This window comes from Leuconostoc sp. S50 (assembly GCF_016624925.1).
GTDB classification, from domain to species: Bacteria; Bacillota; Bacilli; order Lactobacillales; family Lactobacillaceae; genus Leuconostoc; species Leuconostoc pseudomesenteroides.
In genome coordinates this window covers 1-115,343 of the sequence record NZ_JACVUE010000004.1, presented here as the reverse complement: position 1 = coordinate 115,343, position 115,343 = coordinate 1, and the positions used below count along the sequence as shown (strand labels likewise).

The 115,343-nt window shown below is 37.9% G+C and carries 115 protein-coding genes, 3 tRNA genes, 3 pseudogenes and 2 other annotated features (1 of these 123 running past the window's edge); of the genes and pseudogenes, 24 read left to right on the top strand and 97 right to left on the bottom strand.

The genetic code is table 11. The annotated features are described in order from the left end of the window. Positions 1-273: the 5' portion of a nitroreductase family protein gene (locus IAE53_RS05360; RefSeq protein ID WP_148423280.1), read on the bottom strand. Its footprint begins 468 nt before the window's first position; only the first 273 of its 741 coding nucleotides appear in the window; its start codon is at positions 271-273; its stop codon lies off the left edge, out of view. Between the two features lie 102 nt (positions 274-375). Here IAE53_RS05360 and IAE53_RS05355 point away from each other — a divergent pair, with 102 nt between their 5' ends. Then, positions 376-858, top strand: a complete 483-nt coding sequence (locus IAE53_RS05355; RefSeq protein ID WP_010291273.1) for an aromatic acid exporter family protein — start codon at positions 376-378, stop codon at positions 856-858. Here IAE53_RS05355 and IAE53_RS05350 read toward each other — a convergent pair. From IAE53_RS05350 to IAE53_RS05305, 10 genes are all read right to left on the bottom strand, one after another. Then, positions 855-1,673 (bottom strand): HAD-IIB family hydrolase, encoded by an 819-nt coding sequence (locus IAE53_RS05350; protein WP_010291270.1) that lies wholly within the window; start codon positions 1,671-1,673, stop codon positions 855-857. The genes IAE53_RS05355 and IAE53_RS05350 overlap by 4 nt on opposite strands. 742 nt (positions 1,674-2,415) lie before the next feature. Further along, positions 2,416-3,225 (bottom strand): hypothetical protein, encoded by an 810-nt coding sequence (locus IAE53_RS05345; protein ID WP_200136355.1) that lies wholly within the window; start codon positions 3,223-3,225, stop codon positions 2,416-2,418. Between the two features lie 156 nt (positions 3,226-3,381). After that, the gene (locus IAE53_RS05340) at positions 3,382-4,260 is read right to left on the bottom strand and encodes an N-acetylmuramoyl-L-alanine amidase (protein WP_200136354.1); all 879 of its coding nucleotides are present in this window, start codon (positions 4,258-4,260) and stop codon (positions 3,382-3,384) included. Between the two features lie 113 nt (positions 4,261-4,373). Further along, a complete protein-coding gene (locus tag IAE53_RS05335) occupies positions 4,374-5,360 on the bottom strand; it encodes a GTP-binding protein (RefSeq protein ID WP_200136353.1) in 987 nt (328 codons plus the stop codon). A gap of 31 nt (positions 5,361-5,391) precedes the next feature. Then, entirely contained in the window at positions 5,392-6,507 is a 1,116-nt protein-coding gene (locus IAE53_RS05330) for an NAD(P)/FAD-dependent oxidoreductase (protein WP_200136352.1), read from the bottom strand. A 16-nt stretch (positions 6,508-6,523) separates the two neighbouring features. Next, on the bottom strand, positions 6,524-7,042 hold the full coding sequence (gene dcd / locus IAE53_RS05325) for a dCTP deaminase (RefSeq protein ID WP_200136351.1): 519 nt from the start codon (positions 7,040-7,042) through the stop codon (positions 6,524-6,526). 1 nt (position 7,043) lies between these two features. Next, positions 7,044-8,180, bottom strand: coding sequence for an ammonium transporter (locus IAE53_RS05320; RefSeq protein ID WP_200136350.1), 1,137 nt, complete (start codon positions 8,178-8,180; stop codon positions 7,044-7,046). Between the two features lie 91 nt (positions 8,181-8,271). After that, on the bottom strand, positions 8,272-9,036 hold the full coding sequence (locus IAE53_RS05315; RefSeq protein WP_200554197.1) for a YibE/F family protein: 765 nt from the start codon (positions 9,034-9,036) through the stop codon (positions 8,272-8,274). A gap of 4 nt (positions 9,037-9,040) precedes the next feature. Continuing rightward, positions 9,041-10,156: a YibE/F family protein gene (locus IAE53_RS05310; RefSeq protein ID WP_200136348.1), complete on the bottom strand. Its 1,116-nt coding sequence runs from the start codon at positions 10,154-10,156 to the stop codon at positions 9,041-9,043. 48 nt (positions 10,157-10,204) lie between these two features. Beyond that, the gene (locus IAE53_RS05305; RefSeq protein WP_368668232.1) at positions 10,205-10,453 is read right to left on the bottom strand and encodes a kinase to dihydroxyacetone kinase; all 249 of its coding nucleotides are present in this window, start codon (positions 10,451-10,453) and stop codon (positions 10,205-10,207) included. Between the two features lie 515 nt (positions 10,454-10,968). Here IAE53_RS05305 and IAE53_RS05300 point away from each other — a divergent pair. Both IAE53_RS05300 and IAE53_RS05295 read left to right on the top strand, forming a co-directional pair. After that, complete coding sequence (locus IAE53_RS05300; RefSeq protein ID WP_200136347.1) at positions 10,969-11,097, top strand: putative metal homeostasis protein; 129 nt, start codon at positions 10,969-10,971, stop codon at positions 11,095-11,097. Between the two features lie 63 nt (positions 11,098-11,160). After that, positions 11,161-12,066: a metal ABC transporter solute-binding protein gene (locus IAE53_RS05295; protein ID WP_200136346.1), complete on the top strand. Its 906-nt coding sequence runs from the start codon at positions 11,161-11,163 to the stop codon at positions 12,064-12,066. Positions 12,067-12,240: 174 nt separating this feature from the next. Here IAE53_RS05295 and IAE53_RS11620 read toward each other — a convergent pair whose 3' ends face one another. Next, positions 12,241-12,285 (bottom strand): hypothetical protein, encoded by a 45-nt coding sequence (locus tag IAE53_RS11620; RefSeq protein ID WP_368668231.1) that lies wholly within the window; start codon positions 12,283-12,285, stop codon positions 12,241-12,243. Positions 12,286-12,488: 203 nt separating this feature from the next. Beyond that, positions 12,489-12,833 (bottom strand): annotated as a pseudogene (locus IAE53_RS11615) (IS3 family transposase); the annotation flags it as partial. Positions 12,834-13,587: 754 nt separating this feature from the next. Between IAE53_RS11615 and IAE53_RS05275 the strand changes: the two are divergent. The 3 genes from IAE53_RS05275 (at position 13,588) to IAE53_RS05265 (ending at position 15,101) form a co-directional block, all read left to right on the top strand. Beyond that, complete coding sequence (locus IAE53_RS05275; RefSeq protein ID WP_233610729.1) at positions 13,588-13,860, top strand: IS110 family transposase; 273 nt, start codon at positions 13,588-13,590, stop codon at positions 13,858-13,860. A 110-nt stretch (positions 13,861-13,970) separates the two neighbouring features. Further along, positions 13,971-14,213 (top strand): transposase, encoded by a 243-nt coding sequence (locus tag IAE53_RS05270; RefSeq protein WP_200554195.1) that lies wholly within the window; start codon positions 13,971-13,973, stop codon positions 14,211-14,213. 45 nt (positions 14,214-14,258) lie between these two features. Next, complete coding sequence (locus IAE53_RS05265; protein WP_200554193.1) at positions 14,259-15,101, top strand: IS3 family transposase; 843 nt, start codon at positions 14,259-14,261, stop codon at positions 15,099-15,101. Positions 15,102-15,547: 446 nt separating this feature from the next. Here the strand turns inward: IAE53_RS05265 and IAE53_RS05260 are convergent, their stop codons facing one another. Further along, complete coding sequence (locus IAE53_RS05260) at positions 15,548-16,213, bottom strand: TetR/AcrR family transcriptional regulator (protein ID WP_200136262.1); 666 nt, start codon at positions 16,211-16,213, stop codon at positions 15,548-15,550. Between the two features lie 139 nt (positions 16,214-16,352). Here IAE53_RS05260 and IAE53_RS05255 point away from each other — a divergent pair, with 139 nt between their 5' ends. The 6 genes and pseudogenes from IAE53_RS05255 (at position 16,353) to IAE53_RS05235 (ending at position 21,262) form a co-directional block, all read left to right on the top strand. Next, a complete protein-coding gene (locus IAE53_RS05255) occupies positions 16,353-17,198 on the top strand; it encodes an oxidoreductase (RefSeq protein ID WP_200136261.1) in 846 nt (281 codons plus the stop codon). A gap of 477 nt (positions 17,199-17,675) precedes the next feature. Continuing rightward, positions 17,676-18,254, top strand: coding sequence for a pentapeptide repeat-containing protein (locus IAE53_RS05250; RefSeq protein WP_200136260.1), 579 nt, complete (start codon positions 17,676-17,678; stop codon positions 18,252-18,254). Positions 18,255-18,390: 136 nt separating this feature from the next. Then, positions 18,391-18,785: pseudogene (locus IAE53_RS05245) on the top strand (hypothetical protein). 162 nt (positions 18,786-18,947) lie between these two features. After that, positions 18,948-19,091 (top strand): annotated as a pseudogene (locus IAE53_RS11610) (IS30 family transposase); the annotation flags it as partial. Between the two features lie 296 nt (positions 19,092-19,387). Beyond that, on the top strand, positions 19,388-20,587 hold the full coding sequence (locus IAE53_RS05240; RefSeq protein WP_200136259.1) for a hypothetical protein: 1,200 nt from the start codon (positions 19,388-19,390) through the stop codon (positions 20,585-20,587). Between the two features lie 117 nt (positions 20,588-20,704). Next, positions 20,705-21,262, top strand: coding sequence for a recombinase family protein (locus IAE53_RS05235; RefSeq protein WP_200136258.1), 558 nt, complete (start codon positions 20,705-20,707; stop codon positions 21,260-21,262). Between the two features lie 126 nt (positions 21,263-21,388). On the opposite strand, the gene IAE53_RS05230 is transcribed toward IAE53_RS05235, so the two are convergent. The 4 genes from IAE53_RS05230 to IAE53_RS05215 all read right to left on the bottom strand — a co-directional run bounded on the left by IAE53_RS05230 (position 21,389) and on the right by IAE53_RS05215 (position 25,624). Next, the gene (locus IAE53_RS05230) at positions 21,389-21,670 is read right to left on the bottom strand and encodes a hypothetical protein (RefSeq protein ID WP_200136257.1); all 282 of its coding nucleotides are present in this window, start codon (positions 21,668-21,670) and stop codon (positions 21,389-21,391) included. Between the two features lie 70 nt (positions 21,671-21,740). Next, the gene (locus IAE53_RS05225) at positions 21,741-23,114 is read right to left on the bottom strand and encodes an HlyD family secretion protein (protein ID WP_200136256.1); all 1,374 of its coding nucleotides are present in this window, start codon (positions 23,112-23,114) and stop codon (positions 21,741-21,743) included. A 9-nt stretch (positions 23,115-23,123) separates the two neighbouring features. Continuing rightward, positions 23,124-25,277 (bottom strand): peptide cleavage/export ABC transporter, encoded by a 2,154-nt coding sequence (locus IAE53_RS05220; protein WP_200136255.1) that lies wholly within the window; start codon positions 25,275-25,277, stop codon positions 23,124-23,126. Positions 25,278-25,366: 89 nt separating this feature from the next. Further along, positions 25,367-25,624 (bottom strand): helix-turn-helix domain-containing protein, encoded by a 258-nt coding sequence (locus IAE53_RS05215; RefSeq protein ID WP_255527363.1) that lies wholly within the window; start codon positions 25,622-25,624, stop codon positions 25,367-25,369. Positions 25,625-25,875: 251 nt separating this feature from the next. Here IAE53_RS05215 and IAE53_RS11605 point away from each other — a divergent pair, with 251 nt between their 5' ends. The 3 genes from IAE53_RS11605 (at position 25,876) to IAE53_RS05200 (ending at position 27,681) form a co-directional block, all read left to right on the top strand. Beyond that, positions 25,876-26,028: a bacteriocin gene (locus IAE53_RS11605; protein ID WP_200136253.1), complete on the top strand. Its 153-nt coding sequence runs from the start codon at positions 25,876-25,878 to the stop codon at positions 26,026-26,028. Between the two features lie 70 nt (positions 26,029-26,098). Continuing rightward, entirely contained in the window at positions 26,099-27,427 is a 1,329-nt protein-coding gene (locus IAE53_RS05205; protein ID WP_200136252.1) for a glycosyltransferase, read from the top strand. Continuing rightward, positions 27,427-27,681 (top strand): hypothetical protein, encoded by a 255-nt coding sequence (locus tag IAE53_RS05200; protein ID WP_200136251.1) that lies wholly within the window; start codon positions 27,427-27,429, stop codon positions 27,679-27,681. Before IAE53_RS05205 ends, IAE53_RS05200 begins: the two co-directional genes overlap by 1 nt. A gap of 239 nt (positions 27,682-27,920) precedes the next feature. On the opposite strand, the gene IAE53_RS05195 is transcribed toward IAE53_RS05200, so the two are convergent. From IAE53_RS05195 to IAE53_RS05065, 27 genes are all read right to left on the bottom strand, one after another. Further along, positions 27,921-28,577: a hypothetical protein gene (locus IAE53_RS05195; protein WP_200136250.1), complete on the bottom strand. Its 657-nt coding sequence runs from the start codon at positions 28,575-28,577 to the stop codon at positions 27,921-27,923. 17 nt (positions 28,578-28,594) lie between these two features. Beyond that, complete coding sequence (locus IAE53_RS05190; protein WP_200136249.1) at positions 28,595-29,854, bottom strand: phage tail tip lysozyme; 1,260 nt, start codon at positions 29,852-29,854, stop codon at positions 28,595-28,597. A 45-nt stretch (positions 29,855-29,899) separates the two neighbouring features. Then, positions 29,900-30,529: a hypothetical protein gene (locus IAE53_RS05185; RefSeq protein WP_200136248.1), complete on the bottom strand. Its 630-nt coding sequence runs from the start codon at positions 30,527-30,529 to the stop codon at positions 29,900-29,902. Continuing rightward, positions 30,529-31,059, bottom strand: coding sequence for a hypothetical protein (locus IAE53_RS05180; RefSeq protein ID WP_200136247.1), 531 nt, complete (start codon positions 31,057-31,059; stop codon positions 30,529-30,531). Before IAE53_RS05180 ends, IAE53_RS05185 begins: the two co-directional genes overlap by 1 nt. Positions 31,060-31,061: 2 nt before the next feature. Further along, positions 31,062-31,583, bottom strand: a complete 522-nt coding sequence (locus IAE53_RS05175) for a hypothetical protein (RefSeq protein WP_200136246.1) — start codon at positions 31,581-31,583, stop codon at positions 31,062-31,064. A 19-nt stretch (positions 31,584-31,602) separates the two neighbouring features. After that, positions 31,603-32,001: a thioredoxin family protein gene (locus IAE53_RS05170; RefSeq protein ID WP_200136245.1), complete on the bottom strand. Its 399-nt coding sequence runs from the start codon at positions 31,999-32,001 to the stop codon at positions 31,603-31,605. Beyond that, positions 31,998-34,055, bottom strand: coding sequence for a CD3337/EF1877 family mobilome membrane protein (locus tag IAE53_RS05165; RefSeq protein WP_200136244.1), 2,058 nt, complete (start codon positions 34,053-34,055; stop codon positions 31,998-32,000). The genes IAE53_RS05170 and IAE53_RS05165 overlap by 4 nt, the downstream gene beginning before the upstream one ends. A 152-nt stretch (positions 34,056-34,207) precedes the next feature. Then, positions 34,208-34,312: a putative holin-like toxin gene (locus IAE53_RS05160; protein ID WP_004903361.1), complete on the bottom strand. Its 105-nt coding sequence runs from the start codon at positions 34,310-34,312 to the stop codon at positions 34,208-34,210. A 118-nt stretch (positions 34,313-34,430) separates the two neighbouring features. Next, positions 34,431-36,953, bottom strand: a complete 2,523-nt coding sequence (locus IAE53_RS05155) for an ATP-binding protein (protein WP_200136243.1) — start codon at positions 36,951-36,953, stop codon at positions 34,431-34,433. A 61-nt stretch (positions 36,954-37,014) separates the two neighbouring features. After that, positions 37,015-37,206, bottom strand: coding sequence for a hypothetical protein (locus IAE53_RS05150; RefSeq protein WP_004903368.1), 192 nt, complete (start codon positions 37,204-37,206; stop codon positions 37,015-37,017). Beyond that, on the bottom strand, positions 37,206-37,727 hold the full coding sequence (locus IAE53_RS05145; RefSeq protein WP_099045095.1) for an antirestriction protein ArdA: 522 nt from the start codon (positions 37,725-37,727) through the stop codon (positions 37,206-37,208). Before IAE53_RS05145 ends, IAE53_RS05150 begins: the two co-directional genes overlap by 1 nt. A 31-nt stretch (positions 37,728-37,758) precedes the next feature. Next, on the bottom strand, positions 37,759-38,688 hold the full coding sequence (gene uasX, locus IAE53_RS05140; protein ID WP_200136242.1) for a serine-rich aggregation substance UasX: 930 nt from the start codon (positions 38,686-38,688) through the stop codon (positions 37,759-37,761). Positions 38,689-38,706: 18 nt separating this feature from the next. After that, the gene (locus tag IAE53_RS05135) at positions 38,707-38,925 is read right to left on the bottom strand and encodes a hypothetical protein (protein WP_200136241.1); all 219 of its coding nucleotides are present in this window, start codon (positions 38,923-38,925) and stop codon (positions 38,707-38,709) included. Between the two features lie 82 nt (positions 38,926-39,007). Then, positions 39,008-40,774, bottom strand: coding sequence for a KxYKxGKxW signal peptide domain-containing protein (locus IAE53_RS05130; RefSeq protein ID WP_200136240.1), 1,767 nt, complete (start codon positions 40,772-40,774; stop codon positions 39,008-39,010). A gap of 57 nt (positions 40,775-40,831) precedes the next feature. Beyond that, positions 40,832-41,266, bottom strand: coding sequence for a TcpE family conjugal transfer membrane protein (locus tag IAE53_RS05125; protein WP_200136239.1), 435 nt, complete (start codon positions 41,264-41,266; stop codon positions 40,832-40,834). A gap of 1 nt (position 41,267) precedes the next feature. Further along, positions 41,268-41,531 carry a TcpD family membrane protein gene (locus IAE53_RS05120; RefSeq protein WP_200136238.1) on the bottom strand — a complete coding sequence of 88 codons (264 nt, stop codon included), beginning with the start codon at positions 41,529-41,531 and terminating at the stop codon, positions 41,268-41,270. A 12-nt stretch (positions 41,532-41,543) separates the two neighbouring features. Further along, on the bottom strand, positions 41,544-42,515 hold the full coding sequence (locus IAE53_RS05115) for a conjugal transfer protein (protein ID WP_200136237.1): 972 nt from the start codon (positions 42,513-42,515) through the stop codon (positions 41,544-41,546). A 5-nt stretch (positions 42,516-42,520) separates the two neighbouring features. Continuing rightward, on the bottom strand, positions 42,521-42,820 hold the full coding sequence (locus IAE53_RS05110) for a hypothetical protein (RefSeq protein ID WP_200136236.1): 300 nt from the start codon (positions 42,818-42,820) through the stop codon (positions 42,521-42,523). 25 nt (positions 42,821-42,845) lie between these two features. Beyond that, the gene (locus IAE53_RS05105; RefSeq protein WP_200136235.1) at positions 42,846-44,033 is read right to left on the bottom strand and encodes a replication initiation factor domain-containing protein; all 1,188 of its coding nucleotides are present in this window, start codon (positions 44,031-44,033) and stop codon (positions 42,846-42,848) included. Continuing rightward, on the bottom strand, positions 44,014-44,325 hold the full coding sequence (locus tag IAE53_RS05100; protein ID WP_050884916.1) for a hypothetical protein: 312 nt from the start codon (positions 44,323-44,325) through the stop codon (positions 44,014-44,016). The genes IAE53_RS05105 and IAE53_RS05100 overlap by 20 nt, the downstream gene beginning before the upstream one ends. 60 nt (positions 44,326-44,385) lie before the next feature. After that, positions 44,386-44,652 carry a hypothetical protein gene (locus tag IAE53_RS05095; protein WP_200136234.1) on the bottom strand — a complete coding sequence of 89 codons (267 nt, stop codon included), beginning with the start codon at positions 44,650-44,652 and terminating at the stop codon, positions 44,386-44,388. A 126-nt stretch (positions 44,653-44,778) separates the two neighbouring features. Next, complete coding sequence (locus IAE53_RS05090) at positions 44,779-45,867, bottom strand: cell division protein FtsK (protein WP_188353497.1); 1,089 nt, start codon at positions 45,865-45,867, stop codon at positions 44,779-44,781. After that, the gene (locus IAE53_RS05085) at positions 45,861-46,307 is read right to left on the bottom strand and encodes a hypothetical protein (RefSeq protein WP_200136233.1); all 447 of its coding nucleotides are present in this window, start codon (positions 46,305-46,307) and stop codon (positions 45,861-45,863) included. Before IAE53_RS05085 ends, IAE53_RS05090 begins: the two co-directional genes overlap by 7 nt. Before the next feature lie 21 nt (positions 46,308-46,328). Continuing rightward, positions 46,329-47,036, bottom strand: coding sequence for a hypothetical protein (locus tag IAE53_RS05080; RefSeq protein WP_200136232.1), 708 nt, complete (start codon positions 47,034-47,036; stop codon positions 46,329-46,331). Between the two features lie 81 nt (positions 47,037-47,117). Continuing rightward, a complete protein-coding gene (locus tag IAE53_RS05075; protein ID WP_200554199.1) occupies positions 47,118-47,270 on the bottom strand; it encodes a hypothetical protein in 153 nt (50 codons plus the stop codon). A 517-nt stretch (positions 47,271-47,787) separates the two neighbouring features. After that, complete coding sequence (locus IAE53_RS05070; protein WP_200136230.1) at positions 47,788-48,072, bottom strand: hypothetical protein; 285 nt, start codon at positions 48,070-48,072, stop codon at positions 47,788-47,790. Positions 48,073-48,113: 41 nt separating this feature from the next. Next, positions 48,114-48,350, bottom strand: coding sequence for a helix-turn-helix domain-containing protein (locus IAE53_RS05065; protein ID WP_200136229.1), 237 nt, complete (start codon positions 48,348-48,350; stop codon positions 48,114-48,116). A 143-nt stretch (positions 48,351-48,493) separates the two neighbouring features. Between IAE53_RS05065 and IAE53_RS05060 the strand changes: the two genes are divergently transcribed. After that, on the top strand, positions 48,494-49,201 hold the full coding sequence (locus tag IAE53_RS05060; RefSeq protein WP_200136228.1) for a S24 family peptidase: 708 nt from the start codon (positions 48,494-48,496) through the stop codon (positions 49,199-49,201). 165 nt (positions 49,202-49,366) lie between these two features. Next, a complete protein-coding gene (locus tag IAE53_RS05055) occupies positions 49,367-50,500 on the top strand; it encodes a site-specific integrase (protein ID WP_200136227.1) in 1,134 nt (377 codons plus the stop codon). A gap of 161 nt (positions 50,501-50,661) precedes the next feature. Here the strand turns inward: IAE53_RS05055 and IAE53_RS05050 are convergent, their stop codons facing one another. The 9 genes from IAE53_RS05050 to IAE53_RS05010 all read right to left on the bottom strand — a co-directional run bounded on the left by IAE53_RS05050 (position 50,662) and on the right by IAE53_RS05010 (position 58,938). Further along, positions 50,662-51,699 (bottom strand): peptidoglycan bridge formation glycyltransferase FemA/FemB family protein, encoded by a 1,038-nt coding sequence (locus tag IAE53_RS05050; protein WP_200136226.1) that lies wholly within the window; start codon positions 51,697-51,699, stop codon positions 50,662-50,664. Positions 51,700-51,704: 5 nt separating this feature from the next. Next, the gene (locus tag IAE53_RS05045) at positions 51,705-52,355 is read right to left on the bottom strand and encodes a redox-sensing transcriptional repressor Rex (protein ID WP_004914549.1); all 651 of its coding nucleotides are present in this window, start codon (positions 52,353-52,355) and stop codon (positions 51,705-51,707) included. A gap of 98 nt (positions 52,356-52,453) precedes the next feature. Beyond that, the gene (gene tsaD, locus IAE53_RS05040) at positions 52,454-53,470 is read right to left on the bottom strand and encodes a tRNA (adenosine(37)-N6)-threonylcarbamoyltransferase complex transferase subunit TsaD (RefSeq protein ID WP_010278083.1); all 1,017 of its coding nucleotides are present in this window, start codon (positions 53,468-53,470) and stop codon (positions 52,454-52,456) included. Continuing rightward, complete coding sequence (gene rimI, locus IAE53_RS05035; protein WP_010278085.1) at positions 53,463-53,876, bottom strand: ribosomal protein S18-alanine N-acetyltransferase; 414 nt, start codon at positions 53,874-53,876, stop codon at positions 53,463-53,465. Before rimI (IAE53_RS05035) ends, tsaD begins: the two co-directional genes overlap by 8 nt. Beyond that, a complete protein-coding gene (rimI, locus tag IAE53_RS05030) occupies positions 53,851-54,408 on the bottom strand; it encodes a ribosomal protein S18-alanine N-acetyltransferase (RefSeq protein ID WP_148424387.1) in 558 nt (185 codons plus the stop codon). The genes rimI (IAE53_RS05035) and rimI (IAE53_RS05030) overlap by 26 nt, the downstream gene beginning before the upstream one ends. Further along, a complete protein-coding gene (gene tsaB / locus IAE53_RS05025) occupies positions 54,392-55,102 on the bottom strand; it encodes a tRNA (adenosine(37)-N6)-threonylcarbamoyltransferase complex dimerization subunit type 1 TsaB (protein ID WP_200136225.1) in 711 nt (236 codons plus the stop codon). The genes rimI (IAE53_RS05030) and tsaB overlap by 17 nt, the downstream gene beginning before the upstream one ends. A 50-nt stretch (positions 55,103-55,152) precedes the next feature. Beyond that, complete coding sequence (gene ptsP, locus IAE53_RS05020; RefSeq protein ID WP_200136224.1) at positions 55,153-56,868, bottom strand: phosphoenolpyruvate--protein phosphotransferase; 1,716 nt, start codon at positions 56,866-56,868, stop codon at positions 55,153-55,155. A 2-nt stretch (positions 56,869-56,870) separates the two neighbouring features. Further along, entirely contained in the window at positions 56,871-57,140 is a 270-nt protein-coding gene (locus tag IAE53_RS05015) for a phosphocarrier protein HPr (protein ID WP_004914567.1), read from the bottom strand. A 214-nt stretch (positions 57,141-57,354) separates the two neighbouring features. Continuing rightward, positions 57,355-58,938, bottom strand: coding sequence for an ABC transporter ATP-binding protein (locus IAE53_RS05010; RefSeq protein ID WP_200136223.1), 1,584 nt, complete (start codon positions 58,936-58,938; stop codon positions 57,355-57,357). A gap of 115 nt (positions 58,939-59,053) precedes the next feature. Here IAE53_RS05010 and IAE53_RS05005 point away from each other — a divergent pair, with 115 nt between their 5' ends. Continuing rightward, positions 59,054-60,022 carry a helix-turn-helix domain-containing protein gene (locus tag IAE53_RS05005; protein WP_200136222.1) on the top strand — a complete coding sequence of 323 codons (969 nt, stop codon included), beginning with the start codon at positions 59,054-59,056 and terminating at the stop codon, positions 60,020-60,022. 14 nt (positions 60,023-60,036) lie between these two features. On the opposite strand, the gene IAE53_RS05000 is transcribed toward IAE53_RS05005, so the two are convergent. From IAE53_RS05000 to IAE53_RS04965, 8 genes are all read right to left on the bottom strand, one after another. After that, a complete protein-coding gene (locus tag IAE53_RS05000) occupies positions 60,037-61,050 on the bottom strand; it encodes an L-threonylcarbamoyladenylate synthase (protein WP_200136221.1) in 1,014 nt (337 codons plus the stop codon). Further along, positions 61,047-62,039, bottom strand: coding sequence for a peptide chain release factor N(5)-glutamine methyltransferase (prmC, locus tag IAE53_RS04995; RefSeq protein ID WP_200136220.1), 993 nt, complete (start codon positions 62,037-62,039; stop codon positions 61,047-61,049). The genes IAE53_RS05000 and prmC overlap by 4 nt, the downstream gene beginning before the upstream one ends. Continuing rightward, positions 62,036-63,106 (bottom strand): peptide chain release factor 1, encoded by a 1,071-nt coding sequence (gene prfA, locus IAE53_RS04990; RefSeq protein ID WP_148424332.1) that lies wholly within the window; start codon positions 63,104-63,106, stop codon positions 62,036-62,038. Before prfA ends, prmC begins: the two co-directional genes overlap by 4 nt. A 45-nt stretch (positions 63,107-63,151) precedes the next feature. After that, positions 63,152-63,751: a thymidine kinase gene (locus tag IAE53_RS04985; RefSeq protein ID WP_010278100.1), complete on the bottom strand. Its 600-nt coding sequence runs from the start codon at positions 63,749-63,751 to the stop codon at positions 63,152-63,154. Between the two features lie 119 nt (positions 63,752-63,870). Beyond that, complete coding sequence (locus IAE53_RS04980) at positions 63,871-66,978, bottom strand: hypothetical protein (RefSeq protein ID WP_200136219.1); 3,108 nt, start codon at positions 66,976-66,978, stop codon at positions 63,871-63,873. 236 nt (positions 66,979-67,214) lie between these two features. Then, complete coding sequence (locus tag IAE53_RS04975; RefSeq protein WP_200136218.1) at positions 67,215-68,570, bottom strand: MFS transporter; 1,356 nt, start codon at positions 68,568-68,570, stop codon at positions 67,215-67,217. Between the two features lie 39 nt (positions 68,571-68,609). Then, a complete protein-coding gene (locus IAE53_RS04970; protein WP_148424328.1) occupies positions 68,610-69,533 on the bottom strand; it encodes a WxL domain-containing protein in 924 nt (307 codons plus the stop codon). Between the two features lie 224 nt (positions 69,534-69,757). Beyond that, positions 69,758-72,802, bottom strand: coding sequence for a pectate lyase-like adhesive domain-containing protein (locus tag IAE53_RS04965; RefSeq protein WP_200136217.1), 3,045 nt, complete (start codon positions 72,800-72,802; stop codon positions 69,758-69,760). A 190-nt stretch (positions 72,803-72,992) separates the two neighbouring features. Between IAE53_RS04965 and IAE53_RS04960 the strand changes: the two genes are divergently transcribed. Next, complete coding sequence (locus IAE53_RS04960) at positions 72,993-74,348, top strand: Mur ligase family protein (protein ID WP_148424326.1); 1,356 nt, start codon at positions 72,993-72,995, stop codon at positions 74,346-74,348. Then, positions 74,348-75,079 (top strand): type 1 glutamine amidotransferase, encoded by a 732-nt coding sequence (locus IAE53_RS04955; protein WP_200136216.1) that lies wholly within the window; start codon positions 74,348-74,350, stop codon positions 75,077-75,079. Before IAE53_RS04960 ends, IAE53_RS04955 begins: the two co-directional genes overlap by 1 nt. A gap of 54 nt (positions 75,080-75,133) precedes the next feature. Here the strand turns inward: IAE53_RS04955 and IAE53_RS04950 are convergent, their stop codons facing one another. From IAE53_RS04950 to IAE53_RS04875, 16 genes are all read right to left on the bottom strand, one after another. Continuing rightward, a complete protein-coding gene (locus IAE53_RS04950) occupies positions 75,134-76,114 on the bottom strand; it encodes a phosphatase PAP2 family protein (protein WP_200136215.1) in 981 nt (326 codons plus the stop codon). A gap of 89 nt (positions 76,115-76,203) precedes the next feature. Next, the gene (locus IAE53_RS04945) at positions 76,204-77,616 is read right to left on the bottom strand and encodes a cell wall metabolism sensor histidine kinase WalK (protein WP_200136214.1); all 1,413 of its coding nucleotides are present in this window, start codon (positions 77,614-77,616) and stop codon (positions 76,204-76,206) included. Continuing rightward, the gene (locus IAE53_RS04940; protein WP_200136213.1) at positions 77,613-78,329 is read right to left on the bottom strand and encodes a response regulator transcription factor; all 717 of its coding nucleotides are present in this window, start codon (positions 78,327-78,329) and stop codon (positions 77,613-77,615) included. The genes IAE53_RS04945 and IAE53_RS04940 overlap by 4 nt, the downstream gene beginning before the upstream one ends. Positions 78,330-78,427: 98 nt before the next feature. Then, positions 78,428-78,586 carry a hypothetical protein gene (locus IAE53_RS04935; RefSeq protein ID WP_200136212.1) on the bottom strand — a complete coding sequence of 53 codons (159 nt, stop codon included), beginning with the start codon at positions 78,584-78,586 and terminating at the stop codon, positions 78,428-78,430. An 89-nt stretch (positions 78,587-78,675) separates the two neighbouring features. Beyond that, complete coding sequence (locus IAE53_RS04930; protein ID WP_148424321.1) at positions 78,676-80,520, bottom strand: APC family permease; 1,845 nt, start codon at positions 80,518-80,520, stop codon at positions 78,676-78,678. A 107-nt stretch (positions 80,521-80,627) separates the two neighbouring features. Then, on the bottom strand, positions 80,628-81,767 hold the full coding sequence (locus IAE53_RS04925) for a PTS transporter subunit IIC (protein WP_200136211.1): 1,140 nt from the start codon (positions 81,765-81,767) through the stop codon (positions 80,628-80,630). 367 nt (positions 81,768-82,134) lie between these two features. Next, a complete protein-coding gene (locus IAE53_RS04920; protein WP_200136210.1) occupies positions 82,135-83,262 on the bottom strand; it encodes a 5-methyltetrahydropteroyltriglutamate--homocysteine S-methyltransferase in 1,128 nt (375 codons plus the stop codon). A gap of 227 nt (positions 83,263-83,489) precedes the next feature. Next, positions 83,490-83,756, bottom strand: a binding site (T-box leader). Between the two features lie 47 nt (positions 83,757-83,803). After that, positions 83,804-84,280, bottom strand: a complete 477-nt coding sequence (locus IAE53_RS04915; protein ID WP_200136209.1) for an S-ribosylhomocysteine lyase — start codon at positions 84,278-84,280, stop codon at positions 83,804-83,806. After that, positions 84,280-85,140: a MetQ/NlpA family ABC transporter substrate-binding protein gene (locus IAE53_RS04910; protein WP_139967801.1), complete on the bottom strand. Its 861-nt coding sequence runs from the start codon at positions 85,138-85,140 to the stop codon at positions 84,280-84,282. Before IAE53_RS04910 ends, IAE53_RS04915 begins: the two co-directional genes overlap by 1 nt. A 22-nt stretch (positions 85,141-85,162) precedes the next feature. Beyond that, a complete protein-coding gene (locus tag IAE53_RS04905; RefSeq protein WP_200136208.1) occupies positions 85,163-86,284 on the bottom strand; it encodes a vitamin B12 independent methionine synthase in 1,122 nt (373 codons plus the stop codon). 20 nt (positions 86,285-86,304) lie between these two features. Further along, on the bottom strand, positions 86,305-87,444 hold the full coding sequence (locus IAE53_RS04900) for a PLP-dependent aspartate aminotransferase family protein (RefSeq protein ID WP_148424316.1): 1,140 nt from the start codon (positions 87,442-87,444) through the stop codon (positions 86,305-86,307). After that, complete coding sequence (locus IAE53_RS04895; RefSeq protein ID WP_200136207.1) at positions 87,441-88,547, bottom strand: PLP-dependent aspartate aminotransferase family protein; 1,107 nt, start codon at positions 88,545-88,547, stop codon at positions 87,441-87,443. The genes IAE53_RS04900 and IAE53_RS04895 overlap by 4 nt, the downstream gene beginning before the upstream one ends. A 7-nt stretch (positions 88,548-88,554) precedes the next feature. Next, positions 88,555-89,427 (bottom strand): homoserine O-succinyltransferase, encoded by an 873-nt coding sequence (locus tag IAE53_RS04890; RefSeq protein WP_200136206.1) that lies wholly within the window; start codon positions 89,425-89,427, stop codon positions 88,555-88,557. Positions 89,428-89,494: 67 nt separating this feature from the next. Further along, positions 89,495-89,792 (bottom strand) — a binding site (T-box leader). Between the two features lie 92 nt (positions 89,793-89,884). Continuing rightward, a complete protein-coding gene (locus tag IAE53_RS04885; RefSeq protein ID WP_188353382.1) occupies positions 89,885-90,601 on the bottom strand; it encodes an ABC transporter permease in 717 nt (238 codons plus the stop codon). After that, positions 90,601-91,344 (bottom strand): multidrug ABC transporter permease, encoded by a 744-nt coding sequence (locus IAE53_RS04880; protein WP_200136205.1) that lies wholly within the window; start codon positions 91,342-91,344, stop codon positions 90,601-90,603. Before IAE53_RS04880 ends, IAE53_RS04885 begins: the two co-directional genes overlap by 1 nt. A 1-nt stretch (position 91,345) precedes the next feature. Further along, entirely contained in the window at positions 91,346-92,107 is a 762-nt protein-coding gene (locus IAE53_RS04875; RefSeq protein ID WP_148424311.1) for an ABC transporter ATP-binding protein, read from the bottom strand. Between the two features lie 377 nt (positions 92,108-92,484). On the opposite strand from IAE53_RS04875, the gene IAE53_RS04870 reads away from it, so the two are divergent. Beyond that, positions 92,485-92,811, top strand: a complete 327-nt coding sequence (locus tag IAE53_RS04870) for a thioredoxin family protein (protein WP_200136204.1) — start codon at positions 92,485-92,487, stop codon at positions 92,809-92,811. 91 nt (positions 92,812-92,902) lie between these two features. On the opposite strand, the gene IAE53_RS04865 is transcribed toward IAE53_RS04870, so the two are convergent. The 3 genes from IAE53_RS04865 to IAE53_RS04855 all read right to left on the bottom strand — a co-directional run bounded on the left by IAE53_RS04865 (position 92,903) and on the right by IAE53_RS04855 (position 95,834). Next, on the bottom strand, positions 92,903-93,763 hold the full coding sequence (locus IAE53_RS04865) for a S1C family serine protease (RefSeq protein ID WP_200136203.1): 861 nt from the start codon (positions 93,761-93,763) through the stop codon (positions 92,903-92,905). A 93-nt stretch (positions 93,764-93,856) separates the two neighbouring features. Further along, positions 93,857-95,152, bottom strand: a complete 1,296-nt coding sequence (locus IAE53_RS04860; protein ID WP_188353378.1) for a cell wall metabolism sensor histidine kinase WalK — start codon at positions 95,150-95,152, stop codon at positions 93,857-93,859. Beyond that, complete coding sequence (locus tag IAE53_RS04855; RefSeq protein ID WP_200136202.1) at positions 95,145-95,834, bottom strand: response regulator transcription factor; 690 nt, start codon at positions 95,832-95,834, stop codon at positions 95,145-95,147. Before IAE53_RS04855 ends, IAE53_RS04860 begins: the two co-directional genes overlap by 8 nt. A gap of 260 nt (positions 95,835-96,094) precedes the next feature. Between IAE53_RS04855 and IAE53_RS04850 the strand changes: the two genes are divergently transcribed. Continuing rightward, positions 96,095-96,682, top strand: a complete 588-nt coding sequence (locus IAE53_RS04850; RefSeq protein WP_148424306.1) for a TetR/AcrR family transcriptional regulator — start codon at positions 96,095-96,097, stop codon at positions 96,680-96,682. 13 nt (positions 96,683-96,695) lie between these two features. On the opposite strand, the gene IAE53_RS04845 is transcribed toward IAE53_RS04850, so the two are convergent. The 8 genes from IAE53_RS04845 to IAE53_RS04810 all read right to left on the bottom strand — a co-directional run bounded on the left by IAE53_RS04845 (position 96,696) and on the right by IAE53_RS04810 (position 103,161). Next, entirely contained in the window at positions 96,696-97,061 is a 366-nt protein-coding gene (locus IAE53_RS04845; RefSeq protein ID WP_010278174.1) for a type II toxin-antitoxin system PemK/MazF family toxin, read from the bottom strand. Between the two features lie 43 nt (positions 97,062-97,104). Beyond that, the gene (gene alr, locus IAE53_RS04840) at positions 97,105-98,226 is read right to left on the bottom strand and encodes an alanine racemase (protein ID WP_200136201.1); all 1,122 of its coding nucleotides are present in this window, start codon (positions 98,224-98,226) and stop codon (positions 97,105-97,107) included. Next, positions 98,223-98,633, bottom strand: a complete 411-nt coding sequence (gene acpS, locus IAE53_RS04835) for a holo-ACP synthase (protein ID WP_188353376.1) — start codon at positions 98,631-98,633, stop codon at positions 98,223-98,225. Before acpS ends, alr begins: the two co-directional genes overlap by 4 nt. Positions 98,634-98,704: 71 nt before the next feature. Then, entirely contained in the window at positions 98,705-99,991 is a 1,287-nt protein-coding gene (dltD, locus tag IAE53_RS04830; RefSeq protein ID WP_188353375.1) for a D-alanyl-lipoteichoic acid biosynthesis protein DltD, read from the bottom strand. 4 nt (positions 99,992-99,995) lie between these two features. Further along, positions 99,996-100,232 carry a D-alanine--poly(phosphoribitol) ligase subunit DltC gene (dltC, locus tag IAE53_RS04825; RefSeq protein ID WP_010278181.1) on the bottom strand — a complete coding sequence of 79 codons (237 nt, stop codon included), beginning with the start codon at positions 100,230-100,232 and terminating at the stop codon, positions 99,996-99,998. 37 nt (positions 100,233-100,269) lie between these two features. Further along, a complete protein-coding gene (dltB, locus tag IAE53_RS04820; RefSeq protein ID WP_200136200.1) occupies positions 100,270-101,484 on the bottom strand; it encodes a D-alanyl-lipoteichoic acid biosynthesis protein DltB in 1,215 nt (404 codons plus the stop codon). After that, positions 101,477-103,006: a D-alanine--poly(phosphoribitol) ligase subunit DltA gene (gene dltA / locus IAE53_RS04815; protein ID WP_200136199.1), complete on the bottom strand. Its 1,530-nt coding sequence runs from the start codon at positions 103,004-103,006 to the stop codon at positions 101,477-101,479. Before dltA ends, dltB begins: the two co-directional genes overlap by 8 nt. Positions 103,007-103,020: 14 nt before the next feature. Further along, on the bottom strand, positions 103,021-103,161 hold the full coding sequence (locus IAE53_RS04810; RefSeq protein ID WP_031940993.1) for a teichoic acid D-Ala incorporation-associated protein DltX: 141 nt from the start codon (positions 103,159-103,161) through the stop codon (positions 103,021-103,023). A gap of 133 nt (positions 103,162-103,294) precedes the next feature. Here IAE53_RS04810 and IAE53_RS04805 point away from each other — a divergent pair, with 133 nt between their 5' ends. Both IAE53_RS04805 and IAE53_RS04800 read left to right on the top strand, forming a co-directional pair. Beyond that, on the top strand, positions 103,295-104,503 hold the full coding sequence (locus IAE53_RS04805) for a PTS transporter subunit EIIC (protein WP_188353373.1): 1,209 nt from the start codon (positions 103,295-103,297) through the stop codon (positions 104,501-104,503). Further along, positions 104,493-105,326, top strand: a complete 834-nt coding sequence (locus IAE53_RS04800) for an alpha/beta hydrolase (RefSeq protein WP_148424300.1) — start codon at positions 104,493-104,495, stop codon at positions 105,324-105,326. The genes IAE53_RS04805 and IAE53_RS04800 overlap by 11 nt, the downstream gene beginning before the upstream one ends. 61 nt (positions 105,327-105,387) lie before the next feature. Here the strand turns inward: IAE53_RS04800 and IAE53_RS04795 are convergent, their stop codons facing one another. The 8 genes from IAE53_RS04795 to IAE53_RS04760 all read right to left on the bottom strand — a co-directional run bounded on the left by IAE53_RS04795 (position 105,388) and on the right by IAE53_RS04760 (position 115,189). Next, positions 105,388-105,936 carry a sigma-70 family RNA polymerase sigma factor gene (locus IAE53_RS04795; protein WP_200136198.1) on the bottom strand — a complete coding sequence of 183 codons (549 nt, stop codon included), beginning with the start codon at positions 105,934-105,936 and terminating at the stop codon, positions 105,388-105,390. An 81-nt stretch (positions 105,937-106,017) separates the two neighbouring features. Further along, complete coding sequence (gene rlmB, locus IAE53_RS04790; protein ID WP_200136197.1) at positions 106,018-106,767, bottom strand: 23S rRNA (guanosine(2251)-2'-O)-methyltransferase RlmB; 750 nt, start codon at positions 106,765-106,767, stop codon at positions 106,018-106,020. Further along, positions 106,764-107,171: a Mini-ribonuclease 3 gene (locus IAE53_RS04785; RefSeq protein WP_139967816.1), complete on the bottom strand. Its 408-nt coding sequence runs from the start codon at positions 107,169-107,171 to the stop codon at positions 106,764-106,766. The genes rlmB and IAE53_RS04785 overlap by 4 nt, the downstream gene beginning before the upstream one ends. Before the next feature lie 218 nt (positions 107,172-107,389). Further along, on the bottom strand, positions 107,390-111,052 hold the full coding sequence (rpoC, locus tag IAE53_RS04780) for a DNA-directed RNA polymerase subunit beta' (protein ID WP_147651173.1): 3,663 nt from the start codon (positions 111,050-111,052) through the stop codon (positions 107,390-107,392). A 19-nt stretch (positions 111,053-111,071) separates the two neighbouring features. Then, a complete protein-coding gene (locus IAE53_RS04775) occupies positions 111,072-114,686 on the bottom strand; it encodes a DNA-directed RNA polymerase subunit beta (protein ID WP_148424296.1) in 3,615 nt (1,204 codons plus the stop codon). A gap of 246 nt (positions 114,687-114,932) precedes the next feature. Then, positions 114,933-115,016, bottom strand: a tRNA-Leu gene (locus tag IAE53_RS04770). A gap of 24 nt (positions 115,017-115,040) precedes the next feature. Beyond that, positions 115,041-115,113: transfer RNA gene (locus IAE53_RS04765), tRNA-His, on the bottom strand. Positions 115,114-115,115: 2 nt separating this feature from the next. After that, positions 115,116-115,189 (bottom strand) — tRNA-Trp (locus IAE53_RS04760). Between the last annotated feature and the right edge of the window lie 154 nt (positions 115,190-115,343).

Here is a 115,343-nt window from a genome sequence, read left to right as displayed (position 1 = left end):
CGTCAATCCGATGAGGTCTTTATTGTAATCCACTGCGACAACAAAGTAACGCGCAGCGGTTTCAATATATTTCATCCCCACCTGAGCAGTAATTTCCGCCTTCAGCTTCTGTGAAGTAATTTCAATGAAGGTTACCGGTTGGTAATTATTCATGTTTGGTCCAGCGACTGCTGCATGAAAAATTTCTTGAACCTGTTCGTCTGTCACGGGGTCATCAGTGAAGGCACGTATCGACATATGTTGGTTCAGTAAATCAAGGGTTGGGTTTGACATTTTGTCATTCCTTTCTAGAGCGTGTTTTGATTGTCTAAACAACCTACCTAGATAGTATCACAAAGTTGTGATAAAATAACAAAATATTCATTGGAGAACTTTATGCAAATAGGAAAATTTCGGTTAGGTTTAAGAACACTAAAGACAGCCTTCGCTGTTATGATCATTATCACATCTTTTTACTTTTTTAATCGGCCACCGTTTGTAGCTGCTTTAGCAGCAGTTTTTGCTTTACGAGAAAGTTGGGACAAAACCCTCAACTTTGCTAAAGTACGGCTCATATCAAATACGGTAGGTGGTGGTTTCGCGCTCATTTACTTTATCGTACGTGAACAAACTAACCATGCCCCATGGACTTCGATGATTCTCCTACCACTATTGGTCATTGTCGCAATTGTTTTGCTCGACGGCTTCGATTACAATAGTGGCGTAATCGGTGCCATGGCTGCTTTGCTAATGATATCATTAAACATTCCAGCCGGCGCCACTATTGTTTATGTTTTTGAACGAATTGTGGATACTTTCATTGGTGTTGCTGTTGCCATCTTGATTAATCGCTTTGGATCACCAAAAAATGTTAATTAAATCCCTAAATAATTTTCGATTGTTTTCAATACACCGTCGTTGACGTTCACGTCAGCGGCTTTTTTGGTCACAGCATCTTGCATAAATGCCTCAGCGTTAGGCATCACAAAACCATTTTCATATTTAGTCAGCATCTCTAAATCGTTACCGTTGTCGCCAAAGACCATCACTTCGTCATCCAAAACATCATAGTAGTCTTGCAGCACTTGCAGTCCCGTTGCCTTATCAACACCGCGCCCTAAAACGTCCACTGAACCAAAACCAGAACCCGTAGCATGTAGCTCATCTCCAAAAACCTCACGTAGCGCAGCCACATGTTGTTGTACTTCATCATTTGGCCATACAAAAGTGATTTCTAAAATGTGGTCATCAACCGCCATTAATTTTTCAACTTGTTTAACGTTTGGATAGAATTGAAACACCATTTTAGCCACAGGTCCAGTGGCATGATTAGAAACATAGGTTGCATTATCGCCAGTCATAATAATAATATTTTCAGCAGATTCTGGATTTTTGGCGTTCCAGTCAATGACTTTGGCTAATTGTTCCGCCGACAAATGAACTGAGTAAAGCTGTTGTTCACTCGTCGCAACAACCGCTCCATTTGAGCCAACAAAGTCTAATGCATACCCTTTGGCAATGGTCGGGGCAAAAAGTTGTTGCAAATTTTTGACTTGACGGCCGGACGCCGCCACAAACTTCATATCTCGTTTGGTCATCTCGGACAATACACGCTCAAATCGTGCTTGATTATACATATCATTAGCGGTTAAGAATGTACCATCCATGTCAGAAGCAATTAATTTAATCGGCATTGTTCATCTCCTAGTCGTAAATATAACTTTATTATTATACCATCTCTTGATGTGACTGCACAAAAACCAACTCTCCCAACTTTTCCCCAACTATACCGTTAATTAAAACGCAATGATAGCAAGGTGTCACAATTCGGAAGGTAAATCATTAAAAAAAATGCTGTTTTGAAACAGTGAAGAAAAATTAGTGATGATTATTAATTTTCTTTATTGTCATTGTACAAAGGCCGAAAACATCTACTTAAAATTCAAAAGCGATCATCACTTAATTTATTGAAGGGATGATCGCTTTTGAATTCTCACGTTATATTTAATTCCAGAAATTAATGAAGTCGGGTTATCATTAAAAATAAATCGAAGTCTTGATAAAATCTATTATGTCAGATATCTAAAAAAGAAAATATACGTAGCCAGATTAGAAAGCCCTAGAAGATGTAGATCTGCGTAGATGCAATTTTAAGTAAAGAAATCAGTCGCCTAATACTCTTGTTCCTATTACGAACTGCAAAGAACAATAATTATCCAAATTCGTGCTTAGAAAAAAAGTCAAATATTCATTATTTGTAATTATTATGCGGATAGTAAATAATTTTTTAACATTAGGTTGACCAACAAACAAAATATGTTAGTGTTTATTTTGTGAAGCATCCTCTATAATTAATTCATCATAAAGTATTCCAGCAAATACTATTTCAGGAGAACCACTTTATGTTATAACTTTTTTGATACTATATGCTTATTTTCAGTTTAAAGCTTTACGAATTAATGTTTTTTCATATGAAAGTAAAAGAGAATTAATATTAACTGAACTGTCTTTAAGATATCTTACAATGTTTGAATCACCTTCGATTTCTCTAGGTACCACTTTACTTATTTTTTTAATTGCTGAACTTGGTACACCATAATAAATTAGAAACTGAAGACGCTCATCAACCGTCTCATTTTCTAGTATGGATGAGAAATAGGTATAATCGCCAAATATTTTTGCCCCTTTAGTTTTGAAAAGAGATTTTTGAATAGACTCCGTCGCAGCAAGAAGTTTAGGTATTTCAAAATTTGCTTCACTTCTCTGAAACTTCAAAATACTATCAATTGCAGAGTCAAGTGGCTTATTCTTACCTACTTTTTCAAAATATAACTTTTGTTTGTTTATTACTTGCAGCAAGGGTTCATTAATTAGCTTTAAAGCAGTTATTGCTTTGTTCTGGGCCAATCCTTTATTATCTATACCTTTTAAAAATTTATATCCTAAATACAAAGTTTTCCAAAGATGCTCATATTTTGGAATCTTACTCCACATTAAGTAATCTAACTGACGATAATTTGCCAACATAAATTTGTAAAGAGATTTTTGTCCGTTAACTGACACTAAATTATCTTTAATAATTTTTTGAAGTTCGTTATCAATATCGTGGACAAGTTGCTCCTTTCTTTCCTTGTTTAAAACATCTTTATCGGGAATATTAACTAAAATTTCATCAGAAACTTGATTTTGATCAACACTTGGAACATCAATTGTAAAATTTTCTACAGCGGGGGCTTCATTAAACAAAAAACATTTCCGGTAAAATAGTGTCCCATACGGCCCGCACGGCCTCGAATGCTCTTATACCAAAAAAATGGACTATTTTTATTCAGTCCGTAAAATGAAGTATAGGAGTATTTTATGTAAAAAAATAGTTTAAAATAATCAATCTTGCAAAACGGCTCATTGGGGAATGCTGTTGACGTACTGCCTAATACCTTTGACAACATCTTTTGATACTTGCTGACGATATTTTTTAGATCGAATATACTTAATGTCTTTATCATTGTTCATATAGCCATTTTCTAACAAAATAGCTGGTTGAGAATTATCGCGAAGCACTAAAATATTACCTTTATGGATACCTCTATTGGGTAAACCCACATGATTCAAATTTTTTGACACAAAACTTGCTAATTTTTTAGACCCATTATCTTGATGATAATAGTATTGTGTCACTCCGGACGCTTGATTTGGTGTTGGTGATGAATCAAAGTGAAACGAAATGAAAACATTCGCTTTAACTTTCTGAGAGTTGTTAGCACGTGGCTTTAAATCAACAAATGTATCCGTCGTTCTGGTCATAATAACACGAGCACCTGATGGAACTAATAACTCTTTTATTGTTTTGGCCACTTTTAATGTATACGTCTTTTCAAATGATTGACCATCATTTGAAATGGCACCGGTATCAGTACCACCATGACCTGAATCTAAATAAATGGTTGATTCACTTAAAGAGGTTAGTTTTTGCAGGTGCTTATCAGACACTAACCAAGAGGCCACCCAACCCACTTGCTTATGGTTAAACAAATCATTTCTTTTTACATAAACCCAGTCATTGTGCTTTTTCATAATAATTAGATGAGCGCCACGTGGTAATCGTGCAATTTTTTTAGCCATCACATCAGGTTTAGTGCGCATAGGTAGTTGATCGACTTGATTTACCAATGAATTCAGGTTCGAGACAATATGCAGGCCATAACAAATAATCATAATTATAATAAATAACACAGTTAAACTTTTGATATTTTTTTGCCACCATAGTACTGTGAAATTCATCTGAATCTTCTCCCTAGTGTTTCTATCATATATTAAAACATTACCATTTAGAATTGTCCAAATATGAAGATTATAATTCAATTACCTACTTAAATATTTTTGGAGTCTGGATTTTATTTTTGATTGAATAATAGTGATTTAATTTTGTCTTCAGGTAAATGATCGCCAATAAATACGATTTTGGTCTTGGGTGTTTGTTGCCATTCTTTTCCTTTATATAATTGAAACGCCATATTAACACCTTGTATAATCACAGCGTTTGTAAAACCCTTTATTTGTATGAGTCCTTTGTAGCGTAACAGTCGCATACCATACCGTCGAATGATCACAGAAATCCATCTAGTAATTTGTCTTTCAGAAAAAACAATATCTGTTTCAATAACGAATGTATTAACCGGCGTGTGATGATGGTGGTGTTCCTCATGGTCATCTTGATTGACTGATATTTCTGAGATAAAGGATTCTAATAAATGACTGTCAGACGCTTGATCAAAAAGATTTAAACCAATTAAATCACTAAACCGTTCTTTCCCGCTAATCACACACTGATCACTAATGGGGTTAATTTCTTTAATTGATTGGTTCAGTTCGTCCAAGTGCAGCGTAGTTATATTTTGATATTTAGTAATTAAAATACGATCAGCAAACAATATTTGATTTTTAGCCTCAGAAAACTGTGATAACTGCTGCTTCCAATGTATGCCATCCACTAACGTCAAAACACTATCAATCGACATAGTTTCATTTAAAACTGGTGTCCTTAGAATGGTTTGTGCAATTGGGCTTGGTTCAGCTAAACCACTAGTTTCTATAATAATACGATTAATGACAATGTTTTTTTCTTCAGCGACTGATAAAATACCAAAAAAGGTTTCTGCTAAATCTTGTCGCAAAATACAACACATACATCCATTGTTTAACTGAACAATCATTTCTTTATCATCCAGAACAACCAAATCGGAGTCAACCCCAACGTCGCCAAATTCATTCACAATAATCAAAACATTTTCATCACTTTTCGTTTGCAATAATTGATTCAAAAGCGTTGTTTTACCAGCACCTAAAAATCCAGTAATAATCGTTACGGGTATTACAGTCAAAAGTATTACCTCCTATTTTTAAGCTATAGTGCTAACAATCACACCTTACCTCGCACTTAGAACAGTCTTCAATATAAAAACTGTTGTGTTTATATTGCGTCAAAATATTTGTATCAATAGGTAATCTCTCGCGTTTCATGATTTCTTCCGCAATAATTGCAAATCGTTGTCTGAATTTATAAACATAGCAAAAAATAGTCTCACCATGCCGAACGTCCGGTCCTGTTAAAAAGACATTTTTGGCAATAATTGATTCATCAAAGTCATTTAACAGGGATACATTATTGACGACTTTAAATAAATCTGGTTGAATATGTGTTGCCCCATTGTAAAAACCAGTACAAATAATCGGTTCTTCACTCGTTTCTATAATCTTGTTTCCTTCATCAAAAATTAACCGGTATTTCCCGTTAGTTAATTTTTGAATCTGCTGTAGGTCCATTTGTTCATGTACTCGGATATTAAGACGTTGCTGATCTGTCAGATTATAATATTTTTCACTAGTATACGCCGATAGTCGAACGCTGGGATCCACACTATGTTCATAAAGCGCAGTACTTTTTGTACAAATGTCTACTACAACACCATTTCGAGCCAAATTAATTGCCGCATCAAAAGCACTTTCATTTCCTCCAATGATGATTCTATTCTGAGTGGTTAATTGATGCCACTGTCTTACTTCAGTATAATGTACACCATAATCAAAAGGATTATATGGATAATTAAATTGGCCTACAGCAAAAATAACATATTTAGCCCGGAATTTATGATTTTTTGTTACGACTTGATAAGTCTTATCTTTTTGTGCTACAACTTGATCGACCATTTCATTTGTCATTATACTTAAATTATACGTACCAGCCACCAGAGACAAATAATTAGCATAATCCTTACCAGAAAGACGTTCCTTACCTAAACTGTAAGCTGGCGAACTATTAAGACTAATCGCATTTAAATCTGGCATTCCAAAACCATTACTCGTAAAAGAGGGTGTAATGAAGTGCGTCTCTGGTGACCAATCTTTAAAACTTTGACCAATATTACCTTTCTCTAAAATCAAGACATCATCAACACCAAATTGCTTCAAAGTAACACCTAGCCCAATACCAGCTGCTCCGGCACCTATAATAATAATTTTGCTCTCCATATTTTCTCCTTATTGTTTACTGAAAATCTTCATACAGTTTGCTAGCTTGTACACCTAGGTTATTACTATATTTCCCTGCGTTATAAAGACTGTAATTATCAGTGATTGTATGATAATAAATTTGACAGATTGGTACGCCAGCATAAATTCGAATTGGTTGTAAACAAAACAATTCCAACGTCCAATATCCCGAAAATCCGATGTCACCAAATCCTGCAGTGACGTGTATGGATAGTCCTAAGCGTCCAATAGAAGACCTTCCTTCCAACATTGGTACATACTTGTCGGTTTGGGTGAATTCAGCTGTTTGTCCCAAATACAGTTTCCCTGGTTTCAAGATGTAGCCTTCTTCTGGGATCTTAATTGAATGTGTTGATGGCTTCTGTTTCATATCTAATAATTCGTCTTCATAAATCAATAGATCATTACCTAAAGTTAGATTATAACTATTTGGATTTAAATGACTTAGTGTAAAAGGTTCAATCACAATATCAGTGCCAATTGACTCTTTTATTTTTTGACCGGATAAAATCATATCATTGTACGCTTTCTTTATAATGTGTGTTACCTATTAAATACATAGTAATTGCATGTGCGATAATAGTTCCAAAAATTGTAATCACTGTTGTCGACAAGATACCAAAAAGCTCGATAAGTGCAAAATCTACATTACCCATTAACAGTCCTTTGGCACCCTGATCATTAATTTGTTGATTTGCAAATATTATCAGACCAATCGCACCCAAAAATCCTCCTATGGCGTTAATGCTAAAAGAATCAACCAAATCAAAAAAATATCGTGATTTGTGACTATATACAGTCACCATTTGAGAAATAATGCCACTAATAAAGGCAGTAGCTATCATACCGTATGGTGGAACATAGCCAACCAACGTTGTACTAGTTACCAATCCACTTAAAATACCATTTTGAATATTTTCCATGTTTAAAATATGTTCCATTCTATAAGCATTCAAACACCAGCCTACCGATCCAAAAATAATAGCTAATAGCGTGTTTAAAACGACCAAACCAGTTAAATGATTAATGGAACCTACTGGGGCCAAGTTAAATCCAAACCATCCAGTAATAATCAAAACAGTAGCCAAATAATTAGTGTTATGTGACTTTGTAATAGACTTTCTTACTGGCTTGACTGTGAAAGCAATAACTAGACTGGTTACTCCAGCAGAAAGATGGACAACTAATCCACCAGAGAAGTCCAACACATTTACAGAATGTAAATACCCACTTGTTGACCAGATCAGATTGGCCAGTGGCGCATACACCAGCAGCAACCAAAGCGGTATAAATACCATGAAAAATGGCCAAGTGTGTTTGGCTAACGCCGTTCCGCTAAACATCACCACAGCATACAGTGCAAAATCTAATTGAACCAACATATTCAAGATTTCTGATAGTGATGGCTTAGCAGCCCATTTGATTAACCAGTTAACAAAATGCTCGTGAAAATTTAAAGTGTCAAACTGATTAAAGGATAGATGATAACCCACCAATACCCAAATGGCAATAGTGACAACGATAGCCGTGATCATGCTGACAAACCCACTCTCTTTATTTTGTGTCAACAATGAATCACTGTAAAGAAGTGGCACAGCAAAAATCATTGGTAACATAACTAACGACACACCTAGTAAAAATAAATTCTCCATGAGTAAAACATCCTTATCATATAAATAAAATTATTAATAAACAATTAGCATTAATATTTTGTCATTAAATACTTAGTTTTCAAACAGACATTTAACGATTAGAACGGTGTACATTGATTGATTGCTGTTGCAAGATGACACACATGACGGTTACAGGGATAATGATGACGACGGCTAGAAACGAAAATAATATCAATAATAACTCAAAGACAAATACTTTGTCATTAATCAGCTGGTCCCATCCATAATTTAGTCGGGTAAACCAAATGAATAATGCTAACGAACTCCCAAAAAAGCCAAAATATAACGTATTGACAAGTGTGCCAAACATTTTTTCTCCTATCGAAATACCAAAAGAAAATAATTTGTTGAGGTCTTTGCTTGTCCTATAAAACTGTTCCATTCCAACCGCAACCGACATAGCCCCTTCAATAATCGCCCCCATTGTCGTTAAAAGACCCATTGCAAAGCTCACATCAAGGAACTTCACGTTAATTAGAATAGACATATTCTCTAGCTCTGCTGTGTTTTCTGACCCAAATCCTTGGATTTGAGCCCAACCAAAGACTAAATAAATCAAAGTCCCCATCAAACACATGACGCATAGACAAGAAACAAAGACACTTTGGCAGATATCAGGAGAGCCACCGCTTAAATAGACTGTCGTTCCTAAAATCGTAAAAGCTGTAAAAATAGTAACCGGAATAATAGAAAATCCCCAAGAAATAAATCTGATCATGACGCCAATTGATAAGTAGTTAATGACGATTGAACAACTTAATCTAACAAATCCTTTCCCAATTACCAGCACAGATATTATCATTAACATAATCGCCATCATATTTATAGCAGTCAAACTTTCACCTTCTTCTCTGACTAATTACTAACAGTGCACTAGTGATGGGTATAACTAAAACAATTGCAACGGCACTAGCTAGGGTTTGAAAAATACCCAATGACATAATCATTGAGATTGAGTAAATAATATCATTGCCATTTTTTAAAAATAAGATAGTCATCGGTATCGTACTCGCCATAAAAATCATGAACAGGACATTAATAGAAGGCCCCATGACATTACGGCCACACGTCATTGCTAACTTAAAAATCCTTGTCGAGCCGTAATGACCATCCTCATAAAACATTTTGGAAACGCTGATAGTCATGTCTCCAGATACATCAACGATAGCACCAATAGAGCTCATTAAAATCGAAATAATAAATATTGTAGTTCTGGACTGGGTAACGTAGCTCATTGTTTCAAACTGTAATCCAGAACTGTTGGTCATTAATAAATCAATTTCTATCAGTGTCACTGTTACTAAACAAGATACTGTTGAGGCCCCAAAAATCACCATAGCTTTCCTATTAATTCCGTACACAAGAAAAATCGTCGCGACCATAAAGAGTAGCATGACAGTAGAAAATATCAAAATAACTTCCCCAAAACTTGCTTTAACATCAAGTTTCGTTGCTACAAAGAAACAAATTGTATTAATTAAAACGCTAAATATAGGACCTAAAGCGGATTTTTTGAAACTAAAAAAGACAACAGTACCAACCAGAACAAGCAAAACTGCTACTACAGTATCACGTTTAACCCCCAGTATGACAAAGGTATTGATATCCTTTCTAACAAAGACTTGTTGATGAGGATAATAGCGGAGATCAAGAGAGTTGGATCCCGAGAATTTATTTTCAATCGTCTTCGTTTGCCCTGCCAATTCTCCGTTTAAAAATTTCACGATCAAAGTCTGACTACGATAATAATCTTCATTGCCAAATTCATCTGACTGATTTTGTATATCGCCATTTTTAACATTTATAATTTTTGCAATTGGTTCATGATACAGAAACGCATCATGCTCTGTTACCAAAAAAGTTGTCAACAGTACTGTTGACAAAATTAATAGTATACTAATCGTTTTTTGCCACTTAATTTCTTTAAGGTTCACCATTTTGAATTCTTCAATCACACTAGTACCAGCTTTAAATCAGTCTATATATTATATGCTACAGGACCGTCAGCCCCTTTGACCGTTACTTTGTCGAATCATATTTTCAACTACAACATCAAATATTTCTCCCACAGAAGCACAGTATTCCAATATTTTCCAGGGAGCATTGGTATGATAATGAACTTTCATTAACTCATTATCTCCCCCAACAATAAGAGAATCTCCTTCAAATTCTACCTTAATTTTGTTTGCCAGGGTTATTTCCGACAGCTGACAACCTGAAATTAGTAGTTGCGTGTCAAACTTATACTGTATATTAATTTTTTAATACCTCTTTTCTTAGTACAATACTTATCAGATATCATTTGATTTCATTTTTTAAATGCATCGAAAATGATCACTCTATAATAACTTTAATTCCAAAATGAATCTCGTAACCAAATAATCTTCCTTTTATTTACAACTCCTTTTCTGCCAATTAGTGCAATATTGCAAACAAGTATTATGACCTAAATCGCCAGTTTGTGAAACTTTTTGATTAAAATACTCCTATCAGCTTTGATTGCCATTCTATCACATAATAGTAATCATTACTATTTATTTTTAATTTGATTCAATTTCATCATGTCTATAGAGAGAATTACGAATTTGGCAAAGCTGTACAATTTTTTAAGCATTTATAACCTTAAAAGAGATTTATGATTTGTCCAAATCTGTTGTTAAACTATTTAGGAAAAAGGCCATTGAAATAATTTGATTGACATTAACTGGCCGATACCTTAAAATTTTAATAGTAATCATTACCATCTATAAGGAAGGAGGCAAAAATTATGCCAGAAAAAACAGATTTAAGTAGTGCTTATCGCAGACTCAAGAGTCCAAACGCTAAAACGAGAGATCGCGCTTTAAAGATTATTAAGGAATTCAAGCATAAAAAGAATGATAAACTACGCAAGTAAGAAGATATCATTGGACAATAAAAGTGTGATTACAGCTTTTATGCACGAAAGAATGGAGAGAACATGAAACGTAGAATGACACTTGGTGCTGTGATTATTGCCATTTTGGCAGTAATTCTGGTACTTGTATGGGGACAACAGTCAAAATCCAATCAGGGAGATAATCAAGATAGTAAAATCAAGGTTATTTCATCGGTCGATTTTTATGGTGAAGCAGCCAAAGCTGTACTAGGAAAATATGGATCCGTCCAGTCAGTCATTAACAATCCCAATGTGGATCCTCACGATTATGAACCTAGTACCAAAGTTGCCAAAGAGGTAGCTGGCGCAGATCTTGTTTTATATAATGGCATTGGCTATGATTCTTGGATGACAAAACTAGCCAAAAATAGCAACATTACATCTGTTCGTGTGGGAGAAGATGTATTAGGTAAAAAGGATGGTGACAACCCGCATTTGTGGTATCAAAGTCAAACCATGCCTAAGTTAGTTTCATACTTGGCAAATCAATTTTCAAAAATTGATCCCAAACATAAGTCACAATTTAAAGCCAACGCTGATAAGTATGTGGCTAGTTTGAAACCCATTGTAACAAAAATAAAAACTTTGAAGGCAAATTCAAACGGTAAAAAAGTTGATGTCAGTGAGCCAGTATTTGACTACGCCTTATCAGAATTGGGCTATACTGAAAATAATACACACTTCGCTAAATCAGTTGAAGATGGTACAGATCCATCGCCAAAAGATATTAAGGCCATGCAAGATGACATTAAGAATCGGAGCATTTCTTTTTTTGTTGAAAATACACAAGCTAGTGATAAAACGGTGACTGAACTCGTTAAGCTAGCCGGCGAATATTCTGTTCCGGTCCTTAAAGTAACCGAAACAATGCCTAAACATAAGACGTATCGGGAATGGATGCTCGCGCAATATCAACAACTAGAAAAAATTCAACAGTCAGAAAAGTAATTTTTTTACTGAGAAGGAACACTCCTATATGTATATGTTTTAAAATTTACTGATCTATTCTTTATTTGTGTAGTAATAATACCAATAAATATTTATTAGAATCACCTAGGATGTGAATTGAACCCCAATAGTTGGACAAAATAGAATTAATTAACTAACAAACTCAGTGGTGAGTTACCGATATTGAACCGGTGACAGACCATTGAGTTTTTGTTTGATCCGGTGATTGTTGTAATAATTGATAAAGTCGTCAAATAAGCTTTATTATGATTGTTCAACTGAATTTCAGTGACATCTGTGACAATCTTTTGGTAAGGTGCGTCAGCTTGAAAGTCACGCTTGATGACACGTTCGGAAATCCGCCCAACCGTACCGCGATATGAACTATAGGGACACTTACGCGTGTTATAAGTGGTGCTGAGGAGTGCGTTTTGGCGCATAATCCGGCGCACGTGCTTGTGGTTCACCAAATAACCTTGGTCGTGCAACAACGTTGTCACGCGACGATAACCATATTCGGTTTGAAATTGGGGTGACTTAATTTGACGGAGGACGTCTGCTATTTTGTTGTCTGATGACGTATTGAGCGGATGAGCTTCTAAATAATAATACGTACTCCGTTTCAAGCCAATTAGCGCTAATAAATCAGCCAATTTAAAATATTTAGTCCGCCTTAATGACGTTACTGCCGTTTGTTTTTCTCGGTTCGTTGATCCACTAAGGCTTTTAATTTTTTGTATGCGTTGCCTACCACAGTAGAACAGCATTCTCCATCTTAAGTTGATAATTCTCTTGCTTTAAGTCAGCGAGTTCTTGTTGTTCTGGTGTGAGTGGATGAATACGTTTTCGTCCCATACTCGGTGATCTGCCTTTCGGTTTGGGTTTTAACCCATTGCCGTGACTACTTGGTAATCGAATTTGCGGTAGGTGCTCAACCAATTAGCAATTATTGTGCTGGGGAAGACAGCAAAATGACGTGTCGCCTCTGATTGTGAGTGTGTTTCAAGATAGTTCAACACGGTTATTTTAAATTCTGGTATATAGAATTTAAAATAACTTCTCTTATACTAAAAATGTTCTTGTTAAAGTTGACCATCTCATCAACCGTCTCAAATGCTTGAAATAGCTTATATATCAACATTATTGATATTTTATCTAGACACGATTATTCACTATTTTTCACTAAAATTCACTTAAAATTTGCTACACAAAAAAAACCAATCACATTAATTTCTAGTCGGAGTTGCTATTATAATGCAATAAAACTTACTAACATTAAAGGTGAAGATTATGCTCGACGGGGATAGTCTTCACCTATTTTTGATTTATTCTAAAATAGGTTGTGAAGCATAGGTCGCGGAGTTTTTTGGCACTGGATGTCGTGAATAAAAGTGGCCGTTTCACTGGCGTAACCACACAATTTGTTCTTAGTAAGTTAGACGCTAGACGTCGAGTATAGAAAATTAGATGGTGATGGCTACCAGTGACTGTTTCAATCAATTATTCTTTGGAGGTGCACTCATGCACGCTGTTATTGGTATTGATGTTTCGAAGGCAACCAGTCAAGTTGCCGTCGCTGTTGATGGTAAGGTTGTACAGAATTTTAAGATCACCCATGATGTCTTTGGGTTCAATCAGTTAAATACGGTCATTATGCAGTTTAATACGTTCCCAGATATCGTGTTTGAGGCGACAGGCGTTTATTCGAGACGTTTAAAAACTTTCTTAGAGGCCCACAATTATCCTTATACTTACCTGAATCCTTTGACCGCTAAAAAGCAATTGGATCAATGACGTCCTAACAAAAATGATCTTAACGATGCCAAGCATTTGGCGGTGCTCTTATACTAAAAAAATGGACTATTTTTATTCAGTCCGTAAAATGAAAGTATAGGAGTATTTTTATGTCAATTCGTTATTCACAAGATTTTAAAGATTCACTGGTTAAACTTCACAAAGAAGGCCGTTCACTTAAGTCATTAGCAGACGAATTTGGACCTTCAAAAGATTCTATTGCTATTTGGGTCAAGCAAGCTACCCCAGTCATGATTCAGGGTCAGTTAAAGACGTTAAAAGACGTTAAGCAACTAGAGAAGCGTCTCGCTATTTTGGAGGAAGAAAACGAAATTTTATCACGCATAGCCTGACAGGCATTGAGCGGCCATCTTACTAGCCAAAAAATAGTTCGTAATGTGGGATTGCCGCTAGTTAACCAATTTTTAGCACAAGGCTACGCGCTTGTGCGTATTTTAAGTGCACTTAAAATCAAACCTAGTAACTATTACAACTGGCGCCATTGGCAGACCAGTCGACAAGAAAAGCGTAGAGAATCTCTAAAACATTATATCTTAGACGTTTGGAAAACCTTTAAATTTTATGGTTATCGTCGTATTGCTGCTTATAGTCAACAAACCGACGGTTCGAAAGTATCTGAGTATATGACACTCAAATTGATGCGTGAATTAGGGATTAAATCCCGCATGCAAAAACGTTATCGCAAGCCAAAAACTGTGGTGACTGTTAATCAAAAGCCCAATTTGATTAGACACTTGCATGATTTGAGCGGTGTTTGGCAAACAGATATCACTTATATTCAGTTGACTAACCACAAATGGGTCTATTTAGCGACCGTTTTGGATCCTGAGAAGAGAAAAGTATTGGGCTATAAAATTGGTGATACAATGACAGCCGAGCTAGCCACAAGTGCCTCACAGATGGCGTTAGATAAGCATCGAAAGCCATTAATTATTCATTCAGATATGGGGTCACAATACACGAGTGCTGAATTTAATATTAAATGTCAAAATTATGGCTTGAAACATTCATATTCACTCAAAGGACATCCATACGATAATGGCCGTATGGAAGCGTTTCATTCAATATTGAAACGTGAAGAGGTGTATTTGAAGGCATACGAAACATTAACGCAAGTCCAAGCAGCCATTGGTTGGTATATCAATTTATATAATCGCAACCACATCTTAAACGTAGCCAAAAATACCTGGATAAAAATAGGCCAATTTATTGAATTCTAAGCATCTTTGATGGGTGTCGAATAATCAATGCCATATAATTTATAAATGGCCAAAATATCGTTTTATGATAAACATGGTCTTATGCCCGTTTCAATGGAACTCCAGTGTTGATATTTAACATTTGTCATTCGTTCCAAATCTGCTTATGTCCATACGTGACGGTACCTTAGTTCATATAAATATTTTCTAATTACTGACGATATATTCTTCTCCTGTTTCAAATGATAAATTCGGGTTAAGAAAAAAATAAAACCTGCAATGATAGCAGGTTCATTTTTAACATAACGTCAAGTGTGTGGATTGAGGGTTATATTGATAAAAAAACAAAAAATAGACCCAAAACAACAGGTTAAAAGCACGGACGTGACATTATTTGTTAAACTATCGTTCAGATTCATCATTGATATATTCAAGTAAAAAATCAATCCAAATTCTGGATTGATTTTTCAGCTATAAATCATAGATTCTATTTTTTTCGTTAATTCTTCGAATATTGGGAGCATCAGTTTATTATCAAGTATCTCCAATTGATTTTCTTTAATTGTGGATACTCTTTTTAATTCATAAAAATCTTTTAATACGTCACTAACTGATAACTTGTTTTTAGCTAGATATTGAACATCTAAAAATGAAAATATCATTTGATCTTGTAAAACCAGTAAAATCGGATTTACTTCATTGAAGAATCCCTCATGTATGCCTGAAAGGTAAAAATTTTTCATTTTTTTATCATGGGTTTCAAGTGTATCTTGTAGCAAATTTCCTAAATTAGGATACATTAATTTTAAATCATTGAGAAATGGTTTAGTAATCATTAATTTTATCACAACGTTCTGGCGAAAAGCCTCCTGAAAATTTATACCAAATGTACTCGATTGCTTATCTTTTTCCTGAAAATTCATAGTAGAAATATAATCTGAAAGACCTTCAATTAAACGTTGAAAAATAACTTCACGATTAGAAAAATATTTATATAAGGTTGCTCGGCTCACATCCATCACATTAGAAATCTCATCCATTTTAAGTGTTTGGAAACTTCCTTTTCTTAAAACAGGCAGAAGCTTAATCATTAAATCATCTTTATACTGCTCATTTAAGTTCATTGTGCTCATCTATATCCTCTCCTCTACTAATTATAGTGTAGCAAAAAATACAAATAAAAACAAAGTATATAAAAAAAGTGTTTTTTGTACACTTTGTTTTCGGAGTGTGATAAACTGATTTTACAAATAAATTTTAAGGAGTTTTTCAATGAAAAACAACACATGGATTATTACAGGCACATCAACAGGATTTGGAAAGTCTCTTGCCTTATTTTTGGTAAAACAACTTGGGATCAATCTCGTAGCAACCGCTCGAAACATAGATCAGTTAGATTATTTAAATACGTTTGACCAAACCCATTTGTTAAAACTCAAACTAGATGTAACCAATCAAGAGGATATTAAAAATGTAGTGAAAAAAACTATGGAAAGATTTGGAAGTATTGATGTGTTAATCAACAATGCTGGTTTAGGATATTTCAGTACATTCGAGGAAAGTCAGCGAGAAAGTGTTAGATATATGTTTGATGTAAACGTGTGGGGATTGACGGACATGACAACCGCAGTTTTACCAATCATGCGTAAACAAAAAGATGGAGTCATTGCGAATTTTTCTTCTGTTGGAGGAATGGTTTCTTACCCTACTTTTTCTTATTATCACGGAACTAAATATGCAGTCGAAGGAATCAGTGAGGCATTAGCTCAGGAAGTAACTGGTAGCAACATTAAGGTTTTATTAGTAGAGCCTAGCGGATTTAGGACAGATTGGGCAGGCCGTTCTTCTGATAAAGTTGTTCCCCAAATCGAAGACTACAAACAGTTTACAGATTATGTTGTTAGTACAGGTGCAAATGCTCATAATGAGGCAGGTGATCCTGATAAAGCAGCCGAAATAATCTACGAACAAATTACAAATCACAAGTCAGAATTACCTTTACGTTTACCTCTTGGCCAAGGTTCTGTAGACGCTGCTATTGCTAAATATGAACAAATCTTAGTTGATTTCAAAAATATTTATAATCTATCAAGATCAGCTGATCAACCAAAAAAATAGAAAAACGTTATTTAAAAAATTGTTTTAACATCATTCAGCTTATTCAGATAAAAATTACTTTTGGTCGACATTCAAGAAATGAGTATATGACTGGTAATAGTCTTGCTGATGTGATGCGTAAGTTACAAAAAGAGTACACAACACCTAGACGGACTGGACTGCCCGGGGTTTGAGTACCCAATATATCTATGGCGAACCATTACGAATTATTGATGAGATTGGTAAAGATAAGCAATCTTTACCTTAAAAGAATTTAGTGTTTAACTATTGATTAAGGAAACAACCATTCGTATAACGATTATATTAAAAAAATATAATTGGTGATCTGTAGATATAAACCAAATTTACTCAAAAAAGATTAATATATTTTTATTGTCAAGGCTACCCACTCGCAGTAAATAGCTTTCAAGAAAATACGTCAAGAAACAGGCCTGACAGCTCGCACAAATATAACGTAATAAATGGAGACATTACAACATGCAAGAAATGAGTTTTGACGAAATAGAATCTGGCATGACATACGAAGATACCATCTTTTCCTCTTCTCAATTTAATAATCAAGTTGACGAGGTAACCTTTAAAAACTGTATCTTCACACAAGACAGTTTTAAAAAATATGAATTTTTAGACTGTCAATTTAATGGAATTGATTTTTCAAATAAAAATATGGAAAATTGTGTTATCTATCGTTCCTCCTTCAACAAATGCAAACTTGTGGGAACTTCGTTAATCAATAGTACACTAAAAGATGTTCTTTTTAAAAACTCAAAAATTGATTTTTCAAATTTTAGTGGTTCAAAATTAAGCAATTGTTCAGTAAATAATTCCGATTGTAATGATGTATATTTCATCGAAGTTATTTTTAAGGGTAAGTTTTTTTGCCAACAAAGTACATTAAATCGTTGCAATTTCAGTGAAACCAATTTACAGGGAGTAGACATATCTGAAAGTACGTTTGATACTATCGTTGTTCAACCAGAGAGAGTAAAAGGATTGAAAATCAATCACACGCAGGCAGCACAGCTGATTCCTTTATTAGGTGTGATTATAAAATAGTGCGTTTAGTCTTGATTGATGGATTCCGATTTTGTGTCTCAATCAACTCATAATTATGAACAAAAATTCCCGCCCTTATGACTATCACTAAATATCAGTGGTGGTCTTTTTTAATCGTTAATATTTAAAAATGAAAATAATAACAAAAATAGGGTTAAAACCAGAACACTTAAAACAGTATATCAAGCAGTTAGAACTGTTTAGAGACTTTATATAGTCAACTAGACAAAGCATTAGAAAACGGTAGACTGGGCTTTCAATTCAAAGCAGGTGTGCCCGACTTTCACACAACTTAAGTGTATCAATGCAATTACAAGCATAATCTCAAACCTACGGAGATGCGCTTTTTTTAACAACGAATTAGCATCAAAAGTGCAAGACTTAGTTTCCAAATCGATTGAGCTAACTTTTGTTTATCGTGATTTAGACTCGCTGATTAAGGTAACTGATCGCAATACTGAAAGTGGCTTGAATAAGATTGAGGAACAGTTGTATCAACCTAAAAAACAATTAAGGGAAAGGGCAATGTGATGATAAGCAAAGAAATTGACGATTCCAATGTTGTTGACTAGTTGTATGTCTACTATTTTGCTTTTGAATACGTGTAAAAACAGAATAATAAGCATAAATGAGAATGGATACACTTTATTATAGGCATTGAGTGCCTGACTATTATAATAAGGAGTGTTTTTTATGAGTGATGAAACGCCGAAAAAAAGAAAGTGCCAACCACATATAAATGAAAATCAACGTTACATGATTGAATACCTGTGAAATATTGAGAAAATGGCACAGTCTGATATAGCTAGACATTTAGGATATACGCCGGCTGTCATCACCACAACAACGTGGTTCAAATGAAAACAGAAACCGTAAGCTACGTGATTGGCTCCCCTAAAGGCACAGCTCTTATACTAAAAAAATGGACTATTTTTTAGTATAAGAGCATTTTAAAACGGCAATAAATTAATTGTATTGTTAATATGTTGCATGTTTAAAGTCCGTTGTGCAAAATACTTATAAATATGTTTCATTTTAGGGTTATATAATAAAAAAAGATTGACAATAAATAATCTCCTGTTATCATTAAATAGTAATGATTACTATTTAATGATAACAGGAGATTATTTATTGTGAAAATTAGAATACCAATAATTGCAACAGCAGTTATCTTGTCAGCTGGTACCATCAATCTTGCTAGCGTACACGCAGAACAAACGAGCCCTTCACAACTGGCTAAAAGCCAACAATCATTTGTAAATGGGAGTATATCATATAAAAACGGGCAATCTGCTAACAAGCTACTAGTTAAATTAATTAGCGAAAATACAGGTGCAACAATTTTCGCAGGCACAACCGATAGTAACGGAAAATATTCATTTGATTCGTCTCTGATAAACAAGAATGATAATTACGTACTTAAAGTATTAGATAATGATCAGGTCTTATACAATAACGAAATTACAATATCAAATCATGCCATTAGTACAGTTTTAACTTTGTCACCAGCCCAGCCAAGTTATACAACTTCCTTTACCCCTACAGTACTCGGTAAAAATGGTAATCCCGTTGCCAATGCCAAAATTGAATTATTTGACATTACTTACGGCACTTATGACAAAGTTGCTGAAAAAAGTACCGACAATAAAGGACAAACAATCTTCACAGAAAAAGACGGTATTAAGTCTGCTCATAGTTACTGCATTTCAATCAATGGTGTTTCGCAAGGGTACACGTTTAGATCAGATAGCCCCGCTAATTTCACGAAATCTTTCACTATTACCAATAAAGATGATCAACTTTATACAACTTCCTTTACCCCTACAGTACTCGGTAAAAATGGTAATCCCGTTGCCAATGCCAAAATTGAATTATTTGACATTACTTACGGCACTTATGACAAAGTTGCTGAAAAAAGTACCGACAATAAAGGACAAACAATCTTCACAGAAAAAGACGGTATTAAGTCTGCTCATAGTTACTGCATTTCAATCAATGGTGTTTCGCAAGGGTACACGTTTAGATCAGATAGCCCCACTAATTTCACGAAATCTTTCACTGTTGTCAATGAAAATAGTAAAAGTGATAAAACATCACTTTCAATTGATCCAGATACGGCATCATTACAGAATAAGAGTAAGTCAAATAATTCAACTCTAAATTCAAGAAATCCCGCAGTTACACCAAAAGATACTGCGAGCCAAAAAGTTACCGGCATTCTTCCTCAGACAGCCGCCATAAAAAATATGTCAAAAATATTGATCCCCACTATATTAACAGTACTTTTTCTATTCGGATTAGTAATGAATTCAAAAAGATATTTTCACAAATAAACCTAAAGATTAATTAAAAACGCAAATAACTTTTAAGTAATTTGCGCTTTCTTTATGCCATGATATACTTGTATTTATATACCGCAACTTAGTTATGCAATTTTATAGAGGTAAAAAATGACAGTTTATGGCTATGCACGTGTTTCTACAGCTGGACAATCTTTAAACGAACAAAAAGAAACCCTAAAAAATTCAGGAGCTGAAATAATTTTCAGTGAAAAGTATTCAGGTACAACTACAGTACGCCCGCAATTTGAAAAGCTCGTTAATCTGATTGAACCTAATGACACATTGATCGTCACCAAATTAGATCGTTTTGCTCGTAATACACGAGAAGCATTGAACTTGATTGATGATTTGTTAAAAGAAAAAATAATGATTAAAGTCTTAAATTTAGGTACGATTGATAACACCCCAATGGGCCGCATGATTGTCAGAACTTTGCTATCAGTCGCAGAAATGGAACGTGACATGATTATTGAGCGTACACAAGCTGGTAAAGCGTTTGCTAGACAACACAATCCCAACTATAGAGAAGGCCGACCTCAAAGAAAAAAAGATAGCCGTAACACAGCTATCTTTGAATATTCTCAAACTCACACAGTAAGAGCCACAGCAGAAGCTTTCAATATTTCTGCCAGAACAGTTCAATACATTAAAAAATTGTTTGTTTAAAGCTGTCACTGTTAATTCCTACGTCAACGATTGTTAAATTAAAATGTCCAACCTAGTCTTACACTCTGCACCGAAATAAACAATATTCACAATCATAAAAAGGCGAATCATTTTCCGAATATACTTTTATTGATAAATCCATACATTAGCATTTGGAAAATCTGTCTGTATTTTTTGACTTATCACGCTAGCAGCTCTTGATAAAATGATTTCGTTATCGCGCCCATTATTGCGTTTCATTTTTTTATATAACTGATTTTCTGTGAGCCATTCTGTATCAGAAGACAGTTCTGACTTTGCTTGTTCCCAATATGTCTCGTCTACCTGATATTTATCGAGTATTTGTGTTTCCCAGTTTAGCGTACCAATATTGTTCAAGGGTGATAAAAGTGTGACAAAATATCTCATAGTAAGTATTTCTCTCTCATTTATCTTAATGATTCGTATTTTCTCTATATGATATGATTCTTTGGGGTGGTTAATTATTTTCACCTAGCACAATATCTTTATAATAATTAAACCATGTTTTAGTGCCTTTAATAGTTGTGATTCGACCATTAAGACCATACTTAATCTGTTCGCGTTCTGTTTTTTTGGCCTGAATCGTTGCGACTAATTTATAAAAAGTTCCTTCTTTACTAGCTATTGGCGCAGAACTAATGCTTTTAATGGTGCCGTTTAAAGTTAGTGGCTTGGTGACATTTTGATTTGCGACAAACCGGATGGTTTGACCTTGCTTTAAACCAATAATATTACTGGCAGGCACATAGTACTCAACATTCAAAGCGGTTTTTTGCGTCAGTTTAGGATAAATTTGAGCAATGGTCGTGCCTTTAGGGAAATACTTGATTTTAGTTTTGTCAGTGGCTAAATGTAAAATTCCATCTTCTGGTGCTTTAATAACCGTATCTTGATAATCCTCATTAGCAGATGATTGCTTGGCTTTTAATTCATCTAGGGATTGTTGTTGATCATTGATTTCTTTTTGAGCGCTCGCTAATTGTTGTTGCTTCAAGTCGGCGATTTTATCTAAGGTACTGCTTTGAGATAAAGGGCCACTCTTTGTAATACCAGCAATTTGACTATCATACGAACTACTAGTTGTTTGTAATTGATCAATTTGTTGTTGCACATTACTTAAGGCAGTTTGCTTGACTTGTTCTTTCTCATCAGCCGTCTGTGCTGATTTTAGCTGGGCTGCATAATTATCATAAATGGCCTGATAGGGATTATTTGTTGGTTTAGTGTTGTGACTAATACTGGTTAGAATAGCTTGATAATTGGCTAATTGTTGATTGTTTTTAGATTGACCTTGTTTTAAAACGTCAATTTGATGATTAGCTTGTTGATCAGCGGTTTTTTTATCACTACTTTGTTGATTAAAGTCACTCGTCAACGTATCAACTTGCGCCATATAGCCGTTGAATAGACTATCATAACCAAATTGATCTGTGCCACCAAATTCGCTACGTCCGTTAACAATACTCTGCTTATAGGTATCAAGACTTTTTAGACGGTCGTTCAGGTTATTAATTTGTTGCGTCAGTAGTTGAGACGATATTTTTTCATTGCCACTGGTAAAGGTCACTAATGTATCGCCTTTTTTAACCGCTTTATTTTCAGCTAGTTGGTTACTATCGATAGCATTGTTACTTGTTGATTGGATATCGGATAGCACTTTGGCTGGAATAATTTCGCCACTGGCTTTGACAACAATTTCACGCTTAGCAAATAGGCTAAATAAAACGATAAACAGGACTAACAAAAAAATAGGCACAATAATTAGGGTTGGAAAATTGCGGTAACGACGTTGATAAAATTCGCCACTTTCTAAGTATTTTGGATCAAACATCAGGTCTCCTTAATGATTAAATAGTGATGCGTAGAAACCACCGGCATTAATCAGAGCATTATGCGTGCCATCTTCGATAATCTTGCCACTTTTCATGGTCAAAATCCGATCCACTCGCTGTGAAATAGTTAAGCGGTGCGCTACAAAGATAATGGTCTTTTCGGTTAACTGCATGAGATTATCAATAATCTTTTTTTCTGTTAAAACGTCAAGATTACTGGTTGACTCATCTAAAATCATCACAGGAGAATCGACTAAAATAGCCCTTGCTAAAGCAATGCGTTGTTTTTGACCACCCGAAATATTACCACTTTCGGCCAGCTCAGTACCAAATCCTTGCGACATTTTTTCAATATCATCTTTAATTTCAGCAATTTCTACTGCTCGAATAACATCTTCCTGGGTTGTCCCTGGTTTAGACCCTAATAGCAGGTTATCCATAATGGAACCGGAAAAGATAAAGGGTTCTTGTGGTAAATAATTAATGTGTGCTCTTAGCTCGTGTTTATCAAGATTAGCGAGTGGTGTTTGTCCCAGTGAGATTGTCCCTGACTCTGGTTGAAAGAAATTAACAAGCAATTTAACTAAAGTTGATTTTCCTGATCCACTAATCCCAACCAAAGCGATTTTTTCACCGGCTGTAATGGTTAGTGAAACATCATCAATCGCTGGGGCGCCAAAACCGTATTTATAGGTAATATGATCGGCTACTAGTGAGCTGTTAGTCGTAATCCTTTCTGTCATTTGATGACTATCTTTAAATTCTGAATCAACCAAATAAACTTCGTTCAAACGGTTATTAGCGACTGAGGCCTGTTGGAGCTTAGTTTGTAAATTAATAATATTTTGCAAGGGATCCGTAAAAAATCCTAATAAAGCATTGTAAGTGATCAGTTGACCAACACTAATTTTATTGGTCATGACCAGTTGTGCACCAACCCATAAGATCACGACATTTAAAGAGAGCTGTAAGAGACTTTTAATCGCATTTTGAACGGCTTCTGTTTTAGCGTAAACAAATGATTTTTCTAAATAAGTGACAAATTCATGATCAATTTTATGATAGGCAGTTGCTTCACTATTCAGCGCTTTAATCGTCTCAACGCCATTAATATCTTCAATAATGGAAGAGCTTAACATCGAACCTGCTTGCATTTGGTCATTATTCATCTTTGAAAAAGGACGCATAAAGAGCCAGACCACTAGGGCATAAGCCGGAATAGCAATCAGAGATATCAAAAATAAGGTTGAATTTTGAACGACTAGCACGGTGCCGACAATGACCAAAATACCTAAGTCTAAAAAGACTGATAACATCGTGCTTGCCAGGGCTTCAATAATGGCATTAGCGTCCGTAAAACGACTCACAATTTCACCGGTACGACGCGTTGCAAAAAAAGACATTGGCAGTTCAAAGATATGTTTGATATAGGACAAGATAATATCAATTGAGAGTCGTTGTCCCATGACAATTAATAAATAATCTCTGGCATAAGAGAGCAATTGTTGGATAACATAAGCAAAAATAAGCCCTATTGACACAATCCCTAAGGTGTTTTTCATGTTATCGGGGATATAAGTATCAATGATACCCTGTAAATAATACGATCCTAAAATGCTCACAAGGGTTACTAATAAGGCGGCAATGACAATATTGATGACTAATAGCTTTTGTCGCGTGATCACTGGAATAAACGAACTCAAGGAACGCTTTTTTTCTTTCGTGGGTTTGTAGGTCGGATTGGGCGCAATAAAAATGGACACGCCGGTCCATTCCTCGTTAAAACGCGCTTTCGTCATTTTAGTCTTTCCAACGGTATTATCTGGATCAGCAATTAGTAACTGATCACCTTTCATGCCATAGACAACATAATAATGCGGGTATTTACCTTCTTTAATCACATGAGCAATAAAAGGATAGGGTAAATCTTTTTTATCAAATAAACTCAAATCAGCCTGAATCGGCATGGTTTCGAAGTCTAGCGCATTAGCAGCTTTAACAATTCCCAATGCAGTAGTACCTTCCATATCAGTTTTGGCTAAATCACGTAATTTTGCTAAGGATAAGTGAGTTTTGTAATGATTTAAAGCCATAGAGAGTGCAGCTACCCCACAATCACGTTCATCTATCTGAGAAATATATTTTATTCTAATTTTAAACATCATGTCCTCGTAAAAATAAATTTTATTTACTAATATCGCCTACATGTTTCTGTCATTAATAGTTTTCCGATAATTTAAATACTCACACCTTATTTTCCATCAAACTCACTTTTATTTTTGTCTGTATTATGATTAATCAAAAAATCAACAGATACATCAAATATATCGGCTATTGCAATCATAGTTTCTATATCCGGAGTTCTTGTACCACTTTCATAATGCGATATAGTTGCCTCGCTGACATTAATCAAAACAGATAGTTCTTTCTGAGTCATACAGTGCAGTATTCGAATACTTTTTATATTGTATGGAATGACACTGTGTACGTCATTTTTTTCATAATTCATAATATTAATCAACCTTTCTCTTGAATAAACAGTGAAATAATGGAACAATTAATCAAATTATAATTATAATATTCGTTTTTACCGTATTTTTTCAAGGAAAAATATTAAAAAAATAAACCTAAACCTCAATTAATCAACGTAACCAAGCATAACAAATTGTCTTTACACTCTTAATTGTAAACGCTTACAATAGGTTTATCAAGAACATAGTGTTTTTGAGTAGTATTCGAAATGAAAGGAACGTAATCGTTATGGATAAAAGTATGTTAACGTTGTTCAATGAACTCAATGATACTGATCTTTCGTCGGTATCGGGAGGAAAGAAGAAGGGATCTTGGAGCGACTTTTTTTACAATCTAGATCACAATATTCTTCCGCCATATAGTGTTTATTGGCACGGTTAATAATTCATTCCCCTAACAAATTTCTAAAATTTTGAAAGGGGATTTATTTTTGTAAGGACATATTTAATTTATGAAATACTACAATTTTATTAACATAATTAAAGAAAATTTGGCCAATTTGTCTCAGACATCTAAAGTAGTTGCAAAAAAAATTATAGATATTGATACTTATTTCAACTTATCTAAAAATGAATTTGATATTTCCATAGACCTTATTAATCATTCTATAGAGGACTTTTTGAATAATTTAAAATTAGAAAATTTAACCACCATATCAACAATAATTTTGGTAAAAAATCAGGAAAATTATATTGGTAATGTTATAAAACATATATCTGAATTGGCCGACGAAATTGTTGTGGTAGATACCGGAAGTACCGATAATACGATATCGGTTGTTGAATCGTTGAATAAATCTAATGTAATACTATCAGAAGATAAGTGGGTTGAAGATTACTCTTTGATGAGAAATAAACAATTATCAAAAGCCTCTGGTGAATGGATATTTTTTCTAGATTCCGACGAAATATTACAACCCATCTCCGACAAAAATTACTTAAAACAATTGCTCACGCTCATAGATTATTTGAGTCCTGATAATCCAGTTGCTCTTTCAATCAAAAGTTACGCTCCCAAAACTGAAATGTTTTTTGAACCACTTAGATTATTAAGACAGAAAGATGAAACCAAATTTACTGGATTGGTACATGAGACAATAGTTTCTAACAATAAGTTATTATCAGAGATTGAGACCAATATTTCGGTAACAAATTACGGTCTCTCATCATCAGAGATCCAAAAATTTGATAAAGAAAAAAGATACACAAATCTATTGTTAAAAAATATTAAATTAGACGACAAACTTGATATTCGATCATTGTCTCAAATTGACCCCCATGCATTGGCTAATAGTAAGGAAAAATATTCTTATAAAGCCATGCTCGAAAAATCTTTATTAATTGACACTAGTCAGCCAGTGTCATTAATAAACATTAAACATAGTAAATATGATATATTTTTAATACATCGTTATGCACAAATGCAATTGGAAGATGATGATCTATCAGGTACTTTGCGTACTATACACACAGGTCTTAAACTAAAGCCTGATTACATTCCCTTTATTTTATTAAAATACCAAGCAATTCTACTAGAAAATCATAAAAAATTGCGTGAGAACTTACAATATTTATTTCTGGACTACCTGTCGTTACCTAGTGATGCAGCTGACACATCTCATGTTAGCCCACAAGTATTGGAGGCTCTTATAGGAGAGTATTATTTTTCTATAGGAGAATTTGATAACTTTGAAAACGTGTACGAAAAAATTACCGATGAAAGTGCAAGGCAAATAATTCATCCACTTTATAAAAAATTTGAAAATAACGAGGTAAAATAATGAAAGCAAAACATGGTGAAAGAATTGTCGAATTCTGGAAAATTAGTCACGAACAAATAAATGACGCTTGGGTCAACGAAGCCTTTAGAACGACTAACATACGTTGGCATAAAGTCAACAATGATACTTTACTTGTCAATGCTCCTTGGTCTGTCGTTCCCGCCACAATAGGAGATTACCTTGTTCTAGATGAAAAACAATTGAAAGTAATTAGTAGCAATGATTTTCATAAGGATTATAAAATATTAAATTAGTATTAATTACTAATTTAATTATCAAGAAAGTAACAATTACTAAGTCAGTAATTGTTACTTTTTTGTAAGTTGATGTTATATCAATAAATTAGACAAAAATTCAGCTATCGACCAACTACCAACTCGTGATGATATATGTAATTTGACCAACCAATGCATTTTTTAATTGAAACAACGACAAACAAAATGTCCTATATTACTTTACATATACTATGTTAGCTATGACAATACTCGTTACATTATTGTTTGCGATATACTGCATTATCTACAACCAATCGCAAAAATGTATTAAACTGATCAAATCCATAATCAATCCGTTTTTGAATAAACTCAATCTCAATATAGTGTCTAATATACTTGATTGTCTGATCATGAATATTTTCCAGTTGTGCAAAGAATAGCGCTTTATTTTGAACACGTAGTCTGCGATACTGACTATGAATGTCATCTATTGATTGATTAACCTGATCAATCACACTACCGTCTAAGCCAACTTTCTCTAATAACGCCTGATACTGTTTACGTATCGTTTTCATAGCGTCATTGATGACAGCTTCATCTTCATATTGATGTTCAATTAAACTAATGGTTTGATCTAAATTTTCTAATGCCTGGTCACACGTTGTCAATAATTCTACTAAGCGTTCTACTTGCTTAATTTGCTCATATAAATCCTGTGCCAAATAGGGTGTCATTCTATCATCATAACGTTGATAGAAATGTGCTAATTCAATATAAACTGCCTGCATAGCCTTGCTACTTAACTTGTTTGAACTTTGATAAGCCGTATATAAGTGCAAATAATCATTTTTTACGGTTATAAATATTTCTTTCACCAATTGATAGGCACTATCTGGCAAAATACTAATATCTGAACCAACTTGTACTGTTGTCATAGTTTATTTTCCTCTCTTTACCAATGTAATTTATACTTTGAATTGTCACCAGGATAAGCAAATGTCATATCCCCATAACCAACTGCTTGACTGTCTTTTGCATAAGACTTTTTAGGGACTAAAGTAATTTCATAATCCTTAGTAGTCCCTGCATTTTGTCCTGACTTTACCGCATTTTGATTAGCGATAATTAAGTCCCCATTTGCTAACACATGCAACACAACGCCTGTATGATTAGGACGATCAGAAGAAAAGGCTGCCCCAGCCTTTGGTGTTGTGGTGACTTTTACCCCTGTGACCTGTGCCACGGCTTGTGCTGTGACATTACCATTGCCTCTAAAGGTAAAATTTGGTGACCAAATGGCATTCATATAGACCTGTGAGAACCCAGCACACTGATTATAAGCGTCGGGTGTGGTTAAGCTCCAATCTAACTTTTTAGCTGTAATATTGTGTACATAAGGCTTAATATCATCTGGAATACTGTTTTTATCCCAAAATGATAGCCCACTTTCTTTAATTTTCCCTGTGCCGTCTGCCGAACCACTGTCATCAGTATTACAATAAGCACTCTGATTATTGCTATCACTATCAGAACTATTGTTAGCTGATTTGCCACTATCACTAACAGCATTATCACCACTGCTTAATGATCCCTCAAAGTTTAAATCATAAGTTTTCTGAATGGTTTGCGCCCATGCTTTAACTTCTGACACTTTACGTTGTGGATCACTTGCCCCAACACCCTCAAAGCCTGTGTCCCAAGCTAAAGCTGAACTATCAATATCTTTGGCATTAGCTAATCCTAATCGAGCGACCGTATGGCTACTAGCCAATTCTTTAAAAGCTAAATCGACCTGGGCTTCAACCGTATCTGCGGTATTTTGATAACGATTACCATTGATACCACCAGCACCCCATTGCCAAATACCTTTAACAGAACCAGCAGGATTAACTGCTTTAGGGTTTAAATTACTCTCACGCCAACCAATCGCAATAATGGCTGAAATGTTGTTCCCTGAATAACCAGCTTTTTTAAAACGATCAGCAATGTAACTAATTCGCTTACCAATATCTGAATTTTTATCCGTTAAAGAGCCATTGCTTGAACCGCTATCTGAACTAGTTGTTGTCGTCGTGGTATCAGTTTGACAAGTCACACTAGGATTATTCATAGTCAGGGCAATGATTAGTAAGACTGGTATTAAGATGACAAGCAGGGGCGCACAAAATACAGCAATCTTCATGACAACGGCTTGCTTCACTTTATTTTTCACATGATTTCCTTTCTAAACTTTAGACCACAAAAAAATCCTTGATGATTACTCATAAGGATTAAAGGTATTAAAGTCTGTGCTTTGATTAACGGCTAATCGACCAATATAATCAAGACTACTAATTTGATTGTCACTGGCTAAATAAGTGATATTAAAGTAATAATAACGTGTTTCACCATTACCAACATCACTGTCATGTTTGGCATTCACTGCAACACCAACCACGCCACTAGTTTCATCATCATTAGTTGTTTTTGGATAATAAGCAACCTGAACCACACTAGACTTCAAACCATTATTATCAATATAATCAGCCGTGCCACCAACTTGTGGGAATAAATAATCATTGGTTAAAACTTGACTGGTTGCTAATTGTGCTTGCTGAATTTTCTTTGTGCGTTTTTTATAATCGGATCCAGATGACCAATTATACGCAAGATTGAAAAACTGTTGACTGGTCTCACTAGCTTTCGTAATGGTACTTTTGGCAACTATCTGCTTCACTTTTTGATGACTAATTTTGACACTGCTTTGTTTTTGCTTTAATTGCTTAGCTTGTTTTTGCAAATGTGATAAAGTTTGTTGCTGTTGCCACATCAGTTGACCAAATCGTAAACTACCAAGTACCAACACAACTAATAGGGCATAATAACCAATTTCTGTTTTACGTGTCATTATTGATCCCCCTTTGTCAAATTGCCTAGCGTCAATGAAATCACCTCATTACCCTTTTCATTTAATTGTCCTAGTAACTGATAATTTATTGTCCGACTCCCATTAGTTGCCTTTAAAGCACCAAAAAATAATAGGCTGTCTCCTTGTTGGCTAAATAGCAATTGATTATCCGAGACATGCCATTTCTTGGCTTGTGCTGGATTACTCTCTAACTGCCCTAAAAACTGCTTAACAAATTTTCTGACTTTATCATTTGCCACCTTTGATAACACTTGTTTGTCTGATACATAGCCTGCATTAAACAAAGCATTAACGGTAGCTTTTGGTTGGATATCATCTGGTAATTTATTATCATTAGCGATTACTTTTGTAATCGTGCCACTACTAGTCGTGACCGTTTGTGTCGCAGATAATTTAGCAACCGTGGTAGTGGCTTGTTTAATTTGAGACTTTTGAAATTGTGTATAAAAAAAAGCGCCAATCAGGAAAAACCCAATAGCACTTAACACTTTAATTATAGTGTTTGTCATTTTTAAATTTTAATATCCTTTCCATACCACTCTTGTAAGATCATATAATCAGCGTTGAACTCAAAGGCAAACGGATATCTTTTACCCGTATCTTTCACAACAAAGTAGCCTTTAGCAACAAACGCATTGCCACCTTTTTCCCACTTGGCTGTTAAGTTTTCTATTTCATGCTCTTTGAAAATTGCACTATATCCCATACCAGAATTTGGAACATCAGTATGAAGTGCACTAGCATAAATCATAGCCGTAATAGACGCTTGCCTATCCCCAAATTTCTCACCATCTATAAATGTAGTATTATCCTCATTATCAACATTTTCTGTATAACGACCGTCATTATTCATTGAAAATATTTCATAATCAATACGCTTCATCACTTTAGCTTGATTAATTTTTGGTAACTTAGAACTAGATGACTGTGAACCTGTCTTGTGTTGTCCTGTCATCATAAAAGCAATGATGATAAGCAAAATAACTAACACGCCCCCAATAGATCCTAATGTCAACGCTGATTTTTTATTCATAACTCTCCAATCAATTGATTTATTCTCTCGCAATTTGTGCCATTTGTTCATGTGTTGGCTTCACAATTCGTTTGATGACTGCCCCTTTTTGTACCACTAAGACAGTTGGTGCTACTTGAACGTGATACTGTTCAAAATATTGTCGTGTTGCTAAATTCATGTAGTCAACGACAATGGTTGCCTGATTATTTTGATCACGCATTTTTTGCAATTTATTGACATCACCCGTCAACTTCTCACAGGTTGAACACCCCTTTTTATGAAAAATGATCACGGTTTTATGCTTACCCAGGGTTTGATGAAACGCACTTTTTAATTGATCATTTGGTGTATCATGATACTTATTATTATACCATAAAAACGCCGTAGTTACTACTGCCACAAGGATTGTAGCGATTATTATAAACATTTTTTTCACGAGTTATCCTTTCCAAATTTATTTTTTAACTGACTGCCTTTTTCATTACGCAACTGCTGTTTTTGTACCTTTTGTTTATCACGTTCGGCTAATAATTCACGAGCTATCTTATCACGATCAACCGTTTTTGATTGCTCCTTAGCAATTTCTTGACGTTTTGGTGTCTTTGATTGATCAAAGGTAGGTTTATCAGGTACTTTATCAAGTGTCTTGGGTTGTGGTTGTGTCGTTTGATCACCATATAATTGACGTTTAATTGCTTCACGATTTTTAGCCACTTCCTGTTGATTGTCTTTACTTTTTGGGTTATTGACGCGACTATTCGGCTGTTTAGCTTCAAAGTTTGATTTAGGTAGATGTACCCCGTCTTTTTCAAACTTTGAATGTTTTTGATCATCAAAACCTTTAGAATCCATTGGCTTTTTAAATTCATCAACCGTCAATGGCTTTTTATGCTTATCTGACAATTTTTGTGTTTTTGCCTGTTCTTTACCTAATAACTGATCACGAACACGTGAAAGATTTTGTTGGCGCTTTTCTTCCGCCTGTTTTGTCTTCATTTCATCACGAACATCCCGTCGTTGTGACATACGTTGCATAGGTCCCATTTGACTAATCTTTTGACCCACGCTGGATTGCTTAATACTCTGTCCTTTTTCACGTAGATTAGATAAACGCATGGATTGTGGCATATTACCCTCAACTCTTGAATAACTAACCCCAACAAATTCAAACAATTTACCACGGAATTTGTAAACAATATAGACTAAGAAGAAAAACAAAAGGGCATTAACGGCATAAGAACCAAAGTTTGTTGCGGGGACAAAACTATCAGTGAACTTCTGTAAAGCACCTACCAAGACAATTAAGAAACCAGACCCAATTTTAGCAATACCCCACATGATTGTTGCACCAACAATTTTATAACCATTGCGTGAAAATTGCGGAAACAATGCTGATACTAGAACAAAAGGTGATAACAAGTACAAAGCTAACTCAATGACCATAACAAAGATATTAAACAAAGCCACTGCGTCATAAGGAATAGCATTCACAACTGATACCACAATGGCAACTAAACTCATACCTGCCTTATTAAATGAATTATTTTTAGCTAAGGTAGGAAATTGTTTCTTTTGTTTATCTACCTGAGCTTGAACCTTTTCATCATCTCTACTGCTATTAGTGGAAATAAACTGATATGGATTACCACTTGCTTTAGTAACTGCGTCTGCCGTTGCTTTACCATAATTCATCAAGAAATAAGGTCGTTCAATGGATCGCTCAAAATATCCCACTCTTAACGTATCACCTGGTTTAACATTATCATTGCTATTGCCAATGACCTTTAAAACCTGCGCTTGTCCTGCGTCACTGGCTTGATTAATTTGATTAAATAGCTCATTACCGTTACCATACCAAAGCGTGGCGACCAACAAAATACCAACAAAATTAACGACCATTCTAACCGCTGATGACGTACGACCACTGGCAAAGTGCATAAATCCAGTAATAGCCAAAACAATCAAAGCTAACCCGCCAAATAAGACTTTACCCTCATCAAAAATACCTTTAACCTTACTAGAAACAGAGTTTTGTGCTTGTGTAAAGGCTTTTGATAAATTACCGTCATTTGATAAGGCGCTCAATAGCTCATCATTAATTTGATAAATCAAGGTATTCAAATACCAAAAGAACTTAGCTAAGCCCATACCCGTATTATTGGCTAAATCTGTCACACCAATTTTTTCTGAATAAGGTTGCCATGAAAATAGTGAGTCATTAAGCTTGTTGATGTTTTGTGCGTCACTGGCTTTAAATGAGTTATCAGCGGTATTAGTATCGCCCGATTTCTTTTCTGCGTCACTTGTAACCTCATCTACCGCTTTATCAGCTTGTTTTGAAGCGTCATCAATTGCATTAAGCGTATCTTGATTAACTAACGTACTACTTGAACTACTGCTATCATCTGCGGACACTTGCGTTTGTGCAAAGCCTAAAACAAACAAAAAAGAAGCCAAAATAATCAGCTTCCGACAAAATTTGATTTGCATGTGTTTTCCTTTCATCATTTCAATCATCATGTTATAATTGTGTATAGAAAAAGGAAGTAGCTCGAACTACTCCCTTTAACATCAATAGCCTGCTAAGCAGTGACTATTCACATATTAGTGTTTAATAACCACAACCGTGCAAAGTTGAGTGGTTATTTTTTTTGTTGACTTTTAATCAACTCAACAACCAATGCTAGTAAGGCAACTATAAAAGTGCCAAACATAAACATGAGCTGTAAAGCGTCTGAAACAGACACCAGGCTTTTCCTTTCCTAGAGTTCGTGTTTATAGGTTTTACACCATAAGCACCACCTCTTTTCTGTTGAAAGAATAGCCACCACTTAACTTAACTATCGACTGTTCTATTTTAACATATTAGCGATAAGCTTTTTCGGCTTGTGCCGTGTCACCAGCTTTAACCGTCTGATAGGCACGTTGCATAGCAACCAATGGTTCATCAACCGTTATTTTTTCAACCCGTCCATAAATATCTTTCATGAAACACTGTCCCATGACCATATTACCTAATTCCTTGATGTTATCATCATTAACTGGCAAACCAACATGTTGTAAAATATCTGGCCGTTCCTTATCCTCATCAAAGGCAAATAAAACACCAAAATTATCACTTTTAACATCATGAACTGATTGTGTCACTGGAATTAACAAGTTATTGGCAGAACGTCCAATACGTGCCATTTCATTAAAAATACGACTACCAATATCAGACGTTGTAAACGTCCAGGCTTCATCAAATATTTCAACCGTTTTTTCATCATAATCACGTGTCGCAAACGTCCGACTAAAGACCCCTAACACCGTCATCACAATCATACTTGCTACCTCAAATTCGGTGTAATCCTGTGTCGATTTGTCATGTTGTGGCAATGTCAATCCTGCTGTTTCAAGAATAGTAATCCGATTGTTTAACTTCAATCCCTCACTTTCACCATGTGAAAAAACTAGGGATAATGAACTACGAGTGACTTTACCTGATAAAAACTTGGCTAAATGTTTCACATCATCATCTTCATTCTGGGCTAATGCTTCAATGACATCTAACATACCAACCGTTTCACCAGCTTGTCGCTTTTGAATAATTTTATCAATGGCTAGATCTAATTCTGTTTCACGAATTAAGGAACCATAATCACGGTAAATTTGTTTAAAAATTTCTGTCACAGTTGCTTTCAAATTTTCCTGGTTAGATTGCGTTTGTCCTGCTGTACCACTTACATCAATCACAATAAAAGGATCTAAAACACCATAGTTTGTATTATCAGAAACATCAAGTGTCACAAAACGCACATTATTCAATAATGTATATTCATCTGGATAATCTTCTTTAAAATTCTGATCATTTAATACCGCTGAATACCATTTATGCATTTCCTGCTTAGGATCAAAATAGATTGCTTGGGCATTTGAAAGTTGAATAATTTTCAAAATAATTTTAGTGAGATAAGACTTTCCTCTACCTGTTTTACCCGTAATCATAATATTAGGGCTGGTTGTGCTGGTGGATCCGTCTAAAATTTCGTTGGTAATCAACGGATTAAAAAAGACCAAGCGCTTTGAACTGTCTAATGCGTCCTGGGTGCTATTGGCAACTGTTTTTGGTGCTCCTCGTCCAATATAAAAGCCAATATTACTACCAACTTGTTGATTGACGGCAAACAATAGCTCACCGATACCCTCACTGGTCAATAGTTGTACCCAATAGCGATTTTGGGACACATCAGAACCCATTAAATCGTAATAAAACAGACGCTTTTGTTCGCCTATTGGTTTCACAACAATCACGTCCATACTCTTAAAGGACTCAATTAAATTATCAACACGATCATGTAGGGTTTCAATGTCTTCCGCTGATACCGTAAACGTGACTAAGGTGGAAAAGAAGTTTTTCTTTTCTGAAATATGATCGTTTAGCACTTCGGCTATTTCAACCGTATTGTCATCTTTACTAGAAGAAAATCCCTCCGCTTGATAACGCTCTTTCACATTATTACTAGCAGTCTTTAACGATTGACCAGCACGAACCGATAAACCATAGATACCCTCTGACTTATAATAATGTGCTTTTAAATTGATGTCGATTGGATAACTCATATTTTGTACCAGTCGGAATAAATGAAAGCCTGTGATGTTTTCTGGCGTTGTCGATAACACTAATTTGGCAACATAACGCACATTGTCGTCATTCACTAATTTAACGTAGCCACTGACTGCCCCGTCATCAATCACCGTATCACTTAATTTGAAAATATCACGTTCTTGTCCGACTTTTCTAAAATCATGTAGCTGTCCCTGGATAAAATTATTACGCATTAAATGAACTAATTCATCAGTGGTCAAACGCCTAGTATGGTCCAAATAACCAACTTTTTCATAAGCCTGTTTTTCACTAGGTCTAAAATCATCAAACAGTTTTTCATCAAATGGCTTTTCATAATTAAACCAACCAGCCAACTCATCTACAAAATTATTCATAGCATTAGTGGCTTGTTTAATCACTTTACCAGAATTTTGATTATGTAATTTAATACCCAAAACAAAGCGCTCAATTGTTTGTGAGACACCAGTAGCGGTAATGGCACTAATTTCATCTACAATCATTTGAACGGGTGTATCACCCATATCTGTTGCCAAAGAGGGCTGTAACTCTTTATAACGATTAACCAAATCTAAATCACGATTATAAAGACGCAACTCAAAATCTTCAAAATCAGCGAGACGATCAAATAACAAACTCAATTGTGTCTGTCGTTTTGAAATACCCTCCTCATCATTATCTGAAATACTTAGTGCTTCAATGTTAAAATACGCCCAAGCTTGATTGTCCTGGGTTAATAAAATATTATTTTTCACGGCTTTAAATGGTACTGCAAGTTTCATTGATGTCTCCTTATTTTTTATTTGTTATGTACCTACAAAGTCTAGGCTTTGCAGATGATTGCTAATAGACAATCACTTTCTTTGTATCTTCCAACACAAAACCATTCTTAATGCGCCACCTGATTTGAATTAAACCATTCGCGTCAAAATAGCGTAATTCTAAAGTGGTTTTGAGATACGTCCACTTAATATCTGTGACATTTAGGTCATAGAGATAAGCATTATATATCGCTTTAAATTCGGCAACTAACACTACGATCCTACATATTCGCCATGAGGTAACTTAGTAAAATCACCACCCAAAATCAGATCATGTCCGTATTTCTTAAAATCAAAATAGGTCTCAATCTCATCATTTGATAGCTGACCAACACCACCACGCCTTGCGATCACTTCGTTGGCTAAGTCATCTTCATCTTCTGCTTTAATAATCGTTAAATTTTCAACTTGATTATCAATCGTGTTATCCAGCAAGATTAACCCATGACTATATAAATCAGCCAAAGTCTGCTCATCAACACCATTTTCAACGGCACGTTTGGCACTTTCCACCATATTATTAAGCTTAACAATTGACTCATAGGGATCTATTTTAAATGGCGCTTCATAATCACTAATTATGATTTCTTCATTACCAGTGCCTGCTCCAATAGCGCCTTTTTCGGTTAAAACTTGTGTTACCCGACTAGGTGACACAGGCAATGTAAACCATTGACCAAGAGACGGTACATTCACAGCACCAACAAATATTTTAATTTCACTAAACTTAATCATTAAAAAAACACCCCCTTTAGGTGCGAACTCATCAATTTTTAAAACGTTTGAATATCAATGCGCCTGTCATTGCCAAAACGCCTGAAACAGCGCTTAAAATGCCAATTGATGATTTTGCTTGTGTGGCATGTGTTTCTGGTAAGGCTTTGGCAACAGCGTCATCTAACTTTTGCTTTGCTTCAACAACCTTAGCGTTAGTAGCGTCCTTATCATTAGCAGTTAGCGCTTGGTTATAGGCTTCAACAGCACGGGCAACACTAGGCACACTAGCGACTTGTGTTGGCACTGAAACAACGTTACCAGAACTATCAGGTGTGACATCAACTGGTTTCACATGATTGACTTCACCCTGATCATTCTTATCAGGTGTAGTTGGTGTCAAAGGTACTGTGTTATTATCGTTTGATGAACTTGATCCACCAGCATTTGAATTATCTGTCCCACCATTATTTGATGATGAGCCACCTTGATCACTTGATGAATTTGATCCACCATTGTCTGATGATGAACTTGACCCACCGTTATCTGATGATGAGCCACCTTGATCACTTGATGAACTTGATCCACCATTATCTGATGATGAGCCACCATTGTCATCTGGCAATGTTGAACCATTATCATCATCATCACCTGGTGTTGGCGTTGGTGTATCAGTACCACTATTGTCATCTGATGAACTTGACCCACCATTATCTGATGATGAGCTTGAACCTGTGTCACCACCTGGCAAATTACTATCATCATTATCTGAAAAATCACCACTTGATGATGTCGCACTTGCCACTGGATCCACACTAGCCGTTAAAGCGACTGCTTTTACTTGTGGTAAACCAGTAGAGGTTGCTTGTACTGATTGAGCGGTACTCGTACCAGTTGTTGGCACAGTATCAGCGTTGACCGCTTGATGACCTAATGCCAAAGCACCAAGCACTGAACCTGCGATTAAAAGTTGTTTTTGCATTTCCTATACTTCCATTTCTTAAAATTTAATATCTTTAAACAAAGCCAAATCACCATACAAGGTTTTTAAATCATTAGTAAATTTACTAATGGCTTCATCACATTGTGCTACCGTTCGATTATTTTCTACATTAGCCACCAAAATAGGCAATGAATGAACAGCAACATCAACTAAATCTAATTGTGATTGTAGATAATTGATACGCTTCTTTAATTCCTGATTATCACTTAATGACATAACGCACACCTTTACATTATTTGGGCTTCACACCCCATTTGGTTATATTCTGTGATAACGTCACGACCAGCAGTTAATCTAATTAGTTTTGCTTCTTAAACTTCTTACTGATTGCACCAAGCAAACCTAGACTAGCAATACTTGCCATAATACCTAATACTGTCCCACTACCTTGTTCCTTAGCATTTGTATGTGGCAAAATACTTGCTGTTTCAACAGCCTTTGGTGTAGCTGGTGTTGCAGGCGTTGCCGTCTTTTCAACCTTAGGTGTCTTTTTGATGTTGTAATAATGCACAGCAACTTTTTGTACCTGTGGCTTATCAGCCGTTGGCATATCTGCTACGGTAATCTTATGAACGCTTGCCTTTGGGGCAACTGGTGCCGTTGGCTCTTGTTCATACGTTGGTGAAGTTGGTGTCACATTAGTGTTTTTAATTTGCCATTCAACTTGACCATGCGTGTTCCAAATCCAGTTATCATCAACTGTTAGGAATTGAATAGCTGAACTTGTCGCATTCGGTGCCAACGTAAACGTCTTGTTAATTGCAGTCGTTGAGTTGATGTTCTTAGTAAAGGTGGTATTACCGTCATGATAAACAGAGAACAATTCCTTACCATTCAAATCATAAACATGGAAGTTAATGTTTTGATTAACAGCCGAGTTTTGATAATAGTTCGTATAGGTGTATGAGTACAACTCAATTGATGAAACGGTGATTGTTTCTGAACCGTCACCATTGGCAACAACTTTCCAATTGACCTTACCTTTCAAAACACCATGACCAATCACATGCACACCGTCATTCATATCATGTTCAAGCGTAAATTCGCCTGTCTTTTGATTAACAGTAGAAGTCATAAAGGTTTTGTATTGACCACTTGAAGCGTCCGTTTGTGTCTTAGCACTCATACTAATTTCGGTATTAACCGCTTTTTCAAACTCTGCCACTGCCTTATCATAAGCTGCTTTTTTATCAGCGTTTGCCTTATCAACGGCTGCCTTTTTGGCTTGATAATCAGCGACTTGCTTTTGATATTCAGCCGTCAAGTTAGCCAATGTTTGTGCGTCTTGATTTTGTGTTGCCACACCGTCCGCAATCGCTTTATTGTACAAGTCAATGTTATAAGCCATTGCGTCTAACAAGTCCTGCCCTTCAAGTCCTTTCAATGACTTGTATTCTGGAGCAGTCTTTGACACTTCAACACTGACATCAATTCCTGCCTGCTTGGCATTGTCAACTTCTTTATCTAAATCAGCCGTTGACTTATCAATATCAGCCTGTCCCTTTGTCGTAGCGTCTTTTTGATCAGTTGTTGCCTTGTCATAAGCTTGATCATTGGCTTGTTGCTTTGCTGTAGCGTCTTTCACTGCTTGATCCTGCTTGTTCAAATCAGATAGCACTTCATTTGTTTTTGATGAAGCATTATCATCATTGATTGTGACATCAGTTGTCTTACCAGTTGTCACATCAACGCCAGCCTTTGAAGCTGTCTCTGCGTCATTCTTAACTGTATCTTGTGCCTTATCGACACTATCCTTTGCCTGGTCTTGTGTCACATTTGAGCCAGCAGTTGTTGGCACTGTACTTTTTTCAGCGGTTGAAGAAACAGTGTCAGCCTTTGCCGTATCATCAGTCTTAGCCTGATCAGTTGATGAAGCAGTCAATTGCACTTGCTTATCATTTTGCGTGGTATCAGTCGCTGTCACTGCTTGTGTGTCAGCGTTTGAGACTGTATCAGCATTCACTTGTGTGGTATTAGCACTCACAGCAACACCAGCTACTGCAACGGCTCCAATCACCCACAACTTACCTGATTTATACAACTTGTACGTCTTTGAATTTTCCATAATTTTTTGTAATTAAAAAGCGCTATTTTTAGCGCTTATCCTTTCTGATATTTAACGTCAATCACGACTTTTAGATTTTTGAATAATAATAGGCGTGTCTGCCATGTGACTAGTTTCAAAATAACCATTTGGCAGGACACGATCATGATAATAAACTGTCCGACTTAGAATTTTTTTAACACCAAACGTCGCTATTGAAATTGCATACTGCACTAATCCTAAGCCGTCAGGCTTCACTCTGTTTGATAAAGAGACGATCCCAACAGGCATAACAATATATGCGCCCACATAAACTAATTTACCTAAGTCTGAATTAGCATGATAAAAGGCTTGCAATGGTACGTGAAAAATAAGATAAATAACAACCACTGAAGCAAAAAATATAATGGCTGGTTTCAAGCTAATCCCAACAGGTAAGCTATATTCATCTGAAATTTTACGAATGACAATATCTTGCTTCAACGCCTTTTGATAGTTATAAACTTCTGCCATATTAACCAAATATATTTTTAAAGATACCACCAAGAGAATTAAGGGCAGTATCTGGATTTTTAACAACAAAGTACACTAAACCACCAACAGCAAGGCTGACTATTATTTGTCCAATTGAACCTTTAATAAAGTGTCTGACAACTAGATACATAATACCCATTGCAATAAACGCTGACACCCAACCAGCTACTTCTTGTTGAAGACCTGTAAAACTAATGGATCCTGTGGGAATTTGAAACATAAAATTTGTTACGATTGCTTTCATCATAACCTCCTCTTAATTTAGTAGACCGCCTTGTGTATGGATCATTTTAACCACATAATAGGTTGATCCCTTTGGCGAAACGGTCAAGGTAATCTGTTCTGAATGTTCAAGCTTTGTTTCTGTATCTGTCAGTGTCAAAAGATACTTAATATTCATGTTAGCTTTTGAACCTGAAACACTAACTTGATCAATACTCTTAACAGCGTATTGTCCCTCTAATCCCTCTGGCTCTTTCATGATTAACGACATATCACTAGCTTTTGAACTCACATACTTCTCACTAAAGGCTTGTACAAACTTTTGAACTTTATCACTGCTTGCCAACGTGGCATTATTGGTATCATCTTGATCAATCTTGCCAACATGACCGACAATATCTTGTTCTGTTGTCGCATAAGGTAACGCCAAAACAGTGTACTGCCCTGCTTTTTGAGCAAAAGGCAAATTAAAAACGCGAATAATTGTATTTTTATCATTGCCAACGGTATAGCCGACTTGATACTGTGCAATCTTCACGTCGTTTTTGGTAAACGTATTTAATAATCTGGATCCCACATACGTCTCTTTTTGGGAGTCTTGATTATCATAAATGGTGCTACTAATATTTGGTGCAAAATACTTTTTTAAGGCTTTTAACCGCTTTTGCTTATCATCATCATTATCTGATTGTGTGAAGTAGGTTTGAAAAAAGCCTTGTGCATAGCGATTAAGACTAGGTGAATAGACACTTTGTCCCATACTAGCTTTTTCTAGCTTATCATCATACGTTTTCATCTTAGCAATCAGTTTATGATTAGTTTGGCTCACGTTACTAGCTTTAATAAAGGCAACCGCACCACTCAATCCAACCAACACCAGGGCAATTTTAACAAAACGCCTAATCCATTTGCCCCGTTTTTGGACTTTAGCATAAGGCAATGACTGATCAGGTTTATCACGAGATTTAACATAACCTTTTTTGATTGACTTTAACTTATCAAACACAAATTTTACATACCCCCAAACCGATCTACTTTTTGCGTAATTTCTTCGGCTAAATTGATAACGTTATCCGCCACCTTTGGCAATGACTTGTATTGCTTGTTCAAAACAGACAAGTTACGACGTAGGCTAGCTAGGTCATCACCAATTAAGTCACTCCACTTTGGATCATTTTCCATGATTTCCTTAGCTTTATTCACGGCAGCATACAAATTAGTGTCTTCAATTTTTGATAATACCTTAAAATTAGCGACTTCTGTTGCAGTAGCGCTAAGTGCTTTTTTGAATTGTGTTCCTTGTTCTGACATCTGTGTGTCCTCCAATTTTTAACTTTTAAAAAGGTAAGTTGACCTTTTCAGCAACTGATAACAACTTCTTTTGACGTGGACTTAATTCTGCGTCATCAATAATTTCATCTATCGTTTCTTGACCAAAATATAAGATCAAGGCTTTTAGCGTTGGTGCAACTTGGGTGATAAACCAATCAAGTGAACGCGCCATAGATAAATCGACTGGTTGCGCAACATACTCAACAACACTAGCCTGTTGCAAAAAGGCACGCCACGGCGCCCATTGCTGTAACTTGTCAATTTCTTTTTTATCCATTTTATCGACCGGTACCTCATAAAATCTGACGTACTCTTGTAAATAAGCAAATAATTCGGGTCCAACTTTGCGGGTTTTGACAAGGTGCTGGGCTAGTGTTTGCGCACGATCCTGCTTTAATTCAATTTCATAACGATTTTTTATGCCAATTTCTTCATGTGGGATATGCCGTTTAGTTGCCTGTTCCTTGTCTTTTTCATAAAAACGAAAGAACACTTGACCACTACGAGAACCAAAGTACATGGTTGCACCACCCGATTGACCATTACCAATAAAGGTTGGCTCACTTCTAAATTTTTGCGTGTAGCGTTTGGCTTCAACAATCTTGTAGAGATCAAAAATATTAAAAATTCGTTCCATATCGTTAAAAGCATAATCAATTCGTGTCACATGACCACCGTTATCCAAAGCAAGGCTGAGAAAATCAAAGATATTTCTATCTTGTTGCATGAGCATATTTTCCAAAATACGTATGCCTTGCCCTGATACCGTGATCAAACTTTCTGGCGCGTCTTTTTTACCATACACGGTGATAAATGCTTGACCTGCAAAAGCATAGGTAATTGAATAGCCAAAACGTCCACCGTCACGTTGAATAAATAAGTCATATCCCGACTGTAAAAGCGTTTTGACTAACCATTCCGCAGTACGCATTTTAAACGAAATACTTAAATAATCCAGCCATAAGCTCATGCCGTCTGCATTCAACAACACTCTTAACGTATGCCGTTGATCTGCATTTAATAACGTGGCAATCACTTCATCACTAGCTTCAATTTTTTTGATGTAAGTTGACCGTGAAACATTAAGAAACAAAGCCATTTGAACTTGCGATAAGTCCAACTCTTTACGGAACGCCACTAAATCAATTCCTCTAGTGACTTCATAATCTAACTTAAAATATTTCTCTGACATGTTTTACTTGTTTGTAAATAACGTCCCAAATCTGCATACGATCCATTTTTTCATCAACGGACTGCGTAGCAAACGTCATGTACCAATCGCCCTCTCCTTTCTGGTAGACCTGTTCTGGATCCACGATAGTCCCCAATGCAAGCGCTGGGGGTAACTTATCACCTGCAACTTGATATACCCGTGTATCAATGACTTGACCGTCTAGAAAATGACCAAATAAAAACGCATAACCTGTATTATGCGTTGTGCCATATAATTCATTTGGTAGAATACCAAGATACTGATATAACAATTCTTTTTTTAATAACCTCTTTTCTATTTTTATTAAATATATTTAATAATAAACTGATTTTTAGACATTGAATTTTAATTTAAAAACGAATTTACACACTGCTTTTAAATCGCTGTAAATCAACGCCCCGTAAGAATGAGGGCTTGTTGCCTGTTGGCATTTCTGTAAATTTCCCCCCCCTATTAGTAATTTGGGGGGTTGGCGAATTTGATCAAATGATTGTACGTTATTCAGCGCACAATCGGCTACAAAGACACAACGGCACGTAATCCCCTTTTCAAACGCCACCAGTCGCGCACCAGCAGAGCTGGGCGCTTCCTTTTCCACAGCAGAGCTGTTCCATGGCTGAAAAGGGTCAACGTGCCGTAAGTGCTTTGCTTAACGCCTCATGCACCCCGACTGCCTACAATCACTAAATCAAATTAGACCTGCCAAACAACTAATAGGAACTAACTAAAAGTTTAATTCTACATATTTGGCGCTTTTGCTATCCAAAAATTCCTTAATCTCACCCATTGGCTCAACTGGACTAGCTGGATATTGCTGACCTAATTCATCAAAATATTTGAACGGGACAAAGTCTTTAGGAATAACAGGCGCAAAGAATGATCTTGCTTGCCCTGGTGTCATAGCTAAATAACCCCAACCCTTTAAATTCTTCGATAATTCCTTAAATTGCACTTCGTCAACGTCATCAGGGAACATCATAGACAGTCCACTAGATTTCATCTTACCAAGTGCCACACGGAACTGGAATTGATCACGAGACGCACTACCAATCGTATCAGCCGTTGGTTTCTGCATAGCAATCGCCACAAAGTAACCTAATTGACGACCTAACATGGTAATTTGTCCCAAAATTTGTTGGATCGCTTCACTTTCGTTATATTTCAAACCAGAAACAAACGCACCAAATTCATCAAAAACAAAAAAATGTGGTTTCAAACCATACTTACGATAGTTGCCAACATTTTCTTCTAAATTATCATTCAATAGATCATGATATTCACGACCACGCTTAATCATTTCAAGATAAAAACGATAAAATGATTTTAAGATACGATCACGACCATAAGTGACACGATATTTTAGTGACGCTGTTTTACCAAGCACTGATAAATCAGTCTCTTTTGGATCCGCAACATCAACAACCGCACCACTTTTAATCAACCCATTCAGTAAACTAAACAAAAAGAATGATTTACCAGAACCCGTATCACCAGAAATAAGTGCCTGGGGATATTTTTCATAATCCCAAACAACCCCTTTCATAATTTCAATCGTATGATCTGTTATGGTCATGTCAGATAAGCCTAAGCGTAATCCCAACGGATTAGAAATAAAGTCAAATGACTTAAACCCAAAAATATCATTTGTTCCCACACCGTCAGCAAACAACATAGCCGACAGAGGTTGTGAAATACGTCGATCACGAAAACGATCCTGATACTTTTGTCCGTCCATTGGTAAATAGATTGAAAAACCAACCTTACCATTATTTTTTAAACTGACTTTTGGCAGCTTAATTTTTTGTTTTACCAATGCCAACCACCTTTCTCACCACCCAAATTAAAACTCAAACGGTGTTCTTTTTCATCAACTTCCTTGACCAAATAGTATTGATTAGCAATTAGCCAATTAGATAGGCGTTCTAAACGAAAAACAGTCGCCCAAAGCCCTTGAAATTGATAAGTCTTCCAATACCAATAACTTGCACCAATCACTAAGACAACCATAGCAATCAAAGTTAAATAGAGACCTGGTAACAAACTATTAACAAAAGCCAACCAATCAACTTGTGTGATCAATGCTTTTGTAAAACTGACTAACCCTTTACTAGGTGGCATGATAGCAAGTAACCGAAAAACAATCGTGATCAAAAATACGACCACTGGCACAAGACCAATTGCAATAAAAACATCACGTCTTAAATGCCTATGCCAATAACGAACACGGAAACCACGGGGAAATAACTGACTCATTGATTAACCCCTTTCCTGCCATTACTTAGTTTTGGCTTCAGCAGGCTTAGCAGTTGTTTGTGGCTTATTATCAGCAGTTGCCTTTGAAATGCCACTAGCAGAGAAGAACAAAACATCTTGATCTGGATCATCATTGGTTGAACCGTCAAATAATGACACAACCAAATTTTCAAATTCAACCTTATCAAATGGCTTAAAGGCACCCTCTGGGAATACGCCAACAGGCACACGAACTGTTAATGCCTTACCATTTTCATCACTCACACGAACATCTTTAGCAATCAAATCACCAACACGGGAACCACGATCTTGTTGTTCCTGATAATTCAAAGTCTCAAAGACATCACGAGTGGCACCATACATAAATGAACCTGTAAAGAAATCTGTATCAACAACAGGGAAATACTCACCCTTAACCACAACCATAGTACGGGCTGACTCATTCGCCCAGGTAGTAGCTACTGTTTCATTCTCTTTCTTAATAACAGCAGTCAAACCAGAAACCTTAGTCCGTGAACCACCAATTGGTACCAAATCTAATGTCATATTTTCAAACTTAACAACATCTTTTGGCTTTAATCCCTCTGGAAATTTACCAACGGGTGTCACCGTCAAGGCATCAGCGTCAGAACCCTCAATTAAAAACTGTGGTCGTCCATTATCAGGTGTTCCTAAATACAAAAACTTCAAGTTACCCTTTTCAGGCAACAACTTCAACATCTTACTCATAAAAATTAAAACTCGCTTTCTTAATCAAAATAAAAAGAACACTCCAGATTAAATAATCAAAATGTTCTTAGCAACAACACATTAAATTTTAGTCTCAACCGACACATGGAACTCATACTTATCAGCCAATGACTTTAAATCAGCTAACAATTCTGCATGCTCTCTTGATGTCATGAGACGTTGATAATCACTACGTACGACGAGAACAATTTTTTGTTTGTTATCCTCCATCATTGTCGTCCTTTCTTTCACTAAATTCCATCATCAAAAAACTTGTTATCTTATAAAAATTAAAATCAAAAATGTAACTATACTTTGATCTTTAGCTACAAATTGCACGCTCCACATTCACACTGCTTCATGGCACACTAAATAAACCTAAAATCGAATAAAACCTTATTCTCAGACACCATTGATATTCTATTTATCTCATTGTCCTTGGATCCCCTGACATCAACCAGACGATTACGGTGTTTTAATAGTGCAACGTCAGAACTCAAATCAAAGTAACGTTGCGACCCGAAATCAATCGACCCTCCGTAACTATCGCTACAAATTCAACAATAACTTGCCATGCTTAACCTTACTTTTTAACAAATTATTGTTTTTTCCATCAAAAACCGTTATGCTAAAGGTGCAAACTTTTAAACGAATGATGGTTATCTTTGTAACTTGATATTCAATTATTTGGGGACACTTATGTGTCCTTGTTTATTTCACAATTAAACTTATATTCTGCTGGTTACGAGATTTATTGGTAGTACTCAATGTGATCTGCTAACCATTTTTTTACCGCTGCCTTCGGATAGACAGTTGATTTAACACCGGTGGCTGCATCTTCTATCTCAATGTGCGGTAACCGATATCTAATACGAGAAAAATACGTTCTACCAAGGCCAGTTTCTGCGGCAGCTTGGCTATCAGATTTCCAGACAATCACATCATTTTGACGATGAAGCTTGTCAAGTTCTGCTATTTGTTGAGAAAACAATTTTTCCATATTTTCTATTACATCATTCAATTCAACTTCAGCCATAAAACACCTTGCTATCTCGATGGTTACTATGTCCTAACTCGCTATAGGTTTATCCAAACCGGATCCTTATTACGGTTAAACCGTTTTTTAGAACAAAAAATAAGCTCATCATAACTAACATTAAATTGTTTCTCGATATTACTAAGTACAGCAGTGCTGGGAACAGTTCTCCCTTGCTCATAATTTTGCCAAGTTCGTTTTGAAACTCCGACAATTCTAGCCATTTCACGTTGACTTAGATTGAAGTTAGCTCGAAGAGCTTTCAACGTTACCTTCATGTCTCCTCCTTTCTGAATAACCTTATTCTATTACGGTTAAATCGTAATGTCAATAGATAATAATTAATAAACTGGACTTAATTTGATTTATTTACGGTTTTGTCGTATAATAATTGTATAAAAAACATTGAAGGATCAACGTTATGAGCTCATTAGGCAATAAAAAAATTATGTCACAAAATATTTCTAGACTAATGAAATCAAAGGGTGTGACACGCAATAAGATGTCCGACGATTTAGCTATTAGTTACACAACACTCACTGACTGGATAAAAGGCAATACTTATCCGCGAATTGATAAAATTGAACTGATGTCACAATATTTTGGTGTGCCAAAATCAACACTTATCGAACCTGAAAATTCATTACACATTAGTGATAAGGTGAATGCCATTTTAGCTAATCTCTCTATTAATCGCCAAAAAAAAGTACTAGCTTATAGTGAACATCAATACCAACTACAAAATAATCAACCAAGACCTTTTAAGCGGCCGAAACAAGATATTGAACTTTACGGCGCAGTATCTGCTGGCACAGGAGAATATTTAAGCGACGAGTATCGAGAAACCATCTCATATGAAGGAATAGTGCCAGATCATGATTACGCAGTTATCGTCAATGGTGATTCCATGTTGCCCTTATTTGAAGATAAGCAGATAATTTTTGTCAAAAAAGGAACCGATATTCGTTCAGGGCAAATTGTCATTGCAAACTATGATCAACAAGCTTACGTCAAAAAGTTTGTTAGTGATGATATTGGCGCACGGTTCGTTTCACTCAATAAAAAATATGATGATATGCCCATTGATGCAAATCATGAAACATCAATACTTGGAGTGGTTGTCCTTTAAATTCTGATAATTCAAAAAAGCATCGACAAAAGAACAAAGTCAAAAGTATGCTAATACTATTTTTAATGTATCTCTATGTCAGTCCACATGGTCATGACTATAAACTGCCCTACTTCCTAATTAAACACCTTGCTATCGTTTAAAATACAGGAAGGATAACAAAAAATGAGGTACACATATAAGAAAGAACGACGAGACCCACAAATACAAAGCTATACGACTACACAAGGTAAAAAGTGGCGTATAAAGTTTTCAATTACGATACACAACCAAAAAAAGTTTATTGAAAAACACGGTTTTAGATCTTTTGACGAAGCTAGGTCAGCTAAACAAGATCTCTTAAATCAGGTTTCAACAAACTTTAATAACAAAAATATCACTGTTTACGAATATTTCAACCAATATTGTCAAGAAAAAATTGACAATGGTTCTTGGCGTTATACAACCTATAAACAAAGTACTTATATGTTTGAAAGAAATATATTTCCTACGTGGGGAAAATTCAAGCTAAAGGACGTAACCCGTCTAGATTATCAATCTTGGATTACTAAATACGCAAAAAACAAAAAATATTCAAAAAATTACATGCGCTTACTTAACGGTCTTGTTGCAGGAGTATTTACTGATGCAGTTTTAAATGATGTAATAGTTAAAAATCCTATACAAAAAATAAAAGTCTCTGGCTCGTCCTCTAGGGACACTTCAATTACACGATCAGAGTTTAATACTGTCTTTAATTTCATTAAAGATTCAGAAAAATTAACACTCCAACAAAGAACAATGGCTTTGTTAACGCTCATAGGACTACGTCACGAAGAGATTATGGGGATAAGAGTTAAATATGTCAAACAAAACATGTTAGGTATTTTTGAAACTATCAATATACATGGACAAGTTTCCACACCAAAAACCTCCTCCTCAAATCGTTGGGTCCCAATGCCGCCAATTATAGAAGAACACATACAGCGATGCATTCAACAAACAAAGTTGACATATGCAGCTAACAACTTGATTATGTCAAAGAATGATTTAATATTTGTCAATCATTTAGCCAAACACGTACGATACTCTGAGCTATCAACAATATTCAGAATTATAAGTAGAGAAGCAAATATACATGTTTGGCCACACAAAATGAGACATGCATTTTCAACCATAGCTTTCGGTATTCCCGGCTTGAATCCTAAAGACATCGCAAACATTCTGGGCCATTCAAAAATTGATATGTCCTTATATTATAATAACGGAACTAAAGAAGGGCAAACAGATGCAATGGAAAAAATAATAAGTCTTTTCTAGTTCCCAACTTTTTCCCAACTCTGTATGAAATATATATGCAATTTAGTCAGTATATTAATTTAAAAAGGTGATAGAGTCGCAGTATTATGTAATTTATATGCTGTTTGCTTAAAACTTTATTATTATACCAAAAAAGCGCCTGCCGGCGCTAATTTTTATAATCAATCAAATTGTTTGAGGTAATCTTTATAACCTTCTTCGTCAACGACCCAATCAAGTTCACCGATATATTCAGCATTAGGATCATGATAAGCAAATTCATGTTTGAACTTATAAAGCCCATCAGAAACATCAAATTCACCAATGCCACCAAAATCATATTCGACTTTGCCAAGCGACAGTCCCCATTTAAGCATCTCATATTGAATGGCAGCGGGTGCGTTATGTTTGCCAAATTCGCGATAAGAACCGGCATACATGTACCAAATTTCATCACCATAAGCAAAGCCTAAACCACCAGCAATCACTTGTCCTTCAAAATGAGCCAAATAGACTCGGAATAATCCTGTCCCTGCCCATAATTTTTGCATACGAAGGAAGTAATCTAGTGGTCTGTGGGTAATACCATGGTTTTTCGCCATTGCCACATAGGTATCAAATAGTGCTCGAATATCATCTTCACTATCGCCAAATGTAATTGTCACACCATCGCGAAATGCACGTCTGATATCATTACGAAGTTTAGGCTTGAAGTGCAACATCAATTCATCTTCATTTGTAATTGGCATAGCACCTTCACCGCGACCATCGTAGTATAAGACGACATTCTTGCGTGGTTGAATATTGCCATGCATGTGTGTAACCTGCGTATTACGTGTCTGGAAACCTGCATCAAGATATTTTTGATTCAACTCGTCAGAATACTGTACCTCAGGGTCCATTCTCAACAAGAAGACATTATCTGGTAAGGCTGCTAAAGCTTCCTTAATCAAATCCTTAATTAAATCAACATCTTCAATATCGGCAACCGGTCCACGGCCAGCATAAGCTAAAACTTTACCAGGGACGGCCTCAACTGTTAGTACTGACATAACTGCATCAATTTGTCCATCAGTTTCATGATAAACATAAACGTGGTTCCAGTTTGCTTTCAATTCACCCCATAGTGGATCTTGTGTGACTTGTCCTCTTGGATTTTCACGCACAAACTTTTGATATGCTGAGACTTTTTCTTGATCATCTAAATTTAAAATTGTCATTTAACTTATAATCCTGTCGTAATTGAACCGTAATTTTCAATGAAGTAAACCAACGTTTGCAATTCGTTGGTTAAGTCAACGTTTTGAACACGAACGTTGGCAGGGACTGTGACACGTAAAGGCGTAAAATTCAAAATACCTTTAACGCCGGCACTCACTAATTGATCTGTAATATCTTGAGCAACACCTTGTGGCACAGTTAAAATCGCAATGTTAATGCGCTGTGCACTAATTTGTTCCTTCAATTCACTCATTTTATAAATTGGAACACCGGCTAAAATAGTGCCTGTTCGCTTTTCATCAGCATCAAAGGCAGCAGAAATGCGCATATTTGAAGACTGATGGAAGTTAAAGTTAAGTAAGGCTTGTCCCAAATTTCCAGCACCAATCAACGCGACGTTAATCAAACTATCTTGGTCCAAAACGTTGGCAAAGAAATCTAGTAACGCTTTAACTTCATAGCCATAACCTCTTTTACCTAGTGCACCAAAATAAGAAAAATCACGACGAATTGTCGCAGCATCGAACTTAATGGCATCACTTAATTCTGATGATGAAATACGATCTGTACCAGCATCATGTAAGAAAGTTAGATAACGAAAATAAATTGGTAACCGCTTAGCGGTTGCGCGTGGTATTTTTGGTTGTTGCGTCATAATATATCTCCAGTAATTTCACTTGTGAACTTTTGCATAGTAATTGTACCATATATTTAAGGCTTTTGCGAAAAGATAGTGAAATATTCACAATGATGTCACGATTGTAACAATTCAAAATCTAATCCTGGATCCGTGTTAAGATCCAAATCCGCAAAGATATTTTGTTTATAATTCCAGTAACCAGCAGCACCAATCATCGCAGCATTATCGCCGGTATATGTCAGTGGGACTGGAATAAATATTGTATCATTGAAGTCATTTAAAAGTGTCGTTAGTGACTCGCGCAATTGTGAATTAGCGGCAACACCACCAGCCAAAACAAAGCTTTTAACTGGATAATGACGTAATGCGCGCTCCGTGCGACCGATCAACGCATCCACAACAGCATTTTGAAAGCTGGTGGCTAAGTCATCTTGATTAATCGTTTCTTGTTTTTGTTCGGCATGATGCACGTAATTAATAACGGCACTCTTTAATCCTGAAAAACTAAAATCATAGTTATCTTCGTGGGCCATAGCCGTTGGAAATTTAATGGTTGCTTTACCTCGGTGTGCCATTTCATCAATGGTTTTACCGGCTGGATAAGGTAGTTTTAATAGCCTTCCGACTTTGTCAAAGCTTTCACCAGCGGCATCATCTCTTGTTTCACCTAATACTTCAAACTTATTCTCAGATGTCATTAAAACTAATTCAGTATGACCACCAGAAACCATCAGGGCCATAGCTGGATATACGATTGGTTGATTAAAATTGGCAGCAGAAATGTGTCCTGCTAGATGATTAACGGGTATGATTGGCAAGTCGTGCGCCAAGGCAAACGTTTTGGCCCCCATCAATCCAACCAGCAGCGACCCAACAAGACCGGGGCCATAAGTCACTGCAACCGCATCTAAATCAGATGGTTTAACCTGAGCTTGCGCCAAGGCATCATCAAGCACTCTGGTGATCCACTCAATATGATGACGACTCGCTACTTCAGGTACAATACCGCCAAAGCGTTGGTGGGAATTGATTTGCGTCGCAACACTATTACTCAACACAATATGTCCGTCTTCAACTACTGCTACACTGGTTTCATCAGCACTCGATTCAAATGCAATTATTTTAGTCAATTTTTCGCTCCATCATAATGGCATCATCACCATTTTTGTAATATTTTTCTCGTCGATAATAAGGTTGAAAACCAACTTTGTGATACAGTGCCTGTGCTGCTGTATTAGTGCTAGCTACTTCTAAAAGTACGCGCTTCGTTTTAGGCAAAGCAAAGACCGCCATCAGTAAGGCTTGTCCAATGCCTTGATGTTGAAATTTAGGCGAAACACCTAAACTACCAACTTCAACCTCATCTAAGATTTGCGTCGCGCCAAGAAAGCCACCTGTCGTCACAAAATAAATAGAACGTGGACTACCAAGTTCATGCTCAAATACTTCTTTTGGCCAAGGAGACGGCGCAAAAGACTCATTTGCTAATTGCCAAATGTCATCAAGATCTTCAATTGTTGCCCGTCTGATTATCAAAATTTAGTGTCATTGAGACCGCATCTTCGTGGTCACCAAGATAATAGCCCTTCTTAATTTCTGTTTGTTCATAACCCAATTTACGATATAAAGTCTGCGCATTGGTGTTAGAACGACGCGCTTCTAATGTCATTGTCGACATGTGCATGTTGTGTGCAAATTCGTGAATTGATTCAAGTAACATCGTACCAATACCGTGTTTCTGCCAAATTGGAACCACAGCAATATTAGTAATATGCATATCACCAATGTCTGAGCGATACGCTGCGCCGGCAAAAGCGATTACTTGTCCGCGACGTTCAACGACTAAATATAAACGGACATGTGGTCGCGATAATTCACTCATAAAATCACGCAATAACCACGGTGCAACGCCCTCATACACCGCTTCTTCTATCTTGATTAAAGTATCGATATCTTTTAGTGTTGCACGACGCAAAGCAAAAGATACCCCACCAATTTCGACCTGTCGTGCCTCAAATTTTGGTAAATTAAACGGTAAATGCTGTTGTCGTTTAAACTTCAAAAACATAATTTTCTGGCTTGTCCTCACCGGGATGGGCTGCAAGCCAATTCAATTCGGCTTGCGTTTTCCGTAAATAATTAGGATTGAAATCAGCAATATGAGAGGTTGGCGTTGTGGCAATACCTAATTTGATAATGCTCTCGCCCTCAGGTAAACTATCTTCAGGCGTCAATACTGACGCACGATCACCAAATTGGTCGTGAATTTGGTCAAGGAACGGTGTCGTATCACCCATGAATAAAATATTACTTGGTTGCGTCTGCAAAAAAGCAAATAGGTTACTAATAGGTTGATGAGACTCTGGAAAAATTGACTTTTCTTCTTGATAAACACCAGCAAAAACATTTTGATTACGTGCATCAAATAATGGCACAACAAGACCATTAAAAGAAATTTGTGATGCCAAAACAGCAAGACTGGAAACACCAACTAATTCGGTATTTAATGTATCCGCTAAAACTTTCGCCACGGTAACACCAATTCGTAATCCAGTAAATGAGCCCGGTCCCTGTGCCACAACAATCCGATCAATCTCTTGTAGCTGCCATTTTTGACTTGCCAAAGCAGACTTAATAGCCGGCAACAACTGAATCGAGTGATTTCGCGCTATATTGGTCGTAAAAATCTGTTTAATTTGTTCGTCTTCTGCCAAACTCACTGTCAGTGGTTGGTTACTTGTATCAAATGCTAAAATCTTCATAGGTTTAATTTTATCACAAAAAAGCTGCCATAAGGCAGCCGTTCAATACATTATTGTGTGACTTCTTTAACGAGTGCAATCACTTCGTCGTTGGTTTCAGCATCTAATGCTTGCTGAGCCAATTCAGCCATTTTTGTTGTATCTAATTTTTTCATCAATGAACGTGTTTGCAAAACTGATGGGGCGCTCATTGAAAATTCATCTAAGCCCATACCCATCAAAACAGGAACAGCGATTGGATCGCCAGCCATCTCGCCACACATCGCAACAAACTTGCCTTCGTTGTGTGCCGCAGCAATAACGTTATTAATCAAACGCAAAATTGATGGATTATAAGGTTGGTAAAGGTAGGCAACCCGATCATTACCACGATCAGCAGCCATTGTATAACCAATCAAATCATTGGTACCAATTGAGAAAAAGTCAACTTCTTTAGCAAATTTATCCGCCAACATGGCAGCTGCCGGAATTTCAATCATGATGCCAAGCTTAATGTCACCAACTTTAACACCGGATTCTTCAAGCTTAGTTCGTTCTTCAACGTAGATTTTCTTGGCGGCACGGAATTCACCAAGTGTCGCAATCATTGGGAACATAATCCACAGATTACCAAATGCTGACGCTCTTAGTAACGCACGTAATTGTGTTCTAAATATTTCAGTTTGATCCAATGAAATTCGGATGGCACGGTAGCCTAAGAAAGGATTTTCTTCTTCTGGCAATTGCCAATAGCTCAAATGCTTGTCACCACCAATATCCATTGTTCTAACAGTAACCGGCTTGTCACCCATCTTTTCAACAACAGCTTTATAGGCTTCAAACTGTTCATCTTCAGTTGGCAAATGGTCTGATTCCATATAAAGAAATTCTGTACGATAAAGCCCAATTCCTTCAGAACCATTATCCAAGACTGCAGCCATATCCTTTGGTGAACCAATATTGGCACCAACGACAAACTCTTTACCGTCCGCGGAGACAGATTGTTCATCTTTAAGCTTTGCCCACTCAGCGCGTTGTGCGAGATAGTCATCAGCCTTTTTTTGATACGTTGCTAATGTATCGTCGTCAGGATCGGCAATCACATCCCCAGTCAAACCATCAACAATGACCAAATCACCTGCAGCAATTTCCTTTGTGGCTACATCAGAACCAACAACAGCAGGAATTTCCAATGTACGTGCCATGATTGAGGCATGCGCTGTACGGCCACCCAAATCAGTCAAAATACCTTTAACAAATTGGCGATCTAGTTGCGCTGTGTCAGACGGTGTCAAGTCCTTCGAGACCAACACCACTTCTTCGTCAATCAACGCAGGATTAGGTAGTGAAACATGCAACAAATGCGACATAATTCGCTTCGTCACATCGCGAATATCTGCTGCGCGTTCTTGCATGTACTCATTGTCTGTCATCGCTTCAAACATGCTAATATACATATCTGTTACTTCTTTGACAGCAGTTTCAGCGTTAACCTTTTCATCAGCAATCTTTTGCTTAATTGCGCCAGACATTTCAGGGTCAGCTAACACCATCAAATGCGCTTCAAAAACTTGTGCTTCAGACGCACCAAGGTTTTTTTCAGCTTTTGATTTAATTAAAGTTACATCTTCACTAGAAGCCTTCAAAGCATCGTCGACACGTGCTTGTTCAGCCGTCACATCATTAATTGTTTTTTTGTCAAAAGACAAATCAGGATCAACTAACAAGTAGGCTTTGGCAATTGCCACACCATTACTTGCCGCGATTCCTTTGAAGTTCTTAGTCATTGTTATTCTGCGAGTCCTTCTGTGCCCATTGCTTCTACGATAGCTGCCATAGCAGCTTCTTCATCATCACCTTCAGTTTTGATTGTAACATCAGCACCTTGGCCAACACCCAATGACATCACACCCATGATTGACTTCAAGTTAACATCCTTACCTTGATATGACAAAGTAACATCAGAAGCAAACTTTGAAGCTGCTTGAACCAACAAAGTTGCTGGACGTGCGTGAATACCAGTTTCTGCTACGATATGAAAATCTTTTGATTGTGCCATGATTAATTTCTCCTTTTTAGCTGTTAATCAGCTTCTGAATATAGTTTATCAAAGCGCTTACAAAATATCAAGTAAAAAAAAGCACAAATCGCCGTTGTATCAAGCCATAACGCTGAAAACGCCTATCTAACAACGTTTTAAATGTAAACGTTTACATTTTGTTCACAATTTATTTTCTGTAAATTGAAAATATATCTGTCATCTCAGCGCTTTATTAGGAAATCGAAACCACCTTATCAATTAGTGGTAAAACAGCAGGATGTTGCTGATGTGTGATCATCAGCACTGTTTTATTTGACATTGATAAAATATCACGCTCAATGGCGACAGCAGCCTGTTGATCAATAGCTGAGCTTACCTCATCCAGTAAAATGACCTGACAATTCAGTGCCAATCCCCGTGCTAACGCAATCCGTTGTTTTTGACCACCTGATAAATTTTCTGCACCACTTTTAATTTGACAGTCTAATCCTTTTTCAGATACAAATTCTGATAGACCAGACTGTTTAATTGCTTGCCTTAACTGTGCTTCAGGAATGTTGCGATCCAGAGTGATGTTTTCTTGCAATGTACCAGAAAATAAATAAGGCGTTTGTGTGACAAAGGCAATGCCTTGACGTAAGGATTGGTTGTCAATGAGTTCTTCAGGTCGGTCATTATACAAAACGTGACCATGTTCCGGCACTAATTGACCAGCAATTACTCTGAGTAGTGTTGATTTACCACTGCCACTTGGTCCGACAATCATATATTTTTGATTGGCTAAGAATGTTAACGTTGGAAAATGAATTGTGTCATCATTTTTAAATCGCACAACGACATCTTGCAACGTAATTTTTTTAATTGTTTTGATACTATGCCCTTGATTTGGCGCTGCAATGATCGACTGATATTTTTGAAAAATTGCTTGCGTTCCGGCAATTTGGGCGTAGCTCGCAGCAGCTGTTGCGGCAGAACTAAATAACAGTCCCGACAAAGTACCAACCGAAAATAGCGCCCCAATTCTTATGTCATGATTAAAAAATAAAATTGCGCTCAACAGACTCATGCCAACTTGCGTTAAAACATTAACCATTGAAATATTGGCTTGCATAGCGCCACGCTGTTTCGTATAAGCAATGTTTTGTGCCATCACTTTATCTTGAGTCGATTGCATTTTATCTACCATTAACGAACTGCGATTGAATTGTTTAAAGGTATCAAATCCCGCTAAAATGTCCGCGAGTCTGCCGGTATAAGTCTCATTTGCAGCGCTTTGTTTTTGTGTTACGTTTTGCATTCTTTTAGCAAAAAGCCTTGGCAACCACGTTAAAAACGCCCCAAACACTATGGCATAAACTAACAAGCGCCAGTCAAAATAAATCAAAGCCAAACCCGAAAAAATAGCGAGTGCCGTTGCATTAATAGTGCTATAAAGTGCTGACATACCCTCTTGTTGAATCCGATTAATATCATTTGTAAAATATGAGACGTATACATCTGATGATTTTTGATGAAACTGATGAAAATCAGTTTGTGATAGTCGATTCATCACCTGATTTCGAATATCATTGCTTTGAATTTGGACCACTTTCTCCTCAAATTTTGGCACAAAATAATAGCCACAATAAAGCAAAACAACCCATGCAATAAGGTTTAAAATCACATAAAACAGATAAGTTGCTACGTGGTGGCCTGCCAATGCGTTAATCGATTGTGAAATCGTCACCGAGGCGAGTGTTTGCGCTAAAGGTTGAATCAAAAGACCTAGTAAAAGTAATATGTTTAATCGCTTGAATTTTTTAATAATTTGCCACATGATCATGCCCTCACTATAAAATTTATAAAACGATTATCATCTTTTTATTATCGTGTTACAATAAAACAAACGTCGCCAATTGGCGACATATTTTAATTTAGAGAGAAATAGTGTGATGACAATTAACTTTGGTCAAACAATTAGACAAATTCGTCTTGCTAAAGGTATTACACAACCTGAAATTTATGCTGGTGTGATGTCAAGATCGTTTTATAGTGAGTTTGAACATAACCGTCACCACATACGTGTCGATCAATTCATCGCCCTCTTAAAGAATCTCAACGTTGATATATCAGAATTTCTTTTCATCGCTAATCATTACGATTTTGATGACGAAAATGAATTGACGCAACTCGTGAATGATTTATACAATGAGAGAAACATCTCCGCCCTATTACCATTGTCTGAAAAATATCGACATGATCGATCACGCAATATTCGTTTTATTGCGATGCGCGCCTATTTACTTTTTTATGGCACTGGTAACAATCAAAATTTGTATTCTTTAGAACCGTTAACTGAACTCATCACTTTTATGAGAGAAACCGACGTGGATGGCTGGACATTATTTGAATTACAGCTCGCCGATAATTATTTCATGACAATTGAAAATGAGAATGAATTTGCCAAACTATTTTGGGCAGTTGATCGTCAATACCTCAAATTTCACGCACTTGATAGCAAAATCATCACGCAACATGCCACTCATTATTTCAACACGATCCAAAATATTTTACTTAGACATTTTTCAAAAACGCTTTTAGAACAGGTCATGAAACACTGCCAAGAATTGTTCCAAAATGATAGTAATGCCGAAGTTCAGATCACCCTAAAAGCCACATTACTTTATGCCAATCTTTACACAGACTATCAAAATACGCAGTCAGAAGCATACGAATTTTATCGTGCGTTACAAACGATAAACTATCCCAACATTCGTTCGCTACTACTAGTCCACCAAACACAAATGAATAATATTAAACATCCTTTTTATGATACTCATGGTCAATTGACCAACTTCGTCAATCACCCTTCAAAAACCGTGTCGGAAATATTAGCGCAAATAAAAACAGAGCGTCCTTAGGCGCTCTGTTTATTTTAGATGTTAAACTCTTGATTTCCTGCCGCTTTACCCAGCCGATTGTTAAATGCCTTACCAATGCCAATTGGTGGCATTTTTTCAACATAGATGGTAGCAACTGTGGCTTCATCGTCATAATAACGTAAACCAGCAAATAGTTGTTCTGTGGCTGTTTCTAATGACTCGCCAAGTGACCACGTTTTTTCTTGGGGAATTGCCATTGCTGCAATCGTTGCATCTTGTGCCATCACAACATCATTTTTTTGCAACACTTCTTTTAATGTCAGTGCATCTAATCGGTCAAACATCACCACATTTTTGTCTGGCGCATAGTGACGATATTTCATACCTGGTGCTTTTGGTGTGACATCACTAGCAACTGATTTCGTACTGGTTGCGTCAACAACCCTGACACCTAATACCGCTTCTAACTGTTGTTGTGTCACCGCACCGGGACGAAGAATTGTTGGTATCGTTGCTGACATATCAATTACTGTCGATTCAACACCCACAGTTGTCGGACCATCATCCACAATGCCTGCAATTTTGCCCTGCATATCATGCCATACGTGTTGCGCCGTTGTAGGTGATGGCTTGCCAGAAATATTAGCGCTTGGTCCGACAATTGGTACACCAGCCACGCGGATTAATTGACGCGCGGCTTCATTATCTGGTAGTCGAAAGGCCACTGTTTGCAAACCACCAGTGACGATCATCTCAACACGTCCTGGCTTGATAGGTAAAATAATGGTCAGAGAACCCGGCCAAAATGCCGCCATCAAAGTCTTTGCGGCTTCAGAAATCACCACAAACTCATCTAATTGCGATTCATCAGCAACAGTCATAATCAACGGGTTATCACTTGGACGTCCCTTTGCCGTAAATACCTTTTGCACTGCTGCCTCGTTTGTTGCATCAGCACCCAAACCATAGACCGTCTCTGTTGGAAATGCGACAACCTCACCTTGTTGTAATAATGCACTTGCTGCAGCTAATGATTGTTCATCTGTTTTAAAAATTGTTGTTTTCATTTCTCCACTCGAATCATGCGATCAAGTCCCGCAAAGTCTTGCCGCAATGTTATTTTGGCGTTGGGTAACGCCGCTTGCATCATATCAACTACCGCCGGTCCTTGTTGATAACCGATTTCGAAATACGCGCGTCCGTGTGCTGTTAAATGTTCATCTAAACCAGCAGCGATTCGTTCATATATATCCAAACCATCATGTTCCGCAAATAACGCGTTATGCGGTTCAAATTTCAACACACTCGCATCCATCTCGTGCTTATCTTGAGTCGCAATATAAGGCGGATTACTAACAATAATGTCAAATACCAGACCATCTAACTGACTGTACACATCACTTTTGGCAAAGTGTAAGAATGACAATTCAAAGCGTTGGGCATTAGCTTGTGCAACAGTTAGTGCCTCATCAGAAATGTCTGTTGCAAAGCCACGCACACGCTGATTTTCTAACATTAATGTTTCAATAATAGCACCACTACCAGTACCAATGTCTAACACAGAGACCGGTTGAACGCCTGATCCAGCGTCTTTTAAAATCCAATCTACTAACTCCTCGGTTTCCGGTCTGGGAATCAACACCCGTTCATCCACTAAAAACTCACGACCAAAGAAAGGGGCATGACCCAAAATGTATTGTGGCGGCCTATTCTTTACCAGTTCAGAGACCCACTTGGGCCAAATGGTTGCTAGTGCTGCTGGCATTTGCCGACTCATGTTAGCGCGCAACATGCCATAGTTAATATTAAGCGCACCACTTAGCAAAAAGTCCAGATTATCTTTTGCATCTTGCTCAGACATACCAGCTTGACGCAATTCAATTAACGCCCACTTTTTGGCCTCAATTAATGAAATTTTGACATGACTTAAGTCAGTTGGCTTTTTAATGTCATCCCATTCAAACCATTTTGGTGCATTTAGCTTGCCCGATTGATTGTTGGCTTGTGGCTTGGATGAACCAAATTGTGGTGGTGTATCAAAATGCTTATCTGTCATTTGTTTAATTCCGCCAGTTTTGCTGTCTGATCAGCAATGACAAGGGCGTCAATAACTTCACCCAAATCACCATTCATGATTCGGTCAAGCTTGTTCAACGTGAGACCAATGCGGTGATCGGTAACACGATTTTGCGGATAATTATAAGTCCGAATCCGTTCAGAGCGATCTCCCGTTCCCACTGCAGATTTACGTTTTTCGGCATATTCTGCTTCATTTTGTTGCGCGTAAAAATCATAGACACGACTCGCTAATAGCTTTCGCGCTTTATCACGGTTTTTAATTTGTGTGCGTTCTTCTTGCATTTTAACCATAATACCCGTAGGTTTATGGATTAAGCGCACTGCTGTTGAAACTTTATTGACGTTTTGACCACCGGCACCACCTGAACGAAAGAACTCTTCTTCCAAATCGGCTTCATTAAGCTCAAAATCAATATCTTCAAATTCTGGCATCACACCAACCGTTGCTGTTGAGGTATGGACGCGTCCTTGTGTTTCTGTTGCAGGGACACGTTGCACACGATGCGCACCGCTTTCAAACTTTAACTTCGAGTAGACACTGTCACCAGTAATCATCACCGCAACTTCCTTGTAACCACCAACTTCAGTTGTGGACTCATCAATAATACTCAATGACCAATTTTGCCGTTCAGCATAGCGACGGTACATATCTAACAAATCGGCTGCAAACAAAGATGATTCGTCACCACCAGCAGCACCACGAATTTCCATGATAATATTTTTGTCATCATTGGGATCTTTAGGCAGCATCAAAACCTTGAGTTTATCTTCTAGTTCTTCTTGTTCAGGCTTGAGACTATTCAAATCTTCTTTGGCTAATGGCGCCATTTCAGGATCATCTAACAAATCCTGCGCATCTTGAATATCTTGGATAACTTGCTGATAACGATGATAGACCTCAACTGTTTCACGGATACTACCCGCTTCTTTTGAGAGTGCCATGTAGTGCTGGCCATCATTCATCACTTCGGGATCAGCGAGTTGTTCATTTAATTCGTCGTAACGATCAACGACGGTTTGTAATTGTTGAAAGATTGGATTCATATTTTCCTCCGTTATTATGTACGAGAACAATTAGTTCTCATCAAATCAATGCGATAGTAGTTGGTCAATTTTGTCTTGATCGGGGTGATACCAGTGAAAACGACAAGTTGGAATATACGCTTCATCACCACCGATAAACACTTGCGCCCCTTCACGTTGCGGTTTGCCATCAACAATTCGCAGTTGTGTCGTTGCTTTTTTACCACAGAAAGAACAAATCGTTTTCATTTCTTCTAATTTGTCAGCCATTTCGATCAAGCGCTTGGAACCGGCAAACAACTGATTGAACGCGTCTTGTTTCAGTCCAAAGGCCATGACCGGTATGTGTAGCGTGTCCACGGCATAGGCCAATTGGTCGACTTGTTCTGGCTGCAAAAATTGTGCTTCATCTACCAATACTGCAGCTAACTTATCATCTTTAGCCGCTTTAATCACTTCATACAAATTTTCTGTTTCGTGTACGGCCATGGCGTCGCGCGACATACCAATACGACTAGCAATTTTGCCAACACCATCACGCGTATCGACACTTGGTGTCATTAACAGCACCTTGCGTCCCTGCGATTCATAATTGTGCGCCACTTTTAAAATTTCAATTGACTTGCCCGAGCTCATTGCGCCGTATTCAAAAAATAATTGTGCCAAATCACTACCTCTTCTCAAATCAAACTATTTCAATTATACCAAATTACACCAAATCAGTAAGTAACAAAAAAATCATGATAAACAACTAAGTTTCCCATGATTTAATGCAATGACTGTAGTTAATTAGCATATTGCAAAAAGTTCATTTGCCATTCTTCAAAACTGCATGACGTAATATTATTAAATGAACCAATGTTGTAATCAATCACTTGGTGCAACACCTCTTTTGGCGAATCTTCTTTAATGACACCAACTTTTGCTTTCAAATGACCTGTATCAAACAAAGGTCCCCATTTGTCATAGTCAGAATCATCAAGTGTTCCATTCCAAATATTATCATACTGTTGCACCTGACTAGGTACCACAAAACCTGCTGACTTCAAATCTTTGACCAAATTCGCCCCAACTGGATCACAGTTGGCACGTGCATTTTGATTGCTGACTAGCGTTTTGATATCTTCAGTGCTAACGCGCTTATTAAAATCACCCAATGAGGGCATCGAACCATTACAAATATCATTGATTGTCCGAGTTTTCCCCTGCCAAGTAATTTTGCAGTCACCATCAGGAATTCGTTTACCACTCAATTTATAAAAATGTAAATCACTATCGTTCCCCAATGTTTTGTTTAAATCTTTTTTCAAACGATAACTATAAATTTTACCATTTTTCAAATCATCGTCAATTTTTTTGATATTATTCACATCTGCTTCAATATTTTTAACAAATGTATCATCTTGTTTTACCATGCTATTCTCATTGGGCTTGTCACTCATATCTAAGTATTTATTATCTTGTTTAATGTTATCCGCTGTGTCTTTTTGAATCTGGTCTTTAATATTTGCCACAATAGTTTCTATCTTAGCTTTTTGAGTAGGGTCTTTTTTGGCTTCGTCAGCTAATTGGTCCGCCCACTTATCAGCGGCAGCATCTTCTTGTTCAATTTTATTTCTATCGTACTGAATGGCCGCCATAATTGTAATATAGGCGGGTTCATAAGCATTACTCAACGCTGTATCAAATTGCTTTCTGTCAGCAGCAGCTTGCGTGCTAAAATCCTTTTCATACGACTGATATTCTGCAAATTTATTCATAATCGAATTTGTTGTTGTCAATACATTCATACCTGTGGCATCATACATAAAATCTTGCAATGATCGTAAATCTTCATAATGCGTATTCTTACCATTGCGTCCTGTTGAATAGAGTTGCTGGAAATAATCATCAATCGTCTGAGAATCATTTATATTCGTCACATCACCCTCATATTTTTTCAATCTATTAATAGCATGACCGGCATTATTGATACGCGCCGAAATACCCGGTTCTAACAATTTTCGCACTTGAAGTTCAACCTGATTAATACTACTTGCTAGTTCTGCTTTCTTGTTGCCATCCATGATTGCAGTGCTGAGACGATCAATCCCTGCTTTAATGTCATCAAGCTTTTTGTCCATTTCATTGAGCTTGTCTATAACCGGATCTTTATCATCCCCAAATATTGAAAACAGTATGCTTGACATACCCGTCAACAACGGATTAGCCTTCAACCATGCACCTTTACCATACTCTTTTAAAGTATCACAGACGGCTTTGATGACCGAATTTGTGACCGTTTGGGCAATAAAGGTGCCATTAATATTTGGTGTATTAGCAGTTGAGTTGTCATATTGCAGTTTTGGTCGGTACGGGTCTGTCACATTAACGGTAATTGGACGCGTAACATTCCGATTTTGTTTATCAGCATAACCTAAACCGTTTTTAATCGTAATTTGACCATTTCGACTTTGATCCATATAGCGTACAGCTGGATGGCTAAACTGTACAACAATTTGATTATGAGTGATGTCGGTTGTCAGCTTTTCAATTTTTGCATCGCTGAAAACGCCACCAAAGCTAATGTCTCCGGCATTCAAATCATTTACTAAAAGACCAGATTTAACAGTGATATTAGCTGTGTAATGCGGCTTTTCTTCAGGTGCCTCACCATCTTTGAAGTCGGACTTGACACCATTGGCGTCAAGCTGCAATTTAATTTGTTGCGTTTTTCCAGCAATTACAAAATTCTGATTGAAGCGACTGTTATTTTCTGCAACAGCAATTGAAAAATCATCACCAATCTGTGAATCAAAACCCGTCAGCTTCACGTGCAACAAACTATTGTCATTGTCATCAATTGTGACTTCTTGATTAGCACCAAAAAGCGTACCGCCTAGCACAAGTTTAGGCACAACATTTTGTGTCCCTATTTTGTTCAAGAAGACGTAATCATGTTTAACACCATCGGATAACTTCAAATCGAATGATACGTCTTTTGTATCATCAAATAGTGTGAGATTTTTTGAATCATTTTGTTCAGCCTGTCCACCAATTTTAAAATGACTGATCGTCATTTCCGGATCTGTTTTGGGCACAGGTGCTGGTTCAGTCAATTGGCTGGGTGACACAGCGTTTGTGAAACAAACATGAATGGGCAATACAACACCATTTTCCTGATGAGCTAAAATGTCAATGCCTTTACTCTGATCCACATTCTGATTCTGACTGACAAATTCGCCATTTTCGAGTGACCAGTCTTGTTTACTATCTTGAGCCACTGTTAGTTCGCTCAAACTCAAACCATTTTCCAAAAAAGCCTTAGCTTCATAAGTTAACTTTTGGTGATTCAAACTAACTTGATCATCCAATTGTAAACCATCAGCATGCACATTCAACTCACTAATAGTATCAAGTTTCATTACTTTTGTACGACTAATATCAATGTTTTTTAATGCTGATAAATTTTTGAGTACTAGTGTGCCGGACAAACCTGAGTCTGATACATCCAAACTTTCCAAGTTAACTAACCATTCGATACCGTCCAAGTTTTTCAAATCAGTATTGTGAATTTCGAGTTCATGAATAGCTAGTAGCTGATCCCATGTGACATTATTGCTAGATGTCGTCACTTTGTAGCCCAACTTCTCAACAGCTTCAACAACTGCCGATCGCAATCTGTCATCAGGAAACAGCGTTCGTAAATTAATCGGACGGTTGACATCATTTCCCGAAACAATCGACAATAAAGCATGATCAGCATTACCGGCTGACACTACCGACTTCGTTGCTTTTAAATTATTATTTGTCACTGTATCAGCCATAACCGCAGTTGGTGTGATCGCTGTTGCCAATACATTAAAACAAAGGACAGAAGTAAGTAAAATATTTTTGCGCTTGCTGTTAATCATTTGTGATTCCCTTCTCATGGACGTTGCAGCGTAGTAATTATTTTTAAGAGATAAATTTTCTGTTCGTTTGATTTACCTCTATTATCAATGTTACTAAACAAATATTTGGTTAATGTAAACAAAAGGTCAAGCTAATGTAATCGTGAATTTACTCACTATTACCCTGATAATAATTGTTTAAAATTATCTCAAGCAAAAAGGATTCTGAATAGTCATTATTCAGAATCCTTTGCATACTACTTCTCGCGCCTTGCTTTGTTCAACGCTTGCTTTTGCCAAATCATGATTAGTATTAATAATATAAATGCCAAACCTGCCGCCGAGTAAAGCACTGTATTACTAGCCGTCCATCCAAAATGAGCCACTAAAATACCAATTAGTGCCGTTGCCGCCACTTCACCAACTAAATATTGGAAAAATCCCATAAATCCTGTTGATGACCCAACAGCAAACTTTGGAACTGCTTCGTTAACCATTAAACCAACCAAAGTCAGCGGAGCATAAATTAAAGTACTCATCAAAATCAATACAACGACAATCACCGCATGATTAGTTGCGGTGAAATAGACCGTCAAGCAACCAATCAGCGCCAAAACTGAGACGATACATACTAATGCACGTTTGCCTTTCAAGAAATCCGACACTGCACCTAAAATAATTACACCTGGTACGGCTGCTAATTCAAAAATACCAACTAACCATTTTGCCCACGAAGCATCAAAACCTTTAAATTGATGTAAGTAGCTTGGTATCCAAGACATGACACCATAACGCACTAAATAAAGTGACATTGACGTCAATGTAATTGCCCAAACAATTTTATTATTTAAAATATAGTGTCGGAAAACAAACCAAATTGAATGTTGCGTGGTGTCGCCTTCAACTGTCTCACCATCTTGTAGGACAGTCACTTCACCTGTATATTCAGCAATCGACGGCAGTCCGACGGTTGCTGGCCGATCGGCGCCTAAAATCGCAATCAAAATCGCAATAATAGCAGAAACGGCTGATGCTGTGTAAAAGATAGCAGCTATTGAGTGTGAAAACATCAAAATCGAAAACTCAACAATTGCCACACAAGCAAAGGCGCCCGCATTATGAGCGGAAGACCAAACCGCATAAACAGTCCCACGCCATTTTTTACCCCACCATAATTGAATGAGTTTTTGTGCAGCAGGTGCCCCCATCCCCTGTGTCACAGAAATCAAAATCATCAGAAACATCATGACATAAAGATTTCGAGTTGAACCGAGGAATAAATTCAAAATTGCTGAGCCCATTAATCCTGCTGCTAAATAATAACGTGGATTAGATTTGTCACTCAACGCACCCATAAACAACTTGGAAATCCCGTATCCTACACCGAAACAGGCTAATACTAAACCAATATCTGCGGTCGTAAAATGATACGCTTTCATAATATCATTTTGCTCAGTGGTAAAAATCAAGCGAATAATATAGTAGCCTATATAGCCCACCACAGCCGAAAATAGTACGCCTGCTTGGCGCCACTTATAGGTGGTTGCAATTTTTTCTTGTGATACTTTTTGGGCGGCATCTGGTGCCGCCATTAAAAATTTAAATGGATTCATCTCTTTTCTCGCATTCGTGATTTATAGGTCACTACCGCTTCAAGCGCCTGTTGGTGTGTCTCCCATCGTCCACGTATATTCAGCCTGATATGATTTTGCTTTGAGCGTAATGTTTTTCGGAATTTCTAAGTAAAAGCCGCTATTAACACGATCCCCTTGTGAAAACAATGAACTACCAACAATATTGCCTGCCGTTCCCCAGTTATCACTGTCTGGATTATTAGTTTGCCCTTTTAGTGAGCCATACTCATAGGTAATCGTGCCAAAACTAGCTGCCGACATACCACTAGCCATGGTTGTAACACTATCATTTAATGTTGTTGCAGGACCGGCGCCCAAATCACCATGCCAACTTGACTTGAATTGTGTTGCATGACCAGTATCTCCAGCAACCACCATATTACCCGAAATTGTGTAGTCAAATCCTGCATCTGCTTTCAGTAAAATATCAGGTTGAATATCAAAAGATATCTCGTTGTCATCACCTGTATAACTACCTGTAAACGGTTGTGACATTCTAATTGAAACATTTAGTTGTGAGTCAGCCACTTTTCCTGCACGTTGATCAACCAATTGCACAAATGGACGTAGATACTTGGTTTGGTATCCTGTGCTTGTGGCAATTTGATTGGCATTGACCATTGGCTTGACGTGGTACGATCCGCCCACATCAGTAGCAATGTTTTCGTTTCGCAGATCAGTAGCACTAATTTCACCAAAATTGTAAACTGGCAAATGAGAGATACCAAAACCTCCTCCACCAACTAAGTTTATTTCAGAATCGTTGATTGCAGCGCCCATATCACCCCAATCTGGATTAGTATTTGTTGTGTGCAACGTGTTGTTGTCTTCAACGTCAAATGTAAAACCGTTTGAAATCGAACCATAGTTGTCAGCAGAAACAGTTATCGGGGACAAAATTATAGCCACTAAACACGTCATTAAAATTTTAGCCTTAATCATGTTTTCTCCTATCACACTACTTGTTTTCTTTCACTAGTCATTTAGCCGTTAACAGCGCAATGCTATGCACATTTATAATTATTTTATTGCATACATCCTCCCCCACTTACTAAAATTTTGACCCATACACTTTGGTCATGACGCCGTGTGTTTTAGGATACTTTAAAAATGTGATCATTTTGCGAGGAATTATCGACTAATTTCAGAATATTCTACCCATCACCTTAATCAATGTCCGGTACGTCACCGAGTTGCCATAAAAGCACCGGTCCATCGTCATCATCGTAATTGAACTTAGCCGGCGAATAATCAGTGCGCCAACTATTCAGCGTCAAATACCATCCGTGCCCATTTGCTGTTTGATTCCACAACGTGTCCAAACGCACGCTGGATACCCCATTATTTCCTTGAGGAGCGGTTGCAACTATCAAACTGTCCCCAGCACTTGATAAAGTTGAGGTGTTTTCTTGTTCATCAACATATTGTAGTTGTAACCCTGTATCTGCAAAAACACCCGTAGACTCTAAGCGAGCAGTCATTTGCCATGGCTTGTTGTGATGTACCGAGCCATCATCTACGGTTAAATAACCATAATTTCGACTTAAATCAAGGGGTTCCACGTTAAACATACCATTTTTACCACGTTTTAACGGATTAAAACGCATCATTTCAATTGTGTCACTGATAAATGGCATTGCGGCATCTGGGGCAATATTGCGATATGTTACTGCCTCAGCCGTATAATCATGATAAACATGAGTAATACGTGTTGATTCAATTGATTCGCCGTCACGCTGTGCTTTAACCCAAAATTCAATTCCCATATTAGCCGTAATTGGTTTGTCAGGATAGTCATTATTGTACGCCGCCATATCAAACGTCCAATTTTTTCCTTCACCATTTTCGGAGTTAGCTGCTTTAGTCAGTGTTACCAATGGTACATACTGTTCAGCACTGTCTTCGGCATTGAGTATTATCTCGTCAGCAGCAATCGCTGTTTTAAAGGTAATGTTTGACATGCCGACAATAACCATTGAAGCCAAATCATATACTGGGGGTGCATAAGTTGGCGTTTTACGCACATTAGTTTCATATGTCTGACCGCCAGCGCTCACACTGATAGTATTATTACCTATTTGATACTTAACGTGACTTGTTGCTACCCCCTCAGGAACAGAATCATCCATGCTTTTCTGGCTTTCAAATACAAAGATACCATTACTATCAGTTGTCACCGTATCATCAACTACCCCAGGTGAACCGGGTGACTGCCATGTTACTGTAATGCCATCGTTTTCATTTTCAGTTGTGAAACTAGCCATCCCACTGCACTCGCTATCTGGCGTGGTAAATACGGGGACTAATTTTGATGTCGCTGATATTTGACCACGAATAAAGTGATCAGCATCACTGATAGCATTAGCCTGATCGGTGGCGTTAGGTATTGCCGCTCGTTTAGCTGCAGTATCAGCGTCAGTTATTGATGCATAGTCCAAAAAGTTCATTTTATGTGATGTAATTTCAAGGACATGTTGTTGTCCTCTGACCATTAAATCTTGTTCAACAGCTTCTGTTGCCCCAGTTAATTGGTAGTAACCATTTTTCGTTGTACCGTCGTTACGCTGTGAGATTTGCTTGATATCGATGTTACCCCAATTACTAGAATCAGCAGGTGGGTTATTCGTCAAATAACTGCCACTGTTGAAACTGGAAATATTCTGATAAAAACTCACATTAGAATCAGTAATATCGGCTTTGAAATTGGCATTAAACGCGCCACTAGAACCACTACGGCAATATCCGGCCCAAGTACCTGTGCTAGAACTCGTCCCTGCATCTGCTATCAAAACATATCTCGGGGAATCAATATTTAATTCAATCCCACGACAATTACGCGTTTGGGCATAAGAAACAAAAGTTTGCCCATAACCCGTAGCTGTTTTCAGATAAAAAGTTGCATTTTTTCTAATGTTGATTCGCCCTAATTGTTTATCCCCAAACGCTTGAATAACGCCTAATGCTGACCTCTGCCCAGTTGATGGTGCCGAAGTTTTTGTCCCTTGAATTGCAAGGACGCCACCAGAGTTTACATTAATTTCAACAGTTTTTTCTGGCGCATTTGGGCCACGACTCGACTTAAAGACAAAAGCAGCATCTTTAGCAGACATTACAAGCTGTCCTTTGATTGTGACTGAAGTGTACTCACCGGCAATTACACCTGTTTGAGCCGCCAACAGATTGGCGTCACCACAACTATCATTTAATCGAGATAAATAAACTTTTGCCCCTGAGTCAATATCAATATCACCAGCAGAAGCATTAGTATTATAGAAATACTCATTGCTGGGCGTGCCAATGTGTGCTAAGTTCGCATAAGTGCTCCAAGTCGCTGCCAGGAAAGAAAAACTATGAGTATTACCTGAATATAAATCTAAATTATCGTGAACCCCTTTATAGCGAACAGTATCTTCAGCATGAATACTTAAACCAACGAGTTGCGTGCCACGAGTGGACATGACTAAATGGTTTTGCAGCGTAATCTGCATGCCCGGCACCACAAAAGCTGACATGGCATTTCCAGAAAGTTGGGCGCTGTTATTGTCTAACTCACAGGTCACATTAGACAAAGTTAATGTGCCAGCCGTATTACTGTTACTTTCTGAGGTGTTACGGTACAGAATACTGTTCTTAACATCGGATAATCTTTGGATAGTTGGCAAACTATTATCACCACTAGTCGATTTAAAATTAATATCGTGAATACTAATATTAGGACTAACACTACCTGTGCCATCAACTTGTAAGCCATAAACTGTGTTATTAACAAATGTAATGGTCTTGTTAGTCGGATAAGTTGAATCGCTCGTAATCTCAATATCAGTTTGACGTGGCTGAGTCACTGCGCTTTGTGTGTAATCGAAATTGTTTGTCACAATAATCTTTTGTGTATCAGGATCGTTCCAAGCCGCTACAAAGCTTTCAGAGTCGGTTACTTCTACGATACCTGCCGCTTTTTGCAGCGGTGTGGTTTCAGAAGTGATTGCCTGGTTTTCTGACGCTTTTAATTCTGTCTTATTTTCCGACGCAATAGTTACTGATGAACTCGTTTGAGGTTCTTGTGTGACCGTTTTAACATCCTCAATCGTTTTTTCAGCACTACTACTCGCACTAGCCTGTGGCTTTTCGATAGCGTCTGCCTGTACAGACATCAATGGTAGTAAACTGTTCATAATCAGTACTGTTATCAAAAATAATTGTCTCACCTTCACAGCGCTTCTCCTTAGTTTCAGACCTTAATGCCATTTTACAGTGTGAATATGCTAAAAATTCGGGGGGGGGTGTGAAGAAAGATCAAACAGTTTGTGAATAAGTTGTGTCCAATGACGCTTACCCCTTTCACAAACCACGTCATCACCGCTTGGGATATGTTAAAATGATATTTATGAAAGTGGGGATATTATGACACTTAAAAATTCATTAGCCAAAGCGACAGCAAAATCAGCATATTGGCTGTTACATGATGTTTTGCATCGCGGGGGTACAAGTTTGCCCGGCAAGCTCGCCGTGGCAATCGACCCAGATATTTTAAAAAGTATTCAACAAGACTTTGATTTGGTGATTGTAACTGGCACCAATGGAAAAACCTTGACCACAGCACTCATCACTCGTGTCCTAGAGGCTGGCGGTCATCAAGTGATTACTAATCCATCTGGTTCTAACATGATTCAAGGCATCACGGGCACACTGGTAACAAGTCGTGTGACATCAAACAATGGCAAGAAACCAATCGCGGTGCTAGAAGTTGATGAAGCCAATGTCGAGAAGGTCTCTAGCGCCATCAAACCAAGAATGTTTGTATTGACCAATATTTTCCGCGATCAAATGGACCGCTATGGTGAAATTTATACGACCTACGACAAAATTGTTGCAGGTATCCGAAACGCCCCACAAGCAGTGGTCTTGTCCAACGGTGATTCACCCATTTTCACGCGTGGTGATTTTCCAAATGAGCGTCTTTACTTCGGATTTAACCACGTGTCTCCTGAGGATTACCAACCAGGTAAAGCACCCACTAACACTGACGGCATTCTGTCACCAACCGATGATTCAGTGCTACATTACGATTTCATCACTTATGCTAATTTAGGCAAATATTTCAGCGTAACCGATCAATTTGCACGACCTAACTTACGCTATCAAGTCACTGACGTCACCAAATTGACGCCAAAATATTCTGAATTTAGTATTGACAATACCCCTTTACGAATTGAAATTGGTGGTTTGTACAATATCTATAATGCGCTGGCTGCATTTGCCGTTGGTCGAGAATTTGAAGTGCCAGCCAGAGACATCAAAGCAGCTTTTGAATCCAATGCACAAATTTTTGGTCGCCAAGAAGCCATTAATGTTGACGGCAAGGACGTCACCATTGTCCTAATCAAAAATCCAGTTGGCACTAACTCAGTGATTGATATGATGCTGACTGAAAACGATGATTTTTCATTATTGGCGCTACTTAACGCAAACTATGCCGATGGCATTGACACAAGTTGGATTTGGGATGCAGAGTTTGAAAAATTGCATGCATCACATTTACAAGCTATTGCTACTGGTGGTGAGCGTTACCGAGACATGCAGGTTCGTCTCAAAATGGCTGGATTTGCTGACCAAAGTGTCTACGAGGATTTGACAAAAGTTGTTGATGCCATCAAGTCGCTACCCACACAAAAGGTTTACATTGCAGCAACTTATACTGCAATGTTACAATTACGCGAACAATTGCGTAGCGCTGGTTATATTAAAGGAGGATTCTAATGGCTGATTATACGATTGCCGTAGCCCATCTTTATGGCGACTTAATGAACACTTATGGCGATTATGGCAACATTATCGCGTTAACCTATTACGCCAAACAAATTGATGTAGATGTTGACTATCAATTAGTATCATTAGGCGATGATTTTGACGCTGACAAATATGATTTTGTTCTTTTCGGTGGTGGGCAAGATTACGAAGAAACAATCGTTGCCCATGATTTACAAGACAAGGCAATTCACGTGAAACAATATATTGAAAATGACGGACCGTTATTAGCGGTTTGTGGTGGTTTTCAATTGTTGGGTCACTATATGATGATGGCTGACGGTACAAAGGTCGACGGTATTGGTGTCATGGATCACTACACAACCAATATGCACGATCCTAAGTTAACTGTGCGCAACAATGAACGTTTGACTGGCAACATTGTGATTAAAAATAACGAAACTGGTGAAGAATATCATGGGTTTGAAAACCACCAGGGCCGCACATTTCTAGGTAAAAGTGAACGTGCCTTAGGTACTATCGTTTCTGGAAATGGTAATAATGGTATGGATCAAACAGAAGGTGTAATTTACCGTAACGTTTACGGTTCCTACTTCCACGGTCCTATTTTTACCCGCAATGGCAATTTAGCAAAGCGCGTCTTAACCACTGCGTTAACGCGTAAATATCCAACCATTGATTGGCAATCAAAACTCAACGCTATTCCAACCGAAACATTTTAAAGTACACAAAAAGCGGCAATCATTGATTACCGCTTTTTGTATGCTTTAAAATATTTATTTTGTTGGTTCAACAAAGTGTGCAGCTAATAAGCGGCTTGCCATGAAAATAATCAATCCGACAATGATGCTTGAAACCGTAACATCACTCAGCCAGTGAGCACCAATGCGCACACGACTCATTGCGGTCAATATTCCCATCGCAATCCCAAAAATCGTCATTTTCTTCTGAGCACTAATGTTGCCTCGAGGAACAAAGAAAACCAAGTAGAGAAATAACCACCCTGACATAGTATGACCTGAGGGAAATGAGTTATGACCATTAATACCATTTAAATGATACCATGGGGTAAATTCACTCATCGTATTGCCGGCAACTGTCGTCATTTCATAAGGTCGAAAGCGTCCCCATAACGACTTCATTTCACCAATCGTCGTTTGCGCGATAAAGACCACTGCAATACCAACTAACGCTGCTGTGACCAAGTAACGAATGTCTGCATCACTTTTACTTTGTAACCAATTATAAAAGAATAGTGACAGCACAACGGTTAAGATGACAGCTAGTCCCCAGCGCAAAACTTCGGGATAATTTTTCACCGCAGAAGTATTGTTTGCCACGCCCATTGGAATACCCTTAGACAAATTATTCAACATTGAATAAGTATAGCTCAACATATCTTGCAAAATAGCCAACATTTGATTAAACGCAAATGCTAGTGCACCAATGGTCATCACATAGCGCAAAACTTCGTCTTGTACCCGTCGCCAGATAGTCCACGCAATAATTTCAAATGCAGCAAACAATACAATGCCAGCGCCTTGGTCGGCATAGTTTTGAAAAATATTACCAAAAATTGAATTTTGATCCATAACTGCATTAGTGACGTTCTTATCAAAAAACGTCGCCACCAAGAGACTCAGCACACCCACACCTAATAAGATTGTGAGTATTTTTTTCTCACTGACCGTCGTTTGAAAATCAGTATCCGTCGTGTCAAATGCCTTAATGTTGGCATCATTGCCTGTTAATTGCATGGCTCTATCTCCCCATATCTGATAGTTTCAGTATAAGGGATTGATGTTATATTTCCGTCAAAATCTTGTAAACACGCTCTTGACTAAAATTAATTAACAGTTTGTTGATCTGGGATAGTAACAGTGATTGTCGTGCCAACATTTGGTGTGGAATCAATCGTGATATCGCCATCATGCAATGTGACAATCTGTTTGACAATCGCCATACCGATGCCGGATTCACCTTTAGTTGACATACGAGATGGGTCAGCCTTATAGTAACGTTCAAAAACATTGTCAACTTGTTCAGCTGTCATGCCAATACCGGTGTCTGACACCGTAAAAATTGTGGCATTTCCTTGGCGACCAACTGACACCTTAATTTGTCCCTTTTGCGTAAATTGGATAGCATTATTAATCAAATTAAATAATACTTGCGTTAATCGATCCTGATCACCAAAAACCATGGCCTGCTGATCACCTAAAACGTCAATTGTTGTCTCTTCTTGTGCTGCCTTGTTAGATAATTGATTGCTTAAATCACTAATCATTTTGTAAGCATCAATTTTTTGTTTTCGCAAAACAATTTTATTCGCCCTTAACTTTTCATAGTCAAGATTTTCTTCTACCAAACGAATGAGACGTTGCGTCTCTTTTTGCATCAATGCATAAGCACGCGATTTTTCTTCTTCCGGAAAAACATCATAAGATAATCCTTCTAGCAGACCAGACATAGTCGTCAGTGGTGTACGCATTTCATGCGATGCATTAGCCATAAACTGCTTTCGTCGTTCCTCTTGCTCAATAATTTCATCACTTTGGGCGCGTAATGCCAATGATAAATTATTGATATCACTAGCTAAATGACCGAGCTCATCTTTACCAGTTCGCTTTAGCTTGAGTTCATAATTACCTTCAGCCATTTGTTCTGTGGCTTGTTGCATATCTGTAATAACATGTGACCACCGCCACGAAATGACCGCTGCTAATGACATCGCCAACGTACCACCTATCACCATGGCAGCAACCATTTCTTCTAACAACATTGTAGATTGCGCACTGCGTCCTACAATTTGACGTGAAACACGGACAACGCCAAGTTTTTCGCCACCATACATCCAACCACGATACACTGATAGTCGTTCGCCTGATTGCGTTCGCTTGATACGTGAATCACCGGAAAATGTTTCTTGCCAAAGTGTTTCGCTAATCTTTTTTGGTCCAGTACTACCATAAACACGCTTGTGGGTTTTGTTATCATAAATTGAAACTTCAACACCTTGGTCGGACATGACTTTTTTTGCCGTCTTAAAGACATTGGGATCAACATTTAATTTGCTACCACTATCATCGCCAGTATCAACTACCAACGAAAAAAATGTCGTCGCATAGTTATTCAAATTACTGTATGTTTGTTCATAAACAGAGTGGAACATGAACTGTGCAAACAAAAAACCAACAATGACAATCATCGTCATAAGGATGGCGAGAAAAGCGAGCATCTGTTGGTGCATAATTTTCATTCTGGTTCAACTCCTGAATCATCGAACTTATAACCGACTCCCCAAACTGTCTGGATAACTTGAGGTCCAGCATTTTCAATTTTTTGGCGTAACTTTTTCACGTGAGCATCAACAGTACGTTCATCCCCAAAATACTCATAATCCCACACCATTTGTAATAGTTGTTCCCGAGAAAACACTTGTCGAGGCTTAAGCGCTAATGTCTTAAGCAATTCGAATTCTTTTGGTGTCAAAGCTTTTATAGGCTTACCATCCAAAAATACCTCGCGGGTATTAGAGTTAAGCTGAAAATGTTCCGTTGTCACGTCAAATTTCTCATGGGCCGGTTGAGTATTGATAGCTGCCTTTTCTGCACGGCGGGCAATCGCTTTAATGCGAGCAATTAATGTAATCGGACTAAAGGGTTTAGTGACATAGTCATCAGCCCCCATTTCAAGGCCTAGTACCTGATCTGATTCACTATCTCGTGCAGTTAACATGATCAGCGGCACGTTATCATTCATTTCACGTATTTTTGACGCTACTTGCATTCCGCCCAATCCCGGTAAATTGAGGTCTAATGTAATCAAATCAAATGCAAAAGGGTCCTCGGCAAATAACGCAACTGCTTGATTGCCATCATAGCTGTATGTTGCTTGCCAACCCTCCTTTTTGAAAAACATGCTCATCATCTCGGATACAGATTTATTGTCTTCAATCATTAAAATTTTCATCGCAATTATCCTTAATTATTATCTTATATCTAAGATTATACGTCATGACACCATTTTATGCACGTATATTCACACATGAACACCTATTTTTGTAGAAATTATGATTTTTTTTGGTCTGTTTCTTCATTTTTTTGTGTTTTGACCTTTTTAACTTCACGATGATACCAACGTATAATCATGACTAAACCAACGGTTGAAATGGTCATTGCGATGACAACCCAAATAAAAAATAGCATCCACTTTGTTTCCATTGACATGGATATAACCTCCTATAATGGTAAAAATTGTGCCTAAATGGCGCATTTATGTACATGATGCACCGTGCCAAGGCACTGGTACAATCACATTACTCAGTTAAATGATAATAATATGTTGAAACAGAGATATCTTCTCGCGAAGCAAATGCTGTTCGTAAACGCAAAGAATTTTGGTTGTGTAAAATGTTTTGCCAAGGTTTTTTAGGTACGAATTGTGGCACCAAAACAGTGACCGAATGATTACGTTTTTTGGCTTGCTTTGCCACTGCATCAACGAAACTCAATGCTGGTTTAACAATGGAACGATACGACGAATGAATATCGACATATCTCACATCTGGAAAGTCTAACTTAAATTGTGTTGAAGTTTCCAGCTCTTTTTTTGGATTAACATCAAAACTAACGTGCATAGCGACAACATAATCACCAATTGATTGTGCATAATCAATCGCTTCAGTCGTCACCTTAGTAATATTTGACACCAATACAATTACCGTTGCGCCATCGTAATGATGACGAACGGCGTTATCATTATTAGCATATTGGAGCCTCAACTGTTTACCAATGCTTAGATAATGATGTTTGATTTTTAGAAAAGTAAACATCACCACAGGCATAATCAACAAGTATGGCCAGACATGTTCAATTCTGGTAGCAAACAACGTTATCACCAAAACAGCTGAAATAAAGGCGCCAACAAAATTAATAACTGCTTTCAAAACCCAATTTTTTGGTTTTTTGTGCCACCAGTGAATAATCATACCTGATTGTGACAATGTAAACGGCACAAAGACACCGACAGCATAAAGTGGAATCAAGGCATCCGTAGAACCATGAAAAATAAGCAATAAGATGATGGCTCCAAAAGATAATGACAAAATACCATTTGAATATCCCAAACGATCACCTTTATCCATGTAAAGATGTGGCAAATATTTGTCACGCGCTAGGTTCAACGCCAACATCGGAAAAGCCGAAAATCCAGTATTCGCCGCAACAGCTAAAATCATCGCTGTCGCTAATTGCACAATATAGAAGCCAATATTTTGTCCCCCAAATGTTGTCATTGCAATCTGTGATAATACCGTTGAATGGGCATTAGGGTGGATGCCATACCAATAACTTAGAAAAGTAATACCACCAAAGAATGCTGCCAAAATTAACGCCATCAAAGCTAATGTTGATGCCGCGTGTTTCTCTTTAGGCACCTTAAAATTAGGTACCGCATTGGAAATTGCTTCAACACCAGTTAAGGAAGATGACCCACTTGAAAAGGCACGCATGAACAAGACAAATGATAAGCCACTAAAACTAGTCCCAATTTTAGCTGCAGCATGATAAGGCAACTGACCAGTCACTGCTTGAAAAACACCCCAAGCAATCATAATCGCCAAAACCGTTATAAAAAAATAGACTGGAATCATTAAGAAATTGGCACTCTCCCGAAGGCCCCGCAAGTTCATACCAGTTAAAAGCAAAACCACAATAATCGACAGTGGTACCGTAAATGGTAGAATCGCAGGCACAGCTGCCGTAATTGCGTCTGCCGCTGCCGACGCTGAAACGGCCACCGTTAGCATATAGTCAACTAAAAGTGAACCACCAGCCACTAAACCAGCCTTAGATCCCCAATTCTCACTCGCCACAGCATATGCACCACCACCAGATGGGTAAGCGTGAATAATTTGTCGATAACTCATTACAATAGCCGCTAACAGCACCAAAACAAGCAATGCGATTGGTACCTGCAGCCACAATGCAACCGCACCTGCAGCCAATAAGGCTGTTGTAATTGACTCCGTTCCATAAGCAACTGATGATAAAGCATCTGATGAAAGCAACGCCAAGGCTTTTGTCTTTGACAAAGACTGCCCACCCTCGTCCAACGTTTTTAATGGCTTTCCAATCAAAATGCGTTTGATATTTTGAAACATATCATAATCTCTCAATACATTTATTTATTACTCAACATATTCTACGCTACTTTTATGTATTAAAAAAGCCGTCAATATGACGACTTTGTAACAAACTACACACGTTGTTAAACAACTTCAAGATGCAAATCGTTTTCTTTGGTGTGTCCTGTTTTGCGCAAGAAATAATAAAAGGCTAATGAAGCAACAACTGGCACAACAATACCAAAGACTGCCACTAACAGCAATCCGCGAGGATCACTTGAGGCTAAAGCAATCGGTGCGATAAAACCATTCAATCCTAATCCAGCAATGGCAAATGGTACTTTCAATCCGAAGATACCAACAGCTACCATCGCAGACACCCCAGCAATCAAGGCTGGGCCAAACATCAATAACGGACTCTTAAGCAAGTTTGGAAATTGCACTTTTGGCGTGACAATCGTTTGTGCAAAATTAGCTCCCAAATCATTTTGCTTCCAACCCATTGCTGTATAAACGACAAACCCTGCAGTGGTACCAATTAATGCAGCACCACCAGATAGCGGATCAAGCATAACCGCAATTGCCAGCGCTGCAGAAGAAGCAGGTGTCATCAAAAACAAGAACCAAACAACTGATACGACAAACGCACCCAAAAATGGATTGATTTTCATTGTTGAAGCAAGTGATTCTGATACCCAGTTCAAGAATGGCGTTGTCACAGATGCAGTAGCTAAGCCAAAGAATGTACCAGCCAACACAGCACCAAATGGTACTAGCATCATATCCAAAGGTGTTTTACCTGTCAACCAGTTACCGACAAGCACTGCCATCAAAGCAGCCAACACCGCAGAAATAGGTTGTCCGGACGTCATCACTAGTGAACCAGCGGCCTGATCCGCAGCCCATCCCGTAGCCGTATGGGTAGCTGGTGCAACTGCCGAAGTAAAGTAAACGGCGTTAGATCCAACAGTGGCCGCAATTAAGGCAGCCCCAGTTGTGAGCAAATTTGAACGCATCGCAATTGCGATACCAACACCCAAAGCAGGTGCCAACATTTTTTGACCCATCAATCCAGCCTGTACTAATGGTGTGAAATGAAATGCGTTACCAAGCGATGCCATTAATAATCCCATACCCAAGACGGCAAGGATGGCGTGTGAAATGCCTTGTGAGACGTCATAAACAACTTCTCGAACAGTTCGTGGATTTGCTTTGCGGTCACTTAATTTTTCAGTTTTGTCAGTCGCATGTGATGATTGCGTTTTTGATAATGTTGCGTCCATAATAATTCCCCTTTGGGCTTGTTGCCCTTGCTCCATTTTTTGCTCATAAGCTGCGCATCTTATGAAAAAACTCTAAGAAAAAAGGAGCGCTAGATATACTAGCGCTCCTTTAAGTTATACGACTCAAGTCGACAACTTCACGCCAGCCTTTTTATCAAAGGCCAGCATCACAAAGTGAACCAACCTTGAAGTCAAATAATAATGACGACAATGTTGATTTGAATGCTTTGTGTGAAGTTGTTTACACTGAGACGTTGCATGTAACATTTTTCCTTTAAGTTAATAAAATTATTATGACACCATTGTTTTAAAATGTCAATAGTCTAATTTAAAAAAAGATAAATTTAATTTTAAAACAATAATTCGCTTATCCCCAAACTTCATCTAAAATTTCTTTTACCAACTGTAATTTAGCCCATTGTTGTGCATCAGTCAAAATGTTCCCTTCTTCGGTTGACGCAAAGCCACACTGGGTTGATAACCAAAGCCGATCCAATGGCAAATATTGAGTCGCTTCGTGTATTCTAGCAATGATAGTCGCCTTATCTTCCAGTTCACCAGATTTTGTGGTGATCAATCCCAGCACAACCTGCTTGTCGCCAGATACTTTTGCCAACGGTGCAAAGCCACCCGCGCGTTCAGAATCATATTCGAGGAAGTAATTGGTTACATTTTCTTGACCAAATAACTCATCTGCTACATCATCATAGCCACCACTTGTTGCCCAATCAGAATGATAATTACCGCGACAAACGTGTGTATTAATGGTTAAATCGTCAGGCAAATCAGCAATCGCACCATTATTCAAATCAAGGTATAATCTTTTCAAATCATTAATATCAAATCCAGTTGCGGCATAGACATCCTTAAACTTTGGATCAACTAGCAAACCCCAAGTACAGTCGTCAAGCTGAACAGTTCGTGCACCAGCATTGTACAAAGCTAGTATTTCTTCATGATAGACGCGTTTAATATCTTCAAACAATTCTTCATTACTATCATAGTATTCGGCAATGCGTTCCACATTAACGCCACGGCTCAGCTCACCATAGAATTGTGAGGGTGATGGAATCGTAATTTTAGCTGCCACACCAGCTTCATCTGCCAAAGCTTTGACGAATTTAAAGTGTTGGATAAATGGATGCGTATCCGCATTAAAACCTAATTTTCCTGTCAAACGTGCTGAATCATCCCGCGTTTCTTCATGTGCAAAGAAATAGCCTTCGCCGTAATTAAAGCGTTCTACACCATCAAATCCCCAGAAATTGTCCAAATGCCAATAAGAACGACGAAACTCACCATCTGTGACGACATCTAAACCTGCCTCAACTTCTTTGTTCACAAGTTCTGTGATTGCTGCATTTTCGACACCTTCGAGTTCCTCAGCTGTGATATTACCTGCAGCAAACGATTGCCGTGCCTGCTTCAATGATTCTGGTCGTAGAAATGAACCGACATGTTGGAATCCAATTTTTTGTAATGTTTGTGTTGTCATTATTATTCTCCTGTTGTTATCATGCAATATTTTTTAACATCAAATTAGTAAGCATTTACCCACTCATTTGAGCACCACTGCCTCGTAAAAACACTGCCGTCGCAACTTTGTCAGCGTGTAAATACTGTATTTTTTGGTATCTAGTCATTGCGACTTCCTTTCTAATTGCACACCGCGCTGCCTTTTCTAAATGCAGCCATCAAAAAACCGCAGTCTAAATTAATAGACTGCGGGACGACTTGTCGTGTTACCACCCGGTGTTTATGTGCTGCTCACGCGAACACACCTCACATCAATCATCAATTGCTGAAAAACAATTAAGAATTGGCGCGGCTATAACGGGCGCACCCGAACAATGCTTGTGTTCATATCTAATAAGCACTCACACTATTAATCACTCCAAGACCATATTCGTATTTTCTCACAATCCGCTCTCACCAAACGCGAACTCTCTTTATCTGATAGAATACTACTTATCTTTTCTACGTTAGAAACAATATATCTTATTTTAATTATTGTGTCAACTTATTTTCATTTAAGTCTAAACAATTTTGCGTTCAAAGGCATCACTTGAAATGCCTTGCACCAAAATAATTTTAGCCCACTCTTTGGCAGAATGAAGACTGTGGTCTTTAAAGTTCCCACAGCTTTCAATTTCAGCGGCTGGTACTTCAGTCACTTCATCACTGACAATTTTTTCCAAAACCTTTTTGAAAACCTTAGCCAATGTTTCAGAATCATAGTTTACCCACGAAATAACATGGAACCCAGTGCGGCAACCAAATGGCGAAATATCAATAATACCATCAATTTCATCACGTACTAGACCCGCAAACAGATGCTCTAAAGTATGTAACCCACCAGTTTCAATGGCTGTTTCGTTAGGTTGCGTGAGGCGCAAATCATAGTTGGTAATACTGCCACCATTGGGACCGGCTTGTGTTTCAATCACACGCACATAAGGCGCTTTAACTTTTGTATGATCTAAGGTAAAACTTTCAACAACTGTTTCTGACATTATTTCACTCCTTTAAAATACGATAGTGGCTTAACCACTTCTGTTTTTGTACCGTGATACTTGTCGGTGATGTATTTTTGCGACGCCTTATCACGGTATAATGTTAACAACTTTTGATACGTCTTATTGCCTTTATTTTTAGCTGCTGTTGCTAAAATATTGACATTTGCGCGAGTGTGATTATTGATATGTTCATAGTAAATGGCATCCTTTAAAACATTTAATCCAGCAGCTTGTGAAACCGAATTAGATATTAATACAGCATCAACGCCATTGTCATTTAGTAGCCGCCCACCGGTTGTATCATCAATTTCTTTAAATTTGAAATGGTGCGGGTTAGACGTTACTTTTTCCAAACCATCTAAAGCGCCAAAATTAGACGCAATTTTAATCAAACCAGCATCGGCTAATAATTTTAAACCACGCGCTTCATCGGCTTGATCCTTGGCAATCGCAATCGTTGCCCCATCCGGAATATCTTTTACCGACTTATATTTACCAGAATAAATACCCAGCGGTTCCAAATAAGTTGTTCCAATTGCAACTAATTTTCCATCTTTACTGTCTTGATTAAATGCTTGAAAGTAGCTATATGACTGAAAAGCGTTAACATCTACTTGCCCCTCCGCGGTTGCTTTGTTAAGCGTCAAGCCATCTGTAAACTCTTTGACTTTGATGTTTAATTTTAAGCGTTTGGCAGCATCACTTTTCGCTAAATGTCGCCAAATATCGGCGTCACTGGTGACTGAACCAATTGTAATGGTGTTAGTTGATGCCTTTTTTGAGGCGTTTGCATATGTCACACCACCCACAATAATGACCAAAACGGCCAATATCACAAACCAAGTTTTTTTGCCCATACCATCTCCTTATTTAGTCTAATTAAGCTAATTCTGCATCCGCAATCCGCTTAATCAAGTCAAGTTTGCGCCACTGATCAGGAATTGTCAAAATATTTCCTTCTTCAGTGGACGAAAAACCACATTGTGTTGACAATGCTAATTGCTTTTTAGGTACAAATCTGGCAGCTTCGTTAATCCGTGCCACCACATCGTCAACATTTTCTAAATCAGCAGATTTAGACGTCAACAAACCTAGCACAATTTCCACATTGTCTCGTCCGTTATAAATGGTCGTCAAAGGTTCAAAATCACCGGAACGATCATTATCATATTCCAAGAAAAAAGCGTCATAGTTTAGTTGACCCAAATATTTAGCCACCGGTTCATAGCCACCCTCAAATAAATAAGTTGACTTAAAGTTACCACGACAAATGTGCGTCGACAATTTAAGATCATCAGGTAGCCCTGCTAGTGCTTTGTTAATGACATAGACATCATCTTCAGCAGTCTTAACAAATTGTGCGTGTTGTTCTAGATTTTCTGCACTCGCATTGAGTTGTGAAATCAAATATGCCCAAGTTGTATCATCGAGTTGAATATAACGGGCGCCCAAATCATAAAAATGTTGTAACGTGTCATGATAAGCTTGTGCCAAATCATCTAAAAAGGCTTCCCATGTATCATAATACTTTGACCACAAATCAGAACGGTGATCACGATTGATGATTAAACTAGGTGATGGAATCGTCTGTTTAGGTTCCACACCATCTGGCACGATTGATTTCAAATATTGAAAATCTTTAAAGAATGGATGATCCAAATTAGCATGGACCTTACCATTGATACGTACGTTAGTAGACCGCGTTTTTTCACCATGAAATTTGTAAGAATCTGCTTGATCATAAAATTCAAAACCACCCAATTGACCCAAAAAATCCAAATGCCACCATGAACGATTAAATTCACCGTCTGTCACTGCCAGTAGACCAGCTTCTACTTGCTTAGTTACTAACTTTTTAATTTCTGTCTGTTGTACCTCACGCAATGCATCAGCTGTGATTTCGCCATCAGCGTACTGTTCACGTGCCTCTTTCAAGTTTTTGGGACGCAAATACGAACCTACTTGGTCAAAATGATAGTTTAATTTTCCTGCAGTTGTCATGTTTTCTCTCCTTCTAATATTCAAATTGTTGCCAATCCAGCGTCTAAGTCACTAATTAAATCAGCCACATCTTCTAATCCGACTGAAAATCTCAATAATCCAGGGCTAATACCAGTCTTGTCCAATTCTGTTTGATTGAGTTCAGCGTGACTCATTTTAGGTGGATAGCTGATGATACTTTCCACTGCACCCAAGCTAACTGAAAATGCGGGTATTTTAAGTGTGGAAACGAGTCGTCTGGCATTGGCTTCACTACCAACATCAAAACTCAATACTGCCCCACCGTTTTTTGCTTGTGCTAAGTGAACCTCGTGCCCTGGATGTGTTGCCAGCCCTGGATATAGTACGTTCACGATTTTAGGATGTTGTGCCAAATGTTCCGCAATTTCTTGTGCCGAATGAGCAGCATGAGACATTCGAACTCCCAATGTCTTAATACCTCGTAATAATAACCATGTATCCAAAACACCAAGCGTTGCGCCAACAGCATTTTGAATAAAGTAAATCTTATCAGCTAATTGCTGGTCATTGACCACTACTGCCCCTGCCAAAATATCTGAATGGCCCGCCAAAAATTTGGTTGCTGAGTGGACAACGATATCTACGCCTAAATCTAATGGCTTTTGCAGAAATGGTGACATAAATGTATTATCAGCAATTGTGAGTAACCCGTGTGCTTTAGCAATGGCTACTACTGCTTTAATATCCGTAATATGCAAAATAGGATTGGATGGCGTTTCAATATACAGCGCTTTGGTTTCTGGTTTAATAGCTGCTTCAATAGCCGATTCATCAGCAAAATCGACAAAGTCATGTGTAATCCCCCAACGCGGTAAAATTTCTTCTAACACGCGGAATGTCCCACCGTATACATGCTGACTGACAACTAAATGATCCCCAGCCGATAAGGTAAACAACACACTGCTGATTGCCGCCATGCCAGTACTAAACAAATAACCATGTTTTCCATGCTCTAGTGTTGCAATTGCTTGTTCGCCTGCCTCGCGTGTCGGGTTGCCAGATCGTGCGTAGTCATATTCACCAAACTGATCAAATGATGGTTGATCAAATGTCGAACTTAATTGAATAGGCGTGTTAATCGCACCAGATATAGGATCGTGCACAGTTGCTGCCTGAATAATATCTGTCCACTCGCTCATTGCCTTGCCCCCTGTATTGCATTTACCAAATCATCTAGAATATCATGTTTTTCCTCAAGACCTGCACTGACACGCACAAGATGATTCGTAATTCCTAATTTTTCTCGTTGCTCTGCTGTCATATCATGATGTGTTTGAACAGACGGTATTGTAATCAACGTCTCAGGTCCACCTAGACTCTCAGCAAATGAACAAATATTAAGCCCTTTTAAAAAACGATCAACATCATAATCTTCTGACAAATAAAAACTCACCATACCACCTAATCCTGCATACAAAACGTGATCTACTCCTGAAACATTTGCTAATTTTTCAGCAAGAAAATGGCCATTTTCATTATGCCTTGCCATTCTCAAATGTAAGGTCTTCAAGCTCCTTAACAACAACCAAGCGCTAAATGAATCTAGCACCTGCCCACGCGTGACCAATGTATCTTCAATTTTTTGGGCTAAATCATCTCGCCCAGCAACGACAACACCAGCTAAAATATCATTGTGCCCACCTAAATATTTTGTAGCCGAATGAACGACAACATCAGCGCCGAGTGGTATCGGATTTTGGAAAATGGGTGTTAAAAATGTGTTGTCTACTGCGACTAATATATCCGGACGCACCGCTTTGACCGTTTCACATAACCAATGAATGTCAATAACTTTCATAGTTGGATTGGAAGGTGTCTCAATCCAAATTAACTTGGTCTCTGGTTTAATGAGTTTGAAAATATCATCCCCATCTGTCCAGACATCATAGGTCACACCATTATGTTCGACCAATCCATCAAAATAGCGATATGTCCCACCATATAAATCATCGGATGTAATAAAATGATTACCTGATTTAATTAAAGCATCAAAAACTAAGTCAATTGCTGCCATGCCGGAACTTGTAGCAAATGCTTGCCGACCATGCTCTAACTCGGCCAATTGTTCTTCCAAAATGCTTCTGGTTGGTGTATTCATTCGGGCGTAGTCAAATCCTGTTGATTCTCCTAAACCCGGATGCCGATAAGCCGTTGAAAAATACAGTGGACTTACAACGGCGCCAGTTTTCATGTCATCAGTGCCATTACCACCTTGTGCTAATAAAGTGTCTATATTTGTCATAAGTTTCTCAATTCAATGCTGATATTAGGTTAATTGCTGTTATTTTGTTTGTCTTTGCCACAATTAGTTGCCCCCAATTTTTAAAAAATTGGTTTGCTGTGTCTTGCCAACTGTTGCGTGGACGCCCATTAACAAAATAATTTTCCGGTTCAAGTGTCTGATTGTCACCGGCTGAGTCTCGATAATATTCATCAGCCAGAGTTGTTGTGTCATACTCCAGATGCCCGCTGATATACGTCGAGTTCACGCCTTCATCTCGGAGAATAAAAGCACCCAATTCGTCATCATCAGCCACTCTTAGCCGCCGTGGTATACCCAATGACGGTATAGTAAAGTATCGAGATTGTGGCATTTTCAACACATCTAAGCCCCAAGTTAGCTCACTTTGCGCGACATGCCCAGGGCGATAGACGCCCGACACTTTGTTTTTAATCGCTTTGACTGGAAAATTTCTTTCAGCATAACCTGCCGCATAAGTCGCCCAACAGGCAAATAAGCTTTCCGTAACATGCGTTTTTCGCCATTCCAATAAATGTTGAAATTCTTGCCAATAATCTACTTGCTCAAACTTAATTTGGTCAACAGGCGCGCCAGTTACGATCAACCCATCATATTGTTGGTGCCAAACGCCCCCTAATGTCAAATAATGATTAGTCACTTCGACTGCATTATGTCTTAAATTATGAGTGGCAGGTATTGCAAAAGTAATCCGCACGTTGACTGGCAGGCAATTCAACAGCCGGACAAATTGTTTTTCTGTTTGTAAACGATTAGGCATCAGATTAACTAATAAAATGGTTATTGTTGGTTGTAGTAATTTGTATGACCCAATAATTGTTTGCTGCTGTTTTAACAAGCCATTTTCTAAAATAACACTCATAACTTACCTCCTTAATTTGACAATTTAGCAAAATAACACAAAAAAACCGCAATCTATTAATAATAGATTGCGGGACGTGAAAAACGTGTTACCACCCGGTGTTCATGTAGGTTCTCGCACCCACACCTCCAAACGTACGCCGCCAATCTTTCGTCGAGAACATCTGTGAAAGTCTTTGGTAATACGTCGTCTGGTAACGGGTGACACCCGATTTCAACTTACTGCGTTGCACATATGAGTGTACGCCTGCTCGTATCCGTGAAAACTCCAAGACCATTTTCCCAGAATCAACCTTATCTGCTTTCACCAACGACAGACTCTCTTTTTAAGGCATTTTATGGTACTTATCTCTTCAACGTTTATGTTGCTTCTAACTATAACTTTATATCCACATAATGTCAATAGTATTTTCATAATTAACAAATGAAATCTCACAATAACCACATAAAAAACGATATCACTGAATCATGGCATGCCGTTTAACACGTTTAATTTGATAATGATACATGATGATTCCTAGCAACAGCCAGATTCCCGCGACAATACTATCAAGAAATAGATTCCCTGATCCAGTTAGAAACCATTGCATCGTCTGAGAAAAAGGTAAGCATTGCGTGAGAAAAGCCAACCACTTGGGATAAAGTGATACCGGTACAATAACACCGCTCAATAGAATGATAACTGTCCCTAAAATGTTTGCAGCCAAATAAGGGTCGTCATGTTGCCACGATATAATAATCGCCACAAAAGCAATGATTTCACCATAAATCAAGAGTAATGGTAACACTAGAGCAGCTCGACTTATCCACGAAGTATCTCGCGTTACAATTGTCACTAAAAATAAGGTAATGATTACCTGCCCTAACGCAACAATCAAGGCTGCAGTAAATTTACTGGTCCAGTATTTTATTGAGTATGGTGATACAACAGCCATCTCCAAGGCAACTCCGCGGACTTGATCGTTAACAAAAAGCGCTGATAAACTGCCTAATAGTGCACCAACAGCGGTCATTAAACTAATGGCAACCACTGATTTAATCGCTGCAATTGAACTAAATTGGGCACGCAATAATCCAATCATTAAAATTTCTAAAACGGGTGTAATCACAAAACTAACCACAAACGTTCGCCAATTTCTGAAATAAGGCAATGAAAGCAAGTCTATTTTTAACATTAGATCACCGCCATATCGCCAGTAACACGTAGTCGCCGTAAAGAAATTTTTAACAAAAAATGTGCCATTATCAGCCATACTACACTGAGTATTAACATTTGCAACACATCGATACCCGTGACTAAGTTAGGCTGTAAAATCATTTTTACAGGCGTTGCCATAGGCAGAAACAACCGTAACACTTCGACCACCATTTGATAGCGTTGCGGAACAGTGTAGATGCCAGCACCAATCAAAATCGGTATTAATAAAAGACTTTCATACAGCATGGCATTTGGCGTTAATACAAATAAACCGGCTACAACAAAATCGAGTAATATGACACTTAACCACAGCGTTATAACGCCTAATCCCAAAATCCAAGTAATGCCTGTAGTACTAACTCCTAAGACCGTACTCGTCAGCCATGCCACAGGAAAAGCTAACAAACCAAAACAGGCTGCCGGTATTATCAAAGTCGCTAAGCTAATCGCTTCTCCTTTAGTGGTATCAAGAATATAAGCCAATGTACCTTGTGCACGTTGATATGGTATGACACCTGCTGCAGAAGTACCAGCCGCCCAAGTACCGATAATGCCTGCTCGCACCCAAATCGTTTGGTTTCCCAAATCATGAACAGCGTTTGCAGCGACATATTGCATCAATACATAACCAATCGTGGTCACAAAAACAATCGTACGAAAATAGCTGTTTTGAGCAAACAACTTCAAATGAAACCAAGTTAACGTTATAAAGTCAATCATGTTAACGCCTCAGTTCTGGCGCAAGCGCCAAATAGGACTCTTCAAGCGTTGCTGGACGGTCAACTTTGGTGACACCTGATAAAGCTACAACGCTTGCCACTGTTCCATCATGAAGAATTTTACCTCCGCCGATTAACAAGACACGATCTGCTAAATCTTCAACCTCAGTCATTGTATGACTCGTCAGCAAAATTGTCTTTCCCTGAGCTGCTAATTTGCGTATTAATCGTCGTATTTCATGGGAAATTTCCACATCCAATCCGCTGGTGGGTTCGTCAAGCAAAATAACATTTGTTGCCTTCAATAAAGCACGAGCGATATGCATTCTCTGTCGCATACCACGAGAAAATTGTGCTAATTTTTTAGCGCTAACATCGGCGAGGTCAACATCTTGTAGTGCCTGATATATTCGGTTACGTCGCTCTCGACGAGAAATACCAAACAATGTTGCAAAAAAGTTCAAATTATCATAGGCTGTGGCTCGTGCATAAAAACCTAATTCACCCCCAAAAACCGTAGCAATATTTGTAGCCATTAATTTTTGATGCGTTAGTATATTCACACCGTCGACTAATACATCACCACTCGTTGGTGCCAGATAACCAGAAATCATTTTAACAGTCGTCGTTTTGCCAGCACCATTTGGTCCTAATAGCGCTACTATTTGGCCAGATTCAATCTTAAAAGAGACATCATCAACTGCTACAAATTCACTTACTTCAGTAAATGTTCTTCTTAAGTGGCGTACCTCAATCGTTGTCATGACGTACCTCCACCAAGCAAGAAACACATCGTTTATTTATTCTATTCAATTTTTTATCCTTGTACTCTAAATAAGTAGGTTAAAGTTTCGAACAACCTACATGCAATCTAGTGCACAATTTTGAAAGTTATGCTTGCATAAATTGTACACACTCAACATCAAAATTATTATTCATAGCAATCATTGCGCTACCTCCAAGATGCTTTAGGCGATGACAAACATCATCGCAACCAATTTAAAAACGTTTTGATATCAAACGATATCAAATTTTCATTATACAGATATGAGAGTAAATGTCAATAAAATTATAATCATTTACCATATTTTTACCTGAAAAATATGCTATAATGCTGACAAGTATTAGAAAGGATAAAAACATGTACGAACAATTACATCACACAGATGAAGAACTCAATCAAACTGTCGCACAATCCGGTCGCCACGTCTTATTCTTATCGGCCGGCTGGTGTGGTGATTGTAAAGCAATTAAACCCTTTGTTCAAAATATTAAAGATATCGTTACAACTACTGCAGATTGGATTGATGCAGACCGTGATGATAACATCGACTTTGCTACGAGTCACAACATGCGAGGCATCCCATCTTTTGTTTTATTTGAAAATGGAAAAGAAATTTCTCGTGTCGGTCATGGTGAGCGCTTAACGCCAAAACAAGTACTAGATTGGTATCAAAGTACAATATAAAAACCACTGTCTAAACTAAATTAAACCTGCTAACTTGGTGATCATCAATTGACCAAGTTAACAGGTTTAATTCAAAACGAGACAGTGGTTTTTACTTTTCTGTTTTAGCAATAAAGGATTGAACAATATCAGCAGGAATAGCAAATCCCATTCCTTCAACACTTGTGCCATCAGTCGATGAAACAATTTTTGAGGAGGTAATCCCTATAACCTGTCCTTTAAGATTAATCAACGGTCCACCAGAGTTACCAGGGTTAATAGCCGTATCTGTCTGAATGGCAGTTGTAGCAGTTGAGCCAGTCTCCTCTGCTGTGAGTTCGCGACGTGGTGCTGAAACGATACCACTAGTTAACGATGTGGCATAATCCGATCCTAAAGGTGACCCAATCGCTAATACTTGTTGCCCTGCTAGTAGTGATTTAGAATTACCAAATGATGCGGATACTTTGATGTCAGTCGCTTTGGCCTTTAACAAGGCTAAGTCTTTTGTTGTATCAGTACCAACAATAGTTGCCTCAACTTTTTTCCCGCTAGCCGTAATTAGCTGCAACTTATCTGAATCAGCGACAACGTGATTGTTTGTGATAATATAGGCATATCCATCAGCAATTTTATAAACAACACCAGATCCTTCTGAAGCTGTCTCTAGCTCTGAACTACTGCTTTGTTCTTCTTGATTAAAGAAAGACGACACCCCATCACTCAGCGTGGCTGCTTTTTGCAAATTTTGTACCGTAACAACGGCATTCTTCACCTTATTGTAAGCCGTCGTTGCCGTGTCACTGCTTGTGTAGGCGGTAGTTGCTACCGTTGTAGTTCCAGCAGAGTTCGACGTTTTTGACTGTTTAGTTGTTTGTTGAAACCATGAGTTTGATTGCATGCCTGTATATACTGTCAAACTGGCGACTAAAGCTGAAACGATCGCAACGACAAAAAGAGAATATTTTTTCATGTTTTTCCTCCATTTTGGTTCCCTGTCGCTCAAAAAAATTGTCAGTGAACATATTTGTTATGATTATCATATTTAATCAACATAAATTCTATATTAAAGTGGTAGGGCAATCCTAAAAATAGTACCTTGTGGGGTATTATCCAAAACCGTTATTTTACCACCATGCGCCTGTACCACCCATTCAGCAATTGATAAGCCTAATCCAGTCCCACCGGTTTCACGATTTCCAGTCTTGTCTTCGCGATAAAAGCGGTCAAAAACATGCTTCTTAGCTTCATCACTAATGCCGCGACCAGTATCCGCAACACTCAAAATGAACTTTTTCTTTTCAATTCCGGCCTTAACCGAGACCAATGCGCCCTCATCTGAATATTTTAATGCATTATCAAGCAACAGTACCAACAATTGATGAATTCGTTTTTGATCAATAAAAACTTCTTGATCCACATCAACGTTTAACGTCACCTTCTTACCATCAAACTGTGCCATTTCTTCGTATGGTGCAATGATTTCACCCAAAAATTCCGACACATTCGTCGCTTTTTTCTCGATTTTAGTCATATTTGATCCAGATTTTGCCAAAGTTAACATATTGTTAGTTAAAGAGGTTAATCGGCGAACTTCTGAAAGTGACAAAATAATGGCATTCGATTGGTCACGCACCGTTGCCTCAGGCTTCATTAACATGTTTTCCAACTTACCTTGAATAACAGCCATTGGTGTCCGCAACTCATGTGCTGCATTATTGACAAAATCTTGTTGTTGCTGCCATGATTTCAATATTGGACGCATATTGAAACGAGAAATAACATAAGAAACCAACACAGCCATTAAACCAAACAATCCAAAGGACCAAAAGAGCACTTTCTTGAAATGGGCCAAATTAATCATCGTATCAGTAACATTAACCATAATCATGCCATTTACAGCGATAGTATCATAGCTCTTCGCAGCATTTTTTTTGAATTTAACACCAATCACACGATAATAATTTCCGGCTATTTTATACGTTTCTGCCTTATCTGTTAATGTCGATTTTTTAAACTTAACCGTGGCTTGAAGTGCTTTCGCCATGGCTTTTTGTCTTGGATCAGTAACAGAAGTATCGACAATCAACTTGCCATTTTTATCAAATGACCAAGTGTCTGCACGAGTGCTTGAACTTGCAATTGGTTGAGATTTCTTGACATCATTTTCAGAAGTTGATAACAAACCTTCGTTATCGTACAACCGTATGGCTTGGTTAATCGCATTATCAGCACTGAGAAAAACTGTCCGAGTATAAGAAAGAAAAATGACGCCAGCCAAAATAGAAAAAATAACAAAAAAGCTGGCGAGGAGCCAAATAAATCCACGGACTTGCTGCTTTTTGTTAATAATACTAGGCATCGCTTACCTCTAAAATAAATCCAATATTTCGTAGTGTTTTGATTAAGTCATTTTGGCCAACTGCCTCTAGTTTGCGACGTAAATTGTTCAAATAAATATTAACAACATTAATTGTAGTATCAGAATCAATGCCCCAAACGCGATCGAATATTTGATCGCGCGTCACAATAATATTTTTATTTTGAGCTAAATAAGTTAATATATCAAATTCTTTACCAACTAATCTGACTTGTTGGCCGTGAACTTGAACACCTCTATTTTCCAAATTAATTAACACATCGCCAACTGTAATCGTATTATCCTCAGAATAAACACCTGAACGACGCAGCAAAGCTTTCACTCTCACTAACAATTCTTCCCTGTGAAACGGCTTAGTCAAATAGTCGTCAGCACCAACGTTAAAGCCTTCTATTTTATCGTCTAGTGAGCTTTTCGCCGTTAAAATGAGCACTGGTGTTTCAATATTATGGTGCCTTAGATTTTTAATGACCTCAAGCCCATTCTCGCCAGGCAACATCAAATCGGAAATAATAAGATCGTAAGGCACTTCTTGCGCCTCAAATTCACCATCCAAACCATCCGTAACTGCCTGAACATCAGCAAAATCCTGCAAAAAACCAACCACGTTATCCGCTAAATTGACATCATCTTCGATTAATAATATTTTGATTGCTTTAGACATTTTCATATCTCCATTGTACCTATTTTATATCACTATTGTACGAATTCAAAGTTAAAAGGATGTTAAATGACACTACATCCCATTTTACCATGATTTTCAATATTTTCTTTTCGTGCTAAAAACTACTATTCCAGTAAATATATACCATAAATAATATAGTTATCGTTTTATTCACTGGACACATTTTAATAATATGACCATTTTAAATGAAAAAATAACTCATATAATATGATTAATGGTGTATCAGGAGATAGAATACAATGTCGAAAACTGCAAGCCGTGAAGCAACTCAAGACAAAATTCTTGAGACTGTTATTGACATACTTCACGAGGTTCCATTATCAAAAATCACAGTTGCCGAAATTGCCCGACGAGCCAACATCAATCGCAAAACTTTTTACAAATATTTTGATACGCCCACTCAAGTTCTTCTTGTCCGTTTAGAGGATAAAATTTTATCTGAAATTTTGTACGAATTAACGCAGCAAACTTGTGATCCGATTGGTCATACACTTGATGTTACTAATCATAAACAAACAAAAATTGTCCTTAATGTTTTAATTCGTTACCGTGAGGCTATCACAGCTGCCTATCAAAATGCTGGCGGGTTAGATTTTGAATTATTCGATGACTTTCTCGCCCGCTTACGCCGTGATTGGTTACCATTTAAGAATTGTCATACAACTGAACAAAAATTTGTCGCAAACATTCTCAGTCAAATGCTAATTAAGCTGATGGTCGATTGGCTAACAGCAGACGTTCTTTTACCAGTACCCCAACTCATACATCGTGCTGACATTTTATTCAAAACATCTATATCAAATTTAAATCAACCAAAAAACCGATAAAATCAATCGGTTTTTATTTTAGCCCAACGCTAATGCGCAGAGCATGCGCAACTTGTTGCATTTCCTTAGAGTTAGCCTGAATATGAGCAATTTTGTCTCGTAGTCGACGCTTGTCAATTGTTCTAACTTGTTCCGCTAGAATGACTGAATCTTTTTTCATCCCACCTAAATGTGCAGGAAGTAAAACATGCGTTGGTAACTTTGGCTTCGTAATCTGTGAGGTAATCGCCGCTATAATTGTCGTTGGTGAATTAGCATTACCAACATCATTTTGAATGATTAACACTGGTCGGACACCAGCTTGCTCAGAACCAAGTCCCTGTTTGAGATCGGCGTAAAAAACGTCACCACGCATTACTGTTTGTTGTTCTATTGTCATAATATTCTCGCTTCAATATGTACACGCCATTTGGCGCTTTATTTTAGTAGTGTCGGGGCAACCTTGACCCTAACGTTGTTAAAATTTCATGTGGGATAGTCTTTGCATAGTTCGCAACATCTTCTAACGTAATTTTCTGCTCACCATCTTGACCAATCAAAGTAACCACTGTGCCGACAGGATACATTTTATCTAATGTTATCACAATTTGGTCCATAGTGACACGTCCAATCACATGCTCGATATGCCCATCAACTAATACTTTCATCCCCGACATCCGCCGTAAATAGCCATCGGCATAACCAATGGGTAGTGTGGCCACCCATTGTGGCGTTTCAGCAGTATATGTTGCACCATAACTGACAGATTCACCTATCTCTAAGCGGTGTACAGAACCCATTTTAGATTTTAGTGACAGGACAGCTGACAACTCAAAAGGCATTGGCAAATCAGGTGTTCCTGGATTATAGCCATATAAAACTGATCCAACACGAATGGTATTGGTATCAATTTCATTATGATGCCAAATTGCTGAGCCTGAATTAGCTAAATGCCAATAGCTCGCGGGAATATTAGCTGCCTGTACCCATTGATAAAAGCTATCTACTTGTTTTTTATAATAGGTCTCATTATTATCATCCGCGGTTGCGAAATGCGTGAATACCCCTGACAAAACAAGCTGTTCAGAAGATTGAATCACATCATAGAGCGATTTAACCGCTGCTTCAGAATGTGCGCCCATTCTTCCCATACCAGTGTCTACCGCTAATTGAACGTTTAACTGTTGCCCAGTTGTAATTTGGGTCATTGCCTCTTCTAACCAAGCAGTCGTCCCCACAGCAGGAGCCAGCCTATATTTAACCATTACAGGTGTCTGCTTAACATCTTGAACACCCAGTAATGTGATGGTCACATTTTCCTGTGACAGTTTTTCGCGTAATGCAACACCTTCACCCACTGTTGCAACAGCAAAGTCCGTCACACCGATCTCTAATAATGCTTGAGCAACAGCCGCCATGCCATGCCCGTATGCATTAGCCTTTACCACTGCAATTAAACGTTTTGCCCCAGCATAACTCATCACTTTTTTGGCGTTTTCTTGTATGGCCTTCAAATCAATCTCAAGCCATGTTGGTCTCAAATCTAAAATTTCATCATTTGTCACGAGAGGACACCTCTTTTTGGCAATAACCTTGCACTTATTTTTTCCCAAATTGTCAAACGCTCAATAATAACAATCGTGTTAACTTGATCGCCACTATGGGTGATGGCAACATAAGTATGGTACGGAAAATTTTTAACAGTCATAACTGGTCGTCCATTAGTTTCATTTAGAATTTCAATATCCTGCCAATGGACTTTTTCACCAATGCCATAACCAGTAGCTTTTGAGAACGCTTCTTTAGCGGAAAACCTGCCCGCAACAAATTCAGCAAAATGTTTACCATTCCGCTGTTTAGCCGCTTCTTGCTCTGCCGGTGTCAATATTGACAGCATGAAGTTTGATTGTCGGTCAACAATTTGTCTCACGCGACTAATTGATTCCGTATCGTTCCCAATTCCTATTATCATGTCTCTATTGTAGCAAAAGGTTAAGCAATGACAACACTAATTTGTCTCACTTAACCTTCTACATTCCTGTTTTATTTAAAATTAGCTAAATTATTAGTCGTTGGCAATAAATTTTGCCATTTTTCTGATAAATAATTATTGTTAATTTTGTATTTAGGTGCTTGATAACCCTTGGCGAAGAAAGGTTTGAGAGCCTGATCGGTGGCAAGCCAACCGCGCCAGCCCATATGAATAGTATCCTGCATGAAATACTTTTTCCCACCATCGTGTGAAAAGTCAGCAATGTGATTGAAGCCTTGCGATTTCAATTGTTTTTTAACTTTGTTAACACTTTGATAGTACATTTCAGTATTCAATCCAGTATATTTTGACCATTTTTGGTTCACAGGTTGAATAATAAACAACACATCTGTATGTTCCTTAGCAAATTCTTGCAAAACTGCTTGAAAATCACTATATTCTTCCGACTGGCGGTAATCAAAGTTTGTCTGTGATTGTGCTAAACGCTTCAATCTTGGTTTGACACGCTGTTTAAAGAAACTATTTTTAATACCAAATGGATTATTGTTTGTTTGCTTTTTAGCAAACTTATCCGCCTGTTTAATCAAAAGACTTTGATTATCAGCATTTGGTAATCTTTTTAACGCCGGCTTAACTGTTTTGTTCCAGTTATTGGTTAACGTTATATTTGAGAACAATTGATCTTCACGAACCAACATACGATTACGAATGATTAACATATTCTGATCAGTTTCAGACAGTGGTTGATTATTCTTAATTTTAGTGATTAGGTTAGCATAAAAATCACTATCGCACACTTGTTTTTGCTGTAACAATCGGCGCGCAATGAACCGATCAGTTGGTGTGATTTTAGTAATATTGCGTAACCAATTCACGGTTTGCAAAGGTGAGTAAAATTCTGGAAATGCCCATTTTGTATCTCGCTTAGTGAACCATTGTTGCGAAATAACAAAAACTGCCTGCTTTTTATGCAATGCTGGCGTCATTTCCTGCATCCCCAAATAATGCGCTAATGACTCTGTTCCTGCCTGTCCAAGTAAAAATGGTCGATAATTTCGATCATACTTCTCTGCTAACATGCTAGGGTGCATAGTATCTAATCGTAATAATTCACTTGATCCAAAGAATGGCACATAATGCGTATCCGGATCATTAAATGCTTGCATTTTAACTGTTTCACCTTTAAACACATTTTTTGAAAATGAAACTGATGCCTCTTGAATATCTTTATTTGAGATTTGACTTAATGAAAATGGTACTAATAACAGTACGGTAACCATGACAAATGCCAAAATTACCGGACCAAAAATCCACCACAGCCCCCGCTTTTTATTCATCGTATTAACCCATCAAAGATTCAACTTTAGCAATCACCTTATTAGGCGTGTTCCAATCATTGCGATCAAATTCTGAAACTGGTGCTTGAATGTCGAACTTGGTTTCTAAATCAAGTAGCAATTCAACAGTTGCCATTGAATCGAGCAATCCACTTTCGAAAAAATCGTCGTCCATTTGATCTGAAATGTCTTCACCAATAATAGTGTTTAAAATTTCTACTACTTCTGTTTTTACATCCATGTTATTTCTCCTGTAAATTATATTGTACTACGAACGATTAATGATGATGATGGAACCACAAGGTATCCAAAAAACCACTAAAGAGTAAGAAACTAACCATCACGACGTGGAACGTCAAGACAATGGCGAACGCTTCTGTAAACTTATTATGCGGTACATGATGCTTTTTCTTATATCGCAGCCATGCATCGTTGACCACTAGACCAACACCATGGAATAAACCATAGGCGATATAATACCAAGTTAATCCGTGCCAAAAGCCCATTAACAACATATTGGCTATATAAGCCACGTTAGAAGTCGTAATTCGACTCTTGAACCATTTGTTTTTCATCATCATGAAGACCAACCTCATGAAAACAAAATCACGGAACCAAAAGGATAGTGTCATGTGCCAACGATTCCAAAATTCTTTCAAGTTTTTGGACAAGAATGGCAAATTAAAGTTCATTGGCACTTCTATACCCATGACATAACCAGTTGCAACTGCAAACAATGAATATCCAGCAAAGTCAAAGAACAAATCAAATCCATACGCGTACATGACACCAATTAGCCACCAAGACCATCCACCATTAGCATGCGCCGATAGCATTGCCATATGTTCGACTCTTGGCAAAATCAATGTGCCAAAAATGTAAGATAAAACAAATTTGTACAAAAAGCCAAGAAAGAAAAAGTGAACAGCTTTTCCAAGCATGTCTAAGTATTTTTCTCGCGCTGGTACAGTTTCAATATCTTTCACAAAACGACGATATCGATCAATCGGTCCAGATGATATTGTTGGTAAGAAAAGCATGAAGCGCAGGAATAGCCAAGGGTTAAACGCTTTAATAGTGCCATCTCGCGTTTCCATAATCATAGCAACTGATCGGAAAGTTAAATATGAAATCCCCATAAAACCAAGCAGCGTTGTAACATGTGTCCAATGTGCAGCAGGAGCAATTTTTACGAGTGCCAGTGGCACAATCGCCAAGACGGTTGCGCTATAAAACACCCAGCTATTGTTAGCTTTTTTACGATATATCGTATAAGCCCAGACTAGTAACCATTGCCAGATCATATAACCAATTAAGGCGAATCCTTCATGATACTTATGCCCATCAAACATCAAAAAGATAAAGACAACTGAGACTATTACTTCATACCAGGCAAAACGCTTGCCAAAGTACAAGCCGATAGCCAAGGGCAATAATGCCAGTAACAAAATAATAAAATATTTTGGATCAGCATAAGGTTGTAAATTAAGCATCCCCATTCACCTCAGCAATCAATCCTTTTAAATCAATTTTGCCGTTGGGTGTGAGCGGCATCGCTTCTCGATAGATAAAACGACCAGGTACCATATAAGGCATCATAATGTCTTTCAATTCGTCTTTAATGGCATTGGTTAGTTGCATAGGCTTTTCAAATGAGTTGTCGCTAGCAACAATGACGGCTAGCAATTGTTTCACTTTTCCTTCGTCATCATAGCGTGGTACTGCTGCTGCTTGTGCCACATAGTGACTTTGTTGTAACTGTTGTGCAACCTCTTCTAGTTCAATTCTGAAACCATGCAACTTTATTTGAAAGTCACTTCTACCACGATAATGCAACAATCCAGAAGAATCCATGGTTGCCAAATCACCAGTTTTATAAGCCTGATGTCCATCAATTTGTTTAAAAGCTTGTGCCGTTTTTTCAGGATTATTAAGATATCCCTTTGAAACAGAAGGTCCACAAATTACAATTTCGCCAGTTTCTCCGGCTGGCACGTCTTGCCCATCGGGATCCTGAATTTTGATTGTTGTATCTGATTTGACGTAGCCGATTGGCATCTTGTCGTTAGCAGCAATAACCGCCTTGGTAATTGGCAAACCAGAGACCGCCACGGTTGCTTCTGTTGGCCCGTATGTATTATACACGGTTGCCTTTGGAAAACGTGCTAACAGCTTTTGAGCAGTTGTACTCGTCAACACTTCCCCACAAAAGAGAAAATGCGTCAATCGTGGTAGATTTTCTTGTGTAAAATTAGGATCCAGCAACGCAACATCAGCAAACGACGGTGTCGAAACCCAAATGTTGAGGTCCAATTTTGGCAATGTTGCAAACAATGTTTTGAAATCATCTGCCGTTTCTTTTGGCAGCGCTTTTAGTGTGCTGCTAGACAATAGTGCCGGCGCCCAATCCATAACCGATAGGTCAAATGAATAAGGTGGCTGCGACAAAACTTGGCTTTTTTCTGGCCAATTGAAGTCATCGCTCAACATCCAATCTGCAAAACTAATTAGGTTACGATGTGAGATCTGAACACCCTTTGGTTTACCGGTTGTACCTGATGTGAATATGATATAGAAATTATCGTCACCCTCAACTGGATGTGTTATTTGATAAGGCGTTTCATTGTCAAAAATATCGGTTAGTGCTTTCGGATCAATCACCGGCACTGAAGCAATCTTAATTGGTAGTTCATCAACAGCAATCACTAGCGCTGGCTTGCCAATTTCTAATATATCAGTGAGACGCTCATCAGCAGAACTCTTGTCAACTGGAATATACGCATGTCCTGACTTGACACTGCCTAAAAAGCTGGTAATCATCTCAAACTGTTGCCCACCGTAAACCATGATTGGCGCTTCAGCTGGTAAATTAAGGCTATCAATGTGAGCTGCCAAACTGTCTGAGCATGATTTTAGCTGAGCATATGTGTGTTTACGTCCTAATTCATCGTATGCAATCAAGTCACCGGTATTTTCGGCAATTGCATCAATTTGATTAATCACGTTACTAATCATGTTAATTCCCCCATTTAAAACTCGTTATAGATAAAGTGTCCCTCACCAACACCTGAATAACCATAAAGGTATAATAATACCAAAATGATGATGAAATAAAAGAGTGTACGACCAATGAAATTAACTATTGGCCGCTGAAAAAACTGTTTTATCATTCAAAATACCCCCATCTGAATGGATTAATGTATAATCGAAGTAACGAAAAAATACCATCACAACGACATAATGGAATTAATTATAACACATATATTTCAATATGTTAATATTGTGTTTCAATATTGGAGCGACATGAATAAAAAATTAATCAGTACCATTGTTAATTTGGACAATTTCGTCCTAAAAAATAGAATGGTTAACGCCACACTCGTTGCGATGCAACAAACACTTCCTTTATTAGCGATTTGCGTTTATGTACAACTCATGTCACATCTCATTTTGTCACCAAATGCACTGTTGGTGACATTATTTAATTGGCATTTACGGATACCTGCTGATATACAATTGCAAGAGATGCTTTCACTATTAGAAGTATTCGTCTTGATGATTCTATCAGCCAGCTTTACCAAACACTTTTTATCGATGCGTAAAGTAGCGCAAACTACTTTACCCACTCTTACTAACTTTCTAGGCACTTATTTTTTGTTCTTAGGTAAAGGGCAAACACCAACTTATGATACTTCACAGTATTTGTTAGTCATTCTGCTGTCTTTCATTAGTTGTGAAAGTTTCTATTTTTATCAAAAATTTGTCAGCGGTGATAACCCGCAACCGTTTGCTGTCAGATTTTTGATTTGGGCTGCCCTGATTTTATTGATTGATGTCGCTTTGCATTTTGCTATTCAACGTAGCGTAGTTCGATCTGCATTGAGTACCTTGCTATCTAACAATTTTTTTACAACCTTCATTGGTCTTGTCATTATTAGCGTTGTGGCGCCACTACTGTGGTGGCTAGGAATTGGTTTGCCGCGTGAATTAATTAATAATCCCAGCACTATTAATGCTGTCATTAAAAATTTAGATACAATTTTGACAAACACAAATGCTACACTGCCTTATCCAACTAACCTTTATAGTGTCTACACCGCTTTTTCTTTATTTGGTGGTGTTGGCAGCACATTAGCAATCAGCTTTATTTTACTATTCTCTGTTCGAAAAAAACAACAGCATTTAGGAATGCTGTCCCTCCTACCTAGCTTGTTCAATAGTAATCAGCTGTTATACTTTGGTTTACCAATATTTTTACGACCGTTAATGCTTGTCCCCATGATTTTGACAAGCTTACTTGGCACATTAATCGGTTATACCGCTATTGTGACCCATCTCATTAAGCCAGCAACACTTTCAACACCCAACACGACGCCAAGTACACTTGTTGCTTTTTTAGGGAGTAATGACAGTTGGTCCCTGCTAATTGTCGCTATCATTTTTGCACTATCCGTTGTTATTTACAGACCATTTATAGCCATAGAAACGTCCGAGGTCAGCTATGAGAAATAAAGTAATTATCATATTAAGTCTAGTCCTCATGGTTACCATTGGTTTTTTCGGACACGATTGGGTAACACATACTAATAATAATCAAGCAAAAATTCAAAACTCTCGAATGGCACCGATTATTTTTATTCCCGGATCTAGCGCCACAATTAATCGATTTGATAATTTACTAAGTAAATTAAATAATCCTAAATCAACGCACAGCATTTTAAAGGTCCAAGTCAATACTGATGGCAAATTAGTATACTCAGGGCATATTAGAGCTAATGATGAACAACCATTTATCGTCATCGGTTTTCAAAACAATCAAGATGGGTATGATAATATCAAGAAACAATATCGTTGGCTAAACACAGCCATGACCGATTTGCAAGAACGCTATCATTTTAGAAATTTTCAAGCAATCGGTCATTCCAACGGCGGCTTGATTTGGACTGGATTTTTAGAAAATTATTATAGTTCTAACAGCTTTAACATGACAACGCTCATGACGTTAGGCACACCCTATAACTTTTCTGAAGTGACGTTGGCTCGTCGGACAGTGATGTTAACTGATTATATTAACAAGAGTAAAAACTTGCCCAAAGGATTGTCGGTTTACTCAATTGCCGGCACAGAAGATTATACAGACGACGGTATTGTGCCTGTACAAAGCGTCATTGCTGGAAAATACATCTTTCAAAAACATGTTAAAGCCTATACCCAAATCACTGTTTCTGGCAGTGATGCCCAACATTCAAGCTTACCGGAAAATAGTGAAGTTGTTTCACTAATTCAAGAGTATTTGTTGACAAAAACAGATAACACTGGCCGTCCAACACCTTAAAAACTCTACACCCAAAAAGCCTTGTAGCGTGAATAATAATCACGTTACAAGGCTTTTTTCATTATTTCACACCAGCTTCTATCATTTTTTTGAGACGATATTGCATTTGTTCAAACCGTCGTTTATCACTCTCAGCAATATCGTATTTCAAAGCACCTATCATTTGTAAGACTGCATGCTTGAATGAAGTCGATTTTGCTAAACTTAATTGGTTAATAGACTCTCGTAAACCAACAATAACTTCTGGATTATACGTGTCTGTAGCAATATCTATGGGTTTTTCATCATCATCGACCCAAAGCATCTTTTGACAAAACTGTGCTTTTTCAGTGTTATGATGTCGCAACAAATCAATAGCTCGATTTGATAGCGCAGAAATAAAGTAAGTCGAAAATTTTGCACGCGGGCATGCTACTTCATACCGTTTCACACACCTCATTAGTATTTCTAGTCCCTCGGAATACCAATCATCCTTTTTAATATGCCCACTTATTTTTCGCTTATGAACGTTAAAAATAGCAGGTTTTAAATGTTTTATTAGCACACTGTATGCACAATCATGTCCTTTTTTTGCCGCAATTACTGTGGCTAACAGCCTATCTTTCGTCAATATTATGCTCCCGTTTGGCGCATACATTAACAGAATATAAGATAGATATCATCGTGCTATTCTGTTTATTTGGTATGCGTATTATAACGGATGACGTGAATTATATCCTTGATATATCAATAAACTAGCTGCAACACTGGCATTTAAACTCTGAACATGCCCAATCATTGGAATTGTTAACATACCATCCACCTTTTTCTTCAAAAGTGGCGAAATGCCCTTCCCCTCGTTGCCAATGATTAAAGCCGTGGCTCCCTTGGCATCCCAGCGACGATAATCTTCACCAGACATGTCGGTACCAAATATCCAGACGCCACGCTTTTTGAGTGACTCGACAACTGCTGCCAAATTAGTCACACGGGCGACTGGCACGTGTTCAATAGCCCCCGTGGATGTTTTGGCCACTGTCGCGGTCAGTTGAACCGCGCGACGTTTAGGAATGATAATACCGTGGACACCAGCAGCGTCGGCCGTTCTTAAAATTGATCCTAAATTATGTGGGTCCTCAATACCATCTAAAATCAAAAAAAATGGCTCTTCATCTTGTTGGCTGGCTCGATCAAATAAATCATCAATTGAGGCATACTCAAAAGCGGCAACACTCAGCACAACACCCTGATGGTTCCCGCCGTCAGTTAATTCATCTAATTTCGATTTAGGGGCTTGCTGAACAACTAATCCCCTTTTTTTTGCAAACTGCAAAACTTCATTGCGAATTTTATCTTGCAGGCCAGTCTGTACCCAAACTTTGTTGATTTCTTGTTTGCTTTTTAGTGCTTCAACACTGGCATGATGACCATAAATGAATTCACCTGCTTCATCACGTTTCATTTCTTTATTCTCCCAGTTTCAATTTCGTCAAAGATCCATGCCATTAACGTTTGCAATCGTTCTTGACGGTTAGACAAATATAAATAACCAAACAACGCTTCAATTCCTGTCGAAATTCGATAGGTAACGACATCAGTATTTTTTGCTTTTGTGTGTGATTTTGCGTTTCGGCCACGCTTAAAGTAGATTAGCTCATCTTCGAAAAGAATTTGATCGTCTGACATGCGTTGAAAAATTGCTGCGTGGGCTTTAGCCGATACATAATGTTTGCTTCTTTTTTGAAGATCATTTACCTTTGTCAAACCCATTGCTAACAAATGTTGTCGCACTTCTAATTCATAAATTGCATCTCCAATATAAGCCAATGCCAATCCGTTCATTTGTTCGTAATTTAAATTATGCATAATTCAATTATACGCAATTATGATAGATTGCGTATAACTTTTCAAACATCGTTCTGCAGAACAATAATTATTTTATCTTAAACAGTTGAAAACACATACCCTTTTGGCATAATTGACATCATTTTTGGCATAACGTGCACACTCGCCTGTTCATTTTATTTTCTTTAAATCAAAAAAACCGCTCATTTGAAAAATGAGCGGCTTTTTAATCATCACTATTAATCTTCAAATGCCTTAGCGACATCATCTAATTTTGGAATGTCGGGTGTATCTTCTGTCTCAAGTTCAGGTTGTGCGATAACATCACCAACAACCTTACTCTTAATCTTACGATATTCCGCCATACCCGTTCCGGCAGGAATGATCTTTCCAATAATAACGTTTTCTTTCAAACCAACTAGTGGGTCATTTTTACCACGAATAGCAGCATCAGTCAAGACACGTGTTGTTTCTTGGAATGACGCAGCTGACAAGAATGAATTTGTTTCTAACGCAGCCTTAGTAATACCAAGCAAAACTGGACGAGCAGTTGCCGGCACAAGACCTTCAAACAATGCTGGTTCATTAGCACGCTTGAAATCAGCAATATCCATTAATGTTCCTGGCAATAAGTCTGTTTCGCCCGGATCCATCACACGCACTTTACGCAACATTTGACGAATCATAACTTCAATATGCTTATCCGAAACTTCAATACCTTGTAAACGGTAAACTTTTTGAATTTCTGTCAACATGTATGATTCTGTTGTTAACGTATCTGTAACAGCTAATAATTCCTTAGGATCAATCGGACCTTCGTTAATAGCATCACCACGTTGAATCTCGTCACCTTCTGCAAAACGCATGCGTGCAGTGAGCGGCAAAGTATACGTACGCGTATCCGTTTCACCTTCAATAGTGACAGCTTTCGTACGTTCTGCTGGGTTTTCTTCAATTGCAGTCACAACACCAGTCACTTCAGAAATTTCTGCACGTCCCTTAGGAATACGTGCTTCAACAATTTCTTGGACACGAGGCAAACCTTGCGTAATATCATTACCACCGGCAACACCACCAGTATGGAAGTTACGCATTGTCAATTGCGTACCTGGTTCACCAATTGATTGTGCAGCAACGGTTCCCACAGCTTCACCCACTTCAACTTCTTCACCAGATGCTAAGTTACGACCATAATCGAGTACTGAAACACCGTGCTCTGTTGTTGACGTAAAGACAGAACGAATCGTTACTTCTTCAATGCCAGCATTGACAATCGCTTTGGCAACATCTTCATCAATCATTTCATTACGAGAAACAATCTTTTCACCAGTTTCTGGATCAAACACTGACTTCATTGCATAACGTCCCAAAATACGATCGTAAAGTGGTTCAACAACTGATGTGCCATCCATGATTGCTTTAACGGCAACACCACGATCAGAATCATTGTCGAATTCACGAACAATAACATCTTGCGCAACATCAACTAGTCGACGCGTCAAGTATCCTGAGTTAGCCGTCTTCAAGGCTGTATCTGACATTCCCTTTCGGGCCCCGTGAGTAGAAATAAACATTTCCATCACTGTCAAACCTTCACGGAAGTTAGCTGTAACTGGCAATTCAATAATTTTACCACCAGGTCCGGCCATCAGACCACGCATACCAGCCAATTGAACGAAGTTTGAAATGTTACCACGAGCACCTGAGTCTTGCATCATGAAAATTGGATTAGTTGGTTCAAATGATTCAATCAGCTTATCTTGAATGATATCCTTGGCTTTTGTCCAAATTTCAGTAACTCGTTGGTAGCGCTCAGCATCCGTAATCAGTCCTCGACGGAATTGCTTGGTTACAGTAGCAACTTGGTTATGCGCATCTTCAAGAATAGCAGGCTTTTCTTTCAAATCTGTCACATCAGTCATAGCAACTGTCAAACCAGATTCAGTTGACTTTTCATAGCCTAAGTCTTTCATGCGATCCAGTAACAGTGACGTTTCCGTCACTTTGTAGCGCTTGTAAACTTCAGCAATAATATCTGATAAGAATCCTTTTTTGAAAGCACCAATGATTGGCGTTTCTGCTAGATAATCATGAATATCTTCGCCTGACTCAATGAAGAAACGATCATCAACGCCCTTAAAGTTGTCCTCAGATGGTTCGTTGATAAACGGAAAATCAGTTGGTAAAATTTCATTAAAAATTAGCTTTCCAACTGATGTAACCATTACTTTAGAACGTTGTTCGTCTGTAAATGGCTTTTCAGCTGGGAATGAAGACGTTTGGATTCCAACACGTGTATGATAATGAACAACTTTACTTGCAAAAGCAATGCGTGCTTCATCAACACTTGAGAAAATCATTCCTTCGCCTTCGCGACCAGCTTCCTCAGTAGTTAAGTAATAGTTACCAATAACCATGTCCTGTGATGGCGCAACAATTGGCTTTCCATCTTTTGGTGCCAAAATGTGCCCAGCGGCAAGCATTAGCAAACGTGCTTCAGCTTGTGCTTCATCAGATAATGGCACGTGAATCGCCATCTGATCACCATCAAAGTCGGCGTTATAGGCTTCAGTAACCAGCGGATGCAAACGCATTGCTTTACCTGAAACTAACACTGGCTCAAACGCTTGAATGCCTAAACGGTGCAACGTAGGTGCGCGGTTTAACAAAACAGGGTGTTCTTTAATAACATCTTCCAAAACATCCATGACATCGCCGTCAGCTTTATCAATCTTACGCTTAGCAGATTTGACGTTGCCAGCCAACTTACGTGTTGTTAATTCCTTCATGATAAATGGACGGAACAATTCGATTGCCATTGGTACAGGCAATCCCATTTGGTTCATCTTCAAGAAAGGTCCAACATCAATAACTGAACGACCAGAATAATCGACACGCTTACCAAGCAAGTTTTGACGGAAACGACCTTGCTTACCTTTTAGCATGTGTGAAAGTGATTTCAATGGACGGTTACCAGGACCAGCCACTGGACGACCACGACGACCATTATCAATCAAGGCGTCAACAGCTTCTTGTAACATACGCTTTTCGTTTTGAACAATAATACCTGGGGCATTTAAGTCCAACAAACGCTTCAAACGATTGTTGCGGTTAATCACACGACGATACAAATCATTCAAATCAGAAGTCGCAAAACGACCACCTTCCAATTGAACCATTGGACGCAAGTCTGGTGGGATAACAGGCACAACGTCCATTACCATCCATTCAGGCTTATTGTCAGATTGTAAGAACGCTTCAACAATGTCCAAACGACGTACAGCGCGTACACGTTTTTGACCAGTAGCTTCTTGCAATTCGCGCTTCAACTCATCAGCTTCGCCAGCTAAATCAACATTAGCCAACAATTCTTTAATTGCTTCCGCACCCATACCAGCCTTAAAGCCAGCACCATATTCTTTTTTCAATTGGCGGTATTCGCGTTCTGTCACCATTTGCTTCTTCTCAACTGGTGCATCACCAGGTTCAATGACAACGTATGACGCAAAGTAGATAATTTCTTCAAGTGAACGAGGTGACATGTCCAAAACAAGACCCATTCGTGAAGGAATACCTTTGAAATACCAAATATGCGTAACAGGTGCAGCCAATTCGATGTGACCCATACGCTCGCGACGTACTTTTGATGATGTTACTTCAACACCACAACGGTCGCAGACGATACCTTTATATCGGATTCGCTTGTATTTACCACAGGCACATTCATAATCTTTTGTAGGTCCGAAAATGCGTTCATCGAACAAACCGTCTTTTTCAGGCTTTAATGTTCGATAATTAATCGTTTCTGGCTTTTTTACTTCACCATAAGACCATGAACGAATCTTATCTGGTGATGCCAAACCGATTTGCATACTTTCAAACTTGTTAACATCGATTGCCATCTATTTGCTGTTACCTTTCTTAATTATTGCCGTCTGATGCAGCTGTATCTTGTGCTTCAACCTTAGAAAAGGCTGCTGCAACTTCTTCGTCTTCTTTATTTAACAAATCTGGATTTGTACGAGCCAATTTTTCAAGTGCATCAACTGGCAAAATCGAATCATCTTCATCCATTTGACGCAATTCTACTTCATCGCCTGATCCATCTAAGACCTGCATGTCTAGACCAAGTGCTTGCAATTCTTTTACCAAGACACGGAATGATTCTGGCACACCAGGGCGTGGAATTGGTTCACCCTTGATGATTGACTCATAAACTTTAACACGTCCAGCAACATCATCTGACTTGTATGTCAAGATTTCTTGCAAGGTATAAGCAGCACCATAAGCTTCCAATGCCCAAACTTCCATTTCACCGAAACGCTGTCCACCAAATTGCGCTTTACCACCCAAAGGCTGTTGCGTAACAAGTGAGTATGGCCCAATAGAACGCGCGTGGATCTTATCGTCGACCATGTGGGCTAACTTCATATAGTGCATGACACCAACGCCGACACGTTTGTCAAATGCTTCACCCGTACGACCATCATAAACAACTGATTTACCATCTTGTGGCAAGCCGGCTTCGCGTAATGCGGCTTCAATTTCATCATCACTAGCACCATCAAAGACTGGTGAGGCAACGTGAATACCAAGTTGTTTTGCAGCAAATCCTAAGTGAAGTTCCAAAACTTGCCCAATGTTCATACGTGAAGGCACGCCCATTGGTGAGAGCAAAATGTCAATTGGTGTGCCATCTGGCATGTATGGCATGTCTTCTTCAGGAACAACCACAGAAACAGTTCCCTTGTTTCCATGACGACCAGCCATTTTATCACCAACTTGAATCTTACGCTTCTGAGCAATGTAGACACGTACCATCATATTAACACCTGGTGCTAACTCATCACCATTTTCTGGTGTATAAATACGTACGTTTTGAACAACACCACCGCCACCATGAGGGACACGTAATGACGTATCACGCACTTCACGTGCTTTTTCTCCAAAGATAGCATGAAGCAAGCGTTCTTCGGCAGATAATTCTGTCACACCCTTTGGTGTCACTTTACCAACCAAAATATCACCATCATGAACTTCAGCACCGACACGAATAATACCATCAGCATCCAAATCCTTCAACTGGTCTTCACCAGTATTAGGAATTTCGCGTGTCATTTCTTCCGGCCCAAGTTTTGTGTCACGCGCTTCTGAGTCATATTCTTCAATATGAATTGATGTATAAACATCTTCACGAACCAAACGTTCGTTCAAAACGATAGCATCTTCGAAGTTATAACCTTGCCAAGTCATGAAAGCAATCAGTGGGTTTTGACCCAAAGCTAACTCTCCTTGTTCCATTGATGGACCATCAGCCAAAACTTCATCAGCTTCAACGTGCTCACCAGCATGAACAATTGGCTTTTGGTTATAGTTTTTACCACCATTTGAACGACGGAACTTCATCAATTCGTACGTATCAAGTTGCCCATCTTCACGACGCACACGAATTTGACGTCCATCAACATATTCAACTTCACCAGCTGCACGAGAAATCATAGCAACACCTGAATCGTGCGCGGCCTTATATTCGATACCTGTACCAACAAGTGGCGCATGTGGGTCAAGCAATGGTACAGCTTGACGTTGCATGTTGGCACCCATCAAAGCACGGTTGGAATCATCGTTTTCTAAGAAAGGTATCGCAGCTGTTCCAACAGAAACAACTTGTTTAGGCGAAACGTCCATGTAATCAATGCGATCAATTGGTGTTTCAATGTTTTCTTCACCAAAACGCGCCATAACCGTATTGTGTACAAAGCTACCATCTTCATTCAATGGTGAGTTAGCTTGTGCAACAATGTAATTATCTTCTTCATCAGCCGTCAAATAGTCAATTTTGTCGGTAACTTTGTGTGTTGTCCAATCAACACGACGGTATGGTGTTTCAACAAAACCATACTTGTTAATACGACCATAAGTAGCCAATGAGTTAATCAAACCAATGTTAGGACCTTCAGGTGTTTCAATTGGGTCAATTCGACCATAGTGCGTGTAATGAACATCTCGGACTTCAACACCGGCACGATCACGAGTCAAACCACCTGGTCCAAGTGCTGACAAACGACGCTTATGGTTCATTTCACCCAATGGGTTGGTTTGATCCATAAACTGTGACAACTGTGAAGAACCAAAGAATTCCTTAACAGCAGCAACAACAGGACGAATATTAATCAATTGTTGTGGCGTAACTGTATTGGCATCTTGAATTGACATACGTTCGCGAACAACACGCTCCATACGCGTTAATCCAATACGGAATTGGTTTTGTAGTAATTCTCCAACTGATCGAATACGACGATTTCCAAGATGATCAATATCATCGACTGATCCAACACCTTCTTGTAAGTTCAAGAAGTAGTTCATGCCAGCCAAAATGTCGGCTGGACGAACTGTACGATCATGTTCATCAATATGACCGTTTCCGATCAATAGTAGCGTCTTATCAGGATTTTCAGGTGCCTCAATTTTGATCTTTTGTAGCGTTACAGGCTCCTCAAGAACAGCATCACCTGAAGGTGTATAAGTAGTTGTCTTGAAGTCATCACGATCCAAAAATGGTGATAATTTAGCCATCACTGACTTGTCAACTAAGGTTCCTTTTTCGGCAATAATTTCACCTGAATCAGGATCAGCCAAAGTCTCTGCTAATGTCTGATTTAACAAGCGTGTCTTCAAAGACAACTTTTTGTTGATTTTGTAACGACCAACAGAAGCTAAATCATAACGTTTTGGATCAAAGAAACGTGCAACCAACAACGCACGTGATGAATCAGCTGTTTTAGGTTCACCTGGACGCAAACGCTCATAGATGTCTTTCAAAGATTCTTCGACACGAGAATCTGACATGTCTTTGTGAACGTCTTTTTCCAAAGTCATATTCAAAGCATCATACTGATCTGAAAAAATATCAATAATATCAGAATCAGAGCCAAATCCCAACGCGCGAACCAACTCAGTCATGAGCAATTTACGTGTACGATCAATACGAACGTTTGCAATACCTTTTGCATCAGTTTCATATTCTAACCATGCACCACGGTTAGGAATGACGGTTGTGCCATAATGAGGACGACCGTTTTTATCTGTTTCTTGATTGTAATAGATACCTGGTGAACGTACCAATTGAGAAACAATAACACGTTCAGCACCGTTGATAATGAACGTTCCTTGCTCCGTCATCAATGGAAAATCACCAAAGAAAACATCTTGAGACTTGATTTCACCAGTTTCATGGTTAGTCAAACGCAACGTGACGTGTAATGGTGCTGAGTAGTTAGCATCATGTTCACGTGCTTCATCAATGTTATATTTGGGTTCCATCAACTGGTAATCAACATATTCCAATGATAATGTTCCTTGGAAATCATCGATTGGCATGATGTCTCCAAACATTTCTTTGATACCATCATCTAAGAACCATTGATATGATGCCGTTTGAATTTCGATCAAATTCGGTACATCTAAGACCTCTTTGATACTTGCATAAGACCGACGAGTACGGTGCTTACCGTACTTAACTAAATGTCCTGCCACACTTATCACCTCATTAATTATTTACCGTGTTTACATTACTGTTTGATTACAAATCAAGCTAAATGGCTTAAAAAAGTAACCTATGAGCACAAAAAAAGCAATCGCCCCTGTTTCCGCAGATAACGTTTGCTTCAATATAAAGAACTTGCGGACAATATTTCGCAAAAATCATATTTATTCACAGTACTACAGATACTAATTATACATGAAATATAAAAAAAAACAACCTAAAAGGTTGTTTAATAATGCCGCCGGTGGGAGTCGAACCCACACGGTGTTGCCACCACTGGATTTTGAGTCCAGCGCGTCTGCCAATTCCGCCACAGCGGCATATGATAAAGCTCTAAAGCTTAGGGCGGTAGAAGGGGATCGAACCCTCGCATGCTGGATCCACAAACCAGTGTGTTAACCACTTCACCACTACCGCCATGGCAGGGATAGAGGGAATCGAACCCCCATCAACGGTTTTGGAGACCGCTATTCTACCGTTTAACTATATCCCTAACACTAAATAATTTATATATCGACTCTAAGCCGAAATAACATGGTAAGGAATTGCGCCTTACTTTACACTGAAAATTGTACATGTCTTTTTAAAACTTGTAGCGGTCACAGCGGGGCTCGAACCCGCGATCTCCTGCGTGACAGGCAGGCGTC

Bases quoted from the DNA above. Each gene is read 5' to 3' on its own strand.
- IAE53_RS05355 (WP_010291273.1), top strand. From the start codon at position 376: ATGCAAATAGGAAAATTTCGGTTAGGTTTAAGAACACTAAAGACAGCC.
- IAE53_RS05350 (WP_010291270.1), bottom strand. From the start codon at position 1,673: ATGCCGATTAAATTAATTGCTTCTGACATGGATGGTACATTCTTAACC.
- IAE53_RS05340 (WP_200136354.1), bottom strand. From the start codon at position 4,260: ATGAATTTCACAGTACTATGGTGGCAAAAAAATATCAAAAGTTTAACT.
- IAE53_RS05330 (WP_200136352.1), bottom strand. From the start codon at position 6,507: ATGGAGAGCAAAATTATTATTATAGGTGCCGGAGCAGCTGGTATTGGG.
- dcd (WP_200136351.1), bottom strand. From the start codon at position 7,042: ATGATTTTATCCGGTCAAAAAATAAAAGAGTCAATTGGCACTGATATT.
- IAE53_RS05320 (WP_200136350.1), bottom strand. From the start codon at position 8,180: ATGGAGAATTTATTTTTACTAGGTGTGTCGTTAGTTATGTTACCAATG.
- IAE53_RS05300 (WP_200136347.1), top strand. From the start codon at position 10,969: ATGCCAGAAAAAACAGATTTAAGTAGTGCTTATCGCAGACTCAAGAGT.
- IAE53_RS05295 (WP_200136346.1), top strand. From the start codon at position 11,161: ATGAAACGTAGAATGACACTTGGTGCTGTGATTATTGCCATTTTGGCA.
- IAE53_RS05275 (WP_233610729.1), top strand. From the start codon at position 13,588: ATGCACGCTGTTATTGGTATTGATGTTTCGAAGGCAACCAGTCAAGTT.
- IAE53_RS05270 (WP_200554195.1), top strand. From the start codon at position 13,971: ATGTCAATTCGTTATTCACAAGATTTTAAAGATTCACTGGTTAAACTT.
- IAE53_RS05260 (WP_200136262.1), bottom strand. From the start codon at position 16,213: ATGAGCACAATGAACTTAAATGAGCAGTATAAAGATGATTTAATGATT.
- IAE53_RS05255 (WP_200136261.1), top strand. From the start codon at position 16,353: ATGAAAAACAACACATGGATTATTACAGGCACATCAACAGGATTTGGA.
- IAE53_RS05250 (WP_200136260.1), top strand. From the start codon at position 17,676: ATGCAAGAAATGAGTTTTGACGAAATAGAATCTGGCATGACATACGAA.
- IAE53_RS05235 (WP_200136258.1), top strand. From the start codon at position 20,705: ATGACAGTTTATGGCTATGCACGTGTTTCTACAGCTGGACAATCTTTA.
- IAE53_RS05230 (WP_200136257.1), bottom strand. From the start codon at position 21,670: ATGAGATATTTTGTCACACTTTTATCACCCTTGAACAATATTGGTACG.
- IAE53_RS05225 (WP_200136256.1), bottom strand. From the start codon at position 23,114: ATGTTTGATCCAAAATACTTAGAAAGTGGCGAATTTTATCAACGTCGT.
- IAE53_RS05220 (WP_200136255.1), bottom strand. From the start codon at position 25,277: ATGTTTAAAATTAGAATAAAATATATTTCTCAGATAGATGAACGTGAT.
- IAE53_RS05215 (WP_255527363.1), bottom strand. From the start codon at position 25,624: ATGAATTATGAAAAAAATGACGTACACAGTGTCATTCCATACAATATA.
- IAE53_RS11605 (WP_200136253.1), top strand. From the start codon at position 25,876: ATGGATAAAAGTATGTTAACGTTGTTCAATGAACTCAATGATACTGAT.
- IAE53_RS05205 (WP_200136252.1), top strand. From the start codon at position 26,099: ATGAAATACTACAATTTTATTAACATAATTAAAGAAAATTTGGCCAAT.
- IAE53_RS05200 (WP_200136251.1), top strand. From the start codon at position 27,427: ATGAAAGCAAAACATGGTGAAAGAATTGTCGAATTCTGGAAAATTAGT.
- IAE53_RS05195 (WP_200136250.1), bottom strand. From the start codon at position 28,577: ATGACAACAGTACAAGTTGGTTCAGATATTAGTATTTTGCCAGATAGT.
- IAE53_RS05185 (WP_200136248.1), bottom strand. From the start codon at position 30,529: ATGACACGTAAAACAGAAATTGGTTATTATGCCCTATTAGTTGTGTTG.
- IAE53_RS05180 (WP_200136247.1), bottom strand. From the start codon at position 31,059: ATGACAAACACTATAATTAAAGTGTTAAGTGCTATTGGGTTTTTCCTG.
- IAE53_RS05175 (WP_200136246.1), bottom strand. From the start codon at position 31,583: ATGAATAAAAAATCAGCGTTGACATTAGGATCTATTGGGGGCGTGTTA.
- IAE53_RS05165 (WP_200136244.1), bottom strand. From the start codon at position 34,055: ATGCAAATCAAATTTTGTCGGAAGCTGATTATTTTGGCTTCTTTTTTG.
- IAE53_RS05155 (WP_200136243.1), bottom strand. From the start codon at position 36,953: ATGAAACTTGCAGTACCATTTAAAGCCGTGAAAAATAATATTTTATTA.
- IAE53_RS05145 (WP_099045095.1), bottom strand. From the start codon at position 37,727: ATGATTAAGTTTAGTGAAATTAAAATATTTGTTGGTGCTGTGAATGTA.
- uasX (WP_200136242.1), bottom strand. From the start codon at position 38,688: ATGCAAAAACAACTTTTAATCGCAGGTTCAGTGCTTGGTGCTTTGGCA.
- IAE53_RS05135 (WP_200136241.1), bottom strand. From the start codon at position 38,925: ATGTCATTAAGTGATAATCAGGAATTAAAGAAGCGTATCAATTATCTA.
- IAE53_RS05130 (WP_200136240.1), bottom strand. From the start codon at position 40,774: ATGGAAAATTCAAAGACGTACAAGTTGTATAAATCAGGTAAGTTGTGG.
- IAE53_RS05125 (WP_200136239.1), bottom strand. From the start codon at position 41,266: ATGGCAGAAGTTTATAACTATCAAAAGGCGTTGAAGCAAGATATTGTC.
- IAE53_RS05120 (WP_200136238.1), bottom strand. From the start codon at position 41,531: ATGAAAGCAATCGTAACAAATTTTATGTTTCAAATTCCCACAGGATCC.
- IAE53_RS05110 (WP_200136236.1), bottom strand. From the start codon at position 42,820: ATGTCAGAACAAGGAACACAATTCAAAAAAGCACTTAGCGCTACTGCA.
- IAE53_RS05105 (WP_200136235.1), bottom strand. From the start codon at position 44,033: ATGTCAGAGAAATATTTTAAGTTAGATTATGAAGTCACTAGAGGAATT.
- IAE53_RS05085 (WP_200136233.1), bottom strand. From the start codon at position 46,307: ATGAGTCAGTTATTTCCCCGTGGTTTCCGTGTTCGTTATTGGCATAGG.
- IAE53_RS05080 (WP_200136232.1), bottom strand. From the start codon at position 47,036: ATGAGTAAGATGTTGAAGTTGTTGCCTGAAAAGGGTAACTTGAAGTTT.
- IAE53_RS05075 (WP_200554199.1), bottom strand. From the start codon at position 47,270: ATGATGGAGGATAACAAACAAAAAATTGTTCTCGTCGTACGTAGTGAT.
- IAE53_RS05070 (WP_200136230.1), bottom strand. From the start codon at position 48,072: ATGGCTGAAGTTGAATTGAATGATGTAATAGAAAATATGGAAAAATTG.
- IAE53_RS05065 (WP_200136229.1), bottom strand. From the start codon at position 48,350: ATGAAGGTAACGTTGAAAGCTCTTCGAGCTAACTTCAATCTAAGTCAA.
- IAE53_RS05060 (WP_200136228.1), top strand. From the start codon at position 48,494: ATGAGCTCATTAGGCAATAAAAAAATTATGTCACAAAATATTTCTAGA.
- IAE53_RS05055 (WP_200136227.1), top strand. From the start codon at position 49,367: ATGAGGTACACATATAAGAAAGAACGACGAGACCCACAAATACAAAGC.
- IAE53_RS05050 (WP_200136226.1), bottom strand. From the start codon at position 51,699: ATGACAATTTTAAATTTAGATGATCAAGAAAAAGTCTCAGCATATCAA.
- IAE53_RS05045 (WP_004914549.1), bottom strand. From the start codon at position 52,355: ATGACGCAACAACCAAAAATACCACGCGCAACCGCTAAGCGGTTACCA.
- rimI (WP_148424387.1), bottom strand. From the start codon at position 54,408: ATGTTTTTGAAGTTTAAACGACAACAGCATTTACCGTTTAATTTACCA.
- tsaB (WP_200136225.1), bottom strand. From the start codon at position 55,102: ATGAAGATTTTAGCATTTGATACAAGTAACCAACCACTGACAGTGAGT.
- ptsP (WP_200136224.1), bottom strand. From the start codon at position 56,868: ATGACTAAGAACTTCAAAGGAATCGCGGCAAGTAATGGTGTGGCAATT.
- IAE53_RS05015 (WP_004914567.1), bottom strand. From the start codon at position 57,140: ATGGCACAATCAAAAGATTTTCATATCGTAGCAGAAACTGGTATTCAC.
- IAE53_RS05010 (WP_200136223.1), bottom strand. From the start codon at position 58,938: ATGTGGCAAATTATTAAAAAATTCAAGCGATTAAACATATTACTTTTA.
- IAE53_RS05005 (WP_200136222.1), top strand. From the start codon at position 59,054: ATGACAATTAACTTTGGTCAAACAATTAGACAAATTCGTCTTGCTAAA.
- IAE53_RS05000 (WP_200136221.1), bottom strand. From the start codon at position 61,050: ATGAAAACAACAATTTTTAAAACAGATGAACAATCATTAGCTGCAGCA.
- prmC (WP_200136220.1), bottom strand. From the start codon at position 62,039: ATGACAGATAAGCATTTTGATACACCACCACAATTTGGTTCATCCAAG.
- prfA (WP_148424332.1), bottom strand. From the start codon at position 63,106: ATGAATCCAATCTTTCAACAATTACAAACCGTCGTTGATCGTTACGAC.
- IAE53_RS04980 (WP_200136219.1), bottom strand. From the start codon at position 66,978: ATGATTAACAGCAAGCGCAAAAATATTTTACTTACTTCTGTCCTTTGT.
- IAE53_RS04975 (WP_200136218.1), bottom strand. From the start codon at position 68,570: ATGAATCCATTTAAATTTTTAATGGCGGCACCAGATGCCGCCCAAAAA.
- IAE53_RS04970 (WP_148424328.1), bottom strand. From the start codon at position 69,533: ATGATTAAGGCTAAAATTTTAATGACGTGTTTAGTGGCTATAATTTTG.
- IAE53_RS04960 (WP_148424326.1), top strand. From the start codon at position 72,993: ATGACACTTAAAAATTCATTAGCCAAAGCGACAGCAAAATCAGCATAT.
- IAE53_RS04955 (WP_200136216.1), top strand. From the start codon at position 74,348: ATGGCTGATTATACGATTGCCGTAGCCCATCTTTATGGCGACTTAATG.
- IAE53_RS04950 (WP_200136215.1), bottom strand. From the start codon at position 76,114: ATGCAATTAACAGGCAATGATGCCAACATTAAGGCATTTGACACGACG.
- IAE53_RS04945 (WP_200136214.1), bottom strand. From the start codon at position 77,616: ATGAAAATTATGCACCAACAGATGCTCGCTTTTCTCGCCATCCTTATG.
- IAE53_RS04940 (WP_200136213.1), bottom strand. From the start codon at position 78,329: ATGAAAATTTTAATGATTGAAGACAATAAATCTGTATCCGAGATGATG.
- IAE53_RS04935 (WP_200136212.1), bottom strand. From the start codon at position 78,586: ATGTCAATGGAAACAAAGTGGATGCTATTTTTTATTTGGGTTGTCATC.
- IAE53_RS04930 (WP_148424321.1), bottom strand. From the start codon at position 80,520: ATGTTTCAAAATATCAAACGCATTTTGATTGGAAAGCCATTAAAAACG.
- IAE53_RS04925 (WP_200136211.1), bottom strand. From the start codon at position 81,767: ATGGACGCAACATTATCAAAAACGCAATCATCACATGCGACTGACAAA.
- IAE53_RS04920 (WP_200136210.1), bottom strand. From the start codon at position 83,262: ATGACAACACAAACATTACAAAAAATTGGATTCCAACATGTCGGTTCA.
- IAE53_RS04915 (WP_200136209.1), bottom strand. From the start codon at position 84,280: ATGTCAGAAACAGTTGTTGAAAGTTTTACCTTAGATCATACAAAAGTT.
- IAE53_RS04910 (WP_139967801.1), bottom strand. From the start codon at position 85,140: ATGGGCAAAAAAACTTGGTTTGTGATATTGGCCGTTTTGGTCATTATT.
- IAE53_RS04905 (WP_200136208.1), bottom strand. From the start codon at position 86,284: ATGACAACTGCAGGAAAATTAAACTATCATTTTGACCAAGTAGGTTCG.
- IAE53_RS04900 (WP_148424316.1), bottom strand. From the start codon at position 87,444: ATGAGCGAGTGGACAGATATTATTCAGGCAGCAACTGTGCACGATCCT.
- IAE53_RS04895 (WP_200136207.1), bottom strand. From the start codon at position 88,547: ATGACAAATATAGACACTTTATTAGCACAAGGTGGTAATGGCACTGAT.
- IAE53_RS04890 (WP_200136206.1), bottom strand. From the start codon at position 89,427: ATGAGTGTTATTTTAGAAAATGGCTTGTTAAAACAGCAGCAAACAATT.
- IAE53_RS04885 (WP_188353382.1), bottom strand. From the start codon at position 90,601: ATGTTAAAAATAGACTTGCTTTCATTGCCTTATTTCAGAAATTGGCGA.
- IAE53_RS04880 (WP_200136205.1), bottom strand. From the start codon at position 91,344: ATGATTGACTTTATAACGTTAACTTGGTTTCATTTGAAGTTGTTTGCT.
- IAE53_RS04875 (WP_148424311.1), bottom strand. From the start codon at position 92,107: ATGACAACGATTGAGGTACGCCACTTAAGAAGAACATTTACTGAAGTA.
- IAE53_RS04870 (WP_200136204.1), top strand. From the start codon at position 92,485: ATGTACGAACAATTACATCACACAGATGAAGAACTCAATCAAACTGTC.
- IAE53_RS04865 (WP_200136203.1), bottom strand. From the start codon at position 93,763: ATGAAAAAATATTCTCTTTTTGTCGTTGCGATCGTTTCAGCTTTAGTC.
- IAE53_RS04860 (WP_188353378.1), bottom strand. From the start codon at position 95,152: ATGCCTAGTATTATTAACAAAAAGCAGCAAGTCCGTGGATTTATTTGG.
- IAE53_RS04855 (WP_200136202.1), bottom strand. From the start codon at position 95,834: ATGTCTAAAGCAATCAAAATATTATTAATCGAAGATGATGTCAATTTA.
- IAE53_RS04850 (WP_148424306.1), top strand. From the start codon at position 96,095: ATGTCGAAAACTGCAAGCCGTGAAGCAACTCAAGACAAAATTCTTGAG.
- IAE53_RS04845 (WP_010278174.1), bottom strand. From the start codon at position 97,061: ATGACAATAGAACAACAAACAGTAATGCGTGGTGACGTTTTTTACGCC.
- acpS (WP_188353376.1), bottom strand. From the start codon at position 98,633: ATGATAATAGGAATTGGGAACGATACGGAATCAATTAGTCGCGTGAGA.
- dltD (WP_188353375.1), bottom strand. From the start codon at position 99,991: ATGAATAAAAAGCGGGGGCTGTGGTGGATTTTTGGTCCGGTAATTTTG.
- dltC (WP_010278181.1), bottom strand. From the start codon at position 100,232: ATGGATGTAAAAACAGAAGTAGTAGAAATTTTAAACACTATTATTGGT.
- dltB (WP_200136200.1), bottom strand. From the start codon at position 101,484: ATGCTTAATTTACAACCTTATGCTGATCCAAAATATTTTATTATTTTG.
- dltA (WP_200136199.1), bottom strand. From the start codon at position 103,006: ATGATTAGTAACGTGATTAATCAAATTGATGCAATTGCCGAAAATACC.
- IAE53_RS04810 (WP_031940993.1), bottom strand. From the start codon at position 103,161: ATGATAAAACAGTTTTTTCAGCGGCCAATAGTTAATTTCATTGGTCGT.
- IAE53_RS04805 (WP_188353373.1), top strand. From the start codon at position 103,295: ATGAATAAAAAATTAATCAGTACCATTGTTAATTTGGACAATTTCGTC.
- IAE53_RS04800 (WP_148424300.1), top strand. From the start codon at position 104,493: ATGAGAAATAAAGTAATTATCATATTAAGTCTAGTCCTCATGGTTACC.
- rlmB (WP_200136197.1), bottom strand. From the start codon at position 106,767: ATGAAACGTGATGAAGCAGGTGAATTCATTTATGGTCATCATGCCAGT.
- IAE53_RS04785 (WP_139967816.1), bottom strand. From the start codon at position 107,171: ATGCATAATTTAAATTACGAACAAATGAACGGATTGGCATTGGCTTAT.
- rpoC (WP_147651173.1), bottom strand. From the start codon at position 111,052: ATGGCAATCGATGTTAACAAGTTTGAAAGTATGCAAATCGGTTTGGCA.